Annotated in this window: 91 protein-coding genes, 3 tRNA genes and 3 pseudogenes (2 of these 97 only partly in view); 64 read left to right on the top strand and 33 right to left on the bottom strand. The window is 64.5% G+C overall.

Annotation, left to right across the window (positions count from 1 at the left end):
• From ACVCMJ_RS07895 to ACVCMJ_RS07865, 7 genes are all read left to right on the top strand, one after another.
• Positions 1-8,327, top strand: partial view of a retention module-containing protein gene (locus ACVCMJ_RS07895; protein WP_447080879.1) — the 3' portion only. It extends 2,161 nt beyond the left edge of the window; only the last 8,327 of its 10,488 coding nucleotides appear in the window; its start codon lies beyond the left edge, outside the window; it ends in the stop codon at positions 8,325-8,327.
• Between the two features lie 160 nt (positions 8,328-8,487).
• Positions 8,488-9,171, top strand: a complete 684-nt coding sequence (locus ACVCMJ_RS07890) for a transglutaminase-like cysteine peptidase (protein ID WP_447080878.1) — start codon at positions 8,488-8,490, stop codon at positions 9,169-9,171.
• 15 nt (positions 9,172-9,186) lie between these two features.
• Positions 9,187-11,085, top strand: coding sequence for a LapD/MoxY N-terminal periplasmic domain-containing protein (locus ACVCMJ_RS07885; protein ID WP_447080877.1), 1,899 nt, complete (start codon positions 9,187-9,189; stop codon positions 11,083-11,085).
• Positions 11,086-11,164: 79 nt separating this feature from the next.
• Positions 11,165-11,665, top strand: coding sequence for an aminoacyl-tRNA deacylase (locus tag ACVCMJ_RS07880; RefSeq protein WP_447080876.1), 501 nt, complete (start codon positions 11,165-11,167; stop codon positions 11,663-11,665).
• A gap of 22 nt (positions 11,666-11,687) precedes the next feature.
• On the top strand, positions 11,688-13,436 hold the full coding sequence (locus tag ACVCMJ_RS07875; protein ID WP_447080875.1) for a sensor domain-containing diguanylate cyclase: 1,749 nt from the start codon (positions 11,688-11,690) through the stop codon (positions 13,434-13,436).
• On the top strand, positions 13,433-14,338 hold the full coding sequence (gene xerD, locus ACVCMJ_RS07870; protein ID WP_447080874.1) for a site-specific tyrosine recombinase XerD: 906 nt from the start codon (positions 13,433-13,435) through the stop codon (positions 14,336-14,338). Before ACVCMJ_RS07875 ends, xerD begins: the two co-directional genes overlap by 4 nt.
• A 159-nt stretch (positions 14,339-14,497) precedes the next feature.
• Positions 14,498-14,572, top strand: a tRNA-Arg gene (locus ACVCMJ_RS07865).
• Positions 14,573-14,575: 3 nt separating this feature from the next.
• On the opposite strand, the gene ACVCMJ_RS07860 is transcribed toward ACVCMJ_RS07865, so the two are convergent.
• Complete coding sequence (locus ACVCMJ_RS07860; protein ID WP_447080873.1) at positions 14,576-15,787, bottom strand: trans-sulfuration enzyme family protein; 1,212 nt, start codon at positions 15,785-15,787, stop codon at positions 14,576-14,578.
• A 285-nt stretch (positions 15,788-16,072) separates the two neighbouring features.
• Here ACVCMJ_RS07860 and ACVCMJ_RS07855 point away from each other — a divergent pair, with 285 nt between their 5' ends.
• The 3 genes from ACVCMJ_RS07855 to cls all read left to right on the top strand — a co-directional run bounded on the left by ACVCMJ_RS07855 (position 16,073) and on the right by cls (position 18,348).
• Positions 16,073-16,501: a multidrug/biocide efflux PACE transporter gene (locus ACVCMJ_RS07855; protein WP_447080872.1), complete on the top strand. Its 429-nt coding sequence runs from the start codon at positions 16,073-16,075 to the stop codon at positions 16,499-16,501.
• A gap of 146 nt (positions 16,502-16,647) precedes the next feature.
• Positions 16,648-16,884, top strand: coding sequence for a hypothetical protein (locus ACVCMJ_RS07850; RefSeq protein WP_447080871.1), 237 nt, complete (start codon positions 16,648-16,650; stop codon positions 16,882-16,884).
• 9 nt (positions 16,885-16,893) lie between these two features.
• Complete coding sequence (gene cls, locus ACVCMJ_RS07845; protein ID WP_447080870.1) at positions 16,894-18,348, top strand: cardiolipin synthase; 1,455 nt, start codon at positions 16,894-16,896, stop codon at positions 18,346-18,348.
• A 142-nt stretch (positions 18,349-18,490) separates the two neighbouring features.
• Here the strand turns inward: cls and ACVCMJ_RS07840 are convergent.
• Positions 18,491-18,566: transfer RNA gene (locus tag ACVCMJ_RS07840), tRNA-His, on the bottom strand.
• A 268-nt stretch (positions 18,567-18,834) separates the two neighbouring features.
• Here ACVCMJ_RS07840 and ACVCMJ_RS07835 point away from each other — a divergent pair.
• The 4 genes from ACVCMJ_RS07835 to bamC all read left to right on the top strand — a co-directional run bounded on the left by ACVCMJ_RS07835 (position 18,835) and on the right by bamC (position 22,359).
• Positions 18,835-19,458: an L-threonylcarbamoyladenylate synthase gene (locus tag ACVCMJ_RS07835; protein ID WP_447080869.1), complete on the top strand. Its 624-nt coding sequence runs from the start codon at positions 18,835-18,837 to the stop codon at positions 19,456-19,458.
• A gap of 135 nt (positions 19,459-19,593) precedes the next feature.
• Positions 19,594-20,244, top strand: a complete 651-nt coding sequence (locus tag ACVCMJ_RS07830) for a site-2 protease family protein (RefSeq protein WP_447080868.1) — start codon at positions 19,594-19,596, stop codon at positions 20,242-20,244.
• Between the two features lie 80 nt (positions 20,245-20,324).
• The gene (gene dapA, locus ACVCMJ_RS07825; RefSeq protein WP_447080867.1) at positions 20,325-21,227 is read left to right on the top strand and encodes a 4-hydroxy-tetrahydrodipicolinate synthase; all 903 of its coding nucleotides are present in this window, start codon (positions 20,325-20,327) and stop codon (positions 21,225-21,227) included.
• Position 21,228: 1 nt separating this feature from the next.
• Entirely contained in the window at positions 21,229-22,359 is a 1,131-nt protein-coding gene (gene bamC, locus ACVCMJ_RS07820; RefSeq protein ID WP_447080866.1) for an outer membrane protein assembly factor BamC, read from the top strand.
• A 116-nt stretch (positions 22,360-22,475) separates the two neighbouring features.
• Here bamC and ACVCMJ_RS07815 read toward each other — a convergent pair whose 3' ends face one another.
• The gene (locus tag ACVCMJ_RS07815) at positions 22,476-23,684 is read right to left on the bottom strand and encodes a JmjC domain-containing protein (protein ID WP_447080865.1); all 1,209 of its coding nucleotides are present in this window, start codon (positions 23,682-23,684) and stop codon (positions 22,476-22,478) included.
• A gap of 24 nt (positions 23,685-23,708) precedes the next feature.
• A complete protein-coding gene (gene mutS / locus ACVCMJ_RS07810; protein ID WP_447080864.1) occupies positions 23,709-26,285 on the bottom strand; it encodes a DNA mismatch repair protein MutS in 2,577 nt (858 codons plus the stop codon).
• A 393-nt stretch (positions 26,286-26,678) separates the two neighbouring features.
• Here mutS and ACVCMJ_RS07805 point away from each other — a divergent pair, with 393 nt between their 5' ends.
• Positions 26,679-27,530 (top strand): mechanosensitive ion channel family protein, encoded by an 852-nt coding sequence (locus ACVCMJ_RS07805; RefSeq protein ID WP_447080863.1) that lies wholly within the window; start codon positions 26,679-26,681, stop codon positions 27,528-27,530.
• Positions 27,531-27,993: 463 nt separating this feature from the next.
• Here the strand turns inward: ACVCMJ_RS07805 and cysE are convergent.
• Positions 27,994-28,503, bottom strand: a pseudogene (cysE, locus tag ACVCMJ_RS07800) (serine O-acetyltransferase); the annotation flags it as partial.
• An 11-nt stretch (positions 28,504-28,514) separates the two neighbouring features.
• Complete coding sequence (locus ACVCMJ_RS07795) at positions 28,515-29,348, bottom strand: RNA methyltransferase (protein ID WP_447080862.1); 834 nt, start codon at positions 29,346-29,348, stop codon at positions 28,515-28,517.
• A gap of 39 nt (positions 29,349-29,387) precedes the next feature.
• On the opposite strand from ACVCMJ_RS07795, the gene ACVCMJ_RS07790 reads away from it, so the two are divergent.
• Together ACVCMJ_RS07790 and ACVCMJ_RS07785 are read left to right on the top strand one after the other, a co-directional pair.
• The gene (locus tag ACVCMJ_RS07790; RefSeq protein ID WP_447080861.1) at positions 29,388-30,170 is read left to right on the top strand and encodes an inositol monophosphatase family protein; all 783 of its coding nucleotides are present in this window, start codon (positions 29,388-29,390) and stop codon (positions 30,168-30,170) included.
• A gap of 12 nt (positions 30,171-30,182) precedes the next feature.
• Positions 30,183-31,760: a TerC family protein gene (locus ACVCMJ_RS07785; RefSeq protein WP_447080860.1), complete on the top strand. Its 1,578-nt coding sequence runs from the start codon at positions 30,183-30,185 to the stop codon at positions 31,758-31,760.
• On the opposite strand, the gene ACVCMJ_RS07780 is transcribed toward ACVCMJ_RS07785, so the two are convergent.
• From ACVCMJ_RS07780 to ACVCMJ_RS07770, 3 genes are all read right to left on the bottom strand, one after another.
• Positions 31,717-32,505 carry a UDP-2,3-diacylglucosamine diphosphatase gene (locus ACVCMJ_RS07780; RefSeq protein WP_447080859.1) on the bottom strand — a complete coding sequence of 263 codons (789 nt, stop codon included), beginning with the start codon at positions 32,503-32,505 and terminating at the stop codon, positions 31,717-31,719. The genes ACVCMJ_RS07785 and ACVCMJ_RS07780 overlap by 44 nt on opposite strands.
• On the bottom strand, positions 32,498-33,007 hold the full coding sequence (locus tag ACVCMJ_RS07775) for a peptidylprolyl isomerase (RefSeq protein ID WP_447082701.1): 510 nt from the start codon (positions 33,005-33,007) through the stop codon (positions 32,498-32,500). The genes ACVCMJ_RS07780 and ACVCMJ_RS07775 overlap by 8 nt, the downstream gene beginning before the upstream one ends.
• Positions 33,008-33,154: 147 nt before the next feature.
• On the bottom strand, positions 33,155-33,895 hold the full coding sequence (locus tag ACVCMJ_RS07770; protein WP_447080858.1) for a tetratricopeptide repeat protein: 741 nt from the start codon (positions 33,893-33,895) through the stop codon (positions 33,155-33,157).
• A 123-nt stretch (positions 33,896-34,018) separates the two neighbouring features.
• Between ACVCMJ_RS07770 and cysS the strand changes: the two genes are divergently transcribed.
• The 6 genes from cysS to ACVCMJ_RS07740 all read left to right on the top strand — a co-directional run bounded on the left by cysS (position 34,019) and on the right by ACVCMJ_RS07740 (position 39,804).
• Positions 34,019-35,470, top strand: a complete 1,452-nt coding sequence (gene cysS / locus ACVCMJ_RS07765; RefSeq protein ID WP_447080857.1) for a cysteine--tRNA ligase — start codon at positions 34,019-34,021, stop codon at positions 35,468-35,470.
• Positions 35,471-35,472: 2 nt separating this feature from the next.
• Complete coding sequence (locus tag ACVCMJ_RS07760) at positions 35,473-36,126, top strand: DNA-3-methyladenine glycosylase family protein (RefSeq protein WP_447080856.1); 654 nt, start codon at positions 35,473-35,475, stop codon at positions 36,124-36,126.
• Positions 36,127-36,151: 25 nt separating this feature from the next.
• Positions 36,152-37,114: an acetyl-CoA carboxylase carboxyltransferase subunit alpha gene (locus ACVCMJ_RS07755; protein WP_447080855.1), complete on the top strand. Its 963-nt coding sequence runs from the start codon at positions 36,152-36,154 to the stop codon at positions 37,112-37,114.
• A gap of 78 nt (positions 37,115-37,192) precedes the next feature.
• Entirely contained in the window at positions 37,193-38,209 is a 1,017-nt protein-coding gene (tilS, locus tag ACVCMJ_RS07750; protein ID WP_447080854.1) for a tRNA lysidine(34) synthetase TilS, read from the top strand.
• 112 nt (positions 38,210-38,321) lie between these two features.
• The gene (locus ACVCMJ_RS07745; protein ID WP_447082700.1) at positions 38,322-39,590 is read left to right on the top strand and encodes an aspartate kinase; all 1,269 of its coding nucleotides are present in this window, start codon (positions 38,322-38,324) and stop codon (positions 39,588-39,590) included.
• A gap of 121 nt (positions 39,591-39,711) precedes the next feature.
• Positions 39,712-39,804: transfer RNA gene (locus ACVCMJ_RS07740), tRNA-Ser, on the top strand.
• A 74-nt stretch (positions 39,805-39,878) separates the two neighbouring features.
• Here the strand turns inward: ACVCMJ_RS07740 and ACVCMJ_RS07735 are convergent.
• Positions 39,879-40,076 (bottom strand): annotated as a pseudogene (locus ACVCMJ_RS07735) (transposase); the annotation flags it as partial.
• Between the two features lie 586 nt (positions 40,077-40,662).
• Here ACVCMJ_RS07735 and ACVCMJ_RS07730 point away from each other — a divergent pair.
• Positions 40,663-41,046 carry an RNA-binding S4 domain-containing protein gene (locus ACVCMJ_RS07730; RefSeq protein ID WP_447080853.1) on the top strand — a complete coding sequence of 128 codons (384 nt, stop codon included), beginning with the start codon at positions 40,663-40,665 and terminating at the stop codon, positions 41,044-41,046.
• A 101-nt stretch (positions 41,047-41,147) separates the two neighbouring features.
• On the opposite strand, the gene ACVCMJ_RS07725 is transcribed toward ACVCMJ_RS07730, so the two are convergent.
• From ACVCMJ_RS07725 to ACVCMJ_RS07710, 4 genes are all read right to left on the bottom strand, one after another.
• Entirely contained in the window at positions 41,148-42,128 is a 981-nt protein-coding gene (locus tag ACVCMJ_RS07725; RefSeq protein WP_447080852.1) for a diguanylate cyclase, read from the bottom strand.
• 61 nt (positions 42,129-42,189) lie between these two features.
• On the bottom strand, positions 42,190-42,693 hold the full coding sequence (locus ACVCMJ_RS07720) for a hypothetical protein (protein ID WP_447080851.1): 504 nt from the start codon (positions 42,691-42,693) through the stop codon (positions 42,190-42,192).
• Positions 42,694-42,798: 105 nt separating this feature from the next.
• Positions 42,799-44,028, bottom strand: a complete 1,230-nt coding sequence (locus tag ACVCMJ_RS07715) for a nucleoside recognition domain-containing protein (RefSeq protein ID WP_447080850.1) — start codon at positions 44,026-44,028, stop codon at positions 42,799-42,801.
• Positions 44,029-44,076: 48 nt separating this feature from the next.
• Positions 44,077-45,237 carry an alpha-hydroxy acid oxidase gene (locus tag ACVCMJ_RS07710; RefSeq protein WP_447080849.1) on the bottom strand — a complete coding sequence of 387 codons (1,161 nt, stop codon included), beginning with the start codon at positions 45,235-45,237 and terminating at the stop codon, positions 44,077-44,079.
• Positions 45,238-45,600: 363 nt separating this feature from the next.
• Here ACVCMJ_RS07710 and ACVCMJ_RS07705 point away from each other — a divergent pair, with 363 nt between their 5' ends.
• The 17 genes and pseudogenes from ACVCMJ_RS07705 to serB all read left to right on the top strand — a co-directional run bounded on the left by ACVCMJ_RS07705 (position 45,601) and on the right by serB (position 63,210).
• The gene (locus ACVCMJ_RS07705; RefSeq protein ID WP_447080848.1) at positions 45,601-46,782 is read left to right on the top strand and encodes a porin; all 1,182 of its coding nucleotides are present in this window, start codon (positions 45,601-45,603) and stop codon (positions 46,780-46,782) included.
• A 348-nt stretch (positions 46,783-47,130) separates the two neighbouring features.
• Positions 47,131-47,490, top strand: coding sequence for an NADH-quinone oxidoreductase subunit A (locus tag ACVCMJ_RS07700; RefSeq protein WP_447080847.1), 360 nt, complete (start codon positions 47,131-47,133; stop codon positions 47,488-47,490).
• Positions 47,491-47,502: 12 nt separating this feature from the next.
• Positions 47,503-47,982 carry a NuoB/complex I 20 kDa subunit family protein gene (locus tag ACVCMJ_RS07695; protein ID WP_447082698.1) on the top strand — a complete coding sequence of 160 codons (480 nt, stop codon included), beginning with the start codon at positions 47,503-47,505 and terminating at the stop codon, positions 47,980-47,982.
• A 28-nt stretch (positions 47,983-48,010) separates the two neighbouring features.
• The gene (locus ACVCMJ_RS07690) at positions 48,011-48,625 is read left to right on the top strand and encodes an NADH-quinone oxidoreductase subunit C (RefSeq protein WP_447080846.1); all 615 of its coding nucleotides are present in this window, start codon (positions 48,011-48,013) and stop codon (positions 48,623-48,625) included.
• A gap of 1 nt (position 48,626) precedes the next feature.
• Positions 48,627-49,880 (top strand): NADH-quinone oxidoreductase subunit D, encoded by a 1,254-nt coding sequence (locus ACVCMJ_RS07685; protein WP_447080845.1) that lies wholly within the window; start codon positions 48,627-48,629, stop codon positions 49,878-49,880.
• 25 nt (positions 49,881-49,905) lie between these two features.
• Positions 49,906-50,397, top strand: a complete 492-nt coding sequence (nuoE, locus tag ACVCMJ_RS07680) for an NADH-quinone oxidoreductase subunit NuoE (protein WP_447080844.1) — start codon at positions 49,906-49,908, stop codon at positions 50,395-50,397.
• Positions 50,398-50,471: 74 nt separating this feature from the next.
• On the top strand, positions 50,472-51,764 hold the full coding sequence (gene nuoF, locus ACVCMJ_RS07675) for an NADH-quinone oxidoreductase subunit NuoF (RefSeq protein ID WP_447082697.1): 1,293 nt from the start codon (positions 50,472-50,474) through the stop codon (positions 51,762-51,764).
• Positions 51,765-51,774: 10 nt separating this feature from the next.
• A complete protein-coding gene (gene nuoG / locus ACVCMJ_RS07670) occupies positions 51,775-54,105 on the top strand; it encodes an NADH-quinone oxidoreductase subunit NuoG (protein ID WP_447080843.1) in 2,331 nt (776 codons plus the stop codon).
• Positions 54,105-55,178: an NADH-quinone oxidoreductase subunit NuoH gene (gene nuoH, locus ACVCMJ_RS07665; RefSeq protein WP_447080842.1), complete on the top strand. Its 1,074-nt coding sequence runs from the start codon at positions 54,105-54,107 to the stop codon at positions 55,176-55,178. The genes nuoG and nuoH overlap by 1 nt, the downstream gene beginning before the upstream one ends.
• Before the next feature lie 10 nt (positions 55,179-55,188).
• Complete coding sequence (gene nuoI, locus ACVCMJ_RS07660; RefSeq protein WP_447080841.1) at positions 55,189-55,677, top strand: NADH-quinone oxidoreductase subunit NuoI; 489 nt, start codon at positions 55,189-55,191, stop codon at positions 55,675-55,677.
• Between the two features lie 16 nt (positions 55,678-55,693).
• The gene (locus tag ACVCMJ_RS07655) at positions 55,694-56,326 is read left to right on the top strand and encodes an NADH-quinone oxidoreductase subunit J (protein WP_447080840.1); all 633 of its coding nucleotides are present in this window, start codon (positions 55,694-55,696) and stop codon (positions 56,324-56,326) included.
• Positions 56,326-56,634 carry an NADH-quinone oxidoreductase subunit NuoK gene (nuoK, locus tag ACVCMJ_RS07650; protein WP_447082696.1) on the top strand — a complete coding sequence of 103 codons (309 nt, stop codon included), beginning with the start codon at positions 56,326-56,328 and terminating at the stop codon, positions 56,632-56,634. The genes ACVCMJ_RS07655 and nuoK overlap by 1 nt, the downstream gene beginning before the upstream one ends.
• Positions 56,635-56,641: 7 nt before the next feature.
• A complete protein-coding gene (gene nuoL / locus ACVCMJ_RS07645; protein ID WP_447080839.1) occupies positions 56,642-58,693 on the top strand; it encodes an NADH-quinone oxidoreductase subunit L in 2,052 nt (683 codons plus the stop codon).
• A gap of 11 nt (positions 58,694-58,704) precedes the next feature.
• A complete protein-coding gene (locus ACVCMJ_RS07640) occupies positions 58,705-60,192 on the top strand; it encodes an NADH-quinone oxidoreductase subunit M (RefSeq protein ID WP_447080838.1) in 1,488 nt (495 codons plus the stop codon).
• Positions 60,193-60,201: 9 nt separating this feature from the next.
• Positions 60,202-61,689 carry an NADH-quinone oxidoreductase subunit NuoN gene (nuoN, locus tag ACVCMJ_RS07635; protein WP_447082695.1) on the top strand — a complete coding sequence of 496 codons (1,488 nt, stop codon included), beginning with the start codon at positions 60,202-60,204 and terminating at the stop codon, positions 61,687-61,689.
• 454 nt (positions 61,690-62,143) lie between these two features.
• A pseudogene (locus ACVCMJ_RS07630) lies at positions 62,144-62,344 on the top strand (DUF2818 family protein); the annotation flags it as partial.
• A gap of 14 nt (positions 62,345-62,358) precedes the next feature.
• Complete coding sequence (serB, locus tag ACVCMJ_RS07625; protein ID WP_447080837.1) at positions 62,359-63,210, top strand: phosphoserine phosphatase SerB; 852 nt, start codon at positions 62,359-62,361, stop codon at positions 63,208-63,210.
• A gap of 19 nt (positions 63,211-63,229) precedes the next feature.
• Here serB and ACVCMJ_RS07620 read toward each other — a convergent pair whose 3' ends face one another.
• From ACVCMJ_RS07620 to mfd, 3 genes are all read right to left on the bottom strand, one after another.
• Positions 63,230-64,141, bottom strand: coding sequence for a tetratricopeptide repeat protein (locus ACVCMJ_RS07620; protein ID WP_447080836.1), 912 nt, complete (start codon positions 64,139-64,141; stop codon positions 63,230-63,232).
• On the bottom strand, positions 64,141-66,426 hold the full coding sequence (locus ACVCMJ_RS07615) for a TonB-dependent receptor (RefSeq protein ID WP_447080835.1): 2,286 nt from the start codon (positions 66,424-66,426) through the stop codon (positions 64,141-64,143). The genes ACVCMJ_RS07620 and ACVCMJ_RS07615 overlap by 1 nt, the downstream gene beginning before the upstream one ends.
• A 121-nt stretch (positions 66,427-66,547) precedes the next feature.
• Positions 66,548-70,009 carry a transcription-repair coupling factor gene (gene mfd, locus ACVCMJ_RS07610; protein ID WP_447080834.1) on the bottom strand — a complete coding sequence of 1,154 codons (3,462 nt, stop codon included), beginning with the start codon at positions 70,007-70,009 and terminating at the stop codon, positions 66,548-66,550.
• Positions 70,010-70,156: 147 nt separating this feature from the next.
• On the opposite strand from mfd, the gene ACVCMJ_RS07605 reads away from it, so the two are divergent.
• The 4 genes from ACVCMJ_RS07605 to ACVCMJ_RS07590 all read left to right on the top strand — a co-directional run bounded on the left by ACVCMJ_RS07605 (position 70,157) and on the right by ACVCMJ_RS07590 (position 73,807).
• Positions 70,157-70,966, top strand: a complete 810-nt coding sequence (locus ACVCMJ_RS07605; RefSeq protein WP_447080833.1) for a transporter substrate-binding domain-containing protein — start codon at positions 70,157-70,159, stop codon at positions 70,964-70,966.
• Between the two features lie 48 nt (positions 70,967-71,014).
• Complete coding sequence (locus ACVCMJ_RS07600) at positions 71,015-71,779, top strand: sugar phosphate isomerase/epimerase family protein (protein WP_447080832.1); 765 nt, start codon at positions 71,015-71,017, stop codon at positions 71,777-71,779.
• 25 nt (positions 71,780-71,804) lie between these two features.
• Positions 71,805-72,749 (top strand): sugar kinase, encoded by a 945-nt coding sequence (locus tag ACVCMJ_RS07595; RefSeq protein ID WP_447082694.1) that lies wholly within the window; start codon positions 71,805-71,807, stop codon positions 72,747-72,749.
• 89 nt (positions 72,750-72,838) lie between these two features.
• Entirely contained in the window at positions 72,839-73,807 is a 969-nt protein-coding gene (locus ACVCMJ_RS07590; RefSeq protein ID WP_447080831.1) for a 2-hydroxyacid dehydrogenase, read from the top strand.
• 9 nt (positions 73,808-73,816) lie between these two features.
• Here the strand turns inward: ACVCMJ_RS07590 and eda are convergent, their stop codons facing one another.
• A complete protein-coding gene (gene eda / locus ACVCMJ_RS07585) occupies positions 73,817-74,464 on the bottom strand; it encodes a bifunctional 4-hydroxy-2-oxoglutarate aldolase/2-dehydro-3-deoxy-phosphogluconate aldolase (protein WP_447080830.1) in 648 nt (215 codons plus the stop codon).
• A 142-nt stretch (positions 74,465-74,606) separates the two neighbouring features.
• Here eda and ACVCMJ_RS07580 point away from each other — a divergent pair, with 142 nt between their 5' ends.
• Entirely contained in the window at positions 74,607-75,377 is a 771-nt protein-coding gene (locus tag ACVCMJ_RS07580) for an IspD/TarI family cytidylyltransferase (protein ID WP_447080829.1), read from the top strand.
• A complete protein-coding gene (ispF, locus tag ACVCMJ_RS07575; protein WP_447080828.1) occupies positions 75,374-75,865 on the top strand; it encodes a 2-C-methyl-D-erythritol 2,4-cyclodiphosphate synthase in 492 nt (163 codons plus the stop codon). Before ACVCMJ_RS07580 ends, ispF begins: the two co-directional genes overlap by 4 nt.
• Before the next feature lie 12 nt (positions 75,866-75,877).
• Here the strand turns inward: ispF and ACVCMJ_RS07570 are convergent, their stop codons facing one another.
• From ACVCMJ_RS07570 to ompR, 3 genes are read right to left on the bottom strand one after another with little or no spacing between them, the layout of a single operon-like run.
• Positions 75,878-76,426 (bottom strand): peroxiredoxin, encoded by a 549-nt coding sequence (locus ACVCMJ_RS07570; protein ID WP_447080827.1) that lies wholly within the window; start codon positions 76,424-76,426, stop codon positions 75,878-75,880.
• Positions 76,427-76,472: 46 nt separating this feature from the next.
• Positions 76,473-77,861: an ATP-binding protein gene (locus ACVCMJ_RS07565; RefSeq protein WP_447080826.1), complete on the bottom strand. Its 1,389-nt coding sequence runs from the start codon at positions 77,859-77,861 to the stop codon at positions 76,473-76,475.
• A gap of 41 nt (positions 77,862-77,902) precedes the next feature.
• On the bottom strand, positions 77,903-78,637 hold the full coding sequence (gene ompR, locus ACVCMJ_RS07560) for an osmolarity response regulator transcription factor OmpR (RefSeq protein ID WP_447080825.1): 735 nt from the start codon (positions 78,635-78,637) through the stop codon (positions 77,903-77,905).
• A 220-nt stretch (positions 78,638-78,857) separates the two neighbouring features.
• On the opposite strand from ompR, the gene tsaB reads away from it, so the two are divergent.
• The gene (tsaB, locus tag ACVCMJ_RS07555) at positions 78,858-80,096 is read left to right on the top strand and encodes a tRNA (adenosine(37)-N6)-threonylcarbamoyltransferase complex dimerization subunit type 1 TsaB (RefSeq protein ID WP_447080824.1); all 1,239 of its coding nucleotides are present in this window, start codon (positions 78,858-78,860) and stop codon (positions 80,094-80,096) included.
• The gene (locus tag ACVCMJ_RS07550; RefSeq protein WP_447080823.1) at positions 80,093-80,938 is read left to right on the top strand and encodes a uracil-DNA glycosylase; all 846 of its coding nucleotides are present in this window, start codon (positions 80,093-80,095) and stop codon (positions 80,936-80,938) included. The genes tsaB and ACVCMJ_RS07550 overlap by 4 nt, the downstream gene beginning before the upstream one ends.
• Before the next feature lie 43 nt (positions 80,939-80,981).
• Here the strand turns inward: ACVCMJ_RS07550 and lplT are convergent, their stop codons facing one another.
• Complete coding sequence (gene lplT / locus ACVCMJ_RS07545) at positions 80,982-82,286, bottom strand: lysophospholipid transporter LplT (protein WP_447080822.1); 1,305 nt, start codon at positions 82,284-82,286, stop codon at positions 80,982-80,984.
• A 174-nt stretch (positions 82,287-82,460) separates the two neighbouring features.
• On the opposite strand from lplT, the gene smc reads away from it, so the two are divergent.
• Genes smc through ligA form a run of 3 tightly spaced genes read left to right on the top strand, consistent with a single transcriptional unit; the run spans position 82,461 to position 89,112 of the window.
• A complete protein-coding gene (smc, locus tag ACVCMJ_RS07540) occupies positions 82,461-85,994 on the top strand; it encodes a chromosome segregation protein SMC (protein WP_447080821.1) in 3,534 nt (1,177 codons plus the stop codon).
• Positions 85,995-86,017: 23 nt separating this feature from the next.
• The gene (locus ACVCMJ_RS07535) at positions 86,018-87,019 is read left to right on the top strand and encodes a cell division protein ZipA C-terminal FtsZ-binding domain-containing protein (protein ID WP_447080820.1); all 1,002 of its coding nucleotides are present in this window, start codon (positions 86,018-86,020) and stop codon (positions 87,017-87,019) included.
• Complete coding sequence (gene ligA / locus ACVCMJ_RS07530; protein WP_447080819.1) at positions 87,019-89,112, top strand: NAD-dependent DNA ligase LigA; 2,094 nt, start codon at positions 87,019-87,021, stop codon at positions 89,110-89,112. Before ACVCMJ_RS07535 ends, ligA begins: the two co-directional genes overlap by 1 nt.
• Positions 89,113-89,191: 79 nt before the next feature.
• Here the strand turns inward: ligA and ACVCMJ_RS07525 are convergent, their stop codons facing one another.
• The 3 genes from ACVCMJ_RS07525 to msrB form a co-directional block, all read right to left on the bottom strand.
• Positions 89,192-90,034, bottom strand: coding sequence for a peptidylprolyl isomerase (locus ACVCMJ_RS07525; RefSeq protein WP_447080818.1), 843 nt, complete (start codon positions 90,032-90,034; stop codon positions 89,192-89,194).
• A 95-nt stretch (positions 90,035-90,129) separates the two neighbouring features.
• Positions 90,130-90,696, bottom strand: a complete 567-nt coding sequence (locus tag ACVCMJ_RS07520) for a septation protein A (RefSeq protein WP_447080817.1) — start codon at positions 90,694-90,696, stop codon at positions 90,130-90,132.
• A complete protein-coding gene (gene msrB / locus ACVCMJ_RS07515; protein ID WP_447080816.1) occupies positions 90,693-91,088 on the bottom strand; it encodes a peptide-methionine (R)-S-oxide reductase MsrB in 396 nt (131 codons plus the stop codon). The genes ACVCMJ_RS07520 and msrB overlap by 4 nt, the downstream gene beginning before the upstream one ends.
• A gap of 294 nt (positions 91,089-91,382) precedes the next feature.
• On the opposite strand from msrB, the gene ACVCMJ_RS07510 reads away from it, so the two are divergent.
• From ACVCMJ_RS07510 to ACVCMJ_RS07495, 4 genes are read left to right on the top strand one after another with little or no spacing between them, the layout of a single operon-like run.
• On the top strand, positions 91,383-92,552 hold the full coding sequence (locus ACVCMJ_RS07510) for an ABC transporter substrate-binding protein (protein ID WP_447080815.1): 1,170 nt from the start codon (positions 91,383-91,385) through the stop codon (positions 92,550-92,552).
• A gap of 37 nt (positions 92,553-92,589) precedes the next feature.
• Complete coding sequence (locus ACVCMJ_RS07505) at positions 92,590-93,627, top strand: branched-chain amino acid ABC transporter permease (RefSeq protein ID WP_447080814.1); 1,038 nt, start codon at positions 92,590-92,592, stop codon at positions 93,625-93,627.
• 4 nt (positions 93,628-93,631) lie between these two features.
• Positions 93,632-95,422, top strand: a complete 1,791-nt coding sequence (locus ACVCMJ_RS07500; protein WP_447080813.1) for a branched-chain amino acid ABC transporter ATP-binding protein/permease — start codon at positions 93,632-93,634, stop codon at positions 95,420-95,422.
• Positions 95,412-96,182 carry an ABC transporter ATP-binding protein gene (locus tag ACVCMJ_RS07495; RefSeq protein ID WP_447080812.1) on the top strand — a complete coding sequence of 257 codons (771 nt, stop codon included), beginning with the start codon at positions 95,412-95,414 and terminating at the stop codon, positions 96,180-96,182. Before ACVCMJ_RS07500 ends, ACVCMJ_RS07495 begins: the two co-directional genes overlap by 11 nt.
• On the opposite strand, the gene ACVCMJ_RS07490 is transcribed toward ACVCMJ_RS07495, so the two are convergent.
• The gene (locus ACVCMJ_RS07490) at positions 96,121-97,629 is read right to left on the bottom strand and encodes a mannitol dehydrogenase family protein (protein WP_447080810.1); all 1,509 of its coding nucleotides are present in this window, start codon (positions 97,627-97,629) and stop codon (positions 96,121-96,123) included. The genes ACVCMJ_RS07495 and ACVCMJ_RS07490 overlap by 62 nt on opposite strands.
• A 183-nt stretch (positions 97,630-97,812) precedes the next feature.
• Between ACVCMJ_RS07490 and ACVCMJ_RS07485 the strand changes: the two genes are divergently transcribed.
• Positions 97,813-99,006 carry an ABC transporter substrate-binding protein gene (locus ACVCMJ_RS07485; RefSeq protein ID WP_447080809.1) on the top strand — a complete coding sequence of 398 codons (1,194 nt, stop codon included), beginning with the start codon at positions 97,813-97,815 and terminating at the stop codon, positions 99,004-99,006.
• 70 nt (positions 99,007-99,076) lie between these two features.
• On the opposite strand, the gene ACVCMJ_RS07480 is transcribed toward ACVCMJ_RS07485, so the two are convergent.
• From ACVCMJ_RS07480 to ACVCMJ_RS07450, 7 genes are all read right to left on the bottom strand, one after another.
• Complete coding sequence (locus ACVCMJ_RS07480; RefSeq protein ID WP_447080808.1) at positions 99,077-100,123, bottom strand: serine hydrolase domain-containing protein; 1,047 nt, start codon at positions 100,121-100,123, stop codon at positions 99,077-99,079.
• Complete coding sequence (locus ACVCMJ_RS07475) at positions 100,120-100,995, bottom strand: ATP-binding cassette domain-containing protein (RefSeq protein WP_447082753.1); 876 nt, start codon at positions 100,993-100,995, stop codon at positions 100,120-100,122. The genes ACVCMJ_RS07480 and ACVCMJ_RS07475 overlap by 4 nt, the downstream gene beginning before the upstream one ends.
• Entirely contained in the window at positions 100,992-102,017 is a 1,026-nt protein-coding gene (locus ACVCMJ_RS07470; RefSeq protein ID WP_447080806.1) for an ABC transporter ATP-binding protein, read from the bottom strand. The genes ACVCMJ_RS07475 and ACVCMJ_RS07470 overlap by 4 nt, the downstream gene beginning before the upstream one ends.
• A gap of 1 nt (position 102,018) precedes the next feature.
• Complete coding sequence (locus tag ACVCMJ_RS07465) at positions 102,019-102,930, bottom strand: ABC transporter permease (protein WP_447080805.1); 912 nt, start codon at positions 102,928-102,930, stop codon at positions 102,019-102,021.
• 22 nt (positions 102,931-102,952) lie between these two features.
• Positions 102,953-103,870: an ABC transporter permease gene (locus tag ACVCMJ_RS07460; protein ID WP_447080804.1), complete on the bottom strand. Its 918-nt coding sequence runs from the start codon at positions 103,868-103,870 to the stop codon at positions 102,953-102,955.
• Positions 103,871-103,945: 75 nt separating this feature from the next.
• Positions 103,946-105,493, bottom strand: a complete 1,548-nt coding sequence (locus ACVCMJ_RS07455) for an ABC transporter substrate-binding protein (protein ID WP_447080803.1) — start codon at positions 105,491-105,493, stop codon at positions 103,946-103,948.
• 19 nt (positions 105,494-105,512) lie between these two features.
• Entirely contained in the window at positions 105,513-107,348 is a 1,836-nt protein-coding gene (locus tag ACVCMJ_RS07450; RefSeq protein ID WP_447080802.1) for a CocE/NonD family hydrolase, read from the bottom strand.
• 138 nt (positions 107,349-107,486) lie between these two features.
• Between ACVCMJ_RS07450 and ACVCMJ_RS07445 the strand changes: the two genes are divergently transcribed.
• From ACVCMJ_RS07445 to ACVCMJ_RS07415, 7 genes are all read left to right on the top strand, one after another.
• Positions 107,487-108,881 carry a M20 family metallopeptidase gene (locus tag ACVCMJ_RS07445; protein ID WP_447080801.1) on the top strand — a complete coding sequence of 465 codons (1,395 nt, stop codon included), beginning with the start codon at positions 107,487-107,489 and terminating at the stop codon, positions 108,879-108,881.
• A 148-nt stretch (positions 108,882-109,029) separates the two neighbouring features.
• Positions 109,030-109,752: a GntR family transcriptional regulator gene (locus ACVCMJ_RS07440; protein WP_447080800.1), complete on the top strand. Its 723-nt coding sequence runs from the start codon at positions 109,030-109,032 to the stop codon at positions 109,750-109,752.
• On the top strand, positions 109,745-111,055 hold the full coding sequence (locus ACVCMJ_RS07435; RefSeq protein ID WP_447080799.1) for a malonyl-CoA decarboxylase domain-containing protein: 1,311 nt from the start codon (positions 109,745-109,747) through the stop codon (positions 111,053-111,055). Before ACVCMJ_RS07440 ends, ACVCMJ_RS07435 begins: the two co-directional genes overlap by 8 nt.
• A 171-nt stretch (positions 111,056-111,226) precedes the next feature.
• Positions 111,227-112,228: a TRAP transporter substrate-binding protein gene (locus ACVCMJ_RS07430; protein WP_447080798.1), complete on the top strand. Its 1,002-nt coding sequence runs from the start codon at positions 111,227-111,229 to the stop codon at positions 112,226-112,228.
• Positions 112,229-112,295: 67 nt separating this feature from the next.
• A complete protein-coding gene (locus ACVCMJ_RS07425; RefSeq protein ID WP_447080797.1) occupies positions 112,296-112,784 on the top strand; it encodes a TRAP transporter small permease subunit in 489 nt (162 codons plus the stop codon).
• A complete protein-coding gene (locus tag ACVCMJ_RS07420) occupies positions 112,781-114,103 on the top strand; it encodes a TRAP transporter large permease (protein WP_447080796.1) in 1,323 nt (440 codons plus the stop codon). Before ACVCMJ_RS07425 ends, ACVCMJ_RS07420 begins: the two co-directional genes overlap by 4 nt.
• Positions 114,104-114,133: 30 nt before the next feature.
• Positions 114,134-115,343, top strand: partial view of a CaiB/BaiF CoA transferase family protein gene (locus ACVCMJ_RS07415; RefSeq protein WP_447080795.1) — the 5' portion only. It continues 26 nt past the right edge of the window; only the first 1,210 of its 1,236 coding nucleotides appear in the window; it begins with the start codon at positions 114,134-114,136; its stop codon lies off the right edge, out of view.

The raw sequence follows: 115,343 nt of genomic DNA, 5'->3' as shown, positions 1-115,343 counted from the left end.
ACGGCAACTACTCCTATGGCGTGAAGCTGCTGGCGCCTGTGGATCACTCCGATGCGACGATTGAAGATGCGCTGAATCTTGGCGTCCCGATCCTGGTGTCGGACGGTCATACGACCAGCACAGGCAGTCTGACGATCAACATCCAGGACGACAGTCCGGTTGCGACCTCCGAGGACGGCGGTTCAGTCAAGGAGGACACCGCTGGGCACTCGTTCCTGATTGGCAACGTATTGACCAATGGCGACGCATGGGGCGCCGACGGGCCCAAGGACGCCATGCACGGATTCGCGTGGAACACGGCCGACAACGCGGCCGCGCAAGGCGAGCTGTCGCAGTATGGCTTCCTCGCGCTGGGCACCGGTGGGACCTGGACGTTTGCGCTGAACAATCACAGCGCGGCCACCCAGGCGCTGGCCGAGGGCCAGACCCGTGATTTTGCGCTGACGTACACCCTCACGGACAACGACGGCGACACGTCCCGGGCGACCTTGACGATTCACATCGTCGGCACCAACGATGCGCCGGTGATTACGTCGGGCACGCAAGGCGCGACGGTGACCGAGATTGCGGACAACGCGGCGGGCGAGAACGTGGACAACCATGTGGCCGACGGCTTGGTGAGCTTCAGCGACGTGGATGTGCTCGATACGCACACGGCGACGGTGACGCCGCAGGGCGCGGACTATCTGGGAACACTCACGCTGGGCGCGGTGGACCAATCGGGCAAGAGCGTCGGGTGGGACTTCAAGGTCAACGACGGCGCGCTGGACTCCCTGCAGGCGGGCCAGACGCTGACGCAAAAATATGACGTGACGGTGAGCGACGGGCACGGCGGGACGGCCACGCAGACGGTGACGATCACGATCGTGGGCACCAATGATGCGCCCACGATCACCTCGGGCGTGCAGGCCGCGACGGTGACGGAGCTGGCCGACAATGCGCCGGGCGAGAACACGGTGGACCACACGGTCGCGGGCGCGGTGAGCTTTGCGGACGTGGACGTGCTCGACACGCACGCGGCGACGGTGACGCCGCAGGGCGCGGACTATCTGGGGACACTGACACTGGGCGCGGTGGATCAATCGGGCAAGAGCGTGGGGTGGGACTTCAAGGTCAACGATGGCGCGCTGGATTCGCTGGGCGAAGGCCAGACGCTCACGCAGGTCTACACGGTGACGGTGGATGACGGCCATGGCGGGACCGCCACCCAGGACGTGACCATCACGCTGGTGGGCACGAACGACGCGCCGGTGATCACCTTCGGGAACAACGGTGCCGACGCCAACGCGGCCGTCTCCGAAGAGGGTCTGGGCGCCTATAGCGTCCGCGGCGCGCTGTTGACCAATCCTCACGGCCCGGGAATCCCGGATGACGACGGAACTTCGGACACGACCAACAGCGCGACCAAGGGCGGCACTTTCTCCGTGCACGACGCGGACGCAAATGATGCACTGACGGTGACGCTCGGCTTGCCGGCATTGGCCGCGCCGCTGACCTCGGACGGACGCGAGATCCACTGGGCGGTCACCGATGGCGGACAGAGCTTGACTGGCCAGATCGGGTTCATGCTCGGCCGCCACTTCGTGGCGACCGCCGACGTCATCAAGGTCACGCTGCACAACGATGGCGACGGCAACTACTCCTATGGCGTGAAGCTGCTCGCGCCTGTGGATCATCCGGCTGCCGGGGTGGAAGACGCCTTGAGCCTCGGAATCCCCATACTGGTGTCCGACGGCCACACCACGACGACAGGCAGTTTGACCGTGAGCGTCGAGGACGATAGCCCGAAGGCCGTGTCCGAAAGCGGTACGGTGACGGAAGATGTAGCGGGCCACTCGTTCCTGATTGGCAACGTATTGACCAATGGCGACGCATGGGGCGCCGACGGGCCCAAGGACGCCGTGCACGGATTCGCGTGGAACACGGCGGACAACGCGGCGGTGCAAGGCGAGCTGTCGCAGTATGGCTCGCTCGTGCTGGGCGCCGACGGGTTGTGGATGTTTGCGCTGAACAATGACAGCGCCGCCACGCAGGCCTTGGCCGAGGGCCAGACCCTGGATTTTGAGCTGAAGTACACCCTCACGGACAATGACGGCGACACGTCGCAGGCGACCCTGACCATTCACATCGCGGGAACCAACGATGCCCCGGTGATCACCTTCGGGAACAACGGGGCCGACGCCCATGCGATCGTCTCGGAAGAGGGCCTCACCATCGCAGCCGGCAATTACGACAATGGCATCCCGGGTTCCGGAAACGACAGTCCCAGTGGCGATCTGACCGACGCCACGGTTGCGACGGGTAGGTTCCGGGTGACTGATGTGGACACCGATCTGTCCAGCGTAAAGGTCACGCTGGGCAACGGCGTCACGGCCATCAGTGTGGACAACCCGACCCTGGGCGCCACGACGCCGGAGGGCCTGACCTCTCACGGGCAGCCCATCCATTGGGCGCACAGCGACGATGGGCACCAGTTGGTCGGCTATACCGGCACTTTGGACGGAGCCGATTATCGTGTGATCCTGCAGGTGGATCTGGTGCAGGGCGAGACCGACGGTCAACCGAACGGTGAGTACACCTATACCGTCACCCTGAAGGGTGCGATCGATCACCCCATCACATCCGGTGCTGCGGAGGACGTCCTCAATCTGAACATTCCGCTCCAACTGAATGACGGACAGGGCGGCATTACGGAATCCTCGGTCACGGTGCGCGTGGAGGACGACAGCCCCCATGTCGGAAACGAGGCAGTGACCGCGACGCTGACCGCGCCGCAGATGACGGATGGTCTCGATGCGCACTTCGACTTCTCGGGCGACAAATCGGCTGGGACCATGAACTTCAAGCTGGACGGCGGCACCATGATCATGGTGACGGCGCTTGGCTTCGACAATCAGAACGGCCACAAGCCATGGACGGATGGCCACGACGCTTTCGTCCATCTTTCCAGCGGTGGGCTCGGGGTCGAAAGCAAGAAGGGAGACCCTTCCTACACCCTTCCAGGCGAGATCGACTATCGCGACTATCCGGAGGGCTCGGGCGGGACGGAGAGCCTGAGCATTGCGCTCAAGCAGCACCAGGTCGCCACCAGCGTGACCGTCAATCTGTCCGGCTTCTTCGGCGGCGAAGCTCAAGGCGCTGAACAGGGATCCATCGCGTTCTACTACCAGGGCCATCAGGTAGGAACCGCGCAGGACTTCGCGGCCAATCAGACCGATGGCCACTTTACCGGTACCTTCAGTGCCGGGAATGGGATCATCTTCGACGAGGTCCGCTTTACCGCACGCGACAACAGCCCTGGCGTCTTCAACGACCAGGACAACAGTGATTACGCGGTGAGCGGGATCACGTTCCACTCCGATACGGTGAGCCCGAATCCGATTCTGGCCACGGCCGAGGGCACGGCTTCCGTCGAATACGGGGCGGATGGCAAGGGTACCCTAGGTCTGGACGTCAATCTGACGGATGTGACCTCCGCCGGCACCCCCCTGACACTGGAGAAGTCTTCCGACGGTCTGACGGTAGCCGCCTATACGAACGACGCAGCTCACCAACTGGTGTTCTCTTTCACGATGAGCGGAGACGGGCAATGGAACTTTGCACAGTTCCGTTCGATCGATGCCAATGGCGCGCAGCCGGGCCATGGCGCGCTGGATGTCAGCTATACCGTTACTGATGCCGACGGCGATGGCTCGACGGGACATATCCAGATAGGGTTGCCGAACAGCGCCCCGGTTCTGACGTTGACGGATGCTGTCGCCGAGGTCAGGGAATCCGATCTGGCGGCTCATGATGCCAGCTTCGTCGGCCACTTCACCGCGAGCGATCCGGACGGCGACGCGACGACGGTGTCGCTGGCACCGCTGGCCACGGATCCCGGTCTGACCTCGGGCGGTCATCCCATTGTCTGGACACTGACCGATGGTGTCCTCCATGGCGCAGTGGCGGGGGGGGCCGACGTCCTCACGATCGCCTTGGACGCGTCCGCCGGCACCTACACGGTTACGCTGCTCGGGCCGGTCGATCACGGGATCCAGGGCTCGGGTACGGATGCGGCCGTGTCCTTCGATGTGCCCCTCCTCGCGTCCGACGGCAACGGCGGCAGCGCGCCCGGTACGTTGACCGTCACGATCGATGACGCGGGCCCCACGGCCGTGGCCGACACGGGCGATGTGCATGAGGGTGCCACGCTGACTGTAGACGCCGAACATGGTGTCCTGCGCAACGACGCATTGGGTGCTGATGGGCCGGCCACTGGTGGTGGCGTGGTCGGGGTCGCGACAGGCAGCGACACCACGCACTCGGTCTCCGGAAACCTGGGCGGTGCCGGTATCGACGGCCAATATGGCACACTGATCCTCAATGCGGATGGGTCCTACAGCTATCATTCGACCGCCAATGCCGTGACAGCGAATGCGGTTGACGAGTTCGTCTACACCATCCGGGACAGTGATGGCGACTTGTCCACCACGACTCTGAAGATCAATGTGGCCGACGTGACGCTGACGGCGGATACGAGCCACAGTACCGGTCAGGTGTACGAGGCGGGGCTGGGCAATGGCTCCGAGCAGGGGAGCGACGCCAGTCCCATCCAGGCGAAGGGCGCGCTTGACGTCCAGGGCGAGGGCGTGACGTATGTCCTTTCCTCCAGCGGTACGACATCCCACGGCACCTTTGCCCTGGATGCGGCCGGCAACTGGACCTATACCCTCACGGCTCCATTTACGGACCCCGCGGGCTTGAATGACGGCGCCGTGGTCGACGGGCATGAGGCTTTCACGTACACCGCGACCGACGCCCACGGCAATACGGTCACAGGCACGGTTGCGATCGACGTCATCGACGACGTGCCGCAGGCCGTGGCCGATACGGCGGCCATCAACGAGAACGGCAACGCGGGCGTCATGCATGTCGACGGCAATGTCCTCACGGGCACCGGCGGCGATCATGCGGGTGCTGACGTACAGGGCGCCGACGGGGCAACAGTCACGAATGCCCAGGTGAATGGTGTGCCGGAAACGGCGGCTTCTGTCACGGCGGCCGGCGTGGTCGTGCGGGGAGCCTACGGCGATCTGACCATCCACGCCGACGGGTCCTACGTCTACACGCTCGCGGCGCAAGGCGACGGCCGTTATGCGGCATTGCAGGCACTGGGCTCGAGTGACCATCCGACAGAGGTATTCCAGTACACGATCACCGACGGGGATGGCGATGAGTCGTCCGCCAATCTGACGGTGACGGTGAACGGCATCGACAACCCGCCACAAGTCATCGTTCCCGACGTCAATGGCATCGCTGGCGGTGAACTGTCGGTCCAGGAGCACGGCGCGGCGGTTGATGGTTCGTTCGTCGTGGAATCCCATGGCACGGGGCTCAGCCTGACGCTTTCCGAGGATGGCGGACCCACCACGACCATCGACGCGGCCGGCCTGGCGGCCCTGCACGGCGGTACGCCTCAGACCATCAATCTGAGCGACGGCAGCGTGATGACCCTGACAGGGTACCATCCGGACACCGGCGTGGTGACCTACACCTATCAGTCCACCCAGGCGCGCGACCACAATGGTGGCGACAATTCCGTCCTGGACCATCTGACGATCACGGCGACCGACACGGGGGGTACGGCCAGCGGGAATCTGGACGTGCTGGTCACGGATACCCAGCCGGACTTGAAACCGATTACGCAGGACGTCACAGTGGGGTCGGGGGGCACCAACATCGTGCTGATGCTGGACACCTCCGGCAGCATGGCGGAATCGAGCAGCATTTCGGGCAAGACTCGTATTGACGCGCTGAAAGAGGCGCTGGGCCATCTCTTCGACGCCTACGGCAGCCAGGCTCAGGATGTTCGGGTCATGGTCGTCGGTTTTTCCTCCAGCGCAAGCGTCCTGGGAGACAACACCTGGGTCGACCTGGCTACGGCGCGCACTTTGGTGAACGGGCTCAGCGCCAATGGCAACACGAACTACGACGCCGCGTTGCAGCGGGTTTATGACCATTGGGGGGATTCCGGCAAACTTACGGGGACGGACGTCCAGAACGTGTCGTACTTCTTCTCCGATGGTGAGCCGAACCGACCGAGCGATTCGTCGGGCATCAACAACACCGAGCAGCAGGCCTGGGAGAGTTTCCTCGGCACCCACCACATCGATTCCTACGCGATCGGGCTGGGAAGCGCGTCCAGCGTCGACGCGTTGCAGCCGATCGGATATGACTTGAGTCTGTCGTCCCACACGTCCGGCGAGAACACGATCCGGGTGACCGACTACAGCCAGCTCAACAGCACGGTCCTGAGCCTGGTCCAGGCGCCCGTGACGGGGGATGTGACCGAGGGCGGAACGTTGATCGGTGCGGACGTGACCGGGTCCCATATCGAGTCGGTGACGGTCGGTGGACACACATACAGCTACGCATTGGACGGCACGGTTTCCACCGATGCGCCCAGCGATGTGTGGTCGTTTGATACCGATAGCGACAAGCTCACGATCCGGACCGATGGCGGCACGCTCGTCATCGACCTGCAGGGAACCGGAATCGGCCAGTATTCCTTTGTGGCCTCCAAGCCGGGCTCGACAGTCGTCCACTACACGCTGCACGATGGCGACAATGACACGCAGTCGTCCACCCTGACGCTGAATGCCGTGGCGGACAGGCCGACCATCGTCGATCCGGCGGACAACACCGTGTTGGCCAATGAAGTCGGGCTGACCACGCAGGGGCTGACCGGTATCGACGTTGGCAAAGATCTGGCGGGCGCTTCCATCGCCATCACGGGAGCCGGCCAGACAAGCCTGGACGGCAAGGCAGTCACCGCCAGCGTGATGGTGGATGGCGCAGCGAAGGACGTCACCCTGACCTCCAGCGGCCACGATCTGACCTTCCAGCAGAACCCGGACGGGACGCTGTCGGCGGGATACCAGAGCGGAGGGACGTGGCACGACGTCTTCACGGTGACGGGCTCGGCGGCGGATGGCACCTACTCGGTGCACATGGTCGGAGCCCTGGATCCGGTGGTGTCGTATGACACGCTGGTGCCTGGGATGAACGGTTCCTCGAGCTTCAGCTTCACCGGCAACGGTTCGACCACGCTCAGCCAGAACGGAATCACCCTGGCCTTGTCGGCCTTCCTGGACAAAGGCGGAGTCGACGGCGTGAAGGAGGGGGGCGATTCGGCCGCGAATGTCGTGATCAGCGGGGGGACAGGAATCAGTGTCGACAACCCCGACTGGACATCGGGGCAGGGTGGCGGCAGCAAGAAGGATATGTATGACAGTCCGTTCATTCAAAACAATTCGGTGACGGGTAACGGTACGGATGGCTTATATGGTGAGAAACTTGTCCTCGACTTCAGCAGCACCACGGGCCAGCACATCACCGAAGTGGTGTTCACGCTGAATCAGTTCGGCGACCGTCAGCCGGATGAAAAACATAGCTACAATCGTGGCGATGAGGACGCCGCTCACATCGTCGTTTTCTATACCGATGGAACGAGCGCTACGCTCGACGTTACTGCGGACCCGCAGGTCTATTACAAGAACGTATCCAGCAATACCGACACGGGAACGCATGCCGTGCAGATCGATGCGCCAACCGGCAAGTACATCGATCACATCGTCATCGGAGCCGGTGACAACGACAGCCAGTTCTCGGTGGACCAGAACTCCATCAAGGCCACCTGGCATACGGATCCCACCAACGAGACGCACACAGTCACCCAGGACGATCTGACCCTGCACCTCGGCGCCACGGTCACGGACGGCAACGGCGACCACGCTGCTTCCAACTTTGACGTGTCCATCGACAACTCGTCCGGCCAGGCCAATACCTTGCATGGCGCGGATGGCAACGATTCACTGTTCGGTGGACTGGGCAATGACCATCTGTATGGCGGTGCCGGTAATGACCATCTGTATGGCGGCGCTGGCAGCGACACCCTGACGGGCGGCGCGGGCGACGACGTCTTCGCGTGGAAGCTGGGCGACCAGGCGAGCGCGGGCAATCCAGCCACCGTCGATCATGTCACCGACTTTGGCGTCGCGGCGCCGGGCCACGCCGACTCCAACGGGAAGGACATGCTCGATCTCAGTGACCTGCTGCAGCATCATTCCGGTCCGGGCGACCTTACCCAGTACCTGAGCATCAGCGGTGATGGCGACAAGACCACCGTCGATGTGAGGGTCAACGCGGACGGCTCCGCCGCAGATCATGTGACGCAGCAGATCGTCATCGACAATGCGGATCTGACGACGGCTTACGCGGGCCTGGATCAGGCCCACATGATCCAGCAGATGATCCAGGACGGCAAGCTGAAGGTGGACCACAGCTAGCGGCTCGCCGTTCTTTCTTTCCGTCTGCATCCGGCTTCAATGGGTGCGGACGGATTTTTATCTTCACCAATAGCCGGCTGGTGAAGTAACCAGTAGCATTTCCCCTCGGTTGGCACGCTGCAGTCATTTGTTACACATCATTCTGTATCAAAATTCGTGCATGCCCTATCGCCATCTTTCTGCTGCCGGGCTCCGCGCCCTGTTGCGGGGGGCGTCGGCGCTCATGTTATGTCTGGGGCTGGCCTTGGAGCCGGCGCCGGCGATCACTTTCGATCCGGCACATCTGGTGGCGTACGCCAGCAGACACTACGGGGCGGGTGCGGGGCGGGCCGTGCAGGCCTGGCAGGACATGCTGCGCCAGGCGGCGGGTGGGTCCGAGCAGGAAAAACTTCGCATGGTCAATCAGTTCTGGGATCAGGCTCTGATGGAAAGCGAAGACATCACGGTTTGGGGCCGGGTCGATTATTGGGCCACGCCACTGGAGTCCCTGGCGAAGGGCGCGGGCGACTGCGAAGACTATGTGATCGGCAAGTATTTTTCGCTGCTGTATCTCGGGGTGGCGCCCGAGAAACTGCGGTTGGTGTATGTGCGCGCCCGGGTGGGCGGCCAGAACATCGCACACATGGTCCTGGGCTATTACCCCCAGCCGATGGCCGAACCGCTGGTGCTGGACAGCTTGGTGGATCGCATTCAACCGGCGCATCTGCGCCCGGACCTGACACCGGTTTTCAGTTTCAATGCCGAAGGGATCTACATTCCGGGGGGCAAGCAGTCCTCGGTGGACCGGATCGGCCGCTGGCGCGATCTGCTGTCCAAGATGCAGGCGGAGGGCTTTCAGCCGTGAACAAGGTGGACGACTATGTCATTGCTTAAACAGCTCCTGATCAGTATGACCCTGGCGATCGTGGTGATCCTGTCGGGTGTGATGATTTTCAGCATCGACTCGGCCCGCCAGTATCTGGATACCCAGCTTCAGGCTCAGGCCGACTCGACGGCGACGTCGTTGGCGTTGACGCTGTCGCAACCGTCGAACCAGGAGCCCTCGGTGCGCGAGCTCCTGATTTCGGTGCTGTTCGATAGCGGAGAGTTCCGCGTGATGGAGTTTCTGGATCCCACGGGACGGATTCTAGTGCGCCGCCAGTTGAACAATGACGCCGGCGGCTCTGGTGCCGCTCCTGCGTGGTTCAGCCATCTTCTGCCGCTGGGCCGGCACGAGGCGCAGCGCCAGGTCTCCGGTGGCTGGAGCCAGCTCGGCGTCGTGCGGCTGCAGGCCAACGACGCGTATGCGCGGGACGCGCTCTGGTCCGGCTCAGTGCGCATCGTTTCGCTGACGGTGGCGGCCGGGCTCCTGTGGGCTCTGTTCGTGCTGGCGCTGATGCGCTGGCTGCGGCGGGCGATCCAGGATGACGTCATGGGGCGGGTTCAGGCCATGGCGCGCACCGATGCCGGGGCGGAACTCCCGCCCGTCCGGCACCCTGCGATCGTCGAGCTGCGCGAGGTTTCGCAGATCATTGCGCACACGCACAAACAAGTCCGCGCCACTGCCTTCGAGCGCGAGGCGCGGCTCGAATCCCTGAGGCTCGAATTGAACCGCGACCAGACCACGGGGCTGGCCAACCGAAAGTATTTCATGAACGAATTCCGGCGATTGCTGGAACAATCCGACCCCGCGAAGACTCAGGGCGGTCACGTGATGTTGTTCCGGCAATGCGACCTTCAGGCCATCAACCAGTCGGTCAGCCGCCGGGTGGTGGATCAGTGGCTGACCAACATGGGTCAGCTCGTGCGCCAGATATTGGTGGAACGCCTGGGGCACGAGGCCTGGCTGGGGCGCCTGAACGGTTCGGACTTTGCCTTTGTGATGCCTATGGTGCCCGGGCCCGTCGCCGTTCGTATCGCTCAGTCGGTGGGCGAGATGCTGCATGCGCAGCGCATTCAGTTGGGCCATGCGGGCTTGTGCCGCTGGCGACTGGCACTGACCGACTACGAGCCGGGCGAGGACCTCAGTCATGTCCTTTCTCGGCTGGATGAGGCGCTGATGCGTGCGGAAAGCGCCGGGCACGAAAACGTGGAGTATCTGCCAGGTTCGGATCTATTGTGCGTGTCGGGCGGCCGGGGAAGCGGCGAACAGGTCTGGCGAGGGCTGCTGCACGATGCGCTGGCCGAGGGGTGGTTCGAACTCGACACCCAGCCGGACCGGTTTGCCGACGGTGGCAGTCGGCGAATCGGCATGCTGATGGTCCGCGAACCGGGCGCGTCGGAACCGCTGTCCGGGTACTTGTTCATGCCGCCGGCCGTGAGGCTGGGGCTGTCGGCCGCCTGCGATGTGCGCGGGATCGAGCTGGCGCTGGCGTGGCTGCGCGCGCAACCTGGAGAACTGGTGCTGCGCGTGTCACTCGCTTCCATCCTCCAGGGAGAATTTCTGGTCAATGTGACGGCGATCCTGGGCGCCGCGCCCGAGCAGTCCTGCCGGCTCGTGTTCGAGCTGGACTCGTATGGGCTGGTCGCCAATCGTGAACAGGTGGTGGCGTTCGTGGCGAAGGTGCGTGAATATGGTGTACGTCTGGGGTTACGCCGCTTTGCCGAGCAGCCTGATGCGCTGCTCTACCTGCATGAAGTCCGCCCGGAGTATCTGAGGGTTTCGGGCAATTTGCTCGCGGCTCAGGAAGACAGCGCGGGAGCCCGGCGGCTCTTGGAGGCGGTCCACGGAACGGCACGCGACGTGGGAGCTGTCGTGGATCTGACAGCGGGGTCTTGAGCCTGGGATGATGCAAGCTTTGCCCTCCGGGCTGCAGTAGGATATACCGTCCGCGTATTCTGTTGTTTCATTGAGCGACATGGCCAAGACCGTCAAGCACACCTCCGAGACTCCTGCCACTCATTGGCTGCGCCAACAGAAGATTCCGTTTGGCGAGTTTCCTTACGAATACGTGGAGCACGGCGGGGCCAGGGAAGCGGCGCACCAGTTGGGCGTGCCACTGCACCAGGTGGCCAAGACGCTCATCATGGAAGACGAGCACGGCCAGCCGCTCGTGGTGCTGATGCATGGTGATTGCGAGGTTTCCACGAAGAATCTGGCCCGCCAGACGGGCGCCAAGAAAATCAGCCCCTGCACACCGGACACCGCCCAGCGCAATTCGGGCTATCAGGTGGGCGGTACATCCCCCTTTGGCACCCGCAAGCGCATGCCGATCTGGGTGGAGTCCACCCTGCTGGACTATGACACGATCTACCTGAACGGCGGGCGGCGCGGGTATCTGATCAGTGTTTCGGCCGACGTGCTCACAGGGGCGCTGGGGGCCACGCCGGTCGAGGTGGCACTGGACCGCGAACACTGACATCTCAGGAATCGCGCCCGCCATGTCCGTCGCCAAGCTCCGCTCGCTGCGGGTCAATCTGGTGGTTCCTTATGTGCTGCTGGTGGCACTGGTGTCCATCGTGTTGGGGGCCACCTATTATTGGTCGGCCAGCCGCACGATTCGCGCGTTTTCCGACCAGTACATCCGTGAAGTCGCAGCCCGCATTGCGCAGGCGGTCCATTTCCATGTACATGGGTCGGCCGCCGTGCTTGACGCCGCGTTTCCGGAAGGCATGTCCGCACCCGGCGACATCGCCGATGAGTTGACTGCGTTGCGTCAGCGGTTCTGGATCGCGACGTCCATCTACACCGATCCGAACGACTACGTGTATTACGGTAATCGTGCCGGTCAGAGCTTTGCCCTCAAACGCCGCAGCAGCCATGAGGCCGAGCTCCGCCTGAAGCTGCGGCCCGGCGAGCATCGCGCGTACTACCGCTATGATGAGGTGATGGGCGCCCCGCATTACGTCCGGCATGAATCCACTCTGTTCGATCCGCGCACCCGCATCTGGTACACGCTGGGCGAACACACGACCGGGCATTTCTGGACGGCGGTCTATATCGACTTCACCACGCGGGACCTGGTGGTGACGCGGGCGCGGCGGGTGCTGTCGGATACCGGCCAGTTCGAGGGTGTGGTGGCCACCGATGTTCCCCTGAAGGATATCAATCAGTTCATCGATACGCTGAATATTGGCGGGCGCGGCCGTGCGTTCGTGGTGGAGCGCGACGGCAACCTGCTGGCGGCCACGCGGGTCCGTCGCGTCGGGCGGAACGTGGACGGGCAGACCACCCGGGTCAGCGCGCTGGATACCGATGATCCCGTCATCCGCGCAGCCTACATCGGCATTGTTCCCTTTCTGGATGCCACGCAGGCGGACGGGCCAGCCGGGACAGCGGACCGTGAACAATCTTACTGGACGACGACCGAGGCCCCGGGCGGCCAGGTCATAGCGGTCGCAGCCCGCCGCATCATCGACGATGCAGGGCTGGACTGGACTGCCATCGTCGCCATGCCGCGCAACGAGATCTTTCTGGGTATCGACCGGCAACTCTGGATCGCGCTCGGGGTGGGGCTGTTGGCCGTGGGTCTGACGATCCTTTTCGGCATGCGGCTGTTCGGGCGGATCGCGCAGGACATCATTTCACTGTCGCATGCCGTCACGCGCATGCGGCAGGGGGCGCCGGATGTGGAGATCGACATCCGCCGCCGGGATGAGGTCGGTGACCTGGCGCGCAACTTCAAGGCGATGCGGGCGGAGCTGTTCACGGACCGGCTGACCGGGGCGGCGAATCGGACGGCTCTCGAGAGCCTGCTGATGGCGGCGACGCGCGCGCCAGGCGGCGTCCCGTTCACCCTGTTTTTCCTGGACCTGAATGACTTCAAGCCGCTCAATGATCGTTATGGACACGATAATGGAGATCGGGCCTTGGTCGAGGTCGTCCGTCGGCTGCAGGCGTGCCTGCGCCCGACTGATCTTGTGGCCAGGTTGGGCGGTGATGAATTCGTCGTGGTCGTCTCGGGCGCGGAAACGTCTGCGGCCGTTGCCGCGTTGTCGGCGAAGCTGGCGGCCGCGGTCGAGGCGCCTTTGCAGACCCTGCACAATATGCCGCAGGGGCGAACCGTGAGTCTGGGCGTGGCGATCGGCCATGCCGTCTGGCCGGCGGACGGCCTCACTGCGGACGAACTGATGCAGTGTGCCGACGCGGACATGTACCGGCAAAAATCTTACTTTGGCCTTTCGCCATGACGCCCCCGGTTTCCGATCTTCCAACGGTGGATGCCTTTCTGGATGCCCTATGGCTGGAAGATGGGCTGGCCGCGAATACGCTGGCCGCCTATCGGCGCGACCTGACCGCGTTCGGGCGTTGGCTGCGCAAGGAATGCGGGCGGGGGCTGGAGTCGGCGCAACGCGCCGACGTCCAGGACTGGCTGGCCGCGCAGCACCTTCGGACCAAGGCCAGCACGGCAAACCGGCGGCTGGCCGCGTTACGGCGCTATTACCTGTGGGCCATGCGGCACGGACTGTGTGCGGAGGATCCCTGCCTGGGCGTGCACAGCGCCCGCCAGCCCGCCCGCTTTCCCAGGACGCTGTCCGAGGCCCAGGTCGATGCGCTGCTCTCGGCGCCGGACATTGCCACGACCTTGGGACTGCGTGATAGGGCCATGCTGGAAACCCTGTATGCCACGGGCCTGCGGGTGAGCGAACTGGTCCACCTTGCGGTTTCGGACACCAGCCTGAATGATGGCGTGGTGCGAGTGGTGATGGGCAAGGGCGCAAAGGACCGCCTGGTCCCGCTCGGCGAAGAAGCCTTGCACTGGATCACGCGCTATCTGGCCGAGAGCCGCCCTGGCATCCTCGGACCGCGCGCGTGTGACGCCTTGTTTGTGACCGCCCGGGCGGCCGCGATGACGCGTCAGGCCTTCTGGCTGCTGATCCGCAAGTATGCCGATCTAGCGGACATCCGCGTTCCGCTGTCGCCGCACGTGCTGCGCCACGCGTTTGCCACGCACCTGCTCAACCACGGCGCCGATTTGCGCGTGGTGCAGATGCTGCTGGGGCACGCGGACATATCCACCACGCAGATCTACACTCACGTCGCTCGCGAGCGGCTCAAGATCCTCCATGCCCAGCATCACCCGCGAGCCTGAGCGCGGGCGCCGTTTCGGCGGGCGGGCGTGCTGTGGCTTCTGGCCAGGATTGCGGCGGTTGCGGTGATCCGGCGTCCGGGGCGCTCATTCCCGCCAGGCGTCGTGGCGGCGTCCTTTATAATTGCGCCGGGGATCCCGAAGCCGAAGAGGATCCCCCGGGTCTCCTTAGTTAAATGGATATAACTTTCCCCTCCTAAGGGAAGATTGTGGGTTCGATTCCCGCAGGAGACGCCACACTTACGGGCGCGCGGCCTTTTCCAGCGCCTGCGCCAGGTCGGCCTTCAGGTCGTCGATATGCTCCACTCCCACTGACATGCGCACGAAGTTCGGCTCGATGCCGGCGGCTTGCATGTCGGCCTCGGTCATGGAACTGGCCCACATTGATGCCGTGTGCACGGCCAGCGTCTCCACGCCTCCCAGGCTCACGGCCTGCGTGGCCAGACGCAGCCCCGACACAAAGCGCTGGGTGGCGGCGTAGTCACCTCGCAGCGAATACGCCACGATGGCGCCGAAACCGCGCATCTGGCGTGCGGCCAGCGCATGCTGAGGATGGCTCTCCAGTCCCGGGTACAGGACCTGCGAGACTTCGGGGCGGCCTTCCAGCCAGCGGGCCAGCTCAAGTGCATTGGCGTTGATGCGTTCCATGCGCAGCGATAGCGTGCGCAGGCCGCGCAGCAGCAGCCAGGCATCCATGGGAGAGAGCACGGCGCCCAGCGTCACGTGCATCTTCCAGATGCGCTCGGCCAGTTCGTTGCTGCAGCAGATGGCGCCGGCGACGATGTCGGAGTGGCCACCCAAGTACTTGGTGGCGCTGTGCACCACGATATCGATGCCGTAGTCGTGCGGGCGCTGGTTCAGCGGAGAAGCAAACGTGTTGTCCGCCACCGTCAGGATGCCCCGGCTGCGTGCGATCTTGCCCACGGCGCCGAGGTCCGTGATCGACAGGCTGGGATTGACGGGCGTTTCCACCATGATGAGCCGCGTGTCAGGGCGCAGCGCGGCTTCCAGGCTGCCCAGATCCGTCTGGTCAAAGAAGCTGACCCGCACTCCGTAGTTCGTGAGCACCTCGGAGAACAGCTTGGATGTGCTCATGTAATGCCGCTGCTGGACGGCCACGTGGTCGCCGGCTTTGAGCAGCGCGAGGATGGTGGTGCTGATGGCTCCCATGCCGGAGCCCGTCAGCAGCGCCGATTCCGTACCTTCGAGCTTGGCCAGGATGGCTTCGACGTGCTTGTTGACGGGGTTGCCGTGGCGCGTATAGAACGCGGCAGGGCGGCTGGTGGTCGCCATCGCCGCGAACTCCTGCGCGTTGCGGGCCTTGAAGGTGGCGCTGTAGTAGATGGGTGGCACCACCGAAGATTCCTGCCCACAGCCTTCGTCCCCGTGCAGGAGCAGCGACTGCTCGTGCCAGTCGGAAGTATCGGGGAAGGGCGGCTCTTGCGTGGTCATGAAAAGGGCTCCTGGCTGCTGTCGTGAAAGAGAAGGATTCATCATACGCTGGCGGCTGTGGCGATCAGCAACGCTGCCGCGCATAAGCTTCATCGGCCAGGTTTCGGCGTAGTGGCCGAGGCCGTGGGGGTCTGCGCCGGACTTCGATGCGGCGCGTCGTTCCCCTGAATCGGGGAGCTCCGTTATAATGAGCTTCACTTCTTCCAGATTCTTCTGGACCGTCGGGGACGACCCCGGCTGCGAATCGCGAACGCGGTGACGACACCGCCCATTCCGCGTTTTCCAATGTCAAATTTTGATCGATCGCCGGCCGAGCGCATGTTCCATGCCTTGGCATTCGAAGTGCTGGCTATCGGCATTTCCGCACCGCTGGCGGCCTGGATCACCGGGCACTCCGTGGTCAGCATGGGATTGCTCACCGCCATCATCGCCACCATCGCCGTCATCTGGAACATGCTCTATAACTGGGCGTTTGACCGTCTGCAGGCGGCTCGCGGCTTTGCGCGTACGTACGCGGTGCGGGTGGCGCATGCCGTGGGGTTCGAGGCAGGACTCATCCTGATTGTCATCCCGCTGATCGCGGCGTGGCTGGCGGTGTCGCTGTGGCGGGCGCTGGTTCTCGATATTGGCCTGGTCCTGTTCTACCTGCCCTATGGCTTTCTGTTCAATCTGGGCTACGACAGGATTCGGGAGAGTCTGGTGGGAGGCCGATAACCCTCGGGCCCGGCGAAGCGAGGCATTTGGCATCCGGCGTTCGGGCGCATGGGTTCGCACACGGGCCTCGGGTTTGGTTATTCTATTCAGGCGCCGGACTTTGGCGCACCAATCGACAGACGGGACGCTGCTTCATGGGAAACTTGATGAATGCCTCTGCCGTGCCTGACGACGGGCCGGACTGGTCGCTGGCACCGCCGGGTTGGGATTGGACCGCCCAGGATGCGGACGGCAAATGGTATTGGTATCGCGTCGAGCCCGTACTGGGTATTGGCGGCGGTATCTGGCGCTCCAACTCGCGCAATCAGCAATTCGCCACCCAGGGCGAACCCAATCCCGACTGGCTGGACTCGCTGCTGCGGCGGCCCAGCCCGGCCCCGTAGGTCGGCGCCGTGGGGGCGGTGACCGCATTCCTGACGCACTACTGGCCCCACATCGTGGCCCTGACGTCGATCGTCGTGGGCGCGGTGTCGGCGGCCCACGCGGCGATGAATAAAAACGACGTGCGCGCCGCCATTGCCTGGGTGGGCGTCATCCTGGCTTCACCGCTCTTCGGGCCGTTCCTGTACCTGATTGCCGGGGTCAACCGTATCCGCCACGATCAGCTCTCCACCCAGCGCAGCAGGCTCATCAAGGATTACGTCCACAGTGCCGGCGAGCCGGTGCCCGACGTCAGCCCCGTGGCGGGTGCGCAGTTCGCTTCGCTGCGCGTGCTGTGCGATCAGGTCAGCCGCTTCCCGCTGCACAACGGCAACCACATCACCTTGCTCGATGGGGGCGATGCGGCCTACCCCGCGATGCTGGAGGCGATCGCTTCGGCCAGCCATTGCGTGGCGCTGCAAAGCTACATATTCGATCACGATCGTGTCGGCCTGCAATTTGCCGAGGCCTTGCGCGAGGCCCAGGACCGGGGCGTGATGTTGCGGGTGCTGATCGATTCGGTCGGCTCCCGATATTCTCGGCCTCCGATCATCCGCCTGCTGCGTGAGCACGGTATCCGGGCGGAGCTGTTCATGACCAACCCCATGGGGTTGCGCATGGCCTACGCCAACCTGCGCAGTCACCGCAAGGTGCTCTTCATTGATGGACATGTGGGCTTCATGGGCGGCATGAATATCCGGGAGAATTTCATGCGATCGCTTGCCGGGCGGCACGCCAACGCGGATACGCATTTCCGCATCGAGGGCCCTCTGGCGACTCAGCTTTTTGCGGTCTTTGCCAATGACTGGGAGGTCACGACGCGCGAACGTCTGCGGATCGACGACTGGTGCAAGACCACCCCGCGGGCCCCGCTACCGCACGTGCCGGCGCGCTGCATCCGTTCCGGGCCCGACCGTTTCATCGCCGCGACGCATAATGTGCTGCAGGGCGCGTTGGCCGTGGCCCAGCACCATGTGCGCATCCAGTCGCCGTACTTCCTGCCCGACCAGACGCTGCTGGGGGCGCTCAATACCGCCGCGCGCCGCGGCATTCAGGTCGATATCCTGATCCCGGGGCGCAACAACCTGCGCCTGGTGAACTGGGCCATGACGGCGCAGCTTGCCCAGGTGATCCGCGGCGGCTGCCGGGTGTGGCGCAGCCGGGCGCCTTTCGATCATTCCAAGCTATGCACGGTGGACGGCGGTTGGTCCTATGTGGGGTCGTCCAATCTGGATCCGCGGAGTTTGCGGCTGAACTTCGAGCTGGACATGGAAGTCTATGACCGCAACCTGGCGGCGCAGATCGCCGATCGTATCGACCGCGAAATCCGCCAATCGGACCCGGTCACGCTGCAGACGCTGGACGCGATTCCTTACGTCAAACGTCTGCGCAACCGCATCGTGTGGCTGGCCAGTCCGTATCTGTAGGGCATGCGCAGTTTTTATTTTGATTGTCATGCATGCACAGGCTCCCGCTCATCGCAGCGGGCCATTGGTGGTGCATGTCACCGATTCCAATTCTTGTCACCGTTTTGGATTTCGGCAAGTTCCCAGGAACCGTTGAATTCAGTGGGGTGACCGATGGGGCTCGAACCCACGACAACCGGAATCACAATCCGGGACTCTACCAACTGAGCTACGGTCACCGTTGAAGAACCGCGATTCTAACATGTCTGCCGTGTGTTTGCAGGCCTGACTGACCCGCTGGGCTGGCCCCCGGAGCCCCTTGATTGTCTGCTGGTTTTCGGTCATGTTATGGGGGCAAGCCCCGCGTGGGCTGGTGCTGCCGGGCGTCCTCTCGGCACGTCGAGCAAAACCCGGGCGCCGTGTCTGGTGTGGGCAATCCTCGGCACTCATTGGGCGCAATCCCCAGCACTCATGGTTGCAAACCGGAAATTTTCATAGGAAACGCTCATGACCCAGATATTCGTCGTTCACCCTGAAAATCCACAATCCAGGCTCCTGCACCAGGCGGGTCAGCTGCTGGCCGAGGGCGGGCTGGTGGCCGTTCCGACCGATTCCAGTTATGCCGTGGTGGCCCGGTTGGACGACAAGGCCGCGTCCGAACGCCTGCGCCGATTGCGGGGTCTGGATGATCGGCATCATCTGACGCTGTTGTGCCGCGATCTGGCCGAAATCAGCCATTTCGCCAAGGTCGAAAACACCCAGTACCGGCTGTTGAAGCTGGCCACGCCGGGGCCTTTCACATTCATTCTCGAAGCCACCAGGGAAGTCCCGCGTCGGGTTTCCCACCCTTCGCGCAAGACAATAGGGATCCGGGTGCCGGATCACCGCGTTGCGCGGGCGCTGATCGACGCGGTAGGGTCGCCGCTGCTGTCCACTACGCTGATTCCCGAGGGCGAGGATCTCCCGCTGAACGACGCTCAGGACATCTTTGCACGCTACGAGCACGATCTGGCAGCGGTCGTCGATGGGGGGGCCTGCCCCTTCGAGCCGACCACGGTCGTGGATCTGACGGGGGCTGCGCCGCAGGTCGTGCGGCGGGGGCGCGGGGATCCGGCCAAGCTTGGCCTGTGATCCGTGCGGCGGCTTTTCGTCGGGCGTACCTCCACCTCACGGCCGCTTATTGACGATGCGGGATTCGTGCGGAGCGCCGTCAACGGTTATGCTGAACGCTTCCGCTGACGTGGGTCGGCTCCGGATCCCTTGTTTATGGACAATCTCATCCAGACCATCACGGTCTACGCGTTGCCCGTGCTGTTCGCCATCACGCTCCATGAGGCGGCGCATGGCTATGTGGCCCGGCATTTCGGCGATCTGACCGCACAGGAAGCGGGGCGCATCAGTCTCAATCCGCTGCGCCATGTGGACCTCATGGGCACCATTGTGGTGCCTCTGGCGCTGCTGCTGGTCACTCGCCTCATGGGGGGCGGCCTGCTCTTCGGCTGGGCCAAGCCCGTGCCGGTGAACTGGAGCCGGCTGCGCAATCCAAAGCGGGACATGCTCTGGGTGGCATTGGCGGGTCCCGCCTCCAATCTGCTGCAAGCCATTGTCTGGGTCCTGATCTGGCGTGCCATTCTGGAAACCGGCACGGCGGGTGGAGGCAGCTTCTGGGTCCTCATGGCGCACGCCGGGGTGCAGGTGAACTTGGTCCTGATGGCGCTGAATCTGATCCCCTTGCCGCCACTCGATGGCGGCCGTATCGTGTTCAGCCTTTTGCCTGCGCGGGCGGCGTGGCGGTACGGCAAGATAGAGCCCTATGGCATCGTGATCCTGCTGGTGCTCATGATGACCGGATGGCTGTGGCCCATCATGGAGCCGTTGCTGGCGGCGGGCGAGTGGGTCGTCAGAGCTTTTTTGTAAATTGACCCTCTGAATCCGTTAAACTTGGCCTTTTATTCTGCCCGGCCCTGCACCGGGTGACTTTCGGAGCGCGTCTTATCATGTCCGGCTCGGATTCCCGTTTTCCAGTCTTTCAGGGCAGCATGGTGGCCCTGGTTACGCCCATGCATCCGGATGGGCAGTTGGACCTGGAAGCCTATCGAAAACTGATCGACTGGCATATCGAACAGGGGACGGACGTGCTCACGGTGGTCGGCACCACGGGCGAGTCCCCCACGGTGACGGTCCAGGAACAGGCCGAGCTCATCGAGCTGGCCGTGCGCCATGTGAACGGCCGCATTCCGGTGGTTGCCGGTACAGGCGGAAACTCGACCGCCGAGGCCATCGAATTGCAGCGCCACGCCTATGCGGCGGGCGCCGATGCCGGCCTGACGGTGGTGCCCTACTACAACAAGCCCACCCAGGAAGGCCTCTATCAGCACTTCCGGGCGATTGCGGAATCCGTTGAGCTGCCGTGCATCCTGTACAACGTGCCAGGCCGCACGGTGGCCGACATGTCCAATGAAACCGTCCTGCGCCTGGCCCAGATTCCCAATATCGTAGGGGTCAAGGACGCAACCGGCAACATTGGCCGGGTGGCACAACTGATTCCCCAGGTTCCCGAGGACTTTGCCGTGCTCAGCGGCGACGATCCAACCGCGGCCGCCTTGATGCTGCTGGGTGGCCGGGGCAATATTTCGGTAGTGGCCAACGTGGCGCCGCGGCTGATGCACGAGCTGTGCGCAGCGGCGATCCGTGGCGATGCGCTGGAAACCCGCCGCTTGAACGCCCGGCTTACAGCCTTGAGCCGAGTGCTCTTTGTGGAAGCCAATCCTATCCCCGTCAAGTGGGCGCTGGCCGAGATGGGGCTGACCCAGCTCGGTTATCGCCTGCCCCTGACGCCGCTGTCGGAATCGCACCGCGCGACCGTGCGCCAGGCCTTGATTGAAGCAGGTGCTCTCTAAAATGACGAAACGCATGATGGCCCCCTGGGCCAGCCTGGCTCTGCTGAGCCTGTTGACTGTATCCGGCTGCTCTTCGATCGGCCAGTTGACAGGTCAGACCGAGTCCATCCAGTACAAAAGCACGGTCACCGGCGATCCGCTGGTGATTCCGCCCGACCTTACCCAGGCCAACGAAGACACGCACTACAAGGCGCCCGAAGGCACTGCGACGCTCAGTTCTTATGCCGCGGCCCGGCAGAGCCAGAGCGCCAATCCGGCCGATCGCGTGTTGCCTCAGTCGGCCAACATGCAGGTCATGCGTGACGGTTCCTTGCGCTGGCTGGTGGTGGACGAGCCCGCCCAGACGCTGTACCCCAAGCTCATTTCCTTCTGGGGCGACCAGGGCTTCACCATTCATTCCCAGGATCCGAAGGCGGGCCTGATCGAAACCGATTGGGCGGAAAATCGCGCCAAGATCCCGGAAGGCTGGCTGCGCAGTGCGCTGGGCAGCATTCTCGACCAAGTGTTCGACAGCGGAGAACGGGACCGCTTCACCATGCGACTGGAGCGTGACAGCGCCGGCAAGACCGAGGTCTACATCAGCCACCAGCATATGGAGGAAACACCCACGAGCGACGGGACAGCCTTCAAGTGGGTGTTCGGCAAGGAAGATCCGGGCCTGAACGCAGCCATGATCGCCCGTCTGATGGTCTATCTGGGCGCGGATCAGCAAAAGGCGGCCCAGCAGCTCAAGCAGGCGACCAACGATACGGGCCCGGCCGCGACGGCCGACATCGCCCGCGGCCAGGCCTCGCTGACGCTGGCCGAGACCTTTGACCGGGCCTGGCGCCGGGTAGGTGTCGCGCTGGACTCGGCGCGCTTCACCGTGGAAGATCGCAATCGGGATCAGGGCGATTACTACATCCGCTACCTGGATACCGACAGTGGCCAAAAGATCGAGCAGCAGAACATCTTTGGCCGCATGTTCGGCTCCCGCAACACCGCCGAGCCGCTGAAGCTGCGGGTCCACGTGGCGCAACAGGGCGGCGGGTCGGAAGTCACCGTGCTGGATGCGGCGGGCAAGCAGTTGACCAACGGCACGGCTGACCGCATTCTGACTGTGCTGTCCACCAATCTGAAAACCACCCGCTAGCATCCATCCGTACCGGTCCGGAAGGACAGACCGGCTCCCGCATCACAAAGGCCTCGTCCATGGACGAGGCCTTTTCTCGCGTGTTGCCGTCGACTGCGGCGCGGGCGCCGTTGTCTTCAGGGCTGCGGATCCCAATGCGCCCAACCTTCCTGCAGCCATTCGTCCAGCAGGGTACGGACCGTACCGGGCAGGCCCTGAATCGCCGTGGCGCCCAGCCGGCGATTGTCGGCCAGGGCCTGCAATTCGGGTGGCACGCCGACGGGCGCGACCTCTCCATTGACGAAGAGCTGCGCACCGAAGTACATCAGCCGGGTGCAGCGATCCAGTACCAGGCTGCCCGTGGCGGGCACGTTTTCCTGTAGGGTCGGACGGTCGTCCGCCGGATCAAAGAAGGCATTGTCGGGCAGCGTGGTCAGCCACTGTCCCAGGAATCGCGCGGCGACCGGTTCGTCCAGACGAATCCGCTGCAAGGTATCGAGGGTGGCTCGAACCAGAGCGGCTGGAAGCGCGGCCGGGTGGTCGGTCGCGTCGGAGCCGGCATCGGAGTAGAGAGCGGACAGATCCGCGCCTGGCAGCACGGGGTCGCCATACAATCCCGAGTCGCCCAGATGCTGCGCCGAAATCTGGTCGGCGGCCGCCTCCAGCAGTCCGCGCGCCAGTGTCGCCTCGCTGGGCACCCGAAACCCGATGGAAATCGTCATGCAGCCGTCGCCCACCGCAGTCCCATCGTGGCAGGCGTTGGGCGGCAGATACAGCATGTCGCCCGGCTCCAGGACGTCGTCGGTACCGGGCTGGAAATCCGCCAGGATCTTCAGCGGCAGGCCTGGCACCAGGGTGCGGTCGGCCTGCTGGCTGGTGCGCCAGCGGCGCCGGCCGTGGGCCTGCAGCAGGAACACGTCATAGCTGTCGTAGTGCGGACCCACCCCGCCGCCGTCGGTGGCGATGCTGATCATGGCGTCGTCCAGGCGGGCGTCCGGGATGAAACGAAACAGGCGCATGAGCGCGGCCGTTTCATCGTCGTGCAGGTCCACGCTTTGCACCAGCAGCGTCCAGTTCGGCTGATCGGCGGCGGGCAGCCGTCGGAATGGGCCCCGCTTCAGCGTCCAGCCGTTTTCCTTGCGCGTGACCAGGCGTGACTCGACCTCGTCACGGCGCGCCAGTGTCTGCACCTCGCGCACCGACAGCGGTGCGCGGAATTCCGGAAACGCCTGCCGGATCAGCAGCGGCTTCTGTTGCCAATAGTCCCGCATGAACTGGCGTGGCGACAGGCCGCCGAGCAGGGGAGTAGCCTGATCGAGAGCGGGAGGTCGTGTGGACGAATACATGGGCAGCTCCTGATGGGTCGGTGGCTACAGGAAATCGCGGCGCAACTGGTAGAGCAGCTCCAGCGCCTCGCGCGGACTCAGGGTATCCGGATCCAGGGCGCGCAGCGCGGTGCGCAGGGGTTCCTCGGGGTCGCCGGTTTCATCCTCGACGCCCTGGACGAACAAGGCCAATTGGGATTCGGCACGGTTGCGGGCTTCGAGTTCGGCCAACTCCTTGCGCGCATGGCGGATCACCACCGGGGGAATGCCGGCGCGCTGCGCGACGTGCAGCCCATAGCTCTGGCTGGCCGGTCCGGAGCGCACCTCATGCAGGAAGACTACGCCATCGGCGCCATCGGCCGCCGCCAGGTGAACGTTGACGACTCCGTGGGTCTTCTCTGGCAGGCGGGTCAGCTCGAAATAGTGGGTGGCGAACAGCGCCAGGGCTCGGTTGTGCGTGAGCAGACGGTGTGCGATCGCCCAGGCCAGCGCCAGTCCGTCGTACGTTGACGTGCCGCGTCCGATTTCGTCCATGAGCACCAGGCTGCGGGGGGTCGCCGCGGCCAGGATGACGCTGGCTTCCATCATCTCCATCATGAACGTGGATCGGCCGCCCGCCAGATCGTCGGCTGCGCCGATGCGCGTGAAGATCCGGTCCAAGGGACCGATGGTGGCCCGGGCCGCGGGTACGTAGCTGCCCGTGCGCGCCAGCAGCGCAATCAACGCGACCTGGCGCATGTAGGTGGATTTGCCTCCCATGTTCGGCCCGGTGATCAGCAGCATGCGGCGTTCGTCATGCAGGCTGCAGTCGTTGGGGGTAAAAGCTTCAATGGTGTGCTCCACCACGGGGTGGCGACCTGCCTGGATGTCCAGGCGGCTGTCTTCGCAAAGCGCTGGCGCCGACCAGTTATGGTCGCGCGCATGGACCGCGAGCCCCGTCAGCGCATCGATCCGGGCCAGTGCCGCCGCGCTGCGGGCCAGCGCCGTCGCTTGTCCGGCGCATTGTGCCAAGAGCTGGTCGAAGAGCTGCTTTTCGCGCGCCAGGCCGCGATCCCGCGCCGAAAGAACCTGGTCTTCCCACGCTTTGAGCTCGGGCGTGATGTACCGTTCGGCGTTTTTCAGCGTCTGGCGCCGGCGGTAATCGTCGGGGACCTTGTCCGCCTGGCCGCGCGTGACTTCGATGAAGTAGCCATGCACGCGGTTGTATTCCACGCGCAGATTGGCAATTCCGGTGCGCTCGCGCTCGCGCGCCTCGACCTCCATCAGGAAGGTGCCATTGTCGCCGGCAAGCTGCCGTAGCCGGTCCAGTTCATCGTCGTAACCGTCAGCGATGACGCCACCGTCGCGGATCGCCAAGGCAGGCTCGGGTGCGATCGCCTCAGCCAGCCTTGCATGGAGAGACTCGTCCACGGGCACATCCCGCAGGCTATCAGCCAGCAATCCCTGAGCTGAAAAGGCGGACCGGGTTGTCTGAGCGAGGCCGGGCAGGGCGGCCAGCGCGTCACGCAGACTGGCCAGCTCGCGCGGCCGAATGGTGCCCAGAGCGAGCCGGGTGGCCATGCGCTCCAGATCCGGCAAGGTCTGCAGGCCATCGCGCAAGGTGCGCAGCGCCGTATCGGCGTCCGGCGCCTGCATCAGTTGGGTGATGGCATCCTGGCGCTCTTGCGCCTGTACATTGGTCCGCAGGGGCGCCTGGAGCCAGCGCCGCAACTGTCGGCTGCCCATCGGCGTGCGGCAGTGGTCCACGGTGCTGAAGAGCGTGGGGCCATCGGTGCCGCTCAGGGTTTCGGTGATTTCAAGGTTGCGGCGGGTCGCCGGATCGAGCACCACGTAGTCCCCGCCCGCGTCCACGGTCAGGCCCTGCACGTGGCTGAGCGTCTGCGCCTGGGTCGTTCCAACATAGCGCAACAGCGCTCCGGCCGCCCGCATCGCTTGCGGCAACCCGCCGAGCCCAAAAGCGCCCACGTCATCCACGCCGAAGTGCTGAAGCAATGTGTCGCGCGCACCGGTCTCGTCGAAGTGCCAGTCCGGAACCCGGCTGATGGCGGCGGCCACCTCCGGCGGCTGAGACTGTTCCGCACACACCAGCTCGGCGGGCGAGATGCGGCTCAATTCCGTATCCAACAGTTCGGGCGTGCTTTCACAGGCCCTGAAGTCCCCGTTGGCCAGGTTCATCCACGCGAGTCCGATCACCTCACGCCCGTGCGTGCGGGCCGCCACCCAGGCCGCAATGGTGCGGTCCGCCTTGGCGGGCAGCAGCGCGTCGTCCGTGAGCGTGCCCGGCGTCACCACGCGCACGATCCTGCGTTCCACCGGGCCCTTGGCCGTGGCCGGGTCGCCGACCTGCTCGCAGATGGCGATTGATTCGCCCATTGCCACCAGTCGGGCCAGATAGCCCTCCATCGCGTGATACGGCACCCCGGCCATCGGGATCGGCGAGCCGTTGGACGTCCCGCGCTTGGTCAACGTCAGGTTCAGCAGCTTCGCCCCGCGCTCGGCGTCTTCGTAGAACATCTCGTAGAAGTCGCCCATCCGGTAGAACAGCAGATGCGAGCCCGCCTGAGCCTTGAGCTTCAGGTATTGCTGCATGACGGGGGTGTGGCCGGAGAGATCGGGGGGCATGGGGCGGGCAAAGAGGGAGCGAACCAGGGGGATATTATCGTGCATTGGACAGCGGGTGTCGGGTGGTGCGCCTGCCCCGTCGCCGTCCCCTCTGATGGCCGTTCCGTGACCGCCGGTTCTAACCCGTTGTCCGGTCGCAAGAATCCGGAATAGCACCCAGCTTGTCCATGGATTTGTCCACAGAGAGGGTGGATAAATGGAGCCGCAACCTTTCGGGTCCATGACCCGACCTGCGTACTCCTTGACCGCCGCGTGCAAGCCGCTGTCGTCAAAAGACAATTCCGGGTAGCACTCAGATTGTCCATGGATTTATCCACAACAAGGGTGGACAAGTCCGCCATGGCCTGGACACCACGATAAAATCGCGCTGACGTCATCTTCCGGAGCGCAACCATGGATCGACTGCACGCTTTCTGGGCATCCCTGCCCGGCATGGGCGGGGTGGCGGTGAATTTCGTGATCACTTTGGCGATTCTGCTGATCGGCTGGACGGTGTCCGACCTGCTCGGCCGCTGGGTGCGGCACTTGGCCACCCGCTCGGCGCGCATCGACCCCACCATCGTACCGATCGCGCGCAGCGTGACCATCTGGTCCGTCCGCATTGTCGTGCTGCTGGCGGTGCTGGCGCGCCTGGGCGTGCAGACGGCCAGCCTGGTCGCCATGCTGGGTGCATCGGCCCTGGCCATCGGCTTGGCGCTGCAAGGGGCCCTGCAAAATTTCGCCGCCGGCATCATGCTCTTGATCCTTCGGCCGATCCGCGTGGGCGAATTTGTCTCCATCGGAGACCGGGGCATGGGAACCGTGGACGAAATCGGTCTGTTCATGACGCGGTTCGTGCAGGCCGAGGGGACTCATCTGCTGCTGCCCAACACCCTGGTGTGGGGCAATCCGATCGTCAACTACAGTCGCAACAAGATGCGGCGGTTGGATATGATGCTGGGCGTGCGCTACGACGACGATCTGGAGGCGGCGCTGGCGGCGCTGCGCAATCTGGTGTCCGGCCATGCGGGTGTCCTGGCCGATCCCGCGCCGCAGGTCATGGTCATGGAATATCGGGATAGCACCATCATGGTGAACGTACGCTTGTGGGCGAAGGTGGAGGACTACTGGGATGTGTCCTTCGACCTACGCCGCCGGGCGCCGCAGGTGTTGCGTGAAGCGGGCCTGCGCTCGCCCATCCCGCTGCGTGAAGTGCGTGCGGTCAGCGTGCCGCCCGCAGGCTCCGTCAGTCCACCATCCGGTTGAGCCGTTCGGCGTCCAGCGGCCGCTGCCCATTCTCGATGCGCTGACCCAGCTCCTCCATCGCCTCGCACAGGCGGTGGATGCGGGCGTCCTGTTCGGCGGTGTGGTTGATCAGCTCATGCAGCACCTTCACCAGCGGGTCGTCGTCGGTGCGGCCCACCCCGTAGGGCGCAAAATCATCCGCGGCGTTCGCCCCTGGCTCCGCACCGCCTCCGTTGCGTCCGCCCTGCAGCAGATCCTGCAGGGGCTTGGTCGACCACTTCGACGGGGGCTCGTCGGGGCCGCATAGTGGACCCGGGCCACCGGGCTGCCAGCGGGGACTGGGGGCGGGCACGTCGTCCGCTCGCGCTTCAGCCTCTGGGCGTGGGGCAGCGATGTCCGTCAGGGGGGCGGCCGCGAGATCGGGGGCACCGGTCCCGACGCCGCTGCCGGTCTGGCTGGCGGTGTCCGTGTGCCGATCTTCCCGCAGGATCACGCGGGCAGGGTTGCCCACCGCTGTTGCACCCGCCGGCACCGGCTTGATGACCACGGCGTTCGATCCGATGCGCGCATGCGCACCCACCGTGAAGCCGCCGAGTATCTGCGCGCCGGCACCCACCACCACGCCTTCTCCCAGCGTCGGGTGGCGCTTTTCGCCTTTGTACAGGCGCGTTCCGCCCAGGGTGACGCCCTGGTAGATGGTGCAGTCGTCGCCGACGTCGGACGTTTCACCGATCACCACGCCGAAGCCATGGTCGATGAAGACGCGCCTCCCGATGCGGGCGCCGGGGTGGATTTCGATGCCGGTGAGCATGCGCCCCAGATGCGATGTGAAGCGCCCTGCCCAGTGCCAGCCCTGGACCCACAGCCGGTGGGCCAGGCGATGGATGAGGATGGCATGCAGGCCCGGATAGCAGGTCAGGATCTCGATGCGGCTGCGCGCCGCCGGATCCCTTTCCAAAATGCAGCCAATGTCTTCTCGGAGTTGCTTGAACATGGGTGGGACGGTCAGTTTGCAGGATCTGGGGTATCGGCGGTGTGCGCCACCGACTGGATCATGGCGGTGCACACCCCGCGCATCATATCAACCTCGTCCACGCTCAGGCGGTTGCGCATCCACATCTGCCGCACGCGCGGGACGAGTTTTTTGGGGTGCCGCGGATCCAGGAACCCCACGGCAACCAGCGCCCGCTCGAAGTGATCCAGCATGGCCTGCACGCGTTCGCCGTCGGCGGGGTCGGCGCCAGCGTCGTGATGCTGCGCATGCGTGTCGGGCAGGCGGGCTTCGCCCGTGAGCGGCAGCAGCGCGTAGCGCATTTCCCAGGCGGCCAGTTGAAGGGCCTGCGAGACATTCAGCGAGCTGTAGGACGGATTGGCCGGGATATGGCAGACCTGCTGGCACAGCGTGATGTCTTCGTTGGACAGCCCCGAGCGTTCCGTACCCAGTACCATCGCGACTTCCGTGCCAGGTTGCATCAGGTGCCGTGCGGACTGTGCGGCCGCTTCGCGGATGTCGCAGGGCGGTGATTCGATGGCTCGCGCCCGCGCCGTCAAGGCGAAAGCCAGCGTGACCGGCCCCAGGGCATCAGCCAAGCTATCGTGGATGCATGCCTGTTCCAGGATGTCGCCGGCACCGCTGGCCAGGGCGTGCGCGTCTGGATGATGCAGCACGTCCGGGTCGTGCGGCGTGACCAGATGCAGCGCGCCGAAACCCATGGTCTTGATCGCGCGCGCCGCCGACCCGACGTTGCCGGGGTGGCTCGGGCTCACCATGATGAAGCGGACATGGGCGAAAAGTTCCCCGCCATTGTGCGGGGAATCTGAGGAATGCGGCAGAGTCATTTAAAATAAGGTCCGATTACCCGTGATCTTTGGAAATCTATGCATCCGATGCTCAACACCGCCATCAAGGCGGCGCGCCGTGCTGGCGCCATCATCAATCGTGCCAGTCTGGACCTGGAGCGCCTGAACGTCGCCCGCAAGGGACCCAAGGACTATGTCACCGAAGTGGATCGGGCTGCTGAAGAATCCGTCATCGACATTTTACGCACAGCCTACCCCGAGCACAGCTTTCTGGGCGAGGAATCGGGAGCGCATCCAGCGGGCGGCGATCACCCGGAGCCGGAATTCCAGTGGGTGATCGATCCGCTGGACGGCACCACCAACTTCATCCACGGATTTGCCCATTACGCGGTGTCCATCGCCCTGCTGCATCGGGGTCAGGCGGCTCATGCCGTGGTCTACGATCCGACGCGCAACGAAATGTTCACGGCCAGTCGCGGCAGCGGGGCCTTCCTCAACGACCGCCGCGTACGCGTCTCATCCTGCATGCGCTATCACGACGCGTTGCTGGCCTCTCATATCCCGCACTCGACCGCGCTGCCCGTATCCTCGCCCTTCGTGGGCCTGTTGGCTGAGTGCGGGGCCGCGCGCCGCACCGGTTCCACGGTTCTGGACCTGGCGTGGGTATCCTGCGGCCGCCTCGATGGGTTCTGCGGTGTTGGACTCAAGCCGTGGGACATGGCGGCGGGCAGCCTTCTGGCGCTGGAGGCGGGCGGCCTGGTGGCGGACTTTCGGGGCGAGCAGGACTGGATGGCCTCGGGCAACGTGCTGGCGGCAGGCCCCAAGATGCTTGCCCAGATGCTGTCGTATCTGCGGAACTGACGGGACTGCTCTATGGAATGGTTGCTGGATCCGGCAGCCTGGGTGGGTCTCTTCACCCTGATCGTCCTGGAAATCGTTCTGGGGATCGACAACCTGGTGTTCATTGCCATCCTGGTGGACAAGCTGCCGCCCAAGGAGCGTGATCGGGCGCGGGTTCTTGGTTTGAGCCTCGCGCTGTTCATGCGGCTGCTGATGCTCACCCTCATGTCGCACCTGATTCTGCTGACCGATCCGCTGGTGCATCTGGGCAGCTTTGCATTCTCCGGGCGCGATCTTATCCTGATTGGCGGCGGATTCTTCCTGCTCTTCAAGGGCACGTTCGAACTTCACGATCGCCTCGAAGGGCGCACCCAGCACGCCACGGGGTCGCGCCTGCATGCAAGCTTCTGGGTCATCGTCACTCAGATCGTAGTTCTGGATGCGGTGTTCTCGATCGACTCGGTAATCACGGCGGTGGGGATGGTGGATCACCTCGTGATCATGATGGCGGCCGTCATCATCGCCATGGCCATCATGCTGGTTGCCTCCAAGCCGCTCACTGGCTTCGTCAATGCTCATCGGACCGTGGTGATCCTGTGCCTCGGGTTCCTGCTCACGATCGGCTTTTCATTGATTGCCGAAGGATTCAGCTTCCCTGTGCCAAAGGGCTACCTCTACGCGGCGATCGCCTTTTCGGTCTTGATCGAGACGTTGAATCAATGGGCCACGCGGAACGTGCGCCGGGCGGAGATGCGCCGTCCGATGCGCGAACGCACGGCCGAGGCGGTCCTGCTCATGTTGGGCCGAAAACCATTGCCGGGAGTGGAACCCGAAGGCGAGCGCATCGCGCCGCCCGCGGCCGCGTTCGGCGACGAGGAGCGGAACATGGTGAGCGGGGTGCTGACGCTCAGCGACCGGAACGTGCATTCGGTGATGACGCCGCGCACCGACGTGTCCTGGATCAATCTCGAGTCCCCCGCCGAGGAATTGCGCGCGCAGATCATCCGCGAACCGCACAGCTTCTTCCCGGTGTGTCGCGGCACTCTCGACGAGGTTGTGGGCATAGGCCGCGCCAAGGAGCTGCTGCTCGACCTGCTCGAGTATGGCCACATCCGGGAGACACGGCTGCGCGAGCCGATCATCGTGCACGAGACCATCCAGATCCTGCCGCTCATGGAGACGCTGAAGCGTTCTCACGGGCTGCTGGTCATGGTGGCTGACGAGTTTGGCTCGATTGTCGGGGTGATTACACCCATCGATATCTTCGAGGCCATCGCCGGCGAGTTCCCCGACGAGGACGAGGCGCCGGACATCATCGTCCAGGGCAAGGGCCGCTGGCGCGTGGATGGTGCGGCCGATCTGCACCATCTGGAGCAGATGCTGCACACCGACGGGCTGGTGGACGATCGTGAGGAATACTCCACCATCGCGGGCTATCTGCTCAGCCGGTTCGGCCGGCTGCCCGAGGTGGGCGACTTCTGCGAGCTCACGCATGATTACGATGGCTTTCGATTCACCGTCGCCGCGTTGGAAGGCCGCCGCATTGCCGCCGTCCAGATCGAGCGGATCAATCCTGCGGACCCTGAAGCGGAACTCGAGCAACTGGCCTGATGCCCTGCGCGTCCACTTCGATCCAGCCGCCCCGCGCGGGATCTGCCTGATCGAAGTCCCAGTCTGGAAGCACATAGCGCCGCGCGGGGCGTCCGGCGACCGACATTTCGTGCAGGGCGGGGCGATGCGTGTGGCCGTGGATCATCTGGGTGCATCCGGCCTCGCCCAGGACTCGTTCGATGGCTTGGGGCTGTACGTCCATGATCTTCATGGTCTTGCGGCCGCGCGCCCGCCGGCTGCGGGCGCGGGCGCCCCGGGCAATGGCCCGGCGCAGGCCCAGCGGCAGGGCCAGGAACAAGGACTGGATCCACGGTGTGTGCACAATGCGGCGGAACCGCTGGTAATGGATATCGTCCACGCAGTATTCGTCGCCGTGGGCGATCAGGATGTCGCCTGCATCGGTGCCCAGGACTGCGGGCGTGTCCAGCAGCCGGGCCCCCAGCGCACGGGCGAGCGCCGGACCCATGAGAAAGTCGCGGTTGCCGTGTACCAGCCAGAGCGGGATGGCCTGGGCTGTGGTGCGCAACTGCGTGATGGCTTCGGCCAGCCACGGAGGAGGCTGTCTGAGCGCGTGATCGTCGCCGATCCAGGCGTCGAAAATATCGCCGCACAGGATGAGTGCATCGGCGTCCCGGCGCGCCCACGCCAGGAATGTGTAGAAGGCCCCGGCCGTATGTGGAACGCTGTCGCCCAGGTGGATGTCCGAGGCGATCCAGACGGTGCCCCGGATGCCGATCTTATTCAACCAGCGTGGCGCTTTCGATGATCACGTCTTCGACCGGCACGTCCTGATGGAAGCCCTTGTTGCCGGTCTTCACTTTCTTGATTTCGTCGACCACGTCCGTGCCTTCGATCACGCGCCCGAATACGGCGTAGCCCCATCCGTTCGAGGTCGGCGCCGTGAAATTCAGGAAGTCATTGTCGGCCACATTGATGAAGAATTGCGCAGTGGCCGAATGCGGGTCGGCGGTGCGCGCCATGGCCAGTGTGTAGCGATCGTTCTTCAGCCCGTTGTTGGCTTCGTTTTCGATCGGCGCATGGGTCTGCTTTTGCTTCATGCCGGGTTCGAATCCGCCGCCCTGGATCATGAAGTTGTTGATCACACGGTGGAAGATCGTGCCGTCGTAGAACCCTTCCTTCACGTAGGACAGGAAGTTTTCGACGGTCTTGGGTGCCTTTTCGGCATCCAGTTCAATGAGCATGTCGCCCTTGTTGGTGTGCAGTTTGACGTGCGGATGAGAGCTCATGGATGTGCCTTGAGTGGGAGTGAGGGGAGCGGACGCGGCGCCCGCCGGAGGACTGGCGAGAACCAGGGCGCAGCCCAGGCCGAAAAGACGCATCCAGCCAAGCAGGATACGCGGAAAAGTCATAACCATATGCGCCTGCAAAAACCGTCATTGTGCCGCAGGTTGGGGTTTCGTGCCGCCTTTTGCAGGAACGGTCGCGGGAACCGGAGCGGGCGCGGCGGCCGGTTGCCCGGGGCGGGCGGCGCGGGCGCGGGCGAAGGATTCATGGGCCAGCTGCATCTGCACGCGGCCCAGGTTTTCCAGAGCCGGCGCGAAATTCGGCACCGAGACCAGCGCCATATTCAGTGCATCGCGGGCCTGTTCGAGCGAACCGCGGCGAGCATACTCGATCGCCAGTGCATTCCAGGGCTCGGGGAGCTCCGGGAAATCGGTCGTCATCTGGCGCCAGACCGCCAGAGCCTGGTCGTGTTCGCCCAGCGCGTCGAGTGCGCGGCCGCGCTGGTATTCGAGCTGCACGTCCGTGCCGATGGCACCGGACCGGGCACGTGCCTGCGTGCGCTGCTCGATCAGGGTCATCGCCGCCCGCGGATTTCCGGCGTCTATCAGTGCCGCGATACGGGCAGTCACCTGGGCCGGCGTGAAGGGGACGCCGGTGTCGACCGAAGGCGTGATCTTTTTGAGCAGGTTCGCGAAGGCCTCCCAGCCGCCCTCGGGCGCTTGGGGCTCCGTGAAGGTCCCTGTCTGGGCGTCGTAGGTCAGTCCCGTCCCGGTGGATGGCTGGGCCGCGGATGCCGCCGGACCGCCTCCGACGTGCGTCTCGGCGCTGAGCGCCGGCGTGGCCGCCAGGCAGGCACACAAGGTTGCCAAGGTGAGCGAAAGACGAATCACGACACGCCTATGGGGTTCTGGGTTTGAGTCGGAGGGCAGTATACTTGGGGGCTCATTTTACATCCCCGTAGGTCGCCGCATGCGTGCGGTACATGGGGTTCGTTTGCACTTTTCCACCCCACCATGCTGCACGTCCACAATACGCTCACGCGCCAGAAGACCCCGCTCAAGACGGCCCGACCCGGTGTGGTGCGCATGTACGTGTGCGGCATGACGGTTTACGACTTCTGCCACCTGGGCCATGCGCGCATGTTGGTGAGCTTCGACGTGGTGCAGCGCTGGTTGCGGGCGTCCGGCTATCGGGTGCAGTACGTGCGCAACATCACCGACATCGACGACAAGATCATCCGCCGTGCCGTCGAGCGGTCCCTGTCGATCCGCGAACTGACCGATTTTTTCATTTCGGCCATGCACGCCGATGAACGCGCCCTGGGGGTGCAGCCTCCCGATTTCGAGCCGCGCGCGACCGAACACGTGGCGGGCATGCTGGACATCATCGGCGTCCTGGAGTCCAAGGGGCTGGCCTATCGGGGAGCCGATGGGGACGTCAATTTCTCGGTGCGCAAATTTCCGGGTTACGGAAAGCTCTCGGGCAAGTCGCTGGACGACCTGCGTGCCGGCGAACGGGTCGCCGTATCGGCCGGCAAGCAGGATCCGCTGGATTTCGTACTCTGGAAGTCGGCCAAGCCGGATGAGCCGCCCGATACTCGTTGGGATTCCCCGTATGGCCCGGGCCGCCCGGGGTGGCACATCGAATGCTCCGCCATGAGCCACAGCCTGCTGGGCATGCCGCTGGACATCCACGGCGGGGGGCCGGACCTGAAATTCCCGCACCACGAAAACGAGATCGCCCAGAGCGAAGGCGCGTTTGGCGGCACGCTGGCCACGACCTGGATGCATTGCGGCCCCATGATGGTGGACGCCGAAAAGATGTCCAAGTCCCTGGGCAATTTCCGCCGCATCCGCGACACGGTGGCCCAGGCGGGTCAGGACGACGCACAGGCGGACTACGCTGCGAATCCTCGCGAAGCCGAGATGCTGCGGTTCTTCCTGGTGCGCAGCCATTACCGCAGCATGCAGAATTACGCGCCCGACAATCTGCGCGATGCCCAGCATGCGCTGGATCGCCTGTATCAGACGTTGGTGAACGTGCCGGCCGACCCTGTCTCCATCGACTGGGCGGTGCCGGCGGCACAGGCGTTCCGGGCGGCCATGGACGACGATTTCAACACCGCGGGGGCCGTGGCCGTGCTGTTCGACCTGGCCGGTCAGGCCAATCGCGAGTCCGACCGACAGGCCAGCGGCCTGATGCGGGCGCTGGCCGGCATCCTGGGCCTGCTCCAGTGCGATCCCATGGCCTACCTGCAGTCGCCCACGCGCTTTCTGGCCGAAGGCGCTCAGGCCGATGCGGCCGCGCTGTCGTCTCAGGCGATCGATGCCCTGGTGGCCGAACGCACTCGGGCCAAGGCCGCCCGTGACTTCGTGCGCGCCGATCAGATCAGGGACGAGCTCAAGCATCAGGGAATCGAACTGGCCGATGTCCAGGGCGGTGCCACTCGGTGGCGGCGGGTGTAGCCGTGGACGCTCAAAGGCCCGAACAGGCATTGGCGCGGCCTGCGTATTGGTCCCAGGCCTGCGATTTCCTGATCCAGCGCGACCGTATCATGCGCCGGCTCATTCCGGTCTATGGCCATGAAAGCATGGGCGCCTGTCATAGTCCGTTCCAGACACTCAGCCGCATCATCGTCGGCCAGCAGATTTCGCTGAAACTGGGGCGCACGCTATGGGCTCGCCTGGTGCAGGCCTGTGGCGAGGACATGCGGCCGGACTGTATCAGCCAATTTTCCGAGGCGGACCTCCGCGCGTTGGGACTGTCTTTGCGAAAGGCTCAGTACCTGCGAGACGCGGTGGCGTTCTTCACGGTGCCCGAGCGCATGGACGCGGCTTGGTGGCACAATCAGGAAGACGCAGCCGTCGTGTCGCGGTTGTGCGAGATCCGCGGGGTGGGCCGCTGGACCGCGGAAATGTTCCTGATCTTCTTCCTCGGGCGGCCCGACGTGCTGCCGTTGGACGATACGGCGCTGTTGAAGGCGATTTCGCATCATTATTTCAGCGATGAGCCTGTCTCGCGTTTCGAAGCACGCGAGGTCTCACAGGCCTGGGCCCCATGGCGCACGGTGGCGAGCTGGTACTTGTGGCGCAGCATGGATTCAGCGGCCGTCGAATATTGATTTTTCCACTGGAATTCCCGCACACATGCGAAATACCTTTCTAGAATTCGAACAACCTCTGGCAGAGCTCGACCAGAAGATCGAGGAGCTGCGTTATGTCCAGACCGATTCAGCGGTGGACATCTCCGAGGAAGTCGGACGCTTGCAGCAGAAGAGCCAGTCCCTGGCCAAGAGCCTCTATGCCAAGCTCACCCCCTGGCAGACGGCCCAGGTCGCGCGCCATCCGCAGCGCCCCTACACCATGGATTATGTGGATGCCGTGTTCAGCGATTTCCACGAGCTGCACGGCGACCGGATGTACGCCGATGACCAGTCCATCGTGGGCGGGCTCGCGCGCTTCAACGGCACGGCGTGCATGGTGATCGGGCACCAGAAGGGCCGCGACACCAAGGAACGCGCCATGCGCAACTTCGGCATGCCGTTGCCGGAGGGCTATCGAAAGGCCCTGCGCCTGATGAAGCTGGCGGAGAAATTCCAGCTTCCGGTCTTCACTTTCGTCGACACCCCGGGCGCCTATCCGGGGGTGGGGGCCGAGGAACGCGGCCAGTCCGAGGCCATTGGCCACAATCTGTTCGCCATGGCGGGACTGCGTGTCCCCATCATCACAACCATCATCGGCGAGGGCGGCTCGGGCGGTGCGCTGGCCATTGCCGTGGCCGACACGGTCATGATGCTGCAGTACGCAACCTATTCGGTGATTTCCCCCGAAGGCTGCGCTTCCATTCTGTGGCGCAGTGCCGACAAGGCCTCCATCGCCGCCGAGGCGCTGGCCATCACGGCGCCCAGACTCAAAGAACTCGGTCTGATCGATCGCGTCGTCAATGAGCCCGTCGGAGGCGCACATCGAGACCCCTCCACGATGGCGCGCCAGTTGCACCGTGCGCTCGCCGACGCCCTGCGCGAGCTCTCCGGCCTGGAACCCGACGAGCTGCTGCGCCGGCGCCGCGCGCGGATCGCGTCGTATGGGCGCTACACCGAGTCTCGCTGATATCCGGGCTCCAACGACACAGATTCGCCAGGCGGGGTAGATCGCCCTTCGTTCATCGCCCTTCGTTCGGACGCAGCCGTGGTTTCCTTCGATATCGCTTCAGCATGTGACCCCAGACTGCTGCAGGATCTGGGCGATGGGCTGGGACCTTTGCCGCCCGGCACTGCGGTCGGCGTGGCGCTCAGCGCAGGGCCGGACTCCGCCATGCTGGCGCTGCATGCGGCATGCATGGCGCGCGACCGGGGCTGGGCGATCCACTGTTTCCACATCCATCACGGGTTGCAGGCGGGCGCGGACGCCTGGCTTGCCCAGGCACATCGCCTCGCCGCGTTGCTCCAGGTCTCCTGCCACAGCCGCCGCGTCCGGATCGATATCCGCGGGCGGGGCGTAGAAGCGGCCGCGCGCGAGACGCGCTACGAGGCGTTGGCCGAACTGGCATCGCTGGCCGGTGTTCGCCACGTGCTGCTGGCCCACCATTTGGATGACCAGGCTGAGACGGTCCTGCTGCGCTTGTTGCGGGGCGCCGGACCCGAGGGGTTGTCCGCCATGGCGCCCGTGGTTCAGCGGGATGGCCTGGCCTATCATCGCCCCTGGCTGGATGAGCCTCGGAGCCGGATTTTGGCCTGTGCCGAGCGCTTCGCTCTCATCACGGGCTGGCGGCCCGTGCGGGATCCCAGCAATGGCGACGTCCGTTACGCCCGCGGAACCGTCCGTACCCAGTTGGCGCCGCTGCTCGACGCTCGCTGGCCAGCTTGGCGCCGGACGCTGGCGCGGCATGCGCGCCAGGCGCGTGAATTGGCGTCGTGGCACGCCGAGGCGTCGGCCCGGGATTGGACCGCGCTGGATCCCGACGCCGATGACCGCAGCTTCTCTCTGGCGGCGTGGCGAGCGCTGCCCGCCGTCCGCCAAGGGCTCCTTCTGCGCTACTGGCTGCGGCAACTGGGCCTGCGCATGCCGACGGATGCCCGCCTGCAGTCCTGGTTGCGCCAGTTGCGGGGCGTCCACGCACTGGGCCACGACCGCAACGTGCGGTTGCGGCATGGCGATGTCTGGATCGTGGTCCAGCGCGGACGCGTGCGGATTGTGGATGCGTGATGGACTCGCCCGATGAGGTCCGTCCAGCTGCCGTCCCGGAAATCGCAGGTAAAATAAGCAGTTTTGGCGCTGGCGCAACTGTCTGGCCGGCCGTTTTCCTCAACCCTGATTCATCATGCTGATCGTCCAGAAATACGGTGGCACCTCCATGGGGTCCATCGAACGTATCCAGAACGTGGCCCGGCGGGTGGCCAAATGGCATGCCGCCGGCCATCAGGTCGTGGTTGTGCCGTCGGCCATGTCGGGCGAGACCAACCGCCTGCTGGGGCTGGCCCGCGAACTGTCTCCCCAACCGGATCCGCGCGAACTGGACATGCTGGCCGCGACGGGCGAGCAGGCCAGCAGCGCGTTGCTCGCCATTGCCCTGATGCGTCAGGGCGTGTCCGCACGCAGCTATACGGGCTGGCAGGTGCCGGTCCTGACCGACAGCGCCTACACCAAGGCCCGCATCCAGTCCATCGATGACAGCCGCATCCGTCCCGATCTGGAGTCAGGGCGTGTGGTCATCGTGACGGGATTCCAGGGCGTGGACGCCGATGGCCACATCACGACGCTGGGCCGTGGCGGCTCGGATACGTCGGCTGTCGCCGTCGCCGCCGCCATGAAAGCCGATGAGTGCCTGATCTTCACGGACGTGGACGGCGTCTACACCACCGACCCGCGCGTGGTCCCGGAAGCGCGCCGCATGAACGTGATTTCGTTCGAGGAAATGCTGGAGATGGCGTCCCTCGGCTCCAAGGTCCTGCAGATCCGTTCGGTGGAATTCGCCGGCAAATACCAGGTGCCCCTGCGTGTGCTGTCGTCATTGACCGATCCGATGATCCCGGTGGACGTGGAAATGCATTCCGGCACCCTGATTACTTTCGAGGAAGACCAGAAAATGGAAACCGCCGTTGTCTCCGGCATCGCCTTCAGCCGCGACGAAGCCAAAGTCACTCTGCGCAACGTACCCGACACCCCGGGCGTGGCCTATTCGATCCTGGGGCCGGTAGCGGCCGCCAACATCGACGTGGACATGATCCTGCAAAATATCTCGCAGCAGGGCATGACGGACTTCTCCTTCACGGTCAACCGCAACGACTTTGTCCGCACGCTGGAGCTGCTCAAGCACCAGATCGGTCCCACCGTGGGCGCGGGCGAGGTGGTCTCCGACGACAAAGTCGCGAAGGTTTCTATCGTCGGGATCGGCATGCGCAGCCACGTGGGCGTCGCCAGCCTGATGTTCCGCACCCTGGCCGAGGAAGGCATCAATATCCTGATGATCAGCACGTCCGAGATCAAGACTTCAGTGCTGATCCACGACAAATACATGGAGCTGGCGGTGCGGGCCCTGCACAAGGCCTTCGAACTCGACCAGGTCACCGCCGTTCCCGAGGCCTGATCGCGTTTCGGGGCCCGCCGAACCCGCCGGCGCCTGCGTTCAGCAAGGCGGAACGCGGGTTTCGGGGGAGTGCGGGCCCGGCTTTCGGGCAAAATTTCTATGCTAGAATGCCCGTCTTGCTGGAGACATGGCCGAGTGGTTGAAGGTACTCCCCTGCTAAGGGAGCATGCGGCTTATACCCGCATCGAGGGTTCGAATCCCTCTGTCTCCGCCAGTAACACCGATCAAGAATGACCAGCACCATGGGCTCTACCCGGCTCTACCCCATTAACGGGGGATGGGCATTCATCAGACACGGTTGATGACACCGTTCCAGCCGCATTGAGCCAAGACTCTCAAGCGGTAATTCTCAAAGTTCCTGAAGCCGTACGCCCTGCGCGAGAGCATTTCCATTTTAGTGTGAAAGCCCTCGGTAATCCCATTGGATTGTGAGAAGCGCCCCATGCGCGCGATGGGCTCCAGCCACGATGTTGACGTAGCGGCCAGTGCCGGACCGGGCTGCAGGCTCAATAGGGCAACCGCGGGAATCTTTCCTTCATCAATTTCAGGAAACGGGCCCGGTCCTTGACGCGCCTCTTGAGACGTTCGATCTCGTCGAGCGGAGAGGGAGGGGGGGCGGCCAGTCCATGTTCACTGCTTGCAGCTTGGGGCCAGGGAGGCTGGCGACTAATCGATATGAAGTCATAAGGGGCTCCAAATGTCTGGCTCAGTTTGTCGTTTATTTCAGGCCAGTGGTTGCCCGTTGCCGGACGTTCCAGCTTCGAAGAGGCTGGTGCGCAACGGGCAGCATGCGTGACGCATGCGATTGTGCCGGAGACTGGTTCAGCGACTCGCCGAGTGGCGGCGCCGGGGAAGAGTATCTTGCTTCGGTCTGCTCAGTGTGGGGCCTGCAGGAGCAGGTAGCGAGCTTTGCTTTGTATATGTTGTTACGGCTGAATCACACCAATCGCATGGTGGCGCCCGCTTTCAGGGCGGCGGCAACACTCGCGGCAGAGGCACAAAAGCTCTCGTGATTGCATGCCGCGTGCGTATCGCCTATGGTTGAATCCAATACATCACCGGAAGGCTCCGCATGGATAAACTCAGGCTCGACAAATGGCTGTGGGCGGCACGCTTTTACAAGACGCGCAGCCTCGCGGCACAGGCTATCGTCGCCGGCCGAGTCAAGGTCAATGATCAGATCGTGGCCAAGCCCGCGCGCGAAGTCGCCTTGGGCGACCGTGTCCGGATACGCAAGCCGAATTACGACGCGGAGGTCGAAGTCCTGGGCTTGAGTGCCATGCGCGGGCCGGCGCCGCAAGCGGCGTTGCTTTTTCACGAAACGCTGTCCAGCATTGCGGCGCGCGAGCAATTGGCCGAACAGCGGCGCCTCGCGCCGGAACCGGCGCTGGACTACGGTACCGGCCGGCCCACCAAGCGCGACCGCCGCCTGATTGACGAACTGCGGGGGCGATGAGCGGGCTTGCGCGTCCGCGCCCGCCCCTACGGACAATGAACGACACAACGGTGTCCGTCGGCGCAGCAGCCCTTCGCCGCACCCGTCGGCGCAGCGGCCCGTCAGCGCAGCAGTTTGACCCGGTTGCGGCTTCGCTTGGCCCTGTAGAGCGCCCGGTCGGCGCGTGAGAAAAGCGTCTCGAAATTCTGGTCGTCGGGCCGCAGCGTGGCAACGCCCAGGCTCGCCGTGACCCGGAGCTCGGGATGCTGGATGCTGACGACACGCTCCGCCATCCATTTCCGGATGCGTTCCGCGATCTCCGCGCCCATATCGATATCGGTGCCGGGCAGGAGCACGGAGAATTCTTCGCCGCCCGTCCGGGCCAGCAGATCGTCGTCGCGGAGCGCCCGGCGACCGCATGCGGCAAGATCCTGCAGGACCGCATCGCCGACCGGATGGCCGTGGCGGTCGTTGACAGCCTTGAAGTGATCCAGGTCGATCGCGATGATGGTCAATGCCATATCGTAGCGGCGGGAATGTGCGAATTCGTATTCCGCGCGCTCGAGGAACGACCGCCGATTGGCGACGCCCGTCAGGCTGTCGGTGCGGGCTTCCCGGCGCAGGCGCTCGCGGAGGTTGCATAGTTCGGTGATGTCAGTGTTCACGCCGATCAGCGCGGGTGTTCCGTCCGCGCATTGCCAGGGAACCTTGACCACCCAATAGTGGCGCATCCTGCCGTCCGACCCGACGAACGACTCTTCGCCGACCTGCCGTTGGCGGGATTCGAAGACCTGCCGGTCCAGTATCCGGTGCGTTTCGACGGCCCTCAGCGGCATGACGTCAATGTCCAGCTTGCCGATGATGGACTCCACCGTCCGGCCGAAGGTCTCGGCGACGCGCCGGTTGACGTAGCGCATCCGGCCCTTGGCGTCCTTGATGTAGACGTGAGCGTCGATGTTGTCGAGAATGGTGTCCAGCAGGGTCTTTTGCTCGCGGATCCGGTCCTGGAGCAGGCTCTCGGCCCCGGCTGCAGTCGGATCCGCCTCACCGGGGTCGGGATCCGGATTGTCGCTTCGCGGGGGTAGCGGTCGGGGCTCCGGCATGGGCTGTGCGCTTGTGGGTCAGGGGAGCGGCGTCGTGGGCCGCCGGTGTAGTGTAGAGGAATCAGAACTCGCCGAACATCCGGTCATGTTCGTACATGGGATCGGGCCCGGGATTGAAGTGCGTGACGTGGCTGCCATCGTGGCCGAAGTACACGTACATCAGCGAGTTCCAGACGTGATCCTGCCGGTAGCGGTAGCTCCACACGAGTTGCCGCACGCTGGGCAGCCCCACGGTGTCGATGATGGCGGGCGGCCCGAATTCGCAGCGGACCTGCTCGGGTGTCCAGGTGCCCTGGCGCAGGACCTCGAAATGCTCGTCAGTGAGAATCGGTACGACGGCCTGCACGCGCCCCTGGGTGTCGAGGTTGCCGCCCCAGGCGTATTGCCCGACCGGCTGCTGGGACCAGATGACCCGTTGCCGGCCGTTCCGGTCAGTGCATTGGAGGGTCGGCGCACCGAACTGAGTTTCGATCCGGGCGAGCGGCGTGTCGGGCGGTGTCTGGGCAATGTCGGCGCAGCCTGTCAGCATCAGGCAGGATAGGAGAAATACCAGTGTTCGTGTCATGATGCTAGGCCTCCCGGGGTTGACCCGCGCCCCCTCGATGTTCGCGAATTCCGCAGCGTCAAGAGGTTTGGAGTGGCATATGCTTATGTTACTACGCGCGGTCGGTCAGCCAAAGAACCAATAACACACGCCAATCGAGGCCAGGACTCCGGCCAGATCAGCCAGCAGGGCACAGCCCACGGTGTGGCGCACGCGCTGCACACCCACGGCCCCGAAATAGACGGCCAGCACGTAGAACGTGGTTTCCGTACTGCCCTGCACGGTGGCGGCCAGCAGCGCGGGGAAGCTGTCCGCACCGTAGTGCTGCATGGTCTCTATCATCAGGGCGCGCGCGGCGCTGCCGGAAAACGGTTTCACCAGCGCGGTGGGCAGCGCATCGACGAAACGCGGATCGAGCCCCATGGCATGCACGCCCCAGCGAACGCCGTCCAGCAGGACGTCCAGCGCACCCGAGGCGCGTAGCACCCCCACCGCGCAGAGCATCGCCACCAGGTACGGCAGCAGGCCCTTGCAGACCTCGAAGCCGTCCTTGGCGCCCTCGATGAAGCTTTCATAGACGGGGACACGCCGCAGGGCCCCGGCGATCAGAAACGCCACGATGATGGCAAACAGCACCAGATTGCCCAGTAGCGAGGACAGCGCCGCCACGGCGGTGGCGCCCATCGAGGCGAGCAGCGCCATGAATCCGCCCAGCAGCAGCGCGCCGCCGCCCAGCCAGGCCATGACGACGGGATCATGCAACCTGAGGCGCTGCATGAAGGCCACCGAGAGCAGCCCGACCAGGGTGGAGGCCGAGGTGGCCAGCAAAATGGGCAGGAAGACCAGTGTGGGGTCGGCGGCTCCTTGTTGTGCCCGGTACATGAAGATCGTCACGGGCAGCAGGGTGAGGGACGACGAATTCAGTACCAGGAACAGGATCTGCGCGTTGGTGGCTGTGTTCGGGTCGGGATTCAGTGTCTGCAGCTCGCGCATGGCGCGCAGCCCGATGGGCGTGGCCGCGTTGTCCAGGCCCAGTGCGTTGGCCGCAAAATTCAGCGTGATCAGACCCAGTGCCGGATGCCCTGCCGGGACTCCCGGCATCAACCGCCGGAAAAGCGGCCCCAGCAGTCGCGCCAGCGCGCTCACCAGGCCCGCCGACTCCGCGATGCGCAAAATGCCCATCCAGAGCGTCAGCGTGCCGAACAGCAGCAGCATGATCTTGACCGACAGATCGGCCATGTCGAACAGGCTGGCGATCAGCCGGGCGAAGACGTCCGGATCGCCCAGTACCCACCACTGGAACAGCGCCGCAACGGCCGCCACCAGGAAAAACCCGAGCCAAAGCGTGTTCAGCATGGGCGGAGCGCGGCCAAAACGGCGCGCGGCGGACGGGGGCTGTTCCGGTTAAGCATTCACCAGCACGCTCTCGTCCACGTCGCCGATATCCGTGCGGCCGCAGAAGGCCATGGTGATGTCCAGTTCCTTGGCGATCAGTTCGAGGCATCGAGCGACGCCGGCCTCGCCATAGGCTCCGAGTCCGTACAGGAATGCGCGGCCGATCAGCGTACCGCGTGCCCCCAACGCCACCGCGCGCAGCACGTCCTGGCCGCTGCGAATGCCGCCGTCCATCCAGACTTCGATCCGGTCGCCCACTGCCTCCGCGATCGCCGGCAATGCCGCAATCGACGAAGGCGCACCGTCCAGTTGACGGCCGCCGTGGTTCGAGACGATCAGCGCGTCCGCTCCCGCGTCTACTGCCAGGCGGGCGTCCTGGGCATCCAGGATGCCTTTGACGATGATCTTGCCGCCCCAGCGTTCCTTGATCCATGCCAGATCGCTCCAGCTCAGCGTCGGATCGAATTGTTCCGCCGTCCAGGCGGCGAGCGAACTCATGTCCGAGACCCCGCGCGCGTGCCCGACGATATTGCCGAAGCTGCGCCGCTGTGTGCGCAGCATTTGCAGGCACCATTCGGGCTTGGTCGCCAGGTTCAGCAGGTTCAGCAGGGTGGGCCGCGGCGGCGTGGACAGGCCGTTCCGGATGTCCTTGTGGCGCTGGCCCATGACCTGCAGGTCCAGCGTCACCATCAGCGCCGAGCAGCGGGCCGCGCGGGCGCGATCGATCAGCCGCCCGATGAAATCCCGGTCGCGCATCACATAGAGCTGAAACCAGAAGGGCTGCGTCGTATGTGCCGCCACGTCCTCGATCGAGCAGATGCTCATGGTCGATAGCGTGAAGGGCACACCAAAGCGTTCGGCCGCCCGGGCCGCGAGGATTTCCCCGTCGGCGTGCTGCATGCCCGTCAGCCCCGTGGGCGCCAGGGCCACCGGCATGGCCACGTCGCGCCCGAGCATCTGTGCGCGCACGCTGCGCTGCGAGATGTCCACCGCCACCCGCTGGCGGAATTTCAGCCGTTGCAGATCGGCTTCGTTGGCCCGGTAGGTGGATTCCGTCCATGAGCCCGAGTCGGCATAGTCGTAGAACATGCGCGGCACGCGCCAGCGCGCCACCTGGCGCAGGTCCTCGATACAGGTAATTCTGGAAAGCGGTGTGAGAAAGGGGCACATGGGCGGCGATGTTCAGCGGACGGAGGGTGAAAAGGACCGCTTCCAGCCCGCGTTCTTCAGTGTGCGGACGAAGGGGTCCTGAAACTCTTGGTAGTATAGGCATAAAGCCGCGTAGAATCGGTGCCGTCCGGTGGCCCGATCCTTGCCTAGGGTAAGTCCTGAAGCCGGCGGCGGGGAGCCTGCAGCGTGTTGTGGCTTTGCAACGCATTGCGGACAAACTGGGCCCTTTCCCCAAGCCGCCATGGCGTCCGGTCCGATTTTTTGATGCAATACCTACAACTTCCCTTCGCGGAGTTGGAAGAGCAGCAGCAAAGGATGTTGTTGGCCTGCTCTGATTCACATAAATCTACGGAGATTTCTTACATGAAAAAGACTCTGCTCGCTGCTGCTCTGCTGGCCGGTTTCGCCACCGCCGGCGTTGCTCAAGCAGAAACGTCCGTGACGCTGTACGGTATCCTGGATACCGGCTACGGCTACCAGAATTTCAAAGACAGTCACAGCAATCTCGACTTCCGTGCCCGTTCCTCCGGCCTGCGTAGCGGTTTCGTCAACGGCAACCGCTGGGGTCTGAAGGGTGCCGAGGATCTCGGCAACGGCCTGCGCGCCATCTTCCAATTGGAAAACGGCTTCCAGATCGGTACCGGTTCCCTGGACGGTGGCAACATGTTCAACCGCCAGGCCTTCGTGGGCCTGTCCAGCGACAACTGGGGCTCGCTGACCCTGGGCCGCCAATACTCCGCCGGCGTCGACACCTTCACGGGTGAAGAAGGCAACGGCCTGGGCGACTTCGATAAGGTCTTCGGTGCCGTCGGTCTGTCCTCGGGTACCCGCGTCAACAACTCGTTCAAGTACACCACCCCGTCCTTCAGCGGTTTCAAGGCCGTCTTGCTGTACGGTACCGGCAGCACCGCCGGTTCGAACAGCACGACCGTCGTCCGTAACGGCGATGCGGATCTGGGCGATCGTGGCGCGCGCGCGTCGGCTGGCCTGTCCTACACCAATGGCCCGCTGGGCATTGGCGCCGCTTATGACCGTCAAAGCGTTTACGGTCAGAACCCCGCCGGCAGCAACGTTGACGCCATGAGCTCCTGGAACGTCAACGGCGCTTACGACTTCGAAGTCGTCAAGCTGTCCCTGATGTTCGGTCAGGACCGCAACGGCAAGATCGGCTGGAACGGCGACGCCAACGGCTACGACGGTACTTCCGGCCTGCCCATCCCCGCGGGTGCTGGTGCTGGTCTGACGTCCTATGGTCTGGGCGCTGGCTATCAAGACTTCAAGTCCAACAACTGGGCTGTGGGTCTGAGCGCACCGGTTGGCCCGGGCAAGCTGTATGCCTTCTACAACGGTTCGCACTCGAACCTGAACGACGCCGACAAGTGGGGCGACGCGGCTGGCAACATCAATGCCTACCAGCTGCAATACCAGTACTTCCTGTCGAAGCGCACCAAGCTGTACGTCTACGGTTCGTACATGCAGAACGTGGGTTACGTGAAGGACCTGCGTGGTACGGAAGCCGGCGTCGGCATCAACCACAAGTTCTGATCGCTGCGCGTGGCGTGTCCACGCTGGCGATGCGGCCCGATTCGTCGGGCCGTCACGAACACCGGGGATGCGAATCCCCGATTGCTAAAACCACCCTTCGGGGTGGTTTTAGCATTTTTATCCCCCCTTGACAGAGTGCGGACATAGGATCGTGGTCTGGCCATCTCCGCCTCTTGCGGAATGGCGATCATGCGGGCATCTTCAGGCCTTTGAAAGCCGTTCTGTGCTGCGGTTCGGCGACCGACGCACGGATGCCCCGAACATGTGCCAGCCACATGGCCTGTGCCCCGACCGGGTCTGTCGAAATGCTACAATCCCATAGTTTTGACATTCGCAACGGGGCTTCCCATGAACCTGCAACAGTACTTTCCCGTGCTGCTCTTTATCGTCGTCGCAGTGCTCATCGGGGGAGCGCTCATCGCGGGGGGGCGGCTGCTCAGCCCGAACGCCCCTGACAGCGAGAAGCTGTCCGCCTACGAATGCGGATTCGAGTCCTTCGACGACTCGCGCATGAAATTCGACGTGCGCTATTACCTGGTGGCCATTCTGTTCATCATGTTCGATCTGGAAATTGCCTTCCTCTTCCCATGGGCCATCGCCAGTGGCACGCTGGGTATGGTGGGGTTCTGGGCCGTGGCGGTCTTTCTGGCGGTGCTGACCGTGGGCTTCATCTACGAATGGCGCCGGGGCGCGCTGGACTGGGAATAATCTGGGGGTTTGATCATGGCAGAAGGTGTGATGGAAAAAGGCTTTATGACCACCAGTGCGGACAAGTTCCTGAACTGGGCGCGTACGGGGTCCATGTGGCCCATGACGTTTGGTCTGGCCTGCTGTGCGGTGGAAATGATGCATGCCGGCGCCGCGCGCTATGACCTGGATCAGTTCGGCATCATCTTTCGTCCCAGCCCGCGCCAGTCCGACCTGATGATCGTGGCCGGCACGCTGTGCAACAAGATGGCCCCGGCGCTGCGCAAGGTCTATGACCAGATGCCGGAACCGCGTTGGGTGGTGTCCATGGGGTCGTGCGCCAACGGCGGCGGCTACTACCACTATTCATATTCGGTGGTGCGCGGCTGCGACCGTATCGTGCCGGTGGATGTCTACGTGCCGGGCTGCCCGCCGACCGCCGAGGCGCTGGTCTACGGCTTGCTGCAGATGCAGAACAAGATCCGCCTGAACAACACCATCCCCCGCGGCTAGGCCGGCGGACTTCTGAATCGATGCTTCCATGACACGGCTACAGACTCTACATGACAACCTGCGCTCGGTGCTGGGCGAATCGGCCGACCTGACCGAGTCGCTGGGCGAGCTGACCCTGCAGGTACCCGCCAGCGCCTGGCTGGAAACCTGTCGCACGCTGCGCGACCACGCGGATCTGCGATTCGAGCAGAACGTGGACCTGTGCGCGGTGGACTACTCCGGCTGGAAGGCGCCGACCTATATTCCCGACCCCGCGGTGCATGCCAAGCGCTTCGCGGTCGTCGTCCACTTGTTGTCGGTCACGCACAACTGGCGCCTGCGCGTGCGTGCTTTCACCGACCACGAAGAGTTCCCCATGATCGGGTCGCTGGTCGACGTCTGGCCATCGGTGAACTGGTATGAGCGCGAAGCCTTCGATCTGTTCGGCGTGGTCTTCGAGGGCCACCCCGACCTGCGCCGCATCCTGACCGACTACGGGTTCATCGGCCATCCGTTCCGAAAGGACTTCCCGATCTCCGGCCATGTGGAAATGCGCTACGACGCCGAGCAGAAACGCGTCATTTACCAACCCGTCACCATCGAGCCACGCGAGATCGTTCCGCGCGTGGTGCGCGACGATCACTACGGAATAGAGCGGTACTGACATGGCAGAGATCCAGAACTACAACCTCAACTTCGGCCCGCAGCATCCGGCCGCACACGGGGTGCTGCGCCTGGTCCTCGAGCTGGACGGCGAAGTCGTCCAACGCGCCGATCCGCACATCGGGCTGTTGCACCGCGCCACCGAAAAGCTCGCGGAAACCCGGACTTTCCTGCAGACGCTGCCGTACATGGATCGATTGGACTACGTGTCCATGATGTGCAACGAACACGCCTATTGCATGGCGATCGAGCGGCTGATGGGGATCCAGGTCCCCATCCGCGCCCAGTACATCCGCGTGATGTTCGACGAGATCACCCGGATCCTGAACCACCTGATGTCGCTGGGGTCGCACGCCCTGGACGTGGGCGCCATGGCGGTTTTCCTGTACGCTTTCCGCGAGCGGGAAGACCTGATGGACTGCTACGAGGCCGTTTCGGGGGCGCGCATGCACGCGGCGTACTATCGCCCTGGCGGGGTCTACCGCGATCTGCCGGATTCCATGCCGCAGTACAAGCCGTCCAAATACCGTTCGGACAAGGAAATGCGCGTCATGAACGAGGCGCGCCAGGGCTCGCTGCTGGATTTCATCGAGGACTTCACCGACCGCTTCCCGAACTGCGTGGACGAATACGAGACGCTGCTGACCGACAACCGCATCTGGAAGCAGCGGCTCGTGGACATCGGCGTGGTGTCCCCGGAACGCGCGTTGGCGCTGGGTTTCACCGGACCCATGCTGCGCGGTTCGGGAATCGAGTGGGATCTGCGCCGCAAGCAGCCCTACGAGGTTTACGACCGCATGGATTTCGAGATCCCCGTGGGGGTGAACGGCGATTGCTACGACCGCTATCTGTGCCGCATCGCCGAGATGCGGGAGTCCAACCGCATCATTCGCCAGTGTGTGGAATGGCTGCGCAACAATCCGGGGCCGGTGATCACGGACAACCACAAGGTCGCGCCGCCCCGGCGGGCCAGCATGAAGGAAGGGATGGAAGATCTGATCCACCACTTCAAGCTGTTCTCCGAGGGCATGCACGTTCCCGAAGGCGAGGCCTACGCCGCCATCGAGCACCCCAAGGGCGAGTTCGGCATCTACCTGATTTCCGACGGGGCGAACAAACCCTACCGTCTGAAGATCCGGGCGCCGGGCTTTGCGCACCTGCAGTCCCTCGAAGAAATGTCCAGGGGTCACATGATTTCCGACGTGGTGACCATCATTGGCACCCAGGACATCGTGTTTGGCGAGATCGACCGCTAGCCGGCCGATTCACAGGAATAGGCATATGTTGCTTTCTGAAGAAGCGTACCGGGAAATCGACCGGGCAATCTCGAAGTATCCACCGGAACAGAAGCGGTCCGCCGTGATGGCGGCACTGACGGTGGCTCAGGACGAAAAGGGGTGGATCTCGCCCGAGGTCATCCGCGACGTGGCGGCGTATCTGGGCATGCCGCCCATCGCCGTGCAGGAATGCGCGACCTTCTACAACATGTACAACACCCAGAAGGTGGGCAAGTACACGCTCACCATCTGCACCAATCTGCCCTGTGCGCTGCAGGGTAGCGCGAAGGCTGCCGAATACCTGAAGGAAAAGCTGGGCGTGGATTTCCACGAAACCACGGCGGACGGCCTGTTTACGGTGATCGAAGGCGAGTGCATGGGCGCCTGCGGCGACGCGCCGGTGGTGATCGCCAATGGCAAGCACATGTGCTGCCGCATGCAGCCCGAAAGGATCGATGCGTTGATCGCTGAACTGAAACAGCAGGAGTCGGCATGAGCGGGTTGGACGTATTGCGGAAATTCTCGACCGACGCGCTGTCGCCGGATCTGGGCGGCGATCCCTCGCTCAGCATGATTTTCCATGGCCGTCACATCAGCCCGCAGATCCTCGCGGGGCTGGATGGTCATAACTGGGGCATCCAGGATTACATGGCGCGCGGCGGCTACGAGTCGCTGAAGAAGATCCTGACAACCGGTATCACGCCGGACGACGTGATCGCCGAGCTCAAGGCCTCCAGCCTGCGCGGGCGTGGTGGCGCAGGCTTTCCCACCGGCCTGAAGTGGTCCTTCATGCCGCGGAACTTCCCGGGCCAGAAATACGTGGTCTGCAATTCGGACGAGGGCGAGCCGGGTACGTTCAAGGACCGGGACATCCTGCGCTTCAACCCGCATTCGGTGATCGAAGGCATGATCATCGGCGGCTATGCCATGGGCGCGTCGGTCGGCTACAACTACATCCACGGCGAGATCTTCCAGATCTACGAGCGCTTTGAAGAAGCCCTGGAGCAGGCCCGTGCGGCCGGCTTTCTGGGCGAGAACATCCTGGGGTCGGGGTTCAGCTACGAGCTGCATGCCCACCACGGCTACGGCGCCTATATCTGCGGCGAGGAAACGGCACTGCTGGAATCGCTCGAGGGCAAAAAGGGTCAGCCGCGTTTCAAGCCGCCGTTTCCGGCAAGCTACGGACTGTACGGCAAGCCGACCACGATCAACAACACGGAAACCTTCGCGGCCGTGCCGTTCGTCTTCAAGCTCGGGGCGCAGGCCTATCTGGAGCTGGGGATCGAAAAGGCCGGCGGCACGAAGATCTTCTCCATCTCCGGCGATGTGGAGCGCCCCGGCAATTACGAAATCCCGCTGGGCACGCCGTTCCCGAAGCTGCTGGAGCTGGCGGGCGGCGTGAAGGGCGGCCGCGCGCTCAAGGCTGTGATTCCGGGCGGGTCCTCGTCGCCCGTGCTGCCGGCCGACATCATGATGCAGACCAACATGGACTATGACTCGATCGCCAAGGCCGGGTCCATGCTGGGGTCCGGCGCGGTGATCGTGCTGGACGACACTCGTTGCATGGTGAAGTCGCTCATGCGGCTGTCGTACTTCTACTTCGAGGAATCCTGCGGCCAGTGCACGCCGTGCCGCGAGGGCACGGGCTGGCTGTATCGCATGATGAACCGCATGGAGCATGGCCGGGGCACGATGGAAGACATCGCTACCCTGGATTCGGCTGCCAGCAACATGATGGGCCGCACGATTTGCGCCCTGGCCGATGCCGCCGCCATGCCTGTGCGCAGCTTCATCAAGCACTTCCGCGACGAATTCGTCTACCACGTTGACCACAAGGATTGCGTGGTCTCCAAATATCTGTAGGTTTCACACCATGGTAGAACTCACCATCGACGGTTTGAAGGTCGAAGCCGAAGAAGGCAGCATGGTCATCCAGGCTGCGCACCGAGCCGGTATTTACATCCCGCACTTCTGTTATCACAAAAAACTCAGCATCGCGGCCAACTGCCGCATGTGCCTGGTCGAAATCGAGAAGCAGCGCAAGGAAATGCCCGCCTGTGCGACGCCGGTGACCAACGGCATGGTGGTGTACACCAAGTCCGAAAAGGCAGTCGCCGCACAGCGCGCCGTGATGGAGTTCCTGCTCATCAACCACCCGCTGGATTGCCCGGTATGCGATCAGGGAGGCGAATGCCAGCTTCAGGATCTGGCCGTGGGCTATGGCGAGTCGGCATCGCGCTATCACGAGCCCAAGCGGGTCGTGTTCCACAAGCCCATGGGGCCGCTGATTTCGGCTGAATGGATGCAGCGTTGCATCCACTGCACGCGATGCATCCGGGTAGGCGAGGAAATCGGCGGCATCATGGAAATTGGGATGCTGAACCGGGGCGAATTCTCCGAGATCACCACCTTCGTGGGCGAGGCCGTGGAATCCGAGCTGTCGGGCAACATGATCGACGTCTGTCCGGTTGGCGCGCTGTTGTCCAAGCCTTTCACCATGAAGGCACGTACGTGGGAACTGGCGCGCCGCCGTTCCGTCAGCCCCCACGATAGCGTGGGCGCCAATCTGGTCGTGCAGTCCAAGATGGATCGCGTGGTGCGCGTGGTGCCGTTCGAAAACGAGCCGGTCAACGAATGCTGGATCAGCGACCGTGACCGCTTCGCCTATTGCGGCCTGTACACCGATGATCGACTGCGGCATCCCATGGTGCGCGGCTGCGACGGCGAATGGCACGAGGCCTCCTGGACCGATGCGCTGCAGTCCGTGGTGACGGGGCTCAACCAGGTGCGCGAAGACGGGGCCGGTGCCCAGATGGGATTCCTGGCCGCCGAGACGGCCACGCTCGAAGAGATGGCGTTGCTGTCGCGCCTGGCGCGCGCCCTGGGATCGGACAACGTCGACTTTCGCCTGCGCGGTGACGGCGCGGCGCTGGATGCGGTGCGCACGGGCGCTCCGTGGCTGGGCATGCCCATCGCCGACTTGAACACACTGGATCGCGCGCTGGTCGTGGGATCCTTCCTGCGCAAGGATCACCCGCTCATGGCGCAACGCCTGCGCCAGGCGGCCAAGCGCGGCATGCAGCTGTCGCTGGTTGACAGCGTGGCGGTGGATCCGCTGGTACCGGTGACCGGCCGCATGACGGTCAAACCGTCGGCGATGGCCGAGGCGCTGGCGCAGATCGCGGTGGCGCTGGCCGGACTCAAATCCCAGCCGGTGCCGGAAGGCCTGGCGGGTGTGCAACCCGGCGACTCCGCACGGGCCATTGCGGCCAGCCTGGCGTCGGGCGAACGCGTGGCAGTGTTCATGGGCAATCTGGCTGCCAGCGATGACCAGGTGGCGCAGCTCGCGGCCAACGCCCAGGCGATCGCCCAATTGGCGGGCGGCCGGTTCGGTTTCCTGACCTCGGGCGGCAATACGGTGGGCGGCTATCTGGCGGGTGCCGTCCCCAATCAGGGCGGGCGCGATGCGCGCCGGATGCTCTCGGGCGAGCCGTTGAAGGCTTATCTCGTGCTGCATGCCGAACCCTTGCTGGACAGCGAGTTGGGCGAGCAGGCAGTCAACACCCTGAAGGGCTCGGCCATGGCGGTCGCATTGACGCCTTTCAAATCCGCCGCTCAGGACTGGGCCGATGTGATGTTGCCGATCGCTCCGTTCACGGAGACGTCCGGTACGTTCGTGAATGCCGAGGGCCGCGCCCAGAGCTTCAAGGGCGTGGCCGCCCCGGTAGGCGATACACGACCGGCCTGGAAAGTGCTGCGGGTGCTGGGTAATCTGCTGGGGCTGCAGGGCTTCGACGACGAGACCTCCGAATCGGTCCGCGACACGGTGATGGTGGGGGGGCTGGAGGATCGCCTGTCCAATGACATCAACCGCGCCCCGGCAACGGTGGCCGCGGGCGCCGGCGTGGAACGTGTCGCCGAACTCCCCATCTACCGCACGGACGCGCTGGTGCGCCGCTCGCAGCCGCTTCAGGAGCACGTGGCTTCGGCACCGCCGCGCGCGGCCATGAACGGCAGCACGCTGCAGGCACTGGGCTTGTCGGCGGGTGATGCGGTGCGGGTCAGCTCGGCCCAGGGCTCGGCGGATCTGGAAGCCGCGCTGGACGAGGCTGTGGCCGATGGCGCCGTGCGCATTGCCGGCGGTTTTGAACAGACAGCCGCTCTGGCCATGGGCTCGGGCGCAATCAAGGTGGAGCGTCGCTGATGGATTGGTTGAACACTTTGAACGCCTACGGTGCCGGTCTGATCGGCCCGACGCCGTGGCTGGTGGTCTGGACATTGGTGAAGATCCTGGTCATCGCCATTCCCATCATTCTGTGCGTGGCTTACCTCACGTACTGGGAACGCAAGATGATCGGCTTCATGCACGTGCGCCTGGGGCCCAACCGCGTGGGCTATCGTGGGCTGCTGCAGCCGTTTGCCGACGTCTTCAAGCTGCTGTTCAAGGAACTGATCGTTCCGGCCAAGGCCAACAACGTGCTGTATATCGTGGCGCCCATCGTCACGCTGATGCCGGCGCTGGCGGCTTGGGCCGTCATTCCGTTCGGTCCCGAAACGGTGCTGGCCAATATCAATGCGGGTCTGCTGTTTTTCATGGCGATCACCTCGATCGGCGTCTATGGCGTCATCGTGGCGGGCTGGGCGTCGAATTCGAAGTACGCGCTCCTGGGCGCGTTGCGCGCTTCCGCGCAGATGGTGTCCTATGAATTGGCCATCGGTTTCGTGCTGGTAACGGTGCTGCTGGTGTCCGGGTCGCTGAATCTGTCCACCATCGTGGTGGGCCAGACCAAAGGTTTCTTTGCGGGCCATGGCCTGACGTTCCTGTCGTGGAACTGGCTGCCGCTGTTGCCGCTGTTCATCATCTACGTGGTGTCGTCGGTGGCGGAAACCAACCGGCTGCCGTTCGACGTGGTCGAAGGGGAGTCGGAAATCGTGGCCGGCCACATGGTCGAGTATTCCGGCATGGGTTTCGCGCTGTTTTTCCTGGCCGAGTACGCGAACATGATTCTGCTCTCGGCCATGGCTTCGGTCATGTTCCTGGGGGGCTGGACGTCCCCGATCGACATTGCGCCATTGACCTGGATTCCGGGCTGGATCTGGCTGGGCATCAAGACGTTCGTCGTGGTGTCCCTGTTCATCTGGTTCCGCGCCACCTTCCCGCGCTACCGCTATGACCAGATCATGCGCCTGGGCTGGAAGGTCTTCATCCCGCTGACGGGGATCTGGCTGGTCGTGGTGGCCATCTGGATGCGGACGCCCTGGAATATCTGGCAGTAAGGAGAGCGACATGGAAGCGATCAAGGATTTCTTCGGCAGCCTGATGCTGAAGGAAATGTTCGAGGGCATGCGCCTGACGGGCAAATATTTCTTCAAGCGCAAGATCACCATCCGGTATCCGGTGGAAAAGACGCCCTCGTCCCCGCGGTTCCGCGGACTGCATGCGCTGCGTCGCTACGACAACGGCGAGGAGCGCTGCATTGCCTGCAAGCTGTGCGAAGCCGTCTGCCCGGCGCTGGCCATCACGATCGAATCCGAACAGCGCGAGGATGGCACACGCCGCACCACGCGCTACGACATCGATCTGGCGAAGTGCATTTTCTGCGGGTTCTGCGAGGAAGCCTGTCCCACCGACTCGATCGTCGAGACGCATCTGGCCGACTATCACGGTGAAAAGCGCGGCGACCTGTACTACACCAAGGACATGCTGCTGGCCGTGGGCGACCGGTACGAGCCGGAAATTGCCGCCCGCCGCGCCGCCGATGCGCCTTACCGTTGATGCCAGGACACCAACCATGAGTTTCGATATCGTTCTGTTCTACCTGCTGTCCATCGTGCTGGTGGTGGCGGCGTTTCGCGTCATCACGGCCACCAGTCCCGTGACGGGGGTGCTGCACCTGATCCTGACGTTTTTCACGGCTTCCATGATGTGGATGCTGATCCAGGCCGAATTTCTCGCGCTGGTGCTGGTCATCGTCTATGTGGGCGCGGTGCTGGTGTTGTTCCTGTTCGTGGTGATGATGCTGGACATGCGCCTGGAAAACCTGAAAGAGGGCATGCGGGTCTACCTGCCGCTGGGGCTGACCATTGGCGGGATCATGGTGGCCGAGATGGCCTTCGTGGTGGTGCGCGCCTGGGGTCATGTGGGGGACGCGCCGGTGCCGGCCCCCGGCTTCGACAACACGCGGGCGCTGGGCGTGGCCATGTACACGCACTTTCCGTATGCCGTGGAAATCGGCGGGGTGATCCTGCTGCTGGGCATGATCTCCGCCATTGCGCTCACCATGCGCAGGCGCTCCGATTACAAGCGCACCCATCCGGACAAGCAGACGCGCGTGAAATCCTATGACCGCGTGCGCCTGGTGAGCATGCCCTCGGAGGTCGAGACGGCCGCCCCCGCGCCGTCCACCGAAGGAGCCGAAAAATGATGACCCTGAGCCTGAGCCACTATCTGATCATCGGGGCCATCCTGTTTGCCATCGGTGTCTTCGGTTTCTTCCTGAACCGCCGCAACCTGATCGTGCTGCTGATGTCGATCGAACTGATCCTGCTGGCGGCCAACATGAACTTCGTCGCCTTTTCCATCTGGTCGGGCAATCTCGCCGGGCAGGTCTTCGTGTTCTTCGTGCTGACGGTGGCGGCGGCGGAGGCCGCCATCGGCCTGGCCATTCTGGTGCTGCTGTTCCGCAACCTCAGCACGATTGCCGTCGACAAACTCGACCATCTGAAGGGGTGATGGGGTCATGAGTCCACAGAATCTTTATCTACTGATCGCGCTGGCACCGCTGGCGACCGCCATCGTGGCGGGGCTGTTTGCCACGGGCTTCATGGGCTCGTGGATCGGCCGGCGCGGCGCTCACCTGCTGACCATCCTGGGCGTCGCCGTCTCCTTCATCGGGTCGCTGGTCGCCTTGCAGCAGGTCATGGATGGCCACACGTTTGACGGCACCATCTACGTCTGGTCCATGATAGGCGCGGTGAAGTTCGAGATCGGCTTTCTGATCGATCCGCTGACTGCGCTGATGATGGTGGTGGTTACCTTCGTCTCGCTCATGGTGCACATCTACACCATTGGCTACATGGCTGACGACCGGGGCTACAACCGGTTCTTTTCGTATATATCGCTCTTCACGTTCTCCATGCTGATGCTGGTCATGTCCAACAACATGATGCAGATATTCTTCGGCTGGGAGGCCGTTGGCCTCGTGTCGTACCTGCTGATCGGTTTCTATTACGGCCGGCCTTCGTCGGTGTTCGCGAGCCTGAAGGCCTTCCTGGTGAACCGCGTCGGCGACGTGGGGTTCGTCCTCGGCATCGGATTGCTGTATGCGTATGCGGGCACATTGCACTATGCCGACATCTTTGCGCAAGCCGACAAGCTGGCCGCCATCACATTCCCGGGTACCGACTGGCACATGCTGACGGTCGCCTGCCTGTGCCTGTTCGTCGGCGCCATGGGCAAGTCCGCGCTGGCGCCGCTGCACGTCTGGCTGCCCGACTCCATGGAAGGTCCCACCCCGATCTCCGCGCTGATCCACGCCGCGACCATGGTCACGGCGGGCATCTTCATGGTGGCGCGCTTTTCGCCGCTGTTCGAGCATGCCCAGAACGTGCTGTCCTTCGTGCTCATCATCGGAGCGTTCGGGGCGCTGTTCCTCGGGCTGATCGCACTGGTCCAGACTGACATCAAGAAAGTCGTGGCCTATTCGACGCTGTCGCAGCTTGGCTACATGGCGGTGGCGCTGGGGGCGTCGGCCTACCAGGTCGCCATCTTCCACCTGATGACGCACGCCTTCTTCAAGGCACTGCTGTTCCTGACTGCCGGCTCCGTCATCCTGGGCATGCATCACGACCAGGACATGCGCCATATGGGTGGCCTGCGCAAGTACATGCCGATCACGTGGATCACCACGCTGATCGGCTCGCTGGCGCTGGCGGGCATGCCGTTCTTCTCGGGCTTCTACTCCAAAGAACATATCGTGGAAGCCGCGGGCGCGGCCGGCATCTGGGGCGCGAACTTCGCCTACTTCTGCACGTTCGCCGGGCTGTTCGTCACGTCGCTCTATTCGTTCCGCCTGTATTTCCTGGTGTTCCACGGCAAGGAGCGCTTCGATCTGGAGCACGGCCCCAAGGCGCTGGTGCACGAGGAAGACTTCGAACCTTTGCAGGGAGAGGCGCGTGAGCACGCCATCGCGGAACACGCCCACCACCACGGCCTGCCCAAGGAATCGCCGTGGGTGGTGACGGTGCCGCTGATCGCGCTGGCATTCATGTCGGTGGTCGCTGGCGTGTGGTTCATCCAGCCGTTGCTCTTTGGCGACTTCTTCGGTCATTCCATCACGGTGCTGCCGCAGCACCCCGCCATGGCCGACATGGCCGGCGAGTGGCACGGCTGGGTCGCGTTCGGGTTGCATGGCTTGACCAGCGTGCCGTTCCTGCTGCTGGTGGCGGGATTCGTGGTGGCCTGGTATTGCTGGCTCATCAATCCGCGCGTGCCGGAAGCCTTTGCCCGCAGTCTGTCGTGGATTTATCGCGCGCTGGTCGAGAAGCTCTATTTCGACTGGTTCAACGAACACGTCCTGGCGCGCGCCACTCGGGCGCTGGGCCACGGACTGTGGCAGCGAGGTGACCGCAACTTCATCGACGGCATCATGGTCAACGGCAGCGCTCGCATGGTGGGCCTGGCGGCCGCCACGGGGCGCCTGCTTCAGTCCGGCTACATCTACCATTACGCCTTCGCCATGATCATCGGCATCATGGTGTTTCTCACATTCTTCGTCTTGATGGCTCACTGATGACTAGCGAAATGGCGTCTTCATCACTTCCCTGGCTGACACTATCGATCTTCGTCCCGGTCATCTTCGGATTGCTGGTGCTGCTGATCGGGCGGGATGATCATCCCGGCCCGGCCCGGGTACTGTCGCTGATCGGCTCCATCGCCGGCTTCCTGGTGACATTGCCGCTGTACACGGGTTTCAACCCGCACACGGCCGACATGCAGTTCGTCGAGAACAAGCCCTGGATCGATACGTTCAACCTGAACTATCACCTGGGAATCGACGGGATCTCGGTGTGGTTCGTGCTGCTGACTTCCTTCATCACCGTCATCGTGGTGCTGGCCGGCTGGGAGATCATCAAATCTCGCGTGGCGCAGTACATGGCGGCGTTCCTGATCCTGTCCGGGCTCATGATCGGCGTGTTCTGCGCGCTGGACGGGATGCTGTTCTACATCTTCTTCGAAGCCACGCTGATCCCGATGTACATCATCATCGGGGCCTGGGGGGGGCCGAACCGGGTTTACGCGGCCCTGAAGTTCTTCCTCTACACGTTGCTGGGATCGTTGCTCACGCTGATCGCCTACATTTACCTGTGGCATGAGTCCAATGGCTCGTTCGATGTGGCGACCTGGCAGCACCTGAAGCTGAACTATTCGCAGCAGATCTTCATCTTCATCGCGCTGCTGGCCGCCTTTGCGGTGAAGATTCCCATGTGGCCCATCCACACCTGGCTGCCGGATGCGCACGTCGAGGCACCCACGGGCGGTTCCATCGTGCTGGCGGCCGTGATGCTGAAACTGGGCTGCTACGCGTTCCTGCGCTTCCTGCTGCCGATTGCCCCCGATGCCTCGCACAGCCTGGCGGGGCTCATGATCCTGCTTTCACTGATCGCCATCATCTACATCGGCTTGGTGGCCATCGTGCAGGACGACATGAAGAAGCTGGTGGCGTATTCGTCGGTCGCCCACATGGGGTATGTGACCCTGGGCTTCTTCCTGTTCAACGTCACGGGCATGGAAGGGGCCATCATCCAGATGCTGTCGCACGGGTTCGTGTCGGGGGCCATGTTCATGTGCATCGGCGTCATGTATGACCGGCTGCACACGCGGCGCATCGACGCCTATGGCGGGATCATCAACCGCATGCCGAAATTCGTGACCTTCTTCGTGCTGTTTTCCATGGCCAATGCGGGCCTGCCGGGGACCAGCGGGTTCGTGGGCGAATTCACGGTGATCCTCGGTGCCGTCCAGTTCAATTTCTGGGTCGGGCTGCTGGCCGCGACCGCCCTGATCTGGGGCGCGGGCTATTCGCTGTGGATGCTCAAGCGCGTGGCCTATGGGCCGGTCGCCAACGAGAACGTCTCGGGCATGAAGGACATCAACGGGCGTGAATATCTGATACTGGGACTGCTGGCCATCATGGTGCTGTTCCTTGGGATCTTCCCGAGCTTCTTCACGGACCTGATGCACCCCTCGGTCAATGCGCTGATGCAGCATGTGGCTGTCTCGAAACTGTAGGCCTGACTAATCATGCATACTCTATTTGATTTCGCACTGGCGACACCCGAGATCGTGCTGCTGGCGCTCACCGGCCTGGTCCTGCTGCTGGATGCCTTCGATCATGATGCCGGGCGCCGCGTGACGTTCACGTTGACCATGGCGACCTTGCTGATCGTGATTCTGGTGTCCTGGGGGCAGTGGAGCAGCGATCTGCACGGGCGCACTTTCAGCAGCCTCTATGTGGCGGATTCTCTGGGTCATTTCCTGAAGATCCTGTCGGCGATTGCCGTGGGCGTGACGCTGATCTACGGCCGCTCTTATGCGGAAAAGCGCGACATGACGACGCGGGGCGGCGAACTTTATTCGCTCACGCTCCTCATGCTGCTGGGTGAGTTCGTCATGATCTCGGCCGGCAGCATGCTGACCGTGTATCTGGGCGTGGAACTGATGTCGTTTGCGCTCTATGCGCTGGTGGCGCTGCGCCGGGATCACCTGGCGTCGACCGAAGCGGCCATGAAGTACTACGTATTGGGCTGTCTGGCATCGGGCATCCTGCTCTATGGCATGTCCATGATCTACGGCGCGACCGGCGAGATCGGGCTGGCTGAAATCGCCGCGGTGATCCGGGGCGGCCACGCTCAGGCCTTGCCGCTGGCGTTCGGCGTCGTGTTCATCGTCGCCGGCCTGGGGTTCAAGCTCACGGCGGCCCCGTTTCACATGTGGACGCCCGATGTCTACCAGGGGGCGCCGACCACGGTCACCCTGCTGGTGGGCGCGGCGCCGAAGTTCGCGGCCTTCTGCATCACGCTGCGGCTGCTCATCGAGGGCCTGCACGGCATTGCCCTGGACTGGCAACCCATGCTGCTCATCATGGCGGTGCTGTCGCTGGCGCTGGGCAATATCGTCGCCATCGCGCAGACCAACTTCAAGCGCATGCTGGCGTATTCGGCGATCGGGCAGATGGGCTATGTATTCCTGGGGCTGCTGTCGGGCGTCGCCAGCGGCCAGGCCGGCGCCAATGCGTCCGCCTATGGCGCATCGCTGTTCTACGTCGTGATCTACGTGCTCACCACCTTGTCCACCTTCGGCCTGATCCTGCTGCTGTCGCGCCAGGGTTTCGAGGCAGAGGAAATCTCGGACCTGAAGGGCTTGAATCGCCGCAATCCGCTGCTGGCGGGCGTCCTGCTGCTGTCGATGTTCTCGCTGACCGGGATCCCGCCGCTGTCGGGCTTCTACGCCAAGCTCATCGTGCTGCAGGCCGTGGTGAGTGCCGGTTATGTCTGGCTGGCGGTGTTTGCCGTGATGTGCTCGCTGATCGGCGCCTTCTACTACCTGCGGGTGATCAAGATGGCGTATTTCGACGAGCCCGAGGACGGCATGGTGCTCAGCACCGGGACCTTTGCCACGCGCGGCGTCATGTCGATCAACGGTCTGCTGATCATTGGCTTGGGCATTTTGCCCGGCGGTTTGATTGCGCTGTGCGAACGCGTGATCACGCAGTCGCTGGTGTTCTGATTTCAACGGCGGCTGAGCGAGACGCATCATGACCCTGTCGGTGGCAGTGTGGCTGGTCATCTTCAGTGCGCTGGTGATGGCGAATCTTCCGTTCGCCCTTGACCGGCCGCTGGCGGCCTGGGGATGGGCGGGTCCGAGCGGGACCGGCCCGGGCTTGCGCTGGTTGCGCTGTCTGGTCTTTCTGGCGGGTGTAGCCCTCTGGTCCTATGGGACGCTCGCGCTGGTTGGCGGCGCGTTTGCGGGCGGTGGCGGGGCAGCCGGACTGTTCCTCGTCAAATTGCTGGTCAGCGTAGCCGTCATGGCTGCCTGGCTGTACTGGCCGGGATTGCCGGGTCGGGCGGGAGCTTCCGGCACGGGATCTTCTGATGCGCCAACGGTCGCGGCTCAATCGCAGTCTGCCGAACCGACGGCGCAACCGGCGCCGCTTGCCGGTCGTCGGCCGGCCGCGCCCGTCAAGCCCTTCATTGATCGCTTCCTCGAAGTTCTTGTGAGCTACGTATTGGTCGGGACCCTGGGCAACGCTCTGGAGCTCAATCTGGGCAATGCGTTCACCCAGGGCTGGGAATTCTATGCGGTGACGCTGGCTCTGTTCCTGGTGCTGGCCTATCCTGGCTTCGTCTGGCGCTACATGCTCAAAGCCAGGCGCCACCACTAGCTGGAGAACACCGCGTGGCCCACGTCATCCTGCAGGCACCGCGCTTGGTGCGCGACGACATCGAGCGGCTCGCCGCCGTTGGGTGCGCCAGCGGCGTGCAGGAACTCACGCCCACCGCCGTGCGGCTGCTCAACGTGGAGCCCGATACGCGGGCCGAGGTGATGGAGCTTGCGCAAGCTGCACGCATCGATGCGGCGTGGCTGGAGACCATTCATCGCCTGGCCGACTGCAAGCTGTTGGCGATGGATATGGATTCCACGTTGGTCAATATCGAATGCATCGACGAGATCGCCGCCGCCGTGGGCCGCAAGGCCGAGGTGGCTGCGATCACCGAGGCCGCGATGCGCGGCGAGGTAAAGAATTTTTCCGAGAGCCTGCGGCGGCGCGTGGCGTTGCTGAAGGGCGCGCCGCAGTCCGCGCTGGAACAGGTCTTCGCCCAGCGCCTGAGGCTCAATCCGGGTGCCGAGACGCTGATCCACACGGCGCAGAAGCACGGCATCCGGGTGGTGCTGGTGTCCGGGGGATTTACGTTCTTCACGGAGCGCCTGCGGCGGGGACTGATGCTGGATGAGGCGCATGCGAATACGCTGGAAATCGTCGATGGCGTGCTGACGGGGCGACTGTTGGGACCCATCGTCGATGGCGCGGCCAAGGCGCATCATGTGCAGGCTGCGGTGCAGGCGGTCGGTGCCACGCCGGAGCAGACCATCGTGCTGGGCGACGGTTCCAACGATCTGCCCATGATGGCCCTCGCGCACTATTCGGTCGCCTATCGGGCCAAACCGATCGTGCGGGCCCAGGCGCGATTCACGCTGGACGTCAGCCCGCTGGACGCCGTCCTGAACTGGTTCCGGCGGCAGCATTAGTCTGCCTGGCCGCTCCCGTTTACGCCGCCTCCCCGCATTGGAAAAGGGGCTCTCGGGCGCCATGGCGCAGGCGTAGCTCCTCCACTCTGGAAAGATAGACGGCCCGCAGGGGGGCATGGCGTTCCCGATCAGCCGGGTGCCGCGCGGGCATACCCGGCAGCGCCTGCAGCCAGGCAGTCGCCTTGTGCAGGAATGCGGGGGTGGCGGAAGTCGGGACTTTCGTGAGCCAGGGCAGGGCGGCGTCGATGCGGCCTTCGCCGATCAGCAAGCGGGCCGTATTGAACTGGCCGCGGAAGTCGCCGCGTTCGGCAGCGCGCCTGTAGTGGCGCGCGGCGGCCGCCAGATCGCGGTCCACGACCCAGCCGTCTTCGTGGAAGCTGCCAACCATGTTCATGGATTTGGCATGGTCCAGCGCTGCCGCTTGGAGAAACCAGTCCAGAGCGGCCGCGCGATCCATCTCCACACCCTGGCCCATCGTCAGCGCCGTGGCGTAGTTGTACATGCCCCAATCCAGTCCGCCCAGCGCCGCCAGCCGGAACCAGTAGGCTGCCATCAGGAAATTGACGGCCACACCCCAACCCTGCGCATGGCATTGCCCCAGCATGTTGAGCGCCATGGGTTCACTGCGGCGCGCCGCATGGTGGAACCACTGCACGGCTTGCGCCGGGTCGCGGGTCATGCCCCGCCCGTCCAGCAGCCATTGCCCGTAGACGAGCTGGGCCTGGACGACCCCGCCCTCCGCCGCTGCGCGCAACGTGGCGGCCGCCGCGCAGGGCGGACCGGCAAGAATGCGCCGCAGGTCGGCCGCAAGGTGCTCCGGCTGGGCCTGGTTGATGGTGCGGCCGTCCAGTACCGCCGCCGGGGTCGCCGAGCCGCCGCAGGCCCCGGCGTGAGGCGCTCCGGCGGCCAGCGGAGCCGATACGCTTCCCATCAGAAGTGCAGGTTCAATGTGGCGACGGCCGAGCGGCCCGGCGCGATGGAAGCGTAGTGCGCGGCGTAGGCGGCATCGTAGTAGGCCCTGTCCGTCAGGTTGTTGACATTGATCTGCAGATCCGCCGTCTTGCTGAACTGGTAGCGCGCCATGGCGTCGAAGCGCCAGTAGGCTGGGATGGTGGCCGTGTTCTGCACGTTGCCGTATTGCTTGCCGACGTAGAAGGCCCCGACGCCGGCCGATACGCGTGGTGTGAAGGCATACGTGTTCCACAGGCTCAGGCTGTTTTGCGGTGTGTTGGGGAAGGCGTTGCCCTCGTACTGGCTGTCCCTGCCGTTGTCGTCGATGCGGCTCTTCAGATGGGTGTAGCCACCGTATATCTGCCACCGGGACGTCGGGTTGCCTGAAATGCCCACCTCGACGCCATCGACGTGCTTCTTGCCGGCCATGGCGTAGTCGCCGTTGGGCAGGGTGACGCGCGCGTTGGTGGTGTCCACGCGGAAGACGGCGGCCGTCAGCCCCAGGCGCCCGTCCAGCATGTCCCACTTGGTGCCCAGTTCCAGAGTGCGGTTCTTTTCCGGAGCCATGTCTGCGGCGTTCGGTCCCACGTTGTTGCGCCCCGGAGTCAGGCCCTGCGTTTCGCTGCCCTCCTGGAGCGTTGCGCCGGCCGGTGTGGAGGAGGTGCCGTAGGATATGTAGAAGGTGCCGTTCTCGATGGGTTTGTAGGCCAGTCCGAGCTGGTAGTTGAACAGCGTGTCGTGGCGGCTGATGGCATTCGCCTCGAACGGGCTCAGCCGCGTGTCATAGTCGTCCACACGAAGGCCCAGCGTGGTTTGCCAGTGCTCGTCGAGCTTGACGGTATCGAAGCCGTACAGGGATTTGGTGAGGGTGCGGGCGTAGATGGGCTGGCCCAGCGGGCCGCCGCTCTCGGTATTGACCCAGGGGTCGCCCGGGTCGGGATTGTAGAGGCCGGTGCAATGGTAATTGGATCCCGGCCCGAAAGTCCCTGGCGAGCATGCTTTGTTCATGGCGCTGTCGTTGCCGTCCCGGTCCACGGCCAGGCTGTCCTTGCGGCCATCCTCCATGGACAGTTCGATCCCGGTCAGGAAGCGGTGTACCCAGGATCCGGTGTTGAACTCGCCCTGTAGTTCCGTCTGGTTGGCCCAGGTACTGACGCGGCTGTCACGGGTGTTGGCGCGCCGCCAGACTTGGCCATCCAGCACGTTGCCCTGGCTGTCGTCGGGCTGCGTCCAGACGTAGCGCTGCGTCCCGCGGGTATAGCGGGTCTGGTTGCGCAACGTCAGATGATCAGCCAGATCGTGCTCGATGCGCAGTGTGCCCATGTCGCTGCGGGTGTGCCGGTAGTCGCTGGTCAGGCCGTAGAAGTTGCTGCGGTCTACGTCCGCAGGGCCAGTGCCGGTCATGGCGGGATCGTAGCCCGGTTTGGCCTGGTTCTTGCCGCCGTCGTTGATCCAGCTGCTGGGATAGGCGTATGGAATCCCGCTGTCGGGCGTATCGTCCGACTCCATGTGGTAGTAGCTCAAGGTGAGTCGTGTCGGCGTGCCCAGACCCAGACTGAGGGTGGGAGCCACGCCCCAGCGTTTATAGTCCACGGCGTCTCGCCCCGCCACGTCCTGGCTATGGTTCATGGCGTTGAGCCGGAAGGCCGTGGTGTCGCCCAGCCTCCAGTTGCTGTCCACCGTCTGGCGGAAATAGTCATCGGTGCCCGCTGTCAGAGACACATCGGTGAAGTCGCGCAGCCCGGCGGTCTTGCTGATCAGGTCGATGCTGCCCCCAGCGCCGCCTCGGCCCGCGTAGGCGCTGTCTGCCCCTTTGATGACTTCGACTTGCTCCAGGTTGAAGACATCGCGCGATGTGGCGCCGATGTCGCGCAGGCCGTCGACGAAGGTGCTGGATTGGGCATCGTAGCCGCGAATGAATGGGCGGTCGCCCAGCGGATTGCCGCCTTCGCCCGCCCCGAAGGTAATACCGGGCGAGTTGCGCAGTACCTCGGCCAGCGTGGTGGCGGCCTGGCTGTGGATGAGCTCCTGAGGGATGATCTGCAGAGACTTGGCGGTGTCCAGCACAGGTGCCGTGAATTTGTCCGAGGCTGAGTCCTTGACCAGAAAAGGGGCCGGTTTTTCACCCAGTACCTTGACGGGAGCGAGCTGCACCGGATCATCGGCCTGTGCGGCCTGTGGCAGCAGGAACAGGGTGGGGGTGGCGATGGCCGCGGCCAGGCCGCCGGTCAGCCTGGCCGCGCTCGAAGGGTGAGGTCCCTCCATTTGATTTCCTCCCGTTATTGATATAAGTCATGAGAATGATTTGCAATTCACAACGATTCTAGTTGAGAATGATTATTGTTTCAAATGAATTTCAAACGATGACGGGCAAAGTGGGGGGAAACTACGCGGCCAGCTTCTGCAGCAGCCCGCGCAGCTGATGCACGCGGCCGGGCACGTCCACCGCGCCGCCGTAGGCGACCTTCAGGCGGTCCGGGCCGTTCAGGCGGATCTGGCGATCCTGCTGGACCAGCTCGATGATGCGCAGCGGCTCCACGCTGGGCTGGGCGGAGAACTGGATGGACGCCTGCGTTTCGCCGGCGTCGATCTTGATGACGCCCAGCGGCTCCGCGAGCAGGCGCAGGCGATGCAGCGACATCAGTGTCTGGCCCGCCTCGGGCAGCTTTCCGTAGCGGTCGATCAACTCTTCCTGGATTTCGGTCAGGCCGTCCGCGTCCTTGGCGTGCGCGAGGCGCTTGTAAAGGCCCAATCGGGCCTGTACGTCGCCGCAGTAATCGGACGGCAGCAGAGCGGGGGCGTGAAGATTGACCTCGCATTGCGCATCCAGCGGCCCGTCCAGATCAGGCTCTTCGCCCGATTTGAGCGCCCGCACCGCGGCGGCGAGCATGTCGTTGTAGAGCGAATAACCCACTTCCTGGATGTTGCCCGATTGGGATTCGCCCAGGATCTCGCCGCTGCCCCGTATCTCCAGGTCGTGCATCGCGAGAAAGAAGCCGGCGCCCAGTTCCTCCATGGACTGGATGGCTTCCAGCCGCTTTTTGGCGTTGGACGTGATGGCGTCCTCACCGGGAGTGAGCAGGTAGGCGTAGGCCTGGTGGTGCGAGCGTCCCACCCGTCCCCGCAGCTGGTGGAGCTGGGCCAGGCCGAGCTTGTCGGCACGATGGATCAGGATGGTGTTGGCGGTCGGCACGTCGATGCCGGTCTCGATGATGGTCGTGCAGAGCAGCACGTTGCTGCGCTGCTGGTAGAAGCCCTTCATCACCTCTTCCAGTTCCCGCTCGCCCATCTGGCCGTGGGCGACCGCGATGCGCGCCTCGGGCACCAGCTCTTCCAGCCGTGCGCGGCGGTTGTGGATGGTTTCGACTTCATTGTGCAGGAAGTACACCTGGCCACCGCGTTTGAGTTCGCGCAGGATGGCCTCGCGGATGGTGCTTCCATCCTCGCGGCGCACGAAGGTCTTGATGGCCAGCCGCTTCTGCGGGGCCGTGGCGATGACCGAGAAATCGCGGATGCCTTCGAGCGACATGCCCAGCGTCCGGGGGATCGGCGTGGCCGTGAGCGTGAGCACGTCGACCTCGGCCCGCAGCGCCTTCAGGGCTTCCTTTTGGCGCACCCCGAAGCGGTGTTCTTCGTCGATGACGACCAGGCCCAGTTGTTTGTAGCGGATCTCCCTGGACAGCAGTTTGTGCGTGCCGATGACAATGTCCACCGATCCGTCGGCCAGCCCGGCGATGGCCCGAGCTGTCTCTTTGCCGGTCCGGAAGCGCGACAGTTCCGCAATGCGCACCGGCCAGTCCGCGAAGCGGGTGATGAAGTTCTGGGCGTGCTGCTCGGCGAGCAGTGTGGTGGGGCAGAGCAGCGCCACCTGCCGCCCGTTCATGACAGCGAGGAATGCGGCCCGCAGGGCGACTTCGGTCTTTCCGAAGCCCACGTCGCCGCACACCAGCCGGTCCATGGGGCGGCCGGAGGTCATGTCTTGGATGACGGCCTCGATGGCGGACGCCTGGTCGGGGGTCTCCTCGAAGCCGAAACCCTCGGCAAACGCTTGGTAGTCCCGGGCCGGAAGCTGGAAATGCAGGCCGTCACGGGCGGCGCGCTGCGCGTACAGGGCGAGCAGTTCGGCAGCCGTGTCGCGGGCCTGGCGCGCGGCTTTGCGGCGCAGCTTTTCCCACTGGCCCGACCCCAGCGGATGCAGGGGCGCGTGTTCGGGGTCGGCACCGCTGTAGCGCGCAATCAGGTGAAGCTGCGACACCGGGACGTACAGCGTGGCCTCGTGGGCATATTCCAGGTGCAGCAGTTCAATGGGACCTTCGCCAAGGTCCATGTTGACCAGCCCGCGGTAGCGGCCTATGCCGTGCTGCGCGTGAACGACAGGGTCTCCGACGTGCAGCTCCGCCAGGTCGCGCACCATGGAGTCGACGTTGCTGGCGCGTTCGGCGCGGCGCCGGCGGCGGCCGGCCGGACGACCGGACTGGCTGGGGTACACGTCATTTTCCGTCAGGATGGCCAGCCGCGCCGGGGGCATCAGGAAGCCGGCGGTGAGTGGCGCGATGACCAGCGCGAAACGGGATTGTCCTGCCAGATAATCCTGCCAGGTATCGAAGGCGGCATCCGGGGGCAGGCGGTAGTCGGTCAGCAGCTCCGTGATAGTCTCTCGCCGACCGGCGGAGTCCACGCAGATCACGGTGCGTTCCGGGCTCTGGTCCAGATGCCGGCGCAAGTTCGCCAGAGGGTCCTCGGCGCGCCGGTTGATGGCCACGTTGGGGCTGGGCGCGAAATCCGGGTGAGGTTGATCATTGATCAGCGCCAGGCGCGAGGTGACCTTCAGGTGACTGTGGAATTCATCGTCGGCCAGGAACAGCGCCTCAGGCGCCAGCACCGGGCGTTCGGGGTCCGACTTCAGGAACTGCCAGCGATTGTGGGCGTCCTGGTGAAAGTGCGTGATCGCCGTGGATACGTCACCCAGCGTGAGCGTGATGGTGCCCTCGGGGAGATAATCGAACAGCGATGCCGTGTGCTCGAAAAACAGCGGCAGATAGTATTCGATGCCCGCGAACGCGATGCCGTTGCCGATGTCCCGGTAGGGCAGTGCGCGCGAAGGATCGCCTTCGAAGACTTCCCGGAAGCGGGCGCGGAAGCGGGTGCGGGCGGCCTCGTCCATCGGGAACTCGCGCCCGGGCAGCAGCTCGATGTCGCGCACAGGATATAGACTCCGTTGCGTGTCGATGTCGAAGCTGCGGATGGATTCGATCTCGCGGTCGAACAGGTCGATGCGGTAAGGCAGCGCGGAGCCCATCGGAAAGAGGTCGATCAGCCCACCCCGGATGCAGAATTCACCCGGTGCGCTCACTTGCGTGACATGGCTGTAATTCGCCAGCGTCAGTTGTGCGCGCAGGCGCTCCTCGTCCAGCGTGTCGCCCTGGCGAAAGGCGAAGGTGTAGGCGGCCAGGAATGCCGTGGGCGCGAGACGCACCAGCGCGGTGGTGACCGGCACCACCAGCACGTCGACCGCATTCTGGGTCAGCGAATGCAGCGTGCGCAGACGTTCCGAGATCAGGTCCTGGTGCGGTGAAAAGCTGTCGTAGGGCAGCGTCTCCCAATCGGGCAGGAAGCGTACCCGCAGGTCGGGATCGAACAGCGCGATTTCGTCAGCCAGGCGCTGGGCCGCCAGCGGGTCGGCGCAGAATGCGGCCAGCGTATGGCCCGCTTCGCGGGCCAATGCGGCCAGCAGGCAGGCGTCCCCCGAACCGGGCGGGCGCGGCTGGGCGTAGCGCTGGCCTGGCTTCAGCGCCGCCAGCGTGGTCGCGACCGAGGGAATGAGGGGGGTGAAAGCGGCGGAATCCATGAAGGCGATAGTATAGGAGAGGTGGCCCACACCCGCATGCGGAGAGGCCTATCCCGTGGAGACATCGTACCTTTGCAGTACACTCGTGAACCGGTTTCAGAACGGTTGACGGGGGCGCCATGCCCACCCATATCAAGGAGACAACGCATGTTTACTCATCGTACCCTTCGCCGCATCGTCGGTGCCGCCGTATTGGCCGCCACAGCATCGCTGGGACTGGGGTTGGTCCCCGCCGCGCAGGCCGCGACCATCGATCAGATCAAGCAAAAGGGCGAGCTCACTGTCGGAATGCTGGTGGACTTCCCCCCCTATGGCATCATGAACGCCGAAAACAAGCCCGATGGCTATGACGCCGACGTTTCCCGGGCGCTGGCCAAGGACCTGGGCGTCAAGCTCAACATCGTGCCCGTGACCGGGCCGAACCGGATTCCCTACCTGTTGACGGGCAAGGTCGACCTGTTGGTGGCCTCGCTCGCCATTACGCCGGAGCGCGCCAAGCAGGTACAGTTCTCGCACCCCTATTCGGCGGCCCAGATCGTGGTTTTCGGCGGCAAGAAGCTGAAGATTTCAGGCCCCGAAGGCCTTTCCGGCCTGCGGATCGGTGTGGCTCGGGCCAGCACCCAGGATATCGCGGTCACCAAGATTGCACCGAAGGATGCGAAGATCCAGCGCTTCGACGACGACGCCTCGGCCATGCAGGCGCTGCTTTCGGGTCAGGTGGACGCCATCGGCTGCTCCACCACCGTGGCGGCGGGGATCGCCAAGCGTGCACCGGATCGCTTCAACCAGAAATTTGTGCTGCTGCAGCAGGAAATGGCCGTTGCGATGCGTCAGGGCGAGCCCGATACGCTGAAGGCTATCAACGAACTGATTGACCGGAATATCCAGAACGGCGCATTCAGCACGCTCTACGAAAAATGGCTGGGTACGCCGCTGCCGGCGCTCAAGAAATCCTGACGCGGCGGCTTTTCCGTTTCCGCCCAGCAGAACTTTTCCGGGTTGACGATGACTGAATCCTGCGTTGCGATGATCTCACTGACGGCTTTTGGCGCATCCGAAGTCCGGCGCCATGGCCAGGCCTGGTTCGCGCGCCTGTCCCACGACGCCGGAGCCGACGGCGTGGAAGTTCGCGGCGAGCTGCTGCGAGGCGAGCCGGGCGAGCTGGACGACCTGGCGCGGATTGTGGCCGACACGGGCATGCGCTGCGTGTATTCCAGCCCTCGCGGCCTGTGGGACGACGCGGGCCGCTTCGCGCAGGAGGCGGTGGTTGAAGATCTGGCGCGCGCGCGGACGTTGGGAGCGGCCGTCCTGAAGATGTCCATCGGCCGCTTTACGCCGGGGGACGCGTCGGGCCTGCCGATGCTGAAGTCCCTGCTGGCGGGAAGCGAGGTGGCGCTGCTCGTGGAGAACGATCAGCAGGCGTGTTCGGGCAGCCAGCCGGCGTTGGAGGCATTTTTCCGCGAATCCGATGCCCACGCCGTGCCGCTGGGCATGACGTTCGATGTGGGAAACTGGCACTGGGTGGGTGAATCCCCGCTGGAAATGGCGCGCATCTTCGCCAGCCGCGTGCGGTACATCCACTGCAAAGGCGTGTTTCGCCGGCCCGACAAATGGGTGGCGGTGCCGCTGGAGCAGTCGGCAGCGCCCTGGCGTGCGATTTTGCGGGCTTTGCCGGCGAATGCCATGCGGGCCATCGAATACCCGCTCGTGGGCGAGGACCTTTGCGCGGTGACGCGCCACGCTCTGGACGGTCTGCGCCATGCCAAATGAGGGCGCCATGCCAAATGACGGTGCCATGGCGGCGAAACTCGATGCGGTGACCTTTGGCGAGGCCATGATGATGCTGGTCGCTGACCGGCCGGGGCCGCTGGAATCCGTCGATCTGTTTCACAAGTGCACAGCGGGCGCAGAGACCAACGTGGCGATTGGCCTCGCGCGCCTCGGCCTGCGCGTGGGCTGGGCAAGCCGGCTGGGCCAGGATACGGTGGGACGCTACCTGCTGAAGAGCATCGGTGGCGAGGGCGTGGACTGTTCCCGGGTGATCTGCGCGGCCGGCGAACTCACCGGCATGCTCTTCAAGGGCAAGGTCACCGATGGCAGCGATCCGTTTGTCGAATATCACCGCCAAGGCTCCGCGGCAAGCCGCATGGCTGTGGCCGACGTGGACGAGGCGTGGCTGATGTCGGCCCGGCATCTGCACGCCACGGGTGTGTTCGCGGCGGTATCCGCCTCTACTCATGCGCTCGTGAAGCACACTATGGGCCTGATGCGGGCGGCCGGACGGACGGTGTCCTTTGATCCGAATCTGCGGCCGTCATTGTGGGCCTCGCCGGAGGCGATGCGGACCTGCATCAACGGTCTGGCGGCGTCGGCAGACTGGGTATTGCCCGGCCTGGAGGAGGCCCGGTTGCTGACAGGCCTCGAATCGCCAGCGGATATTGCGCGCTTCTACAGGGACCTCGGTGCGAAGGTCGTGGTCGTGAAGCTGGGCGACGCGGGCGCCTATTTCGATGACGGTCGCCAGCAGGGGATTGTACCCGCCGTCCCGGTAGCCCACGTGGTGGACACCGTGGGGGCGGGCGACGGCTTCGCGGTGGGTGTGGTCAGCGCCCTGCTCGAGGGTCGCACGCTGGAACAGGCCGTGGCCCGGGGAGCCTGGATCGGCGCCCGCGCCGTCCAGGTCCGCGGCGATACCGAAGGCCTGCCGACGCGCGACGTTCTGGACGCCGCCGGGCTCTGACGGCCCGTCGCGCGCCTGCGCCACCCGTGCATGCGGGCCTGGGCCGGCTTATCATGGCCCCACCTATCAAGTCATTGGAGTCCTGGGCCATGAGCCGTCAGTCCGTCTTGTTGTATCGCAAGGTGCCGCCCGAGCAGTTGCAACGACTGCGCCAGGAACATGAGGTCATCGAGGCCTACAGCCCCGGCGAGGCCGACCGCGAGACCTTTCTGGCCGCCTTGCCCCGGGTCGCGGGCCTCATCGGGTCGGGGTTGAAGATCGACGAATCCGTGCTGGACCGCGCCCCGAATCTGCGCGTCATATCCAGCATCTCGGTTGGTGTGGATCACTATCCGTTGGCCGCTTTGCACTGTCGCTCCATCGTGCTCTGCCATACCCCGGATGTGCTGACCGATTCCGTGGCCGACCTGCTGTTCGGCATGGTGATTGCCACCAGCCGCCGCATGTTCGAGATGGCGCGTCTCGTGCGCGAGGGCCGCTGGCGCCACAGCCTGCAAGCCGAGGATTATGGCTGGGACGTCCATGGCAAGACGCTGGGCATCATCGGCTACGGCCGTATCGGGAGGGCCGTGGCGCAGCGTGCGGCTCTGGGGTTCGGCATGCCGGTGCTCTATCATTCCCGGCGCCCGGTGGACAGCGGCCTGCCGCCGGGCAAGGCGCGGGCCGTTGCGCTGGACGAATTGCTGGCCGAGTCCGATTTCGTCGTCGTGATGGTGCCACTCACGGAGCAGACGCGCGGCATGATAGGCGCCCAGGCACTGGGGCGGATGAAACAGGGGGCCATCCTCGTCAATGCGGCGCGCGGCCCTATCGTTGACGAATCGGCGCTGTTGGCCGCGCTCGACAGCGGGCATTTGCGCGGGGCGGGGCTCGATGTGTTTGCGGTCGAACCGCTGCCCCTGGATTCCCGGCTGCTCGATCATCCCCGGGTCCTGGCGCTTCCGCATATGGGGTCCGCCACCCATGAGACGCGCACGGCGATGGCCGACATGGCCGTGAGCAACCTGCTCAGCGTCTTGCGAGGCGACCCGCCGCTGGCGGCTTTCCCGACCGCGTGAGCCCATCGGTCAGGATTTGGGCGCCCCCGAACCGACCGCGCCGAGTTCTGCGGCTTGTCGGGCGAGACCCGTGATCGCGTCCCAATCATGGTCCCGTACGGCGGCAGGTGGCGTCAGCCACGAGCCGCCTACACAGCGGACATTGGGCAATGCCAGATAGGATGCCATGTTGCCGGCATGGACGCCGCCGGTGGGGCAGAACATCAAATCGGGCAGGGGACCGAGCCAGGACTTCAGCAGCGCCGCGCCGCCTGCCGCCTCGGCCGGAAACAGCTTGAGCGCGCCGAAACCGAGTTCGGCCGCGCGCATGGCCTCCGACGCAGTGGCCACGCCGGGCAGGAACGGTACCCCGGCCGTGCTGGCCGCCCGGGCCAGGTCTTCTGTCAGGCCGGGGCTCACGCCGAAACGGGCCCCGGCACGCAAGGCCGCATCAAGCTGAGCCGGCGTGCGCACGGTGCCTACGCCCACCACGGCCTCGGGCACCTCGTCGTGAATGACGCGGATGGCCTCCAGCGCCGTCGGGGAGCGCAGGGTAATTTCCAGCGCCCGGACGTGCCCGGAGACAAGCGCGCGCGCCAGGTCCGCCGCCGTGGCGATGTCGTCGATCACGATGACGGGGATGACGGGGCCGATCTCCAGCAGTTCCAGGGTGTTCATGGCGGGTGCTGCTCCAATAGGCCGTTGGTGGCCGGACGCGGGACATTATGGCATTGAACGACGCGCGCCGGGAGTCGCCCGGCGTGCGTTTTGGAGTGACTGCAGGAGGGGTGGACCGTGTACTGGTCTACAATCAGCGACCATGAATGCTCCAACCCTGGTGGCCATCGTGCCGGCGGCTGGTGTCGGCGCGCGCGCGGCCATGGCCGGCGGCCATCCCAAGCAATACCGGCTGCTTGCAGGCGAGCCCATGCTGCGGCTGGCCGTTCGTGCGCTGCTGGCCGATGCCCGCATCGCTCAGATCCGCGTGGCCGTTTCGGCGGCCGATGTCTGGGCGGAGGCGGCATTGCAGGGTCTGCCGCGCACCGTGGTACGGCACTGCGGTGGTCCCGCTCGAGCCGATACGGTTCGCGCCGCCCTGCGGGACGCCAATCTGCCCGGAACGGCCTGGGTGCTGGTGCATGATGCGGCGCGTCCGGGGCTGCCAGCCGCGGCCCTGGGGAGATTGATCGACACCTGCCTTCAGACGGGGCGCGGCGGCATCCTCGCTGTGCCGGTGGATGACACCGTCAAGCAAGGCCGCCCGGCGTCCGCCATCGCGGCGGCGGATCACGCCCGTGGCGCGACCCGGGTCTCCGCACCGGGCAATCTGTGCGAGATAGCGGCCACGCATTCACGCGAGTCCCTGTGGTTGGCGCAGACGCCGCAGATGTTTCCGGCGGCCGAGCTGCTGGCGGCGTTGGAGAGCAGCCAAGGCGACGCCGCGGTCACGGACGAGGCGTCGGCGGTGGAACGGACGGTGGGGTCTGGCCGGGCACCTTTGCTGGTGCGGGGAGCACGCGAAAATTTCAAGCTCACCTGGCCAGAAGACTTCGCCTGGTTTGAGCGCTATGCGGTGGGAGACCGGCCATGACGAACACGGCACCCTTTCGGGTGGGACAGGGCCAGGATCTGCACCGTCTGGCCGAAGGCCGGCCCCTGATCATCGGGGGCGTGACGATTCCCCATACGCATGGTCTGGTGGGCCACTCGGATGCGGACGTGCTGCTGCATGCCATCACGGACGCGGTACTGGGCGCTGCGGGCCTGGGAGACATCGGGCGCCATTTCCCGGACCGGGATCCCCGCTGGGCAGGCGCCGACAGCCGTATGTTCCTGCGGGAAGCGGCGCGCTTGGCGCACGATGCGGGATGGGCAGCGGTGAACGTGGATGCCACCGTGCACGCGCAGGCCCCCCGGCTGGCACCCTACGCGGATGCCATGGCAGCCTGCATTGCGGCCGATCTTGGAATCCAACCCGTCGACGTGAACGTCAAGGCCAAGACGGGCGAGGGGCTGGGCCCCGTGGGCCGGGGCGAAGGCATCGCCGCCGACGCCGTGGTGTTGCTGGCGCGCGGCTGAGCGGTGGCCCCGTCAGAGCGTGTCGCCGCCAATGGCCCGGTTGCAGGCGCACAGTCCGTCCGTCAGCAAACCGTCGAGGATCCGCAGGGTTTCGGCGGGGCTGCGTCCGACTTTCAGGCTGTTGACCGACACATGCTGGATGACGTTGTCGGGATCCACGATGAAGGTCGCGCGTAGTGCCACGCCGGCCGTGCGGTCGCGGATGCCCAATTGGTCGATGAGGGCCCCCGGCGTGTCGCTGAACTGGTAATGGTTCAGCCGGCTCAGTTCCGGGCTGTCGCGCCGCCAGGCGAGCTTGACGAATTCGTTGTCCGTGGACCCCCCCATGAGGACCGTGTCGCGCTCCTCGAAGTCTTCCGCGAGCGCATTGAACCCCACGATTTCGGTCGGGCAGACTCGCGTGAAGTCCTTGGGGTAGAAGTAGATGACCTTCCACTTTCCGGGGAAGGATGATTCCGTGATGTCTTCGAAAGCCGAGACGCCGTTTTCCTCGTGTTCATTGAATCCGGGTTTGACGCCGGTGACACGGAAGGCCTCGAGCTTGTCGCCTATGGTCTTCATCGGGACTCCTAAGGTGGCATCGGTCCGTGCGACCGACGACCCCATTCTACGCCATGGGTCTGTCGGCCGGCCGGGCCTTGATCTTGGGGATTTCGATGCGTGCCAGCAGCCCTTGGGAAGGTCTTGAAATGAGTTCGAACTTGCCGCCGACCTGGCCAAGCAGCCGTTCAACGATCGCCAGGCCCAGCCCCGCCCCGCTGACACCGGTGCGGGCGGTTTCGCCCCGCGCGAACGGGCGTAGCAGCCGCTGGATGTCGGCGTGCGGGATGCCTGCCCCCTGGTCCTGAACGTCGATGCGCAGCAGGTTGCCGATCTGGTAGGCATTCAGCGCGATGTGGACGCGGTCGTCGCTGGCGCTGCGGCCGTAGCGGCGCGCGTTCTCGATCAGATTGCTGACGATGCGCTTCAGATCATTGGCGCTGATGCGGGCCTGCAGGCCCGGTGCGATGTCGGTCTTGAGCTCCCCGCCCAGGGATTCAGTGTGGCTGCGCTCGCGTTCGAGCAAGTCTTGCAGCACGCGCGAGACATCGATACCGGCCTCGGGGACCTGCCCGGCCGGGCGCGCGTATTCCATGAGTTGCCCGATGCTGTGGTTGATCTGTGCAAGGTCCTCGTCGATCGCCTGGCGGGCCTCGTCCGTCATGTGGCTCATCTCGATTTCCAGCCGCATGCGCGCCAGCGGCGTGCGCAGGTCGTGCGAAATGCCAGCCAGCATGAGTTCGCGGTCCGCTTCATTCTGGCGCAGATCGCGCGCCATCCGGTTGAAAGCGGTGTTCAGGTCGCGGATTTCGGTCGGTCCCTTTTCAGGCAAAGGGGTGGGCATCTCGCCCCGGGTGAGCTGCTGGGTGACCCTGGCGAGTTTGGCCAGCGGCTGGTTGATGAAGCGGACGCTGATGGCGGCGCCCAGCAGGGCCAGCAGCAGCGAGGCGCTGATCCAGCCCAGCCATTCGCGGCCGGTAGTCAGGCGCAACTGATCGCGGTCGAATACCAGCCAGTAGTGGTCCTGGTCGATGTGGAAGCTGATCCAGATGCCGGGCGCCTGATTCACGGACCACATCATCACGGTCTGCCCGCCCAAGCGGTTCTGTATCTCTTTCGACACCCGGTCCCAGTAGGCGGTATGTGGCATTGGCTCGAGGACATCGCCGGGTTCGCGCGGCTGTACCCGCAGGCTTTCCTTGGTCGCGAGGTCCAGCAGCAGCGCGGGCCGCACCTGGGGTGGCGCATACACAAGCGCCGAGCGCGTGATGCTGACGGTGGAAGCGACACGTTGCGCCATCTGGGCGGCGCGCGGACTTTCCTCGATGTTGAAGACCACCTGCAGCCAGGCGCCCAGACTGACCAGCATCAGCGATGCAATCAACAGAAAGGAACGGCTGAACAGCCCCAGCCGGGGCCGGAAACTTCGGCCCGATCGTTTCGTGGACGTCGTCATGAAAACGGCCCGCGGGTCCGGACCCGCGGGCGACAGAGGGGTTACTGACCGCCGTCAGGGACGAACACGTAGCCCAGGCCCCAGACCGTCTGGATGAAGACGGGCTTGGACGGGTTGGGCTCGATGAGTTTGCGCAGGCGCGAAATCTGGACGTCCAGGCTGCGGTCGAAGGCCTCGTATTCGCGGCCGCGGGCGAGTTCCATGAGCTTGTCGCGCGAGAGCGGAACTTTCGGATGGCGGGCGAAGACCTTCAGGACGGAGAACTCGCCGGTGGTGATTGGCACGGATTCCGTGTTGCGGGTCAGCGTGCGGGTGGACAGGTTCAGGACGTAAGGACCAAACTCGATGGACTCGTTTTCCTGGCTGGGAGCGCCCGGGTGTTCGTCGGCCCCCCGGCGCCGCAGGATGGCGTTGACCCGGGCCAGCAATTCGCGCGGGTTGAAGGGCTTGGTCAGGTAGTCGTCCGCGCCCATTTCCAGCCCGACGATGCGGTCGATTTCCTCGGCCTTCGCCGTGAGCATGATGATGGGGGTGTTGTCATGGTTGCCGCGCAGGCGGCGGCAAATGGACAGACCGTCCTCGCCGGGAAGCATCAGGTCAAGCACCAGCAGATCGAAATGTTCGCGCTGCCAGAGTTTGGCCATTTCCTTCGCATCTTCGGCAACGTAGACGTTGAAACCTTGTTCGGACAGATAGCGGCGGAGCAGATCGCGCAGCCTGGGGTCGTCATCGACGATCAGGATTTTGCGTGTCAGGGTCTGATTTTGAGTGTTCATGCGAAAAATGTAACAGGGACAAGGAGGGGGCACCAGTGCTTATCACAACAAATTACATAAAAAACATTGGAGGGGCGCGGCGCGGAATGGTTCCGTGCAAACGCCCGCAATGCTCTGCCCGCAGCGCGGAATCTTCAATCCGCCCGGATGGCGGCGGCCGGCGTGCTGTGGACTTTTTCGCGGAGGCGGGGAGTCCCGGCCTCCATTAAAATGATCGGCCATGGACGATTTTCACATTCTTGCGTTTGAATCATCAAGCACTTTGTGCGGGGCGGCGCTGTTGTCGCGCGTCGCTGGCCGCATGCGGCTGAGCGCCGAGCAGCACGACGGGCGCAGCGAGCATACCGAGCACATCCTGCCCATGGCCCAGGCGCTGCTCTCCGCGGCGGGCCTGCACCCGCGCGACCTGTCCGCCGTGGCTTTCGGCCAGGGCCCGGGGGGGTTCACCGGCCTGAGGGTATCCTGCGGCGTGGCGCAAGGCATGGCGGTGGCTCTGGGCTTGCCGGTGATCCCAATCGATTCCCTGTGCGCGATCGCGGTGCAGGGGGCTGGTCAGGATGCCGCGGGCGTCCAGGTGGTCCTCCAGGATGCCCGCATGAACGAGATCTATGCGGCGGCCTACCAAGCGGCGGGTTCGGAGTGGTCCACCCTGCAGGCACCGGCGCTGCTCGCACGTGCCGATGTGGCGGCCTGGGTGACGGCCGAGTCGGCCCATTGGGACATGCAGGCTGGCGGCGGCTGGCAGGTCCATGGCGATGCGACGGGCGTATTCGAAGGCCTGGCCGACGAACTGACAGGCTTGGGCGCGAGCCAGGTGTCCTCCGCCGGGCCGGCCACGGCGCAGGCTTCGACCATCGCGCGTCTGGCGGCTCGGGCATGGGAGACGGGCCGCGCAACGGACGCGCAATACGCAACGCCCGCTTACGTCCGTGACAAGGTCGCTTATACCACCCAGGAACGTCTGACGGGCTTGGGCGGGAATCCGGCCGTGGAAACCCAGGCGCTGACCGTCCATGTCATGGCGCCTGCCGACGTGGACGAGGTCGCTGCCATCGAGCGCCAGGTTCAGTCATTTCCCTGGACGCGCCAGAATTTCCTGGACAGCCTGGCGGCGGGCCAGCATGGGTGGGTGGTCCGGCGGATGGGAGGCATGCAGGGCTTTGCGCTGGTGCTGGATGCGCCCGACATGGCGCACCTGCTGGTGATCGGCGTGCGCCCGGATGCCCAGCGCCATGGGGTGGGAACGTTGCTGCTGAAGTACTGTACCGACCACTGCGAGCGAGCGGGGCTGGCCGCGCTCACACTCGAGGTTCGGCCGAGCAACGCAAAGGCCATCAATTTTTATCACCGCCACGGATTCAAGCAGGTGGGATTGCGGAGGGCTTATTACCCCGCAGGCCAGGGCAAGCGCGAAGACGCCTGGCTCATGACGCTGTCACTCGAGCAGGCGGCGCCATGAAACCCCGCGTACTGTTGTCGCCGCTCCAGCTCGCCTGGCTAGCCGAGCTGGGGGCGGACACCCACTGGCTGAACGCCCGAGAATCTTCCGGCCCGCCGCCGGTGGGCAATGGAGCGCCACCCGGGGTGTCGCCTGGGACGGGCGCCGCCCCGCAAACCGGCCCGGCGCTGCCGCGAGCCCTGCAGGCGCGTCCCCCGGTGTCGCGCTCGCCGGTGCCGGATCGCGCGCCGGCCGCCGCTTCGGGAGAGATGGCCACGTTGGCGGCCGCCGACCTCGATGCGCTGTCGCAAGCGGTCCAGGTCTGCACCCGTTGTCCATTGCACGCCCAGCGCAGCCGTGCGGTCCCGGGCGCCGGGGTACGGAGCCATCCCCTGTATTTCATCGTGGGCGAGCAGCCGGGCATCGAGGATGACGCCTCGGGGATGCCTTTTCAGGGCGACCCTGGGACTCTGTTGCAGGCCATGATGGCAGCGGCCCGCTTGCCGGAGGTGGACTCGGCGTACCTGACGAATGTCGTGAAGTGCCGGGCGGTCGGTGGCCAGGTGCCCGATGCCGGGGAAATCGCGGCCTGTCTGCCTTATCTGCATCAGGAAATCGCGCAGGTGCGGCCGCGCTGGATTCTGGCGCTGGGGAAGACGGCCGCGCAGGCGATTCTGGGGTCGACCCGCGAACTGGACGCCTTGCGGGGCGGCCCACACACCTGGAGCGGACCGGATGGCCACACCGTTCCAGTGTGGGTGACTCACCATCCCGCGTCGCTGCTGGTCCGCTCGGCAGACAAGCCAGAGGCGTGGCGGGACATGGTGGCCTTTGGGCAGGCCGTGCGAGCGGCGCAGGCATGATCCGGGGGGCTGCTGGCCGGAGCTGATCCGGCGCCGCGTGCGCTCAGTGCAGCGCCGTTCCGTGAGTGGTCTGGCCGATCAATTTGCCCAGATCCGGATTGGCCCGGTGGTTCAACTGGTTCCAGCGCATGAAGGCCAGCATCAGGCACGCCACCAGGATGCCAAAGAGCGCAATGATGCTGTTGATGGGAAGCCCCAGCCATAGCATCAGGCTGTAGGCGGCCAGCATCAGCAGGATATTGAGCTGCTCGTTGAAGTTTTGCACGGCGATGGAGTGTCCCGCCGACAGCAGGACGTGCCCGCGATGCTGCAGGAGGGCGTTCATGGGGACCACGAAGAAGCCCGACAGCGCGCCGATCAACAGCAGTAGCACGTAGACGGCCCATGGGTTGTACACCAGGGGCATGAGCAGCACCACGAGTCCCATGGCCACTCCGACCGGCAGCACGACCAGCGCCTTGCGCAGCGGCACGCGGCCCGCCATGACGGCCCCGATGACAGTCCCGAAGGCGGCCACACCCATCAGGATGGAGGCCTGGTCCAGGCGATAGCCCAGGTGTTGGGCGCCCCATTCGATGACGATGAATTGGAGGGTGGCCCCGGCACCCCAGAACAGTGTGGTGACCGCCAGCGAAATTTGCCCCAGCTTGTCCGTCCACAGGACGTGGACGTAGTGCCGGAAATTCCGGATCAGCGCGGCCGGGTGCGTTTGCTGGCGGGGGTAGAAGGCGTGCGTGTCGGGGATGAGCAGGTTGCAGATGGCGGCTGCGATGTAGACCACCCCGATCACCAGGATGGCGCTTTGCGCGCTGTTGTCGACCAAGGCATCCACCCAGTCGAAGGACATCAGCCAGACCGAGACGCGCGGGCTGATGAGCACGCCGCCCAGCACGGTGCCGACGATGACCGAGAGCACGGTCAGTCCTTCGATCCAGCTATTGCCCTTGACCAGCAGCTCCGGCGGCAGCATCTCGGTGACGATGCCGTATTTTGCGGGCGAGTACGCCGCTGCACCTACGCCCACCACGGTGTAGGCCATGAAGATCAGCATGAGCTGATGCAGATGCCCCAGGCCGAACGCGCCGTAGCTGAACATCATGAGGCAGCCCAATGTCTTCAGGGCGTTGGTGGCGAACATTACCCGCCCCTTGGGGAAGGAATCCGCGAATGCGCCCACGAAGGCTGCGAGCACCACATAGGCCAGCGCGAACCACCACTTCATCATGGGGGCCATCCAATCCGGGCCGCTGAGATCGGCGATCAGCCCGATGGCCGCGATGAGCAAGGCATTGTCCGCAACGGAGGACAGAGCCTGCGCAGCCATGACCATGAAGAAGCCCTTGTTCAAATCGCGAACCCCGTGGTGTTGGACGACCCGGCGGCATTGTGATGCGGCCGTAAAAAAGAGTTGCAGTATAGCGGGTTGCCACCCCCGACACCGCAAGGGAAATACCCGATTCGGGAATCGGGGCGCCAGTCTGGTGCGTTATCATACGCTGGTCATACGAGACACTAACTTACCGTGCGCCTCACGCAAATCAAACTTGCCGGATTCAAGTCTTTCGTGGATCCGACCGTGATTCCCACGCCCAGTGAATTGGTCGGCGTGGTGGGGCCCAACGGCTGCGGAAAGTCGAACATCATCGACGCCGTGCGGTGGGTCCTAGGGGAGACCCGGGCCTCGGAACTGCGGGGCGCCTCCATGCAGGACGTGATCTTCAACGGATCCGGCCAGCGCAAGGCGGCGGCACGCGCTTCGGTGGAACTGGTTTTCGACAACAATCTGGGCCGCGCGGCGGGTCAGTGGGCCACTTTTGCCGAGATCGCGGTACGACGCGTATTGACGCGCGATGGCGCGAGCAGCTACAGCATCAATAACCAGCCGGTGCGGCGCCGCGACGTGCACGACATCTTCTTGGGCACGGGGCTGGGCACGCGCGGTTACGCCATCATTGGACAGGGCATGATCAATCGCCTGATCGAAGCCCGCCCGGAAGAACTGCGCGTGTATCTCGAAGAAGCCGCCGGTGTCTCCCGTTATAAAGAGCGTCGCCGCGAAACCGGGAATCGCCTGGACGACACCCGCGAGAATCTGGTCCGCCTCGACGACATTCTCCGCGAGCTCACCACCCAATTGGAAAAGCTCGAGTCCCAGGCCGGCGTGGCAGCGAGCTACCGCGCCCTGCAGGCTGAGGGCGAACTCAAGCAGAATGCGCTGTGGCTGTTGCGCGAAGAGGCTGCGCGCACGAGCCGCCAGGCGCTCGCCGTGGAGACAGAGCAGGCCCAGGCCTCCCTGGAGGGAGCCATTGCACGGCTGCGCGCGCTCGAATCCGACCTGGAAACGCGCCGCGGCCGCCATGCCGATGCCAGCGAACAGGTGCATCAGGCGCAGGCACGTCTCTATGACGCCGGCGCGCAGGTCAGCCGCCTGGAGGCGGAAATCCATCATGTCGTGGATGCGCGCCAGCGGCTGCAGGGACGCCGCCTTCAACTCCAGGCGCAACTGCAGGAGTGGGGCGACCAGCAGACGCACAGCCGGGCCTCTATCGAAGACGTCCAGGCGCAGATCGAGGAAGCCCGGGCGCGCGCGGAGCAGTTGTCGGAAGAGCTGCAGGTGGCGCAGCAAGGTCTGCCAGCCCTGGATGCCCGCCTGCGCGAGCTGAATGCGCAGCGCGAGGCGTGCCGGCGCACGCTGGCGCGCACCGAGCAGGACCTGGCCCTGCTGGCGCAGTCGCAACGCGATGCCGACGGTCAGTGGCGCCATCTGGACGAGCGGCGCGAACGCCTGGAGGCGGACCGTCGGAATCTTGGGGAGCCGGACCCGGCCGAGCTCGATCGCGGGGAAAGCGAGTGGGCGATGGCATCGGCCCGGCTGGAAGAAGCCCAGGCGCGGCTGCTGGAACTGGAAGACCGGCAACCCGACCTGGAGGCACGCCGCGGGCAGGCGCTGCGGGCCAGCCAGGAAGCCCGGGCGGAACTGGAACGGCTGGATGCCCGCCGCCAGGCGCTTCTCGCCTTGCAGGAAAAGATCCAATCCCAGGACGCACTGATGCCGTGGCTGCAGCGTCAGGGCCTGGGTGAACTCAGCCGCCTGTGGCAGCAGATCGAGGTGGATCCGGGATGGGAAACGGCGCTGGAGGCGGTGTTGCTGGAGCGCATGAATGCACTGGAATTGCGCACCCTGGATCATGCCCGGGCGTTTACCGGTGATGCCCCCCCGGCCCGGCTGGCGTTTTTCCAGTCGCCGGCGCAGGTGGCGGAACTGCCTGCGGGGCTGACGGGCGCGCGCCGCCTGCTGGAGTGGGTGCACGCCCGGGATGCGGCTCTTCAGACCATTTTGCAGGTCTGGCTGCGGGACGTCTATGTGGCCGGCGATCTGACCGAGGCGCTGTCGCGGCGCGCCGAGCTTTCCGATGGAGCCGCCTGGGTGGTGGCGGCCGGACACGTGGTGACGCGCCATGCGGTCCGGTTCTACGCAGCCGAGTCCGAGCAGACCGGACTGCTGGCACGCCGACAGCAGATCGACAATCTGGCTCGCGAACTGAAGGCGGCGCAGCTCATCGTCGATGAGGCGGTGGATGCGCACGCGCGTGCGGACGCCGAGGTGCGGTCGCTGACCGCAGAGCTGCAGCCGGCGCGCCAGCGCATCGGCGAGCTCATGCGGACTCAGCATGAGGCGGAGCTCCTGCACCATCGCTTGGCGCAACAACAGGCACAGTCGGACGAGCAGGCGCGTCGCATCGTCCGCGAACTGGATGAACTGGGTGTCCAGCAGACCGCGCAAGCCTTGCGTCGCGATGAGGCCGAGGCGCGCTTCGAGGCACTGGACGAGACGCTGGCGGCCCAGCAGCAGCAGGTAGCGGATCTGGATCTTCAGATCGAGGACGTCGCCGGCCGTGCGGAGCAGGCGCGTCAGCAGGGGCGCGATCGGGAGCGGGCCGCGCAGGAAGCGGAGTATGCCGTGCGTACCTTGCACAGCCGCCAGGAGGAGCTGCAGCGGACGCTGCAGTTGGCCGGTGAGCAGGCGCGTCGTTCGGGAACGGAACTCGAATCCTTGCAGGGCGAGCTGTTCGAGCTCGACGAAACGGCAGCCCAGGCCGGGTTGCAGGACGCATTGGCGGCTCGGGTGGCCTGCGAAGACGCCTTGCGGGCGGCCCGAACTACGCAGGACGAGCTGGCCGCTGCCTTGCGGCAGGCTGATGAAGGCCGCCTGATGCTTGAGCGTGAGCTGGACCCCTTGCGGGCGCGCATCACGGAACTGCAGTTGAAGGAGCAGGCTGCGAGGCTGGCGGTGGAGCAGTTTGCCGAACAGCTCGACGGTCGGCGGGTCGACCGCGCCGCCTTGCGACGCGAACTCTCCGATCAGCCGGCGTCCTGGCGGAATCTCGATTGGCTGCAGTCCGAAGTGCAGCGAGTCTCGCGGCGCATCGAGGCGCTGGGGGCCGTCAACCTGGCCGCGCTCGATGAGCTGACCGCGGCGCGCGAGCGCAAAGGCTTTCTGGATGCCCAACGGGCCGACCTGCTGTCGGCGATCGACACACTGGAAAATGCGATCCGCAAGATCGACCGGGAAACCCGGGAGTTGCTGTCCCAGACGTTCGAGACGGTCAATCGGCATTTCGGCGAACTCTTTCCACGCCTGTTCGGTGGCGGAGAGGCCCGGCTGACCATGACCGGCGACGAGATCCTGGACGCAGGCGTCCAGGTCATGGCGCAGCCGCCAGGCAAGCGCAATACGACCATCCAGTTGCTGTCGGGGGGCGAAAAGGCCCTGACAGCGACGGCGCTGGTGTTTGCGCTCTTCAAGCTCAATCCCGCGCCATTCTGCCTGCTGGACGAGGTGGACGCGCCGCTGGATGATGCGAATACGGAACGTTACGCAAATTTGGTAAAGAGTATGAGCGATCAGACGCAGTTCCTGTTCATTTCCCACAATAAAATTGCGATGCAGATCGCCCGCCAGCTTGTTGGCGTGACGATGCAGGAGCAGGGTGTGTCGCGCATCGTGGCCGTCGATATGGATGCTGCCCTGCAATTGGCAACAGCAGACGCTTGAACGGCATAGGCAGGGGATTTCTTATGAGCGATTTGCAGATTTTGCTGATTTCGATCGGGGTGGTGCTGATTGCCATCGTCCTGCTCTATAACGGCTGGCAGGATTGGCGGGTGCGGCGCAGCATGCGCAGCAGCTTGCCCGAGACTGGCCACGATGTGCTGATGCAGGATAGCGGCGGCTCCAGGCGCGAGCCGGGGCTGTGGGCGGGCGACCGCACACCGGCCGCCGCCGTGGACGACAGCCCCGAAGTCGACCCGACCTGCGAAGCGGTCATCGATATTTCCCTGGCGCGCCCCGTCTCCGGAGAATCCTTGGCGGATGCCTTGCGGACTATCGCTCGGGTCGGAAAAAAGCCGGTGAGGGTGTTCGCGGAATCCGAAGCCGGGGGGCACCGCACCGAGGTGCAGGCCGGCGAATCCTACGTGTCGCTGCAGCTTGCGGTGGTGCTGGCCAATCGCAGCGGACCGCTCTCCGCGATCGAATGGTCGAACCTGTGGACCTTGGCCCAGAATCTGGCAGAACGTTTCGAAGGCTTGATCGAGGCTCCCGACCAGGATGAAGTGCTCAAGCGGGCGGCGGAACTGGATACGCGCTGCGCCGCGATGGACGCTCAGGTCGGCCTGCTGCTGCAGCTTGCCTCGCCCCGACCAGTATCCGTGATACTGGAGGCGGCCCGGGAGGTGGGCTTCGTGCAGGCTCGCGGCCAGTGGGCCTGGATGGCCGAAAACGGCATGCCCCGATTTGTGCTGCAGGCCGCAGGCCCGGACGGCACCCCGCTGCATCGGGTGGATCTGGTGCTGGATGTGCCCAATAGCCTGCCCGATGACCAGGCTTTCAGCCGCATGGTGGCGGTGGCGCGCGATCTGGCGACGCGCCTGGATGCCCATGTGCTGGACGATCAGGGCCGCACCTTCCAGGACAGTTCCGCAGCCGGGATCGATCGTCAGATCAGTGGGCTGTATGACCAGCTCGACCAGGCCGGCTTCCTGGCCGGCACCGAACGCGCTTCCCGGGTCTTCTCGTAATGCCGGACGATCCGGAACGAGGGCGGCTGGCGGCATTGCGAGCCGAGATCGACGCGCATAACCGCCATTATTACGTCGAGAACGATCCGCTGGTTTCCGACGCACAATACGATCGCCTGATGGCGGAACTCCAGGCGCTGGAGTCCGCACATCCCGACTGGGTGACTCCCGATTCACCCACCCAGCGGGTGGGCGCCGCTCCGCTGGCCCGCTTCCGGCCGGTGCGCCATGCCGTGCGCATGCTGTCCCTGGGCAATGCTTTCGAGGCTCAGGACGTCCACAGCTTCGACGAGCGCCTCCGCGGCCTTCTCATCCGCGCCGGGCTGCTGGCGGAAGCCAGCGGCCACGCTGAAGTGCAGGGCGCTCTGTTTGACGAGGCATCGAGAGCCGTCGAGTACGTCGCGGAATACAAGTTCGACGGTCTGGCCGTCAACCTGCGCTACGAAGGAGGCCTGCTCGTCCAGGCGGCGACCCGTGGAGACGGCGTCAACGGCGAGGACATTACCGCCAATATCCGTACGCTGCGTTCGGTCCCGTTGCGGCTGGTGGGGGATGCGCCCGCCGTGCTGGAGGCGCGGGGCGAGGTGCTGATGGCTCACGCGGATTTCGAGCGTCTGAACGCGGCACAGGCGGCACGCGGCGAGAAGCTCTTTGTCAATCCCCGCAATGCGGCGGCCGGCAGCCTGCGCCAGCTCGATTCCCGTGTGACGGCCGTGCGCCCCCTGCGCTTCTACGCTTATGGCTGGGGCCAGATCGAGGATGCGTCCGGACGTGATTTCGTGCCGCGCGAGACGCATGCCGACATGCTGGACTGGTTGGCGGGATTCGGCTTTGTGGCAAGCCCGGGCCGGGGCCTCTGTCACGGGGCGGACGAGTTGCTGCGGTTCTATGAGACCGTGGGTGCCCGGCGCGCTGAACTGCCCTTCGATATCGATGGGGTGGTCTACAAGGTCAATTCGCTCCGGGCGCAGGAGGTCCTGGGGTTCGTCGCCCGGGCTCCGCGGTTTGCCATTGCCCACAAGTTCCCGGCTCAGGAAGAGACCACCCGTCTGCTGGATATCGGCGTCCACGTCGGACGGACCGGTGCGATCACGCCCGTAGCGCGCCTCCAGCCGGTCTTCGTCGGCGGCGTGACGGTCACCAACGCCACGTTGCACAACGAGGACGAGATTCGCCGCAAAGACGTGCGCGTCGGCGATATGGTCGTGGTGCGGCGCGCTGGTGACGTGATTCCCGAAGTTGTGGGGCCGGTGCTGGCGCTGCGTCCGGCCGATGCCGTACCCTTCGATCTGATGGCCGCCTGTCCAGTCTGTCCCGAATGCGGCTCGGCGGTGGAGCGTCCAGAAGGCGAGGCCGTGACCCGCTGCACGGGGGGGCTGTTCTGCCCGGCGCAGCGCAAGCAGACGCTCTGGCATGCGGCGAGCCGCAAGGCCCTGGATATCGACGGCCTGGGCGACAAGCTCATTGACCAGCTCGTGGAGCGAGGCCGTGTCCATACGCTGGCGGATCTGTATACCCTCACGGAACTGGAGCTCTCTACTTACGAACGCATGGGCCGCAAGTCGGCCCAGAATCTGGTGACGGCCATTGACCGGAGCCGGCATCCGCCCCTGTCGCGACTGCTCTACGCGCTGGGCATCCGCCATGTGGGGGAAACCACGGCGCGCGACATCGCCCGGCATTTTGGTTCGCTGGAGGCGATACTGGACGCCTCGGAAGATGACTTGCTGCAGGTTCCCGACGTGGGACCCATTGTGGCCGCGTCGATCTGCCGCTTCTTTGCCGAGCCGCATAATCGCGATGTACTGGTTGCGCTGAAGGAGGCGGGTGTCGAGCCGCTGCGGGAAGCCGCATCGGGGGGCCGCAAGCCGCTCGCGGGCAAGACGCTGGTGTTGACCGGCACGTTGCCCACGCTGTCGCGCGACGAGGCCTCGGCGCTCATCCTGGCCGCGGGCGGCAAGGTGAGCGGCTCCGTGTCGCGCAAGACCTCCTGGGTGGTGGCTGGCGAAGACGCCGGCAGCAAGTTGGCTCGCGCAGAGGAGTTGGGCGTGACCGTGATCGATGAAGCAGGCCTGAAGGCGCTGCTGACGTGACGCCGCCGAGGATCATCCGCCGATAAAAAACAGGGCCACCGTAAAGGTGGCCCTGTCGTGACGACGGTGTGCGGGAAGCCTACTTCGCCGGAGTGGACGCGGGAGCCGCCGGCGTTGCGGGCGTTGTCGGCTCGGCCGCGGTATTGTCCACGATCTTGGCGTCCTTCATCAGGCCCTTTTGATAGTCGGCGAGCGACTGCTGACGCATCATTTCCTCGAGCTGCGACTTGGATTCCTCGAATGTCGGGAACGCGACGGGGCGCTCGTCCTCCATCTGGATGACGTGCCAGCCGAATTGCGTCTGCACCGGCGTGGCGCTGAGCTCGCCCTTTTTCATGCCTTCGACGGCCTTGGCGAACTCGGGCACGTAGTTGGTTGCCGGCCCCCAGCCCAGTTCGCCGCCGTTCTTGCCGCTGCCCGTGTCGATGGAGTCTTTCTTCGCGGCTGCTTCGAAGGTGGTCTTCTTCGACTTGATGGCCTTGATGATGGCTTTGGCCTGAGCCTCGTCCTTCACCAGGATGTGGCGCAGCTTGTATTCCTTGCGGTCGGCCTGCTGGGCCTTCAGGGTGTCGTATTCCTTTTGCAGGTCGGCATCGCTGACCGGGTGGTCCTTCAGATATTTGGCCATGAGCGCGCGCACCAGAATGCTTTGCTCGGCAATCCGGGTTTCCTGCTTCACGGCGGGGTCATTTTGCAGGCCGGCCTTCTCGGCGGCCTGGACCGCCACGAGGCGGTTGATCATTTCCTGCTTGACCTGGGCACGCAACTGCGGCGAGTCCTGGGCCCCCTGGCTGATGAGCAGGGCCACAAACTGATCATACTGATCCTGGGTGATGCCTTGTCCGTTGACGGTCACGAGGTCCTTGGCGTAGACGGGCAGCGTCATGGCACAAGCGAGGGCCAAAGCAGCAATACGTTTCATGAAATTCCTTAGGTTGGAGTAGTGCCCGCCACCAGGGCCTGGGCATGAATCGGATGAGGCATCGGGTCTCGCCCGCCATCATACACAGTCGGCCCTTACGTAGGGCCATCCTGCGAGGATTCGCCTTCGGCCTGGATGTGGCGTGCCAGCCACAGCGACTGCACCACCACGAACAGGATGAGCAGGATCATCAGGCCGAAGACCTTGAAGTTCACCCATTGGGCCTCGGTGAAGCGTCCCGAGAATGCCACCCACAGGTTGAGTGCCCCGGAGGCCGCGAAAAACACCGCCCAGCTATCGTTGAGCCGGTTCCAGGCACGGTCCGGCATCACGATCTTTTCGCCCATCAGCTTGCGCATCAGGTTGCGTCCCGTGGTCAAGCGCGTCACCAGCAGGATGCCGCCGAAGAGCCAGTACAGGACCGTGGGTTTCCATTTGATGAAGGTATCGTCGTGAAACAGCAGGGTGGCGCCACCGAATACCACGATCACGGTGACGTTGATCCAGTGTGTCGCCTCGATCAGACGACCCGTGATCTTCAGCCACAGGATCTGGACGATGGCCGCCGCAATGGCCGCACCCGTCGCGACGTAGATGTCGGCGAACTTGAACGCCACGAAGAACAGGATCAGCGGGAACAGGTCGAACAGGAATTTTTTCATTCGGCCGGGATGAATTTCATCGAGAGGGAGTTCATGCAGTAGCGCAGACCCGTGGGCGGCGGCCCGTCAGGGAAGACGTGCCCCAGGTGCGCCTCGCAGGTGGCACACAGGACTTCGGTGCGGACCATGCCGTGGGTGGTGTCGGGCTGCTCGCGCACGCAGTCGGGGGTGACTGGCTGAAAGTAGCTGGGCCAGCCGCAGCCGGCGTCGAACTTCGTGTCCGAGACGAACAACGGCGTGCCGCAGCCCACGCACACGTAGGTGCCGCGTTGGGTGTTGTCCCAATAACGCCCGGTGAAGGGCCTCTCGGTATGCTTGAGCCGCGTGACTGCGTACTCTTCGGGAGAAAGCTGCGAACGCCACTGCGCGTCCGTGCGGGTGACCTTGTCCAAGTCTCGTCCATCGTTCGGTCGGATACCGTTCAATGATAATCGAGTTGCGCACGGCGCGGCACCGATAGGCGCGAGGCAGCCGCAGGAAGCGTATCAGGGTGTTGCGGGGGCGCCCCGCGCGACCGATCGACGCGGATCGGTGCCGCGGCGCCGGGTTTGGACGCCGATTGGGGATATGGCAGCAAATTGCGCGTGCGTGGGATAAGATACCGCCAAAACAGGATTGGATGCCGCGAATGTTGGGGTTCGTGGGCATGGATTGCACGTTCGCCCAAAAACACACGGAGACAAATCATGGAGTTGAGTCGCATCTTCCGCCCGACGTTGATGGCGGCAGCCGTACTGGCTGCGTTGCCGCTGGCCGTGTCGGCGCAGATCAAGGTCGGCGTCACGGTTTCGGCGACCGGCCCGGCCGCCTCGCTCGGCATTCCGGAACAGAAGACGGTGGCGCTGCTGCCCCAGAAAATCGGTGGGGAGTCCGTCCAGTACATCGTGCTGGACGATGCGACCGACACCACGCAGGCTGTGAAGAACATCCGCAAGCTGACGGCGGACGACCATGTGGACGTGGTGCTGGGCTCCACCGTGACGCCGGCTTCGCTGGCGATGACGGACGTGGCTGCGGAGACCGGCACGCCCATGGTCAGTCTCGCGGCGAGCGCCAAGATCGTGGAACCCGTCGATGGCCCGCGCAAATGGGCCTTCAAGACCCCGCAGAACGACGCGCTGATGGCGCACGCCCTGGCCGACGCGATGGTCAAGCAGCACATCAAGACGCTGGGCTTCATTGGCTTCAGCGATGCCTATGGCGATAGCTGGCTGCAGGAAATGAAAGGCGCCGCCGAAGCCAAGGGCATCAAGGTCGTTGCCGCCGAGCGGTTTGCCCGTCCCGACACCAGCGTGACCGGCCAGGTCCTCAAGCTGCTGGCCGCGCATCCGGACGGCATCCTGATCGCGGCCTCCGGAACCCCGGTGGCACTGCCCCAGCGCGAGCTGGTCGATCGCGGCTACAAAGGCCAGATCTACCAGACCCACGGCGCGGCGAACAACGACGTGCTGCGGGTCTGTGGCAAGGCATGCAACGGCATGATCCTGCCGGCCGGTCCGCTGTTGGTGGCCTCTCAACTCCCGGACAGCAACCCCGTCAAGAAAAGCGCGCTGGCCTATGTCCACGCCTATGAAGCCAAGTACGGGGCCGGCTCCGTGAATACCTTCGGCGGTCACATGTGGGACGCCGGACAACTGATCAATCGCGCCGTTCCGGTTGCGCTGAAGTCGGGTGCCAAGCCCGGCACGCCCGCTTTCCGCACGGCTTTGCGCGACGCCCTCGAAAATGTGAAGGAACTGTCGGCTTCTCAGGGTGTGTTCAACATGAGCCCGACCGATCACGCGGGACTGGACAAGCGCGGGCGCGTCATCGTGAAGGTGGTTGACGGCAAGTGGACCTATCAGCCGGACCTGTAATGGGGTCGTTTGACGGAAATGGCGGGATGGGCGCCTCGTGGACCTGACCATTGCGCTCATCCTGCTGCAGGACGGCATTCTGAATGGCGCCATTTATGCCCTGCTGGGACTGGCACTGGTGCTGGTCTTCCTCGTCACGCGGGTCATCTTCATCCCGCAGGGCGAGTTCGTCACCTTCGGGGCGCTGTCGCTCGCGTTCCTGGCCAACGGCAAGGTTCCCGGGACGGCGCATCTGCTGCTGCTCATGGGCGTGCTGGTCTGCCTGGTCGAGGCCTTCTCGGCCTGGCGGGCTCGCCGCTGGCGCGGCTACCCGCGCACACTGGTCTGGGCCCTCCTGCTGCCGCTGGTGCTGGAGGTCCTCGCGCCGCTGGCCGCCGGCCAGGGCGTTCCACTCGTGCTCCGGGTCGTGTTTGCGCTGGCGCTGGTGATTCCCATGGGCCCCATGATCTATCGGCTGGTCTACCAGCCGGTGGAGCAGGCCAGCGTGCTGGTGCTGCTCATCATTTCGGTTGCGGTGCATTTCGCGATGACGGGGCTGGGCCTGTTGTTCTTCGGCGCCGAGGGCTGGCGCACGCCTGCCCTGGTCGAAGGCAGCATCCAGCTCGGCCCTGTGGCCTGGACGGCGCAGACCTTCGCGGTGCTGGCGCTGACGCTGCTGCTGATCGGGGGGCTCTGGATCTTCTTTGGCCGCACGCTGTACGGCCGCGCGCTGCGCGCCACCGCTGTCAATCGCCGCGGCGCGCGCCTGGTGGGCATCAGCACGCGAGTTGCAGGCAGCCTGACCTTCACGCTGGCGGCGGCCATCGGGGCGCTCTCCGGCATGCTGATTGCGGCCATCACGACCATCTATTACGACACCGGGTTCATCATCGGGCTGAAGGGATTCGTCGCGGCCATCTTCGGGGGCCTTGTCAGCTACCCGGCGGCGGCCGCCGGGGCGCTGTTCGTGGGGCTGCTGGAGTCCTTCTCGTCGTTCTGGGCCAGTCCCTTCAAGGAAGCCATCGTGTTCACCCTGATCATCCCCGTGCTGCTGTGGCGGTCATTTGGCAGCGTCCATCTGGACGAGGATGACTGAGCCCATGCGCGTACGCCCGCTCCTGGTGCTGGTGGTCCTGGCGCTGGCTGTCCTGCCGTGGCTGCCAGTGTCCGCGTTCTGGATCACGCAGATGAATTACATCGGGCTCTACAGCCTGGTCGTGCTGGGTCTGTTGCTCCTGACGGGCGTGGGGGGGCTCACGTCTTTCGGGCAATCGGCGTTCGTGGGTCTCGGGGCCTATTGCACAGCGTGGCTTACGACGGCTGTGGGGGTATCTCCGTGGTTCGGCCTGGTGGCGGGGCTGTTGCTGACCTGCCTGGTTGCCTATGTGCTGGGCGCCATCACGCTGCGCCTCTCGGGCCATTATCTGCCCTTGTGCACGCTGGCCTGGTGCCTGGCGCTGTTCTATCTGTACGGCAATCTGGATTTCCTGGGCCGCTACGATGGCATTGCCAGCATTTCGCCCATCACGCTCGGCGGTTGGTCACTCGGCGCGAGCGACCGCATGTATATGCTGATCTGGCTGATCCTGCTGCTCGCGCTGTGGGGCACCCACAATCTGCTGGACTCGCGGGCGGGCCGCGCCATTCGGGCGTTGCGCAGCGGCGCCATGGCCGAATCCTTCGGCGTGGACCTGCGCCACTACAAAGTCGTGATCTTCGTGTATGCCGCCCTGCTGGGCGGGGTGTCCGGCTGGCTGTATGCTCACATGCAGCGTGCGGTGAGCCCCAGTCCATTCGGCTTGGGATACGGGATCGAGTATCTGTTCATGGCCGTGGTGGGAGGCTCGGGCAGCGTCTGGGGGGCCGTGGTGGGCACGGCCACCATCCTGATCGTGAAGGACCAGTTGCAGAATGTGCTGCCCGGCTTGATCGGAACCAGCGCGAATCTGGAGCTCCTGGCCTTCGGAGTGCTGATGATCCTGGTGCTGCAGTTTGCCCGCGATGGCCTCTGGCCGGTGCTGGCGAGAGGCTGGGAGCGTGTGGTGGGGACGGACAGGCCCCGGCGTGCGGCGGCTGCGCCCGCCGTTGGGGCCGCGGAACTCCCCCGCCGCGCGCTGCCACCCATGGGCGATGTGGTTTTGCAGGTGCAAGACGTACGCAAGGAGTTTGGCGGGCTGGTGGCGGTCAACGACATCAGCTTCGAACTGCGCGCCGGGGAAATCATGGGGCTCATCGGTCCGAACGGCGCCGGCAAGAGCACCACGTTCAATCTCATCACCGGCGTGCAGCCGCTGACGGCAGGGTCGGTGCGCTTCATGGGGACGCGCATCGACGGCCGTCCGGCGCGCCAGATCGCCCGTATGGGGATTGCGCGCAGCTTCCAGCATGTGCAGCTTCTGCCGGACATGAGCGTGCTGGAGAACGCCATGCTGGGGGCGCATTTGCGCGAGCGCGCCGGCGTGGTGGCTGCGGCGCTGCGGCTCGACCGGGTCGGCGAGGCCGCGTTGCGCCGGGAAGCGGCCCGCCAACTGGAACGCGTCGGTCTGACCGACGTCATGGATCAGCCGGCGGGCAGTCTGCCGCTGGGGCGCCAGCGCATCGTCGAAATCGCGCGCGCCCTGTGCTGCGATCCCATTCTGTTGCTGCTTGACGAGCCTGCGGCCGGCCTGCGCTATCAGGAAAAGCAGGCGCTGGCGACGGTGCTCGATCAATTGCGCTGCGAAGGGATGAGCCTGCTGCTGGTCGAACACGACATGGATTTCGTGATGCGGCTCACCGACCATCTGCTGGTCATGGACTTCGGCACGCGGCTGGCCGAAGGGGTCCCGGCCGATATCCAGGCCAATCCGGCGGTGCTGGAAGCCTATCTCGGGGGCCTCGATGAGTTCTGAGACGCTGCTGTCCGTCAAGCATCTGTCGGCACACTATGGCAAGGTGGCGGCCCTCAGTCCGCTGGACCTGCGGGTCGATCGCGGGCAGATCGTCACGGTGATCGGTGCCAACGGGGCCGGGAAGTCCACGCTGCTCAATGCCATCATGGGGGCGCTGCCGCAGCGCGGCCACAGTCAGGGAGCCATCCTGTTCCAGGGCCAGAACATCCAGGGCTGGGACATCGAGCGCCGGGTGGAGCAGGGCCTGTCGCTGGTGCCCGAGCGCCGCGAACTCTTTGCCAGCATGTCGGTGCGGGACAACTTGTTGCTGGGCGGCTTCAGGCTGTACCGGGCGGGTGTGCGGGGCTGGCGCGATACGCTGGATCAGGTCTACACGCTGTTTCCGCGCCTGCGCGAACGGGCGGCGCAGATTGCGGGCACGCTGTCGGGCGGCGAGCGCCAGATGCTCGCGGTGGGCCGTGCGCTCATGGCGCGTCCCTCGCTGCTCATGCTGGACGAGCCCAGCCTGGGCCTCGCTCCCCGGGTGGTCCGCGAGATCTTCCTCACGATTGCGCAATTGCGCAGCACCGGCGTGTCCATCCTGCTGGTCGAACAGAACGCCCGGGCCGCGCTGCACGTCGCGGATCGCGGCTATGTGCTGGAAACCGGTGATCTGATCCTCGAAGGCGCCGCCGCCGACCTGGCCGGCAACCCCCGAATCATCGAGAGCTATCTAGGGTTTGGGCGGACAGCGCCGCCCGCATCCCCTGCGCCAGCATGATGTGCAGATAGCCTGAAACAGCAGCGGCCCAGGCGGCGGAGTTCTTGAGCGCGTCCGGGAACAGGCCGGGCAGCGCCATCAGACGGCCGCACAACACCTGCGCATCCCGCTCGTGCCCCTGTATCGCCCGAGCGATTTCGGCCTCGCGGGGATCGCGCAGCACATACCGCTTTCCGGCATCGGTCGTCCCCAGGCAGTAGCGCATCCAGCTGGCCGCCGCGAACGCAAACGGGCGGGCGTCGCGTCCGGCGGCCAGGCAGTCCTGGGCGGCCTGCAGAATACGCTGCGGGAGTTTTTCGGTCCCGTCCATGGCGATCTGCCAGCATTCATGAGCCATCGCCGGGTTGGCAAACCGCTCATGCAGCTTCATTGCGTAGTGGCCGAAGTCCACTCCGGGCAATGGCTGGAGCGTGTCGGCCGCAGCCTGCATATAGTGATCGACGGTCCGTGCCAGGAGCGCGTCGCGCATGGCGTCCCGCACATAGGGGTAGCCCGCGACATGTCCTGCATAGGCCAGCAGCGAATGGGCACCGTTGAGCATCCTCAGTTTCATGTGCTCGTAGGGCGTAACGTCGCCGACCATCAGCACACCCGCCTCTTCCCAGGCGGGGCGGCCTGAGCAAAAGTTGTCCTCCATCACCCACATGCTGAAGGGTTCCGTCTCCACGGTGGCGAAGTCGTCGCACCCCGTTGCCCCCGCGGCATCGGCCAGGGTCCGCGGGGTCGACGCGGGTGTGATCCGATCCACCATGGAACAGGGAAAGGGCACGTGAGCGGCGATCCACGATGCCAGCGCAGGATCCAGCCGTTGCGCCATGTCGCACACCCCCGCCTGGAGCAGCCTCCCGTTGCTCGGCAGGTTGTCGCAACACAGGACGGTGAAGGGCGCGATCCCCTGTGCGCGGCGCTGGCGGATGGCCCGGAGCAGCAGCCCGATGACCCCGACGGGTGAATCGGGATGAGCGAGATCGTGCGCGATGGCGGGATGGTCCCGCTGGACCTGCCGGGTGCCTCGGTCGATCCCATAGGCTTTTTCGGTCACCGTGGCGGTGACGATCCGTGTCCGGGGGCTGGCGAGCGCCGCCATTGCCGCCTGCGGGTCGCGGCTGGCCGCAATGGCGGCGGCGATGCTGCCGATGACGCGGGCGCGAGTGCCGTCTCCGTCGCGCACCAGCAGGGTATAGAGACCATCCTGGGCGTTGAGGTCGTCCACAATCGCGGTGCTGCGCAGGCTGATTTCCGTCGTGCGCCAGTCGCCGCCCTGGCGCGCGAGCACCTCATCGGTGTAGACCGTCTGATGGGCGCGGTGGAAGGCGCCCGGGCCCAGATGCACGATGCCGGCTCCGTGGGCTTCGGGCTCGTAGTCGGGCAGCGCCAGGCGCGCCTCCAGTCGGGGAGCATGCCGGGCGTGCGCGAGCCAATGGCCATTCAGGCGGGGGCGTGTCATGAAATTCTCCGGGCGGGATGGTCGTTGGGGCCAGGTGCCGTGGGGTTCCGGCAGCGCCAGCGTTGACGCTACGGAACGTTGACACCCGTCGTTCCGACACTCTAATCTCGAATCCGGAATCCGGCTGGCCCACGGGGCCGTTCGGCGGATCCTGAAAAAACAATCATAGGATGGAGACGAGACATGAAGAAATTGCTGCTGTGCCTGGCGTTGGCGGCTGCGTTGCCACAGATGGCCAGTGCCGCGGATCCACTGCGGATCGGCGTGCTGAACGACCAGTCGGGCCTGTATTCGGATTTCGGTGGAAAGACGTCGGTGATCGCCGCCCAGATGGCGGTCGAGGACTTCGGCGGCAAGGTGTTGGGCCGTGATATCGAGGTCGTGTCGGCCGATCACCAGAACAAGACGGACGTGGGCACCGCCATTGCCCGGAAATGGTTCGACCTGGACCATGTCGAGATGATCGCCGACCTGACCAACTCGGCGGTTGCGCTGGCGGTGCAGGGGCTGGCGAAGGAAAAGGACAAGATCACCATCGCATCGGGGCCGTTCTCATCGGCGCTCACAGGCAAGTCCTGCTCGCCGACCGGGTTCCATTGGGCCTTCGACACCTATGCCGCCTCGGTTGGCACAGCAACAGGTCTGGTCCAGGAAGGCGCCAAATCCTGGTTCATCCTGGGCGCTGATTACGCCTACGGCCATCAGCTCGCGGCCGACCTGACCAAGGTCGTGGACAAGAACGGCGGGAAGGTCGTCGGCCAGGTCTTCCACCCGGTGGGGGCGTCCGACTTCGCCTCCTTCCTGTTGCAGGCACAGGCCTCCAAGGCCCAGGCGGTGGCGCTGGCCAACGCTGGCGGCGATACCAGCAACAGCATCAAGCAGGCCGCTGAATTCGGCCTGACCAAGGCCGGCCAGAAACTGGTCGCATTGGGTATCGTGATCAGCGACGTGCACGCCCTGGGGCTGGACAAGGCCCAGGGTCTGGTGGCGACCACGCCGTTCTACTGGAACCGGGACGACGCCAGCCGGGCGTTTTCCAAACGGTTCGAGAAGCTCACGCATCGTGAGCCGGGGATGGTACAGGCCGGGGTGTATTCCTCGGTCACGCATTACCTGAAGGCCGTGAAGGCGGCCGGCACGACCGAGGGCAAGGCCGTGGCCGAGAAGATGCGGGAGATTCCGGTGAACGACTTCTTCGCGCATAACGGCAAGGTCCGGGCTGATGGGTGGATGGCCCATGACATGTACCTGATCCAGGTCAAGACGCCCGCAGAGTCCAAAGGTCCGTGGGACTACTACAAGATCCTGCGCACCTTGCCCGCGAGCCTGGTATCGGTGCCTCTGTCCGAATCCGCGTGCCCCCTCGTGAAGAAGTGATCGGCTCGCGCGCACAATCGCCCCGGCGGGCGATTGTGTGGCGGGCGAATCGCAGCGGCCTGCGGGCGGTTCAGGCCACGGCCTGCAGGATCTTGCTGAACAGCGTGCTGGCGTGGGCAGAGTTCAGCCAGCGGACGACGACGACCATGCGATGGTCGGGATCGATCCAGCAGAAATTGCTGCCCGCGCCGATGCCGAAATAGCTGGTATCGGGCAGATCGGGAAAGATCGCGCGTCCGTGGTTGAGCCACACCAGATATCCGTAGTAGGGCGCAATGTCGCAAGGTGTACGCATGCGGCGGATCCACTCGGACGACAGGACCTGGCGGTCGCCGACTCTCCCGTCATCGAGCAGCATCTGCCCGATGCGGGCCTGGTCTTCCGCGCTGATCGAAAGGCCGCCGCCCCAGTGCGTGCCACCCGGGATGGATTGCACGCGCTTTCCGTTCAGCTCCACCCAAGAATTGTCGTAGCCCACCCAGTTCCAGTCGTCGCGAGCCCCTACCGGCTGCATGATGGCTTCTTCGAAGACTTCGGGAAGCGGCCGGCCGAACAGATGCAGCAGCGCCAGCGAGAACTGGTTGATCCGGACGTCGTTGTATTCCCAGTACGTGCCAGGCGCCTGGCGCGGGCGGAGTTCGCCTTTCTTCCCCGCAGGCTTTTTGCCGAACGTCACCGCCCGGTAGTGGTCCGCCTGGTCCGAGAAGTCGAAGCACACGCCTTCCCAATCGCTGGTTTGGTGCAGCAGGTGTTTCCAGGTGATGTCGCGGTTGTGTCCCTCGTCGAATCCGATGCCGCTGACTCGTGCGTGGACCGGCTCGTCTACGTCAGGCAGCAGACCCCGATCGTGAGCGACGCCTGCGAGCAGGGACAGGTAGGTTTTCGCGATGCTGAACGTGAGATCGGAACGCCGAGTCTCACCCCAGGACGCAATGGTCTCGCCATCCAGGAGGATGGTCCCCGCATTGGGCCCGCGGGCGTGTACCGGTCCCATAAGACGGTTCCAGGGGGGCGGATCATTGCGGTACACGCCCCAGTTCTCGGTCACCTCGCGGTCCCAGGTGGATTCGTGGTCGATCGAAAATCGGATGGCTTCATCGAGCGCTCGCTTGTTCATTGTCTGGCCTTGGGTATGTCACGGGTAAGAAACTGTAGACCGTCGGGACGGCCGTTCGTCCAGGGAGAGCCGCTCTGGAGGCGCTGGTCCGCCTTGGGTACCAGCATGGCGCCGAGCAGGGTCCGGGTGTAGGGATGCCGTGCATGGTTGAAGATCGCGTCGGTGTCGCCGTGTTCGACGATCTGCCCGGTTTGCATGACTGCGATGCGGTGCGCCATGTGATGGATCACGGCCAGATTGTGGCTGATGAGGACGATGGTGAGATTGAAGCGTTCCTTCAGCGCGGCGATCAGGTTGAGGACTTGCGCCTGCACGGATACATCGAGCGCCGAGGTGGGTTCGTCGCAGATCAGGATCTTGGGCTTGATCGCAAGGGCGCGCGCAATGGCCACGCGTTGCCTTTGGCCCCCCGAGAGCTGTCCGGGATACGCGCCGAACAGATGGGGCGAGAGGCCCACGTCCGCCATCAGCCCCTCCGCATGCTCCCTGCGTGTGCGCGCGCTGCCTTCGGATTGAATGGCGAGGGGCGCAACGATGGTGTCGCCTATCGTCATGCGGGGATTGAGCGAAGAGTAAGGGTCCTGGAACACCGGCTGGATCAGCCGGGCGCGCTCGAGACGGCCATAGCTGGCAATGGCGCGTCCCGCGATGCGCACGGTGCCTGATGTCGGCTCTTCGATTCCCAGCATCAGCCGGCTGAGGGTGGTCTTGCCGCAGCCCGATTCCCCGACCAGACCGAGTATCTCGCCTTCCGTGACGATCAGGTCGATGCCGCGCAGCACGTTGACCACATTGCGGCTGCGCCACATCCCGCCGGCAGCGTAGTCCCGTGTGGCCCCCTTGATTTCGAGCATTGGCTCCGGCACTTTCATCGCGCGGTCTCCGCCTGTGCGCGCGTCCAGACTTCGGCGTTTCGGGTGCTGGGATCGGGAGGCAGGATGCAGCGCATGGCGTGCGTCTCGTCCACACTCCGCAGCGCGACCGGAGCGGCCCGGCAGGCGGCCGAGACGTAGGGACATCGCGGCGCGAAAACGCAGGACTTGGGAGTCTCTATCGGCGGGGGAACGATGCCCGGTATGTAGCCCAGAGGCTGGCCCCTGGCCACGCGGCCCGGGATCGGGATGGACTGCAGCAGTCCCTCGGTGTATGGGTGAAGCGGAGCGGCCAGGAGTGCCTGTGCGGGACCGTATTCCACGATCTGGCCCCGGTACATCACCGCGATGTTGTCGGCGATGGAGGCGACCACGCCGATATCGTGTGTGATCAGGATGAGTCCGACCCCCGAGGCCTTCTGGATGTCGGCGAGAAGCTGCAGGATCTGCGCCTGTATCGTGACGTCCAGCGCCGTCGTGGGCTCGTCGGCGATCAGAAGGTCAGGCTCGCACATGAGCGACATGGCGATCACCACCCGCTGCCGCAAACCGCCCGAAAGCTGGTGCGGGTATTGCCGGAAGCGTTCGGCAGGGTCGGGGACGCGAGCCGTTTCCAGGAGCCTGATCGCATGCGCGCGGGCCTGGGCCGGGCTCATCGGGCGGTGCTGGCGCAACGCCTCGACCATCTGCGCCCCGATCGTATAGCAGGGATCCAGCGCCGTCATCGGATCCTGGAAGATCATGGTGATGCGGTCGCCGCGGATGGATCGCCACTCCCGGTCGGACAGCCCGAGCAGCGATTTCCCGTCGAAGCGGATGGCCTGGGCACTGACCTGCGCGCGCCGGGGCAGCAGCCCCATGACAGCCATGGCCGTCAGGCTCTTGCCGCTGCCTGATTCGCCGACGATGGCGAGCGTCTTGCCGCGCTCCAGCGTGAGGTCCACACCTATGATGGGTTTGAGCCGCACATGATCCGTGGCTATGTCGATGTTCAGGTTCCTGATTTCCAGCAGAGGCGTCATGTCAGGCCCGTCCTTCCGGTGTGGTGATGTCCCGCATGGCGTCGCCCAGCAGATTGATGGCGAGAATCAGCAATACCAGCGCGGCACCCGGGATGGCGATCATCCAGGGCATGAAAAAGATCTGGCTCTTGGCTTCGGCGACCATCAGCCCCCATGATGTCAAGGGAGGTTGCACCCCGAGACCCAGAAACGACAATGAGGCTTCCAGCAGGATGGCGTGGGCCAGTTCGATGGAGGCAACCACGATGAGCTGTCCCGTCAGATTGGGGAGGAGTTCCTTGAGAAACAGCCGGCGCCTGGAACTGCCGATGCAACGGGCCGCGATGACGAATTCGGAGCGTGCGAGCTGCTGGGTCACACTGCGTGTGACGATGGCGAAGCGGTCCCATAGCAGTCCGCCTATGACCACGATGAGCAGCGTGAGCGAGTTGCCGATCACGGCCACGACGACCAGCGCCACCAGGACGACGGGGAGCGTGAGCCGGATTGTGAGGATGAAATTGACGGCAAGGTCGATGCGTCCTCCCCAATAGCCCGCCGCCATCCCCAGGCAGGTCCCGATGAAACCGGATATCAGGACGGTGGAAAACCCGATCAGCAGCGAGATGCGCGCGCCGAACAGCAGCCGTGCGAGGTAGTCGCGGCCCAGCAGGTCGGTTCCCAGGGGGTGAAGCCAGCTTCCGCCTGACTGCCAGACCGGGACGATGAGGCGATGCGCCAGGTTTTGCGCGGCCGGGTCGTAAGGGGTCAGCCAGGGCGCCAGCAGTGCAATCAAGGTGATGAGCAGCAGCACCGTGCCGCCGAACCAGAAGCTGCCATTGCGCAAGGCTCTTCGCAGGGCGATCCGACGTGGGGAAAGGGTGACGGCCGGTGGGGCCGGCTCTATGGGGTACGACGAGGAAGTGGCCACCATGGATGCAACGTTGGGTCGTGGACTACTGCTTGCGCAGGCGGGGGTCGAGATAGGCATTCAACAGATCGGCGAGCAGCGTGAGCAGGGCGTACAGGCAGGCAATGATGAGCAGGATGGCCTGGATGACCTGGAGATCCGAACGCTGGATGGAGGTCCAGGCCAGGTAGCCCAGGCCTTTCATGGAGAACACTGTTTCGATGATGATGGAGCCGCCCAGCATGAAGCCGAGCTGGACGGCGCTCAGGGCGAGCACCGGCATGATGGCGTGCCGCAAGGCGTGCTTGATCACCACGCGCCACGTGGACAGTCCGTACGCCCGGGCGGTCCGCACGTGATCGGACTGCAACGCGTCCAGCATGCCCGAACGGGTCAGGCGCATGATGACGGGGGTTGCGTAATAGCCCAGTGCGATCGCCGGAAGGACGTAGCTGCGCCAGGAAGCGGTCCCCGAGAACGGCAGCCATCCGAGCTTGACGCCAAAAACATAGATGAGCGCGAGCCCGAAGAGAAAGGACGGCATGGCCTGCCCGGCGACGGCGATGGCGAGCGCGATCCGATCGATCAGCGTGTTGGGCCGCAGCGCGGCCAGCACCCCCAGCGGGATCGACAGAAGCAGCGCGAACGCGAGCGCGCTGATGCCGAGCGTGGCGGTGATGGGAAAGTGTTGCGCGATGATTTGGGAGACGGGAGCGCGCAGAAAAAAGGAACGCCCGAGATTGCCGTGCAGGACGTTGTCCACCCATGCGCCGTACTGGACGTACATCGGGCGGTCGAAACCGTAGTCCGTCCGGATGGCTTCGATGTCCGATGGAGAGGCATTCTCGCCGGCCATGGCGACCGCCGGGTCCCCGGAGAGGTACACCAGCGAGAATGCGATCATGGACACTACGACGACAACGAGCGCGCTGACGGCGAGCCGTCGGATGACGAGTCTAAGCATGACGGCCGGCTCTTCCTTGCATGAGGGTGCTGGCGGCCCTCGGGCCGCCACTGGCCGCCAGCGCGCGGGGTACGATCATTTCCAGCTGGCCATGTAGAAGTGGGCGGCCTCGTCGGGAGTGACCTTGTAGTTCAGGTCCGAGTTGATGGCGTAGATGCGCCCGTAGGTGAAGATGGGGATGAAGTACGCCTGGTCCGCAATCCGCGAGAGCGCTTTCTTGTACAAGGCCTTGCGTTCGTCGGAATCCACCGTGTGATCGGCCTTCACCAGCCAGTCGGTGACCTGCTTGTCGCGCGCATAGTCGTCGGTACTGCCCTCGAAGTAGTAGCTGGTCGAGGCGGACGTATCCATCATGCCCTGGGAGCCCCAGGTAAGCTGCGAGAGTGCGACTTGCCCCTTGCGGATGGTCGGCTGAAGCGCCTTCCATTGCAGGAATCGGATATCGGTGTTGATGCCGACGGCGCGCAGATAATTGGCCACCGCTTCGGTGTAGGGCCGATCCCGGTAGGCGTAGAAAGGCATGCTGAAGCCATTGGGGTAGCCGGCTTCGGCGAGCAGCTTTTTCGCGAGTGCCGGATCGTAGTCATACTGCCGGACGTCCTCGGTGCAGCCGAACTGCTCCGGGTAGCACATGGATTTCAGGGGCTTCGAGCCAGGGCCGACCAGATCCTTCGCGATGGCGTTCTTGTCGATCGCGTGCGCGATGGCTTGGCGGACTTGCAGCTTTTCCAGCGGGTTGGGTCCCGAACGCCCCGAGGCATCCAGTGACAGGAAGGACATCCGCGTGGTGGGGGCCGCCGTGACGGTGATGCCGGGCACGGCGCCGAGCTGCTTGGCGTTCTGGGGCAGCACCGACCACAGCCAGTCCACCTGGTGGGTCATGATGGCGGCCATCTGCGAGTCCGTGTCGGGAATGGTTTTGAAGACCAGTTTGCCGATGTGCGGCTGGCCTTTGGGGCTGTCCTTGAAATAATCGGGATTCTTCACGAGCGTGAAGGACGATCCGGAGTGGAAATCCTTCAGGATGTAGGGCCCCGTGCACATGGGCAGGACCGCACCGAAGTCCTTTCGGGCGTCTCCCTTGGCATTCGAGAGCGCGGGCGCGTTGTCGTAGTGTCCATCCGGATAGATCGGTGTCTGGTCGGCCAGATAGGTGAGCGCCGCGGGGGTGGGTTCCTTCGCGATGATGCGGACCTCGTAGGGCCCCACGACTTGGACGTCCTTGATCCAGTCCACGATGAGCCGCGTGGTCACGCCGCTGTCGGGCTGTCGGGCATGGTTCAGCGTGTAGGCGACGTCCTTGGCGCCGAAATCCTTGCCGTTCCAGAATTTGATGCCTTGGCGCAGCTTCACGTCCAGCGTGTGGTCGTCGGTCCACTTGTAGCTTTCGGCGAGCAGCGGCTGATATTCGTGGGTGATCGGGTTGAGATGCACCAGCGAATCGCACATGTTCAGTGCCGTGATGACGACCTCGCGCAACGCCTGGTAGTAGAGGTCGGTCGTGTCGACCTGGGAGGCCGTGGACCACACGACCGTATCGTCGCTTTTGTCGGCGAGTGCGGGAGCCTGAAGCGCAAACAGCGCGGCAATGCCCGTCAATGTCAGTTGAGTCAGTCGTTTCATGGTCGTCCCAGGAAGTGAATCATGGCTTGAAGTGCAACGGAAGGATGAGCAAAGAGCGCTGTTTCGGCTGGCGCAGCAGCGCGAGGCGCGGCGGCCTGCCGTGTGGAATCTGGATCGAATGGTCGGCATCGTGTCCGGCGATGGAAAGGCGGATACGGCTGCCCCTTGGAAAAGTCCATGAAACCGGCAGCAGCGCAAAACGCAGGTTTTGTGGAACGCCTGCCGGCATGGGCCGGATGTCCCGCCGGGCGTAGGCGCGAAAAGGCCAGGATGTCCGGCACGCGTCCGGCGCGATGCTTTCGTGGCGATGCAGCGCCCGCAGCAGGCCTTCGGTGACGTAATGGACTTTACCGTTCGGGGTGACCTCTGATATGAATGCGTGAATCGCAGCATCCGGTTCGCTGGATGTGAGCCAGAAATCGGCGACGGCATGGCCGGTGAGTTCGGCGTCGGCCGGCAAGGGCTCGCTGGTATAGGAAAGCAGCTGTCCCTCGCGGGCCTGCCAGTCGGTGTAATAGTTCTGGGTGTCGTGCCCCGCGATGCGCTCGTACCGCGTCTGATTGCCCGTGCCGAACGCGAAGTCCGCCTGCATGTCGTCCATGCCGTCGGCTTGCGCCTCAGTCGTCAGGCGCCCGCCGGGCGCCAGGTGGAACACGCTTTGTGCGTCGTGAGGCGGCCAGTCGTTCGCGCCGTGCCAGGCTTCCTCGTGGACGCTGAAGTAATGCACGGGTTGTTCATCTTGCAGCCCCGTGTCCATCCCGCGCAGATAATGGTCGAAGAAGCGGAGGATGGGATCCAGGATGTTGAATTCCGGCGCCGGCCGAGTGCGCCAGGGCGACGTATTGACGCGCGCACCGTGATCCCATGGCCCCAGTAGCAGATGGCGCGGGTTCCGATTCAGCGTGAGGAAACGCGAGATGGCCCCGTTTGCATAGCCTGCGCCATCGGTCCACCCCGAGATCGACAGCACGGCCACCGTGTCCCGAATACCCTCGCGGTAATGGTAGGGACTGAAGTTTGCCGACGTGAACGACCGATCATAGGGCAGTGAGTCGTCCCGACAGGGAAACTCCGTGATGAAATCCGGCATCCTGAAGTTGCCCAGATGCTCTTGTACCGCGGCTCGTCGCAGCTCGCCATCGGCGTCTTCGTCCACCGGTTGCGGGCCCGCGAAGTTCGGGTCCTTGAAATAGCCGAACTCTTTCAAGAGTTCGCGCCGGTCGTGATCGAGCGCCGTCATGAGGCGATCGTAGGTTTGCGACAGCCGGTTCAGGAGCACGCCGCCGGGGTAGTAATTGTCGGCCCAGGTGTCCCAGACGGCGGAAATGGGAGCGATCGCCTTGACGGCAGGGTGCCCCGTGCTGGCCAGGAAGTCGCTGGCGGCGCCCAGATAAGAAATTCCGGTTGCGCCGATGGATCCGTTGCACCAGGGCTGCCCGGCAATCCAGCTGGCGATCTCGCCATAGTCTTCGCGCTCGCGCGGTGAGCGGAAGCTGTCGCGCGTACCGAAGCTCGCACCTGTTCCGCGAACGTCGACCGCGACGAGCGCGTACCCTCGGGGAACGAAGTAGTCGCGGTACTTGCAGATATTCGGTGTGGGCTCGGTCGCCAGACTGGGGTCGGCCAAGGCAAAACGCCGGTAGTAGGGCGTGAAGATCACGATCGTCGGAAAGCTCGGATCCGGGATCGCGTCGTGGGACTGTGGCAGGTAATAATCGACGGCGAGGCGGCAGCCGTCCCGCATGGGGACATAGACGGACCGAGGATCCGGACAGGCGCAGTCGGGCGCCCGCAGTCGCGCATACTCGCTGGGAGGCGTCAGCCAGGAGGCGTTCCCTATGTCGGAATCGGACACGAGCGTTTTTCTCCTTGCCCGCTTTGCGGCGGCTGTCTCAATCGTTCTAATTTGAATGCATAATTCAAACTTAATGGGTACCCTGGCCACTGTCAAGCAGAGATATCACTAAGCCACCGTCACTCGGAAGGAGCCACCATGCGAGAACAAGCCATTGCCAACGCCGAAGGGATTTTCGATTCGGGCGAGTTTCGGGAGACGCTCGCCCGCCGCGTCGCCGTACCGACCGAGAGCCAGAACCCGGCGCGGACGGCCGAACTCAGGCGCTATCTCGATGTCGAGCTGCGCGCCGCATTCGAACAGATGGGGTTCGACTGCCGGATCATGACGCATCCGCTGGCGCGTGGGCCGTTCCTGTTCGCGCAGCGCATCGAAGACCCGTCCCACGCCACGGTATTGGGATACGGGCATGGGGATGTGGTGCGTGGCCTGGACCCGGAATGGCGGGACGGCCTGTCTCCGTGGACCCTGACATCCCGGGATGGCAACTGGTATGGCCGCGGCATTGCCGACAACAAGGGCCAGCACTCCGTGAATCTTCAGGCTTTCCGGTCGGTGCTGGAGGAGCGGGGGGCGCTGGGTTTCAATGCCAAGTACCTGATCGAGACGGGCGAGGAGGTGGCATCCCCCGGGCTGCGCGAACTGTGTGAGGAAAACCGCGAGCTCTTTGACGCCCACGTGCTCATTGCTTCGGACGGGCCCCGGCTCAGCGCCGAACGTCCGACGCTCTTCCTGGGGGCCCGAGGCTGTCTGAACTTCGACCTGAGCATCTGCGCGCGCGAGGGCGGCCATCATTCGGGCAATTGGGGCGGACTGATTTCGAATCCCGGCATCCAGCTCGCCCATGCGATCGCCAGCATCGTGTCGGACACCGGGCAGATCCGCATTCCCGACTGGGTCCCCCCGCAGCTTCCGGATTCAGTGCGCCGCGCTCTTGCAGGCTGTGAAGTCAGTGGCGGCGTGGATGGCCTCGTCGTCGAAGACGCGTGGGGGGAGCCGGGCCTGACGCCGGCGGAACGGGTCTTCGGCTGGAGCTCCTTCGAGGTGCTCGCGTTCAAGACCGGGAATCCTGAGACGCCGGTCAATGCGATTCCGCCCCGGGCCTGGGCGCGTTGCCAGTTGCGTTTCGTGGTCGGCGTGGACGCCGATGAAGTCTTGCCCGCGTTGCGGCGGCATCTGGATCGCCATGGCTTTCCCATGGTGGACGTGCGTCTGGCGGAAGGGACGCTCTTCAGGCCATCACGCACTGACCCCGACGACCCCTGGGTGACGTGGGCGGCGGCCTCCATCGCTCGAACGAGCGGCGAAACGCCCGCCGTGCTGCCGAACCTCGGGGGCTCATTGCCCAACGACATTTTTACCGATGTGCTGGGATTGCGCACCCTCTGGGTGCCTCATTCTTATCCCGGCTGCTCGCAGCACGCGCCCAACGAGCATCTTCCATCGCGGCTGTTGCGGGGGGCCCTGAGGATCATGACGGGGCTGTACTGGGATCTGGGAGAGGGCGATCTTCCGCTGCCGTCGCGGTCGTAGCGGTCCTCACGAGCCGTGGTCAGCCGGCGTTCAGGGATAACACGGGCTTGAGCGGCGGGATCCGCCTATAGTATTTTGACAGTAATTATTAATTATTAATTACTGTCCGGAGTGCTTTCCGGAGGCCGGACCCGCCAGGACCCCATTCATGCCTCGAATCCCCCGAAAGATTCTTTATCAGGAGGTAGCCGACCAGCTCCGGGGCATGATCCGCTCGGGTGAACTCGGCCCCGGCGACTGGGTCGACGAGGCCTCGCTGACGTCCGTCTTGGGGATATCCCGAACGCCGCTGCGCGAGGCGCTCAAGGTGCTCGTGGCCGAGGGCCTGCTGCGGATCGAATCCAGGCGGGGCTGCTTCGTCAATGAACTGGCCCCGGGCGATCTGGAGAGCATCTTCCCGCTCATGGCTCTGCTCGAAGGCCGCTGCGCCTACGAGGCGGCATTGAAAGCGCGGCCGTCGGAGTGGGTCCATCTCGAACCGCTGCACGTCGAATTGCAGCGTTTTGCGCGAGCCGGCGATATCGACGCGTATTACCGGGTGAACGCAAAGATACACGAGGCGGTGCAGGCGATGGCAGCCAACCCGTGGCTGTCGGGCGTGCTCGACCAGTTGCGCGGCGTCCTTGGGCTGTCCAGGCATCACAGCTTGAGCCTGCCAGGGCGTATTGGGGAGTCATGCGTGGAGCACCTGGCCATATTCGACGCTTTGCGGGCGCGCGATGCACAGAAGGCCGAGCACCTGACTCGTGAACATCTGATGCATCAGCTCGACGCGTTGCGCCTTCTCATCCGACAGTCCGACGATGCTTTGGCGCAGTCGTTGGAGGCCGGAACGCGGATAGTTGAACGAGGAGTGTCTTCGGATGTCTGAACAACAAAACACAGCGACGGCCACGACCGGGTCGGATTACCCCCTCGTCAAGGCCGCCAAAGAGAGCGCGTTGCGGGGCCGGGCGGCCAAATTGCTGGAGCGCCTGGGGCGATGGCTGGACCGGGATCAGCTTCCGGATATCGAAGCGCTCGGCAGGCTTTATACCGCATCCTCCAAAGACAACGCCGCCAATGATCTCGCACGGAGTTGGGCCGATCAGTATCTTGCCGCGGGTGCCGATGAACGCCGTTCGCTGTTGGCGGCGTTGGTCCGGGCCGGGATCGAGTCGGACACGCCTCAGAAGGAGCAGTTGTTCCGCCGCCTTTATGCGCAAAGCGATCGGCTGGGTCTCATGGTCGAACTGCGCGCCGACATGCTGCGCTGGCGCAATCAGGTAGCGGGGCTGGCGGAACTGGAGCAGCCTTTGGCGCGGCTGCTGTCGAACTGGTTCGATGTGGGCATGCTCGAGCTTCGGCACATCAATTGGGATTCGCCCGCATCGCTGCTCGAGAAACTGATCCAGTATGAGGCCGTCCACGAGATCCGGTCCTGGGACGACATGCGCCGGCGCGTCGCGGATGACCGCCGCTGTTATGCGTTTTTTCATCCGCGCATGAGCGACCAGCCGCTCATCTTCGTGGAGGTCGCGTTCTCCGAGCACATTGCCGGTGACGTGCAGGCGTTGCTGGATCCGGTGCGGCCGGTGGATGGGCTCGAAAAGGCGCGTTGGGCCATCTTCTATTCGATCACCAATACACAGCCCGGCTTGCGTGGCATCAGTTTTGGCAATTTCCTGCTGCGCCGGGTGATCGACGACCTCCAGCGCGAGTTGCCGCACGTGCGGTCTTACGCGACGCTGTCTCCCATCCCGGGGTTCGCGTCATGGCTGGAGAAGCAGTCGGCCGACGAGGTGCATGCGGCACTGGAGCGCCTGTCGGGCCAGTCGGTTGACCCGGAAGAAGACGCAACGGGGGTGGGCTGGGTGGCGCGGCTGCGGGGCGGCGCAGCCGCGACGGCTGACGAAGACGTAGAAGAGCTCCGGCGTTGCGGTCTCCGGCTGGCGGCACGCTATCTGGTCAATATGCACAACGGCCAGCCGCTTGATCCGGTCGCCCGGTTCCACTTGGGGAACGGCGCGCGTATCGAGCATGTCAACTGGGCCGCCGACCTTTCGGTACGGGGTTTGGCGCAGTCGTGCGGCATGATGGTGAACTACGTATACGAGCCCGCACAGCTCGACGACAATCGGGCACATCTGGCGGCGGGGAAACCCAGCGTGTCCAGAAAGGTGCAGCGGTTGTAAGTGTGAAGCGGCTGAAATGCAATCGCTGAGATGCCGCGACTGAAATGCAGTACCTGAAATGCAGTAGCTGAAATGCAGTGGCAGTACCCGGGAGCCTAGCCTCCTTGCTGCCGTCGAAAGGGGTCGCGACAGTGGTTTTCCATAACATAATGTTTACGTGGGGAGAAAACAGTGAAAAAGCAACTTTTGTGTGCAGCCGTCGGTCTGGCGATGATGGCGGGCGCTAGCCTGCAGGTATCGGCAGCCGAAAGGGTGCTCCGGGCCTCGCACCAATTCCCGGGCGGGCAGGGAGACGCTCGCGACGAGATGGTCCAGATCATCGCGCGCGAGGTCGCAGCGGCCAATGTCGGGCTGAAGATTCAGGTGTTTCCGTCTTCTTCGCTTTACAAGGCCACCGAACAATGGGGGGCGCTGACGCGTGGGCAGCTCGACATGTCGGCTTTCCCGCTCGATTATGCATCGGGCCGCGTGCCGCAGTTTTCCGCGACCCTGATGCCCGGACTGGTGCGCAACTATGCCCACGCCGAGCGGCTGAACAAATCGCCGTTCATGAAGGACATCAAGGCGCTCATCGAGAAGAACGGCGTCGTGGTCATTGCGGATGCGTGGCTGGCGGGCGGCTTCGCCTCGCGCAAGGAATGCATCACGTCGCCCGACACGATCAAGGGCCAGGTGATTCGCGCGGCAGGCCCCGCCTTCGAGCAGATGCTGGCGTCCGCGGGGGCTTCCATCGCCTCCATGCCATCGTCCGAGATCTATTCCGCCATGCAGACCGGCGTGCTCGATGCGGCCAACACCTCGAACGACAGCTTCGTTTCGTACCGGCTGTATGAACAGGTCAAGTGCCTGACAGCGCCGGGCGACAATGCGCTCTGGTACATGTACGAGCCCGTCTTGATGTCCAAGAAGGTATTCGACGGGCTGGAGCCCAAGCAGCGCGAAGCGATCATGGCGGGGGCTGCAAAGGCCGAAGCCTATTTCGCCGACGCGGCGGGCAAGGGCGAGCAGAAGCTGACCGACGTCTATTCCAAGGCGGGCGTGAAGGTCGTCAAGATGACGCCGGAAGACTATCAGGCCTGGATGACCATCGCCAAGAACTCTTCGTACAAGAAGTTCGCCGAGCACGTCAAGGGCGGCGACAAACTCCTCGAAAAAGCCCTCGCTGTGAAATGACGAGATCTCCGTGCGGGGCGGTCGCCTCGCACGGGATCGTGACTTGAAATCTCATTCCCGGATTCTCATGACTAAAGCGTTCGTTCGAGCGGTCGAGTCGCTGTCGCGCCTGTTTGGCGTGGCGGCGGCCGCGCTCCTGGTTTTTGCCATGCTGGTGGTGTGCCAGATGATTTTCGTCCGTTATATCATGCGCGCCGCGACGATCTGGCAGACGGAAGCGGTGGTATTCGGTGCCACTGCGGCTGTGTTCCTCGGGGCGCCCTACGTGCTGCTGACCAAGGGGCATGTGGGCGTGGACTTCGTGCAGATGGTGGTGTCATCGCGGACACAGCGCTACTTGACCGCCGTTGGATCGTGGCTCGGACTGTTGTTCTGCGTGATCATGACGGGAGCCTGCTGCCTGTATCTGGGCGAGGCCATCGACGGCGGATGGACAACGCCGAGTCTGGCGGCCGTGCCGCTGTGGATGCCGCTGACGCCGGTGACGGTGGGCTTCGGCCTTCTCAGCCTGCAGTATGTGGCGGAAATCATCAAGGCATCTGGAGTTCGATCATGAGCCCTACGATGGCCGGAGCAGGTATTGTCATTGCGCTGTGCGCGATGCTGGCGACGGGCATGCCGATCGCATTTGCATTGGGGCTGGCGGCCTTGGGCGGGCTGTTTGCCAGCATGGGGTTCGACGTGGTCTATGTGCTGGCGGAAAACATGTTCGCCGGCATTGCGAATCTGGGTTATGTCGCCATTCCCATGTTCGTGCTGATGGGGGATATCGTGGCCGGCACTCCTGCAGGAGGCGATCTCTACAAGGCGCTCGATCGCTGGTTGTACAAGGTTCCGGGCGGCCTGGTGCTGTCGAACCTCGGGGCCTGCGCCATTTTTGCGGGCATGACTGGCTCGAGTCCGGCGACGTGCGCGGCCATCGGCAAGATGGGCATCCCCGAGATGCTCAAGCGCGGCTATCCGCCGTCCGTGGCCACAGGTTCCATCGCGGCTGGCGGGACCCTCGGGATTCTGATTCCCCCGTCGGTCACCATGATCGTGTATGGGATATCAACGGAGACTTCCATCGGGCGCCTGTTTCTCGCAGGTGTGTTGCCGGGGCTCATGCTGACTGCGATGTTCATGGCGTGGGCCCTGTACGACGCACACCGGAAAGGCTTCCGTTTCGATGCGCGCAATCTTCAGGTCTCCTGGCGCGAAAAATTCGAGATGCTGCCGCGCGTCCTGCCGCTGCTGATCATCATCGTCGGGATGCTGTTTGTCCTCTATGGCGGCGTTGCAACGCCCTCGGAGGCGGCGGGAGTCGGCTCGCTGCTGACGCTGATCGTGGTGGCACTGGTCTACCGGCTCGTGCGCGCGCGCACCTATATCGACGTCTTCAGCGCCGCGATGCGCGAGAGCGTCATGATCATGATGATCATGGCGTCGGCGGAGCTCTTTGCCTTTGCCCTGTCGTCGTTGTCCATCACGCAGGCGCTGGCGGGCGCCATTGCGGCCATGGAGATCAACCGATGGGTGCTGATGGGCGTCATCAACGTGTTTCTCCTCGTCGCGGGCATGTTCCTGCCCCCCGTGGCGGTCATCGTCATGTCGGCCCCTCTGCTGCTGCCCGTCATCGTGCAGGCCGGCTTCGACCCTTACTGGTTTGCCGTGGTGCTCACCATCAACATGGAGATCGGCTTGATCACGCCGCCGGTTGGCCTGAATCTTTTCGTGCTCAATGCCATCGCGCCCGACGTGCCCACCAAGGATATCCTGATGGGCGCGATGCCGTATGTGCTGGTCATGCTGTTGGCGATCGTGCTGCTATGCTTCTTTCCGGGCATTGTCACCGGACTGCCGGACTGGTTCATGGGCCCGGCGATCGTTCATTGATCATCGATAATTTTTCAGAGGACATAGGTCATGAGTTTGGCTTTGGCGGGGGTGAAAGTACTGGATCTGACGAGGGCGCTGGCCGGCCCGTTCTGCACCATGACCCTGGCCGACCTGGGGGCCGACGTGATCAAGCTCGAGCCCATGCCGGCCGGCGAAATGTCCCGCCAGTGGGGGCCGCGGGACAAGGACGTCACGGTTTATTTTCTTAGTGCGAATCGCAACAAGAAGGGCATCGCGGTCGATCTGCGCAAGCCCGAGGGCCTGGCTTTGGCGCGCAGGCTTGCTCTGGCGTCCGACGTGATCGTGGAAAACTTCAAGGTGGGTACCATGGAAAACATGGGCCTTGGCTACGAAGACCTCTCACGCGAAAAGCCTGGCATCATCGTCGCGTCCATTTCGGGTTTTGGGCCTGAAGGGCCCGCACGCTCGTGGGCCGGATTCGACCAGATTGCGCAGGGCTATTCGGGCTTCATGAGCCTGAACGGCACGGCCGATTCGGGGCCGATGCGCACCGGAGTGGCCATTGGCGATCTGACTGCCGGGATGTGGCTCACCACGGCGGTGCTCGCCGCATTGCTGGAGCGCCAGCATACGGGACGAGGGCAGCACGTCCAGACGTCCCTGCTGGCCAGCCTGATGGCATTGCTGACATTCCAGGGCCAACGGTACCTGAGCCTGGGGCAAGTCCCGCAAGCCACGGGCAACGATCATCCCGTCATTACACCCTATGGCACGTTCGACGCAGCGGATGGCCCGATGAATCTGGCGCCTGCGACCCAGGCGATGTGGGTCAAGCTGTGCTCGCTGCTGGGCCTCGACAGTCTCGTAACGGATTCGCGTTTCCTGACCAACGCGGAACGCTCGCAGAACCGGGATGCCCTGAAGACACTGATCGAGGGGAGCCTGAAGACCAAAACCCGCATGGAATGGACGCGCATCATGCTGGACAATGGCATCCCCGCGGGGCCGATCAACAATCTGGCGGACATCTTCGCAGACGCCCAGGTCCAGGCGTGCCGGCTGGTGCAGTCGGTCGACCATCCCATCGTGGGCGACCTGAAGCTGGTCGCATCGCCGATGACATTTTCCGGCCAATCCGCCGGCGAATCGTTGCGCAGTGCCCCGCCGCTGTTTGGGCAGCACACCACGCAGGTATTGGCAGACTTTGGTGTCGCCGACGATGAGATCGAGCGGTTGATCGAGCGGGGAGTGATCCACCAGGCTGGTGCGGCCCGTC

The sequence above is a fragment of the Castellaniella sp. UC4447_H14 genome, from assembly GCF_052978285.1.
This window is presented reverse-complemented; position numbering and strand designations above follow the sequence as displayed.

Excerpts from the sequence above, each read along its gene's own strand:
- ACVCMJ_RS07890 (WP_447080878.1), top strand. The coding sequence starts at position 8,488 with ATGCCCTATCGCCATCTTTCTGCTGCCGGGCTCCGCGCCCTGTTGCGG.
- ACVCMJ_RS07885 (WP_447080877.1), top strand. The coding sequence starts at position 9,187 with ATGTCATTGCTTAAACAGCTCCTGATCAGTATGACCCTGGCGATCGTG.
- ACVCMJ_RS07880 (WP_447080876.1), top strand. The coding sequence starts at position 11,165 with ATGGCCAAGACCGTCAAGCACACCTCCGAGACTCCTGCCACTCATTGG.
- ACVCMJ_RS07875 (WP_447080875.1), top strand. The coding sequence starts at position 11,688 with ATGTCCGTCGCCAAGCTCCGCTCGCTGCGGGTCAATCTGGTGGTTCCT.
- xerD (WP_447080874.1), top strand. The coding sequence starts at position 13,433 with ATGACGCCCCCGGTTTCCGATCTTCCAACGGTGGATGCCTTTCTGGAT.
- ACVCMJ_RS07860 (WP_447080873.1), bottom strand. The coding sequence starts at position 15,787 with ATGACCACGCAAGAGCCGCCCTTCCCCGATACTTCCGACTGGCACGAG.
- ACVCMJ_RS07855 (WP_447080872.1), top strand. The coding sequence starts at position 16,073 with ATGTCAAATTTTGATCGATCGCCGGCCGAGCGCATGTTCCATGCCTTG.
- ACVCMJ_RS07850 (WP_447080871.1), top strand. The coding sequence starts at position 16,648 with ATGAATGCCTCTGCCGTGCCTGACGACGGGCCGGACTGGTCGCTGGCA.
- ACVCMJ_RS07835 (WP_447080869.1), top strand. The coding sequence starts at position 18,835 with ATGACCCAGATATTCGTCGTTCACCCTGAAAATCCACAATCCAGGCTC.
- ACVCMJ_RS07830 (WP_447080868.1), top strand. The coding sequence starts at position 19,594 with ATGGACAATCTCATCCAGACCATCACGGTCTACGCGTTGCCCGTGCTG.
- dapA (WP_447080867.1), top strand. The coding sequence starts at position 20,325 with ATGTCCGGCTCGGATTCCCGTTTTCCAGTCTTTCAGGGCAGCATGGTG.
- bamC (WP_447080866.1), top strand. The coding sequence starts at position 21,229 with ATGACGAAACGCATGATGGCCCCCTGGGCCAGCCTGGCTCTGCTGAGC.
- ACVCMJ_RS07815 (WP_447080865.1), bottom strand. The coding sequence starts at position 23,684 with ATGTATTCGTCCACACGACCTCCCGCTCTCGATCAGGCTACTCCCCTG.
- mutS (WP_447080864.1), bottom strand. The coding sequence starts at position 26,285 with ATGCCCCCCGATCTCTCCGGCCACACCCCCGTCATGCAGCAATACCTG.
- ACVCMJ_RS07805 (WP_447080863.1), top strand. The coding sequence starts at position 26,679 with ATGGATCGACTGCACGCTTTCTGGGCATCCCTGCCCGGCATGGGCGGG.
- ACVCMJ_RS07795 (WP_447080862.1), bottom strand. The coding sequence starts at position 29,348 with ATGACTCTGCCGCATTCCTCAGATTCCCCGCACAATGGCGGGGAACTT.
- ACVCMJ_RS07790 (WP_447080861.1), top strand. The coding sequence starts at position 29,388 with ATGCATCCGATGCTCAACACCGCCATCAAGGCGGCGCGCCGTGCTGGC.
- ACVCMJ_RS07785 (WP_447080860.1), top strand. The coding sequence starts at position 30,183 with ATGGAATGGTTGCTGGATCCGGCAGCCTGGGTGGGTCTCTTCACCCTG.
- ACVCMJ_RS07775 (WP_447082701.1), bottom strand. The coding sequence starts at position 33,007 with ATGAGCTCTCATCCGCACGTCAAACTGCACACCAACAAGGGCGACATG.
- cysS (WP_447080857.1), top strand. The coding sequence starts at position 34,019 with ATGCTGCACGTCCACAATACGCTCACGCGCCAGAAGACCCCGCTCAAG.
- ACVCMJ_RS07755 (WP_447080855.1), top strand. The coding sequence starts at position 36,152 with ATGCGAAATACCTTTCTAGAATTCGAACAACCTCTGGCAGAGCTCGAC.
- ACVCMJ_RS07730 (WP_447080853.1), top strand. The coding sequence starts at position 40,663 with ATGGATAAACTCAGGCTCGACAAATGGCTGTGGGCGGCACGCTTTTAC.
- ACVCMJ_RS07725 (WP_447080852.1), bottom strand. The coding sequence starts at position 42,128 with ATGCCGGAGCCCCGACCGCTACCCCCGCGAAGCGACAATCCGGATCCC.
- ACVCMJ_RS07720 (WP_447080851.1), bottom strand. The coding sequence starts at position 42,693 with ATGACACGAACACTGGTATTTCTCCTATCCTGCCTGATGCTGACAGGC.
- ACVCMJ_RS07715 (WP_447080850.1), bottom strand. The coding sequence starts at position 44,028 with ATGCTGAACACGCTTTGGCTCGGGTTTTTCCTGGTGGCGGCCGTTGCG.
- ACVCMJ_RS07710 (WP_447080849.1), bottom strand. The coding sequence starts at position 45,237 with ATGTGCCCCTTTCTCACACCGCTTTCCAGAATTACCTGTATCGAGGAC.
- ACVCMJ_RS07705 (WP_447080848.1), top strand. The coding sequence starts at position 45,601 with ATGAAAAAGACTCTGCTCGCTGCTGCTCTGCTGGCCGGTTTCGCCACC.
- ACVCMJ_RS07700 (WP_447080847.1), top strand. The coding sequence starts at position 47,131 with ATGAACCTGCAACAGTACTTTCCCGTGCTGCTCTTTATCGTCGTCGCA.
- ACVCMJ_RS07690 (WP_447080846.1), top strand. The coding sequence starts at position 48,011 with ATGACACGGCTACAGACTCTACATGACAACCTGCGCTCGGTGCTGGGC.
- ACVCMJ_RS07685 (WP_447080845.1), top strand. The coding sequence starts at position 48,627 with ATGGCAGAGATCCAGAACTACAACCTCAACTTCGGCCCGCAGCATCCG.
- nuoE (WP_447080844.1), top strand. The coding sequence starts at position 49,906 with ATGTTGCTTTCTGAAGAAGCGTACCGGGAAATCGACCGGGCAATCTCG.
- nuoF (WP_447082697.1), top strand. The coding sequence starts at position 50,472 with ATGATTTTCCATGGCCGTCACATCAGCCCGCAGATCCTCGCGGGGCTG.
- nuoG (WP_447080843.1), top strand. The coding sequence starts at position 51,775 with ATGGTAGAACTCACCATCGACGGTTTGAAGGTCGAAGCCGAAGAAGGC.
- nuoH (WP_447080842.1), top strand. The coding sequence starts at position 54,105 with ATGGATTGGTTGAACACTTTGAACGCCTACGGTGCCGGTCTGATCGGC.
- nuoI (WP_447080841.1), top strand. The coding sequence starts at position 55,189 with ATGGAAGCGATCAAGGATTTCTTCGGCAGCCTGATGCTGAAGGAAATG.
- ACVCMJ_RS07655 (WP_447080840.1), top strand. The coding sequence starts at position 55,694 with ATGAGTTTCGATATCGTTCTGTTCTACCTGCTGTCCATCGTGCTGGTG.
- nuoK (WP_447082696.1), top strand. The coding sequence starts at position 56,326 with ATGACCCTGAGCCTGAGCCACTATCTGATCATCGGGGCCATCCTGTTT.
- nuoL (WP_447080839.1), top strand. The coding sequence starts at position 56,642 with ATGAGTCCACAGAATCTTTATCTACTGATCGCGCTGGCACCGCTGGCG.
- ACVCMJ_RS07640 (WP_447080838.1), top strand. The coding sequence starts at position 58,705 with ATGGCGTCTTCATCACTTCCCTGGCTGACACTATCGATCTTCGTCCCG.
- ACVCMJ_RS07620 (WP_447080836.1), bottom strand. The coding sequence starts at position 64,141 with ATGGGAAGCGTATCGGCTCCGCTGGCCGCCGGAGCGCCTCACGCCGGG.
- ACVCMJ_RS07615 (WP_447080835.1), bottom strand. The coding sequence starts at position 66,426 with ATGGAGGGACCTCACCCTTCGAGCGCGGCCAGGCTGACCGGCGGCCTG.
- mfd (WP_447080834.1), bottom strand. The coding sequence starts at position 70,009 with ATGGATTCCGCCGCTTTCACCCCCCTCATTCCCTCGGTCGCGACCACG.
- ACVCMJ_RS07605 (WP_447080833.1), top strand. The coding sequence starts at position 70,157 with ATGTTTACTCATCGTACCCTTCGCCGCATCGTCGGTGCCGCCGTATTG.
- ACVCMJ_RS07600 (WP_447080832.1), top strand. The coding sequence starts at position 71,015 with ATGACTGAATCCTGCGTTGCGATGATCTCACTGACGGCTTTTGGCGCA.
- ACVCMJ_RS07595 (WP_447082694.1), top strand. The coding sequence starts at position 71,805 with ATGGCGGCGAAACTCGATGCGGTGACCTTTGGCGAGGCCATGATGATG.
- ACVCMJ_RS07590 (WP_447080831.1), top strand. The coding sequence starts at position 72,839 with ATGAGCCGTCAGTCCGTCTTGTTGTATCGCAAGGTGCCGCCCGAGCAG.
- eda (WP_447080830.1), bottom strand. The coding sequence starts at position 74,464 with ATGAACACCCTGGAACTGCTGGAGATCGGCCCCGTCATCCCCGTCATC.
- ACVCMJ_RS07580 (WP_447080829.1), top strand. The coding sequence starts at position 74,607 with ATGAATGCTCCAACCCTGGTGGCCATCGTGCCGGCGGCTGGTGTCGGC.
- ispF (WP_447080828.1), top strand. The coding sequence starts at position 75,374 with ATGACGAACACGGCACCCTTTCGGGTGGGACAGGGCCAGGATCTGCAC.
- ACVCMJ_RS07570 (WP_447080827.1), bottom strand. The coding sequence starts at position 76,426 with ATGAAGACCATAGGCGACAAGCTCGAGGCCTTCCGTGTCACCGGCGTC.
- ACVCMJ_RS07565 (WP_447080826.1), bottom strand. The coding sequence starts at position 77,861 with ATGACGACGTCCACGAAACGATCGGGCCGAAGTTTCCGGCCCCGGCTG.
- ompR (WP_447080825.1), bottom strand. The coding sequence starts at position 78,637 with ATGAACACTCAAAATCAGACCCTGACACGCAAAATCCTGATCGTCGAT.
- tsaB (WP_447080824.1), top strand. The coding sequence starts at position 78,858 with ATGGACGATTTTCACATTCTTGCGTTTGAATCATCAAGCACTTTGTGC.
- ACVCMJ_RS07550 (WP_447080823.1), top strand. The coding sequence starts at position 80,093 with ATGAAACCCCGCGTACTGTTGTCGCCGCTCCAGCTCGCCTGGCTAGCC.
- ACVCMJ_RS07535 (WP_447080820.1), top strand. The coding sequence starts at position 86,018 with ATGAGCGATTTGCAGATTTTGCTGATTTCGATCGGGGTGGTGCTGATT.
- ligA (WP_447080819.1), top strand. The coding sequence starts at position 87,019 with ATGCCGGACGATCCGGAACGAGGGCGGCTGGCGGCATTGCGAGCCGAG.
- ACVCMJ_RS07525 (WP_447080818.1), bottom strand. The coding sequence starts at position 90,034 with ATGAAACGTATTGCTGCTTTGGCCCTCGCTTGTGCCATGACGCTGCCC.
- ACVCMJ_RS07520 (WP_447080817.1), bottom strand. The coding sequence starts at position 90,696 with ATGAAAAAATTCCTGTTCGACCTGTTCCCGCTGATCCTGTTCTTCGTG.
- ACVCMJ_RS07510 (WP_447080815.1), top strand. The coding sequence starts at position 91,383 with ATGGAGTTGAGTCGCATCTTCCGCCCGACGTTGATGGCGGCAGCCGTA.
- ACVCMJ_RS07500 (WP_447080813.1), top strand. The coding sequence starts at position 93,632 with ATGCGCGTACGCCCGCTCCTGGTGCTGGTGGTCCTGGCGCTGGCTGTC.
- ACVCMJ_RS07495 (WP_447080812.1), top strand. The coding sequence starts at position 95,412 with ATGAGTTCTGAGACGCTGCTGTCCGTCAAGCATCTGTCGGCACACTAT.
- ACVCMJ_RS07490 (WP_447080810.1), bottom strand. The coding sequence starts at position 97,629 with ATGACACGCCCCCGCCTGAATGGCCATTGGCTCGCGCACGCCCGGCAT.
- ACVCMJ_RS07485 (WP_447080809.1), top strand. The coding sequence starts at position 97,813 with ATGAAGAAATTGCTGCTGTGCCTGGCGTTGGCGGCTGCGTTGCCACAG.
- ACVCMJ_RS07480 (WP_447080808.1), bottom strand. The coding sequence starts at position 100,123 with ATGAACAAGCGAGCGCTCGATGAAGCCATCCGATTTTCGATCGACCAC.
- ACVCMJ_RS07475 (WP_447082753.1), bottom strand. The coding sequence starts at position 100,995 with ATGAAAGTGCCGGAGCCAATGCTCGAAATCAAGGGGGCCACACGGGAC.
- ACVCMJ_RS07470 (WP_447080806.1), bottom strand. The coding sequence starts at position 102,017 with ATGACGCCTCTGCTGGAAATCAGGAACCTGAACATCGACATAGCCACG.
- ACVCMJ_RS07465 (WP_447080805.1), bottom strand. The coding sequence starts at position 102,930 with ATGGTGGCCACTTCCTCGTCGTACCCCATAGAGCCGGCCCCACCGGCC.
- ACVCMJ_RS07460 (WP_447080804.1), bottom strand. The coding sequence starts at position 103,870 with ATGCTTAGACTCGTCATCCGACGGCTCGCCGTCAGCGCGCTCGTTGTC.
- ACVCMJ_RS07455 (WP_447080803.1), bottom strand. The coding sequence starts at position 105,493 with ATGAAACGACTGACTCAACTGACATTGACGGGCATTGCCGCGCTGTTT.
- ACVCMJ_RS07445 (WP_447080801.1), top strand. The coding sequence starts at position 107,487 with ATGCGAGAACAAGCCATTGCCAACGCCGAAGGGATTTTCGATTCGGGC.
- ACVCMJ_RS07440 (WP_447080800.1), top strand. The coding sequence starts at position 109,030 with ATGCCTCGAATCCCCCGAAAGATTCTTTATCAGGAGGTAGCCGACCAG.
- ACVCMJ_RS07435 (WP_447080799.1), top strand. The coding sequence starts at position 109,745 with ATGTCTGAACAACAAAACACAGCGACGGCCACGACCGGGTCGGATTAC.
- ACVCMJ_RS07425 (WP_447080797.1), top strand. The coding sequence starts at position 112,296 with ATGACTAAAGCGTTCGTTCGAGCGGTCGAGTCGCTGTCGCGCCTGTTT.
- ACVCMJ_RS07420 (WP_447080796.1), top strand. The coding sequence starts at position 112,781 with ATGAGCCCTACGATGGCCGGAGCAGGTATTGTCATTGCGCTGTGCGCG.